This is a genomic window from Photorhabdus kayaii, assembly GCF_025384895.1.
In the GTDB taxonomy this organism is placed as follows: Bacteria; Pseudomonadota; Gammaproteobacteria; order Enterobacterales; family Enterobacteriaceae; genus Photorhabdus; species Photorhabdus kayaii.
In genome coordinates this window covers 1-82,421 of sequence record NZ_JAJAFZ010000016.1, presented here as the reverse complement: position 1 = coordinate 82,421, position 82,421 = coordinate 1, and the positions used below count along the sequence as shown (strand labels likewise).

The following is an 82,421-nucleotide window of genomic DNA, read 5'->3' as shown; positions in this document are numbered from 1 at the left end:
GAGGCAACTTGAAAGATAACGGATATAAAGGATAACGCTATGCTAATCGATCTTATTACATCATGTAGAAAATCAACCGCAATTTATGCTTTTGTTGATATGGGTTTATCTGTTCACTTTAAAGATGGGGCCTGCGTAAATATCAGCGAACTTTCCTGTCAATATGGTCTTGATCATTCTCGCTTTAGCCGGTTATGTGAATATTTAATCAAAATAGGGGTATTGGTTAGCCGCAATGAGGGAGTTGCACTTTCTGAGGAATGCAGTGCACTTGCCGATCCTGAAAGTATGGAATCATTGATGATAAGGTGCGAAGTTAGCCCAGAATACTGGAACGCTTGGTCAATGTATTCAAAATCCTTATATGAGAATAATAACAAAACGGCATTTGAAATAGCGCATGGAAAACCATTCTTTGAATATTTGGATAATCATGAATTGTTCAGATCAAATTTTGATTCTTTTATGTCAAAAAACTCGGACAAAATAATAGAGAAAATACTTGATGTTTATGATTTTAGTCAACATAGCAGAATATTAGATGTTGGAGGAGGAGAAGGAAAGCTTTTAGTAAGAATAAATGAAAAAATAAAAGGAAAACATTACGCTGTATTGGACAGATATAATGAAATTCCTGTTTTAGAAGATATTGAATTTATAAACGGAGATTTTTTTAAATCAGTTCCATCTGGTTATGATTTATATATTTTAAAGAATATTATCCATAATTGGTCTGATAATAACGCAATACTGATTTTAGAGAATTGCCGAAAAGCTGTGGATGATAATGCAACTGTTTTGTTAATAGGTATGGTGAGAAAATTAAAATTAGAAATAATTGACTCTACGGATATATTAATGGATGTACTATTATTAGGAAAAGAGCGTTATTTGAATGAATTAGAGGATTTGGCTCACCAAGCAGGGTTTGTCGTTAAAGATATCAAAGATATAAATGAAAAATATTCAATTATAGAGCTAGGTGTAAAATAAATTACAGATATACCCAATGGATTTCAAGATGTATCGCGACGGCAAGGGAGTGAATCCCCGGGAGCATAGGTAACTATGTGACCGGGGTGAGCGAGTGCAGCCAACAAAGAGGCAACTTGAAAGATGACGGGTATAATTATGGAACTCCACAAGAAATAGTTATATGGATATTGTGTCTCTGAAAGCAGGTATAACAAGTATGGCATCAAAATATCTGATGCCATATTTTTATCTTATCTTATTGAATTAAACTTAGTGCCTATCCCAATAGCCCTATTGGGATAGGCAGTTAATTAACAATGGGTAGGATATGACTACCTTTCATTGATGATCTTTGAAGAGGAACTCATTGACGTTTTTCTCCTGTTGCTGAAATAATACGTTTAAAAAATACCTTATAATTTTTCAGGTTTTATAATTATTTATTTCTTCTATAAATGAATGTAAATAGTAATATATATACTGCGTGATTTTTTTATATTTAATTATCAAGAATTCTGAGAAGAGCTAATTGTGATCTTTGTCATTTCTTTTTATCCAATTTAATATAATCTGGTAGCTTGCTTTTAACAATACGAAAGCAAAGTGAATTGTATCTTTACATGAAAAGGTAACAAAGTTAATAATTACATTTTGTTTTAAATAGGTTGTTGCGATATCCAATTTATCATCATGCTATTTCTTGGATTTTGGATAAAATACTTAATTTTTTCATAATATATACCCTATGGATTTCAAGATGCATCGCGACGGCAAAGGAACGAATCCCCGGGAGCATAGATAACTATGTGACCGGGGTGAGTGAGTGCAGCCAACAAAGAGGCAATTTGAAAGATGACGGGTATACAGATATAAAGGATGGCTTAATGCTAACTGAACTGATTGCATCAAATAGAAGATCAGCTGCAATTCATGCTTTTGTTGATACCGGATTATCTACTCACTTTAAAGATGGAGTTTATGTCGATATAAGCGAGCTTTCCCGTAAATCTGGTGTTAATTATGCTCGGTTTAGTCGATTATGTGATTTCTTAGTTGAAATGGGAGTATTGGTTAGTAACGATAATAAATTCAGGCTTTCTGATGAGTGTCATGTTTTTGCCGATCCTGAAAGTTTTGAGTCATTCATGATAAAGCTTGAAATTTGCTCATATTACAGTAACGCTTGGTTAATGTATGGAAAATCCCTATTTGAAGATGATGGCAAATCGGCATTTGAAATGGCACATGGCAAGCCATTCTTTGAATATCTGGATGGTAACAAATTTCTCAAATCAAATTTTGATGCTTTAATGACAAGAGTCTCAAATTTAATCGTTGGGAAGTTACTTGGTATTTATGATTTTAATCAGCACAATAGAATATTAGATGTTGGAGGGGGAGAAGGGGAACTTTTAGCAAGAATCAGTGAAAAGGTAAAAGGAAAATATTACGCTGTGTTGGATAGATATAATGAACTTCCCGTTTCTGACAATATAGATTTTATCAATGGAGATTTTCTAAAGTCAGTTCCATCGGGTTATGATTTGTATATTTTAAAAAATATTCTCCATAATTGGTCCGATAGTGACTCAATACTCATTTTGGAGAATTTCCGCAAAGCAATGGATAAAAATTCATCTCTGTTATTGATAAATATGGTGAAAGAGCCAGAATTTTCTAGATCTTTCGATATATTAATGGATGTGTTATTTTCAGGGAAAGAACGTAGTTTTACTGAATTCGAATATCTGGCTAACCAAGCTGGATTTGTCGTTCAAGAGACTAAAGTTATAGATCAATCATATTCACCATATTCATTTATCAAACTACGGATAAAATAAATTGTAGGAACTACAGATTATTCCCAAAGATGATTATATGATATTGTGTTTTTGAGTCGTGAATATATAAAATAAAGCATCAAAATTTTTTGATGCTTTTTTATATTAAAGAAATATATAGATTAAAATAGAAAGTGAATTTAATTTAAAGATTTATGATAAAAGAATAAATTAAATAAAAATATTAAACCTATACCCTATGGATTTCAAGATGCATCGCGACGGCAAGGGAGTGAATCCCCAGGAACATAGATAACTATGTTCCTGGGGTGAGCGAGTGCAGCCAACAAAGAGGCAACTTGAAAGATGACGGGTATAATACTTAATCAACAATAAGCAGGATATGATTATCCTGCTTTGATGATTATATTCGAAACGCATTAACGTTTCTCTTCTTGTTGTTCTTGTTTCATTACTTCACGATACCAACGTGGGTGATGTTTCTTCGCCCATCCACGGGTTACCCAACCTTCAACCATTGCTCGAAGAGTTCCTTTCACCCAGAATGCCGCATAAGCGTGAATCATAATCGTCAAGATTAAACCAATAGCTGACATTGAATGAATGAGAAGCGCAATTCGAATTATCGGAATAGAGAAGAGATCAGCAAAATAGGGGCGCCAAATAATAACACCACTGACAGCGAGTAATATCAGGAAAATACTGATAGACCAATAAACCCCTTTTTGACCTAAGTTATATTGACCAATATCACCTGCTTCCTCATTTTTTACAATCTTATGGATGTTTTTTAGCCATATAATGTCATCTTTGTCGATAAAGTTATGTTTAAAATATCTGAAAAACATAAAGATAAATAAAATAAACATCGCTGAACCGACAAATGGATGCAAAATCCGTGACAATTGCGGCGTACCGAAGATATTCATCAGCCAGTTAAAAGAGGGGAAAAAGAATCCTAATCCACTAATGGCGGTAAATAGAAAACAGAGCACCACCGCCCAGTGGTTTACTCGCTCAACCGGTGAGTGACGGATAATAATATCTTTCCTGCCTTTCATCGCGGCTCCTCCCCATTGGCTGACTTCTGTGAAGGCTCGGTATCACGACGCGCATTTTCCTCGTCTTCTTCCGTTACCCGGTTTGGTCCAATTCCCACATAATGGAAGAGGCTGGCAGCGAATGTGGCAGCAAATCCCACCGCGGCCAGCGGTTTCCAGATACCTTTCCAGAAGGTGATGGTCGGGCTGATCGCGGGATTGTCCGGTAGGCCATGATATAGCTGTGGCTTGTTAGCATGGTGAAGTACATACATCACATGGGTACCCCCAACACCATCAGGATCGTACAGACCCGCATTCTCATAACCACGGCCTTTCAACTCACTCACCCGTTCAGCCGCCAAATCCTTCATGGCTTTTTTACTGCCAAAATGGATTGCGCCAGTCGGACAGGTTTTCACACAGGCAGGCTCTTGGCCGACATTCACGCGGTCAACACACAGAGTGCACTTATATACCCGGTTATCTTCTTTGTTGATCCGTGGCACATTGAACGGACAACCCGCGATACAGTAGCCACAGCCGATACAGTGTTCAGACTGGAAATCAACAATCCCATTTGCATACTGGATAATCGCCCCTTCGGCTGGACAAGCTTTCAAGCAACCCGGATCAGCACAGTGCATACAACCATCTTTACGAATCAGCCATTCCAGTTTGCCGTTCTCTTCAACTTCTGAGAAGCGCATCACGGTCCATGATTTAGCGGTTAAATCCGCCGGGTTATCATAAACACCAACGTTATAACCGATCTCGTCACGAATATCGTTCCACTCAGAACAGGCCACCTGACAAGCTTTACAACCGATACATGTTGTTACATCAATCAGTTTTGCAACGCCCTCTTGGTCATCCCGCACCCGTGGTGCAGGAGTAAAAGAATTTGTGGCAGAGCGACGAATGATGTCTTGAGTTTGCAATGACATGATTTCTCCCTTACACCTTTTCTATATTAACCAGGAACGCTTTGAACTCAGGCGTTTGTGTGTTCGCATCACCAACAAATGGTGTCAACGTATTGGCAATAAAGCCTTTCTTCGCAGCCCCTTCAAAGCCCCAATGAATCGGAATACCGATAGTATCTACTTCACGACCGTGTACATTCAGGGTACGAATACGTTTGGTGACAACCGCTTTCGCTTTGATGTAACCACGATTAGAGCTAACTTTGACGGTATCACCGTGTTTGATGCCTTTCTTTTCCGCCAGTTTTTCACCGATTTCCACAAACTGTTCAGGTTGGATAATCGAGTTCAACAATGCATGTTTTGTCCAATAGTGGAAATGCTCCGTCAAGCGGTAAGTCGTTCCTACATAAGGGAATTTATCTGCCTTACCCATTGCTTCAAAGTCGCTTTTGAACACTCGGGCTGCTGGGTTGGATACCACATTCGGATGCAACGGATTGGTCCCCAATGGTGTTTCAAAAGGCTCATAGTGTTCAGGGAATGGCCCTTCAGCCATCTTATCAATAGCAAACAGACGTGCCATACCTTCCGGTTGCATGATAAAGGGACCAACATCCGTTTCCGGCGCAGCCACGCTGTAGTCAGCAGTATCGACACCACCCCACTTAATACCATCCCACGTCAGTAACTGACGTTTTGGGTCCCACGGTTTACCCTGCGGATCAGCAGATGCGCGATTGTACAGAATACGACGGTTTAACGGCCATGCCCATGCCCAACCTAGCGTATTACCCAATCCTGATGGATCAGCGTTATCACGACGGGCCATCTGGTTACCTTCCGGCGTCCAGCTTCCGGCAAAGATCCAACAACCACTGGCGGTAGTGCCATCATCACGTAGCTGCGCAAAAGAGGTTAATTGCTGACCTTGTTTCACGATGACGTTGCCATCAATATCAATCAGATCAACCAGCGCCCGGCCATTACTCTCTTGAGCCACCTCTTCTGATGTGGGGTTGTGCGGGTTGAAATAATCCCAAGTCATGTTCAGTACCGGCTCTGGTGATGAACCACCTTCAGCGCGGTACATATCCCGCATACGTTTGAAGATGCCGGAAAGGATCTCGCCATCACCGATGGCTTCTCCCGGCGCATCGGCCCCTTTCCAGTGCCATTGCAACCAGCGACCAGAGTTAACAATTGAACCGTTTTCCTCTGCAAAACAGCAACACGGTAGGCGGAAAACTTCTGTCTGAATTTTGGATGAATCGACTTCGTTAAATTCACCGTGGTTCTGCCAGAAAGTTGAAGTTTCAGTATTAAGCGGATCGATCGTGATCAGGAATTTCAGTTTCGACAGTGCATCAACGACTTTATTTTTATTCGGGAAAGAAGCTACCGGGTTAAAGCCCTGACAAATATAGCCATTCACTTCACCTTTCGACATCATGTCAAAAAATTGCAGAACATCATAACCTTTGTCCCACTTCGGCAGCCAGTCAAAACCCCAGTCGTTATCTTTACGGGCATTATCTCCGTAGAAACTCTTCATCAGACTGATAAAGAATTTTGGGTAGTTACCCCAATAGTTAACTTGACCCGGCCGCATTGGTTTTGGTGTATTTGCTTGGAGATAAGTTTGCAAATCAGCCTGTTTCTCTGAGGGGAGCGTCAGATATCCCGGCAAGCTTTGCGACAATAACCCCAAATCAGTTAATCCCTGAATATTCGAGTGACCACGCAATGCATTAACCCCGCCACCTGCCATCCCCATATTGCCCAACAGTAGCTGGATTATTGCCATAGTTCGGATGTTTTGTGCACCCACTGAGTGTTGAGTCCAACCCAGTGCGTACAGGAAAGAAGCGGTCTTATCCTTAACACAAGTTTCTGCAATATATTCACAGACTTTCAGGAAATCCTCTTTTGGCGTACCGCAAATATTACTGACGACATCGGGCGTGTAACGACTAACATGCTCTTTTAATAAATTCCATACACAACGTGGATGTTTAAGTGAGACATCACGTTGAGCAAAGCCGTTTTCATCCAGTGCATAGTTCCAACTGGTTTTGTCGTATTGACGTTTTTCTGCATCGTAACCGCTGAACAGGCCATCATCGAACGAGTAATCTTCACGCACGATCAGACTGGCGTTGGTATACGCCTCAACATATTCATGATTAATCTTATCGTTGGTCAATAGGTATAAAATGACACCTGACAAGAAGGCAATATCAGTACCAGAACGGATTGGAGTATAGAAATCCGCCACAGATGCTGTACGGGTAAAACGCGGATCAATCACGATTAACTTAGCGTTATTATGGATTTTCGCTTCCATTGCCCAACGGAATCCCACTGGATGCGCTTCGGCAGCGTTACCACCCATAACGACGATCAGATTCGCGTTCTTGATATCAACCCAATGGTTGGTCATCGCACCGCGACCAAATGTTGGAGCAAGACTTGCTACCGTTGGTCCGTGTCAGACACGTGCTTGGTTGTCTACGGCGAGTATGCCGAGAGCGCGACTAAATTTTTGCGATAGATAACCTGTTTCGTTACTGGCAGCAGATGCACACAGCATACCGGTCGTCAGCCAACGATTGACTGTTACACCCTCTTGATTGGTTTTAATGAAATTAGCATCACGGTCTGCTTTCATTAGTTTGGCAATGCGATCAAATGCCTCATCCCAAGTAATACGTTGCCATTTGTCAGAACCTGCTGCACGGTATTCTGGGTATTTCAGGCGGCTTTCGCTATGAATAAAATCCACCAAGCCAGCCCCTTTAGGACAGAGTGCACCACGGTTTACCGGGTGATCAGGATCACCTTCAATATGGAAAATAGTTGCTTTCGCATTTTTTGCGCCATCGCCAAGGCTGTACATCAACAGCCCACAGCCGACAGAACAGTATGTACAGGTATTTCGGGTTTCACGTGCACGCAACAATTTATAATTACGTGTTTGTGCAAGGGCTGCGGTTGGTGAAAAGCCCAATGCTGCCACCGTCGTACCTGCCATACCGCCAGCGCAGATCTTAAAGAACTGCCTTCTGCTGACTTGCATAGGAATCTCCTCACTCACATTGTTTTAAACAATACCCATTCCATCATGGGAAAAATTTCAAATGTGTTCTTTCTTATTAAAACCACTTTCCGTAGCGGGATCAGATTTATTGCCTGACAAATAGTATAGACTCTTTTTTCCGCACAATTATTGTGCCGTAACACTATTAGGAACTCATCTAATGTATAACGTAAAATCAGGGAAGTTGTTACCATTTGGTGTGATTGAGGGTGCAAAAAGAACGAACGTGCAACAAAAACACTATCCCGACATATTAAAAGCTGATTGGATTGCAGAAGAAGTTCCTGTTGCTTTAGTTTATAACGGTATTTCGCATGTTGTGATGATGGCAAGTCCCAAAGATCTCGAATATTTTGCTATTGGGTTTTCACTTTCCGAAGGCATCATTGAATCTCAACATGAGATTCGTGGTATTGATATTGTCGCTCATTGTAGCGGTGGAATTGAGTTGCAAATAGAACTTTCTAGCCGCCGTTTTGCGGGTTTGAAAGAGCGCAGACGTAATCTGGCGGGACGAACAGGTTGCGGTATCTGTGGAACAGAACAACTTTCTGATATTTTTCGCCCGATCACCCCGTTGCCTTTCACTCAAACCTTTTCATTAAGCCAGCTTGATCATGCTCTCTCCCAACTGACTAGCGTCCAAGATATCGGTGCATTAACAGGTTGCACTCATGCAGCAAGTTGGATTAATCCAGAAGGTAAATTATTGGGCGGATGTGAGGATGTAGGTCGGCATGTTGCACTGGACAAGATGCTAGGCATGAAGGCAAAAATAGGCTGGCAGCAAGGCGCTGTTCTGGTATCCAGCCGCGCCAGTTATGAAATGGTACAAAAATCAGCCACCTGTGGGGTTGAGATTTTATTGGCTGTTTCAGCAGCAACTTCATTGGCGGTAGAAATCGCTGACCGATGTCATTTAACCTTGGTTGGTTTTTGTAAACCCGGAAAAGCGACGATTTATACCCATGCTGAGAGATTAATAAGTTAAGTGAGCCAGAAATATGCAGTATCAAGAGTTCCCATATTCCCCGCTGTGATTAAGATGAAAAGTTTATTTTCATCTTAAATCAACAGCGATTGTCTCAATAATGCTAAATCACGCATGCAAGTTGTGAAACATCCATAAGTTGGGTTCAATGTAATGAGCCATTTGTTGTTGTATATCCACCTCTAGCGGCACTATACCCGTCATCTTTCAAGTTGCCTCTTTGTTGGCTGCACTCACTCACCCCGGTCTCATAGTTACCTATGCTCCCGGGGATTCACTCCCTTGCCGTCGCGATGCATCTTGAAATCCATTGGGTATATTTATGGACATAAATAGATAATATGTTTTAAGTAATTGTTACTAATAACTAAATAAATTTTATATTTTAATTAATTTCTTAACTTAAATTTTTATTTATCTTACACTGATAACATGCCGTTGAAAATACAATAAAATCGACTCACTGTGTATCCCTGTAGGGCTATTTTATTTGCTGTTGTTTATTATAAAAGTATGTTTGGGAAGTAATCGGATAAAAATGTTGGCTTTTTCATTCATTTTGGTTTTCTTCATGAGGCTAATTTCATGAATACATAAATTTTTTCCATGAGTTTTCATATAGCTTGACAACAATGGTTACGTGTCATTGTTTCATACAGAGATTGTCATCGCTCTATGACCGATAAATTGGAGATCAATCACGTTGGTATCACATAATTGATACAGGTTAACTTTTATTGAACCCGATTAATGTTAAAGTATAAGTATTTCTTATGTATGTAAATTCGGCAATAATTGCTGCAAGTTTTCATTCCTAAGCGATTTATCTGTTTCTTTTCCAATTTGATATGACTATGGCTGATATTTAGGCCGGTAAGGGGAGAGCCTGATGGCGGGTTTACTACCGATTACTGTAATTGGTGCGGCGGCGGGAGATATTATTCTTAGTTTGCCGAGGCTTCCCCGGAGTGGAGCAGATCAGGAAGCTAAAGAAATTGATCGGCAGATTGGTGGTTCTGGTTTTAATGTTGCTCGGGCTTTGGTTCGCCTACAAATCCCTGTGATTAATGGTATACCGGTTGGTAATGGATACTGGGGGGAGCAGATCACCAAAGAGATGCAAGACCTTGGGCTTGAGGTCACATTGACCCATTCATCTCTTGATAATGGTTGGTGTTTGGCAATGGTTGAACCGGACGGTGAAAGAAGTTTTGTCTCCGTAAGTGGTTGTGAAGTTGACTGGAGTACGGCAATGCTCTCTTCTATTGTTTTGCCGGAAAGGGGGTATATCTACTCCAGTGGTTATGTTATGGCGAGTAAATCGACGGCGATTTTGTGTAATTGGTTACTGGCGTCACCATACGGGCAAACGTTATTACTGGATTTTGGCCCACGTTTACCAGAAATAGATTCCGCTTTTCTTAATGCATTACCTGCTGACCGGACCATGCTGACATTGAACCGTGATGAAGTTGCTATATTGTGCGGAGAAGGTGATCCTGTCGCCCAAGCTAGCCGTTATTCCAGCGAAAGAAACATCACTATTATCTGCCGGTTAGGTTCACAGGGTACGTGGATATGTCTGCCTTATCGTGAGCCAGAATATGTTGCTGCTTATAAAGTGAAAGTGATGGATACCATCGGCGCTGGTGATGCCCATAGTAGTGGCATGCTTGCGGGATTATCTCAGGGAATGTCGTTGAGAGATGCTGTTGAACTTGGTAATCGTGTTGCTGCTATTGTCGTCAACCGTTCTGGTGCTGCTGGTGCACCAACAATAAAAGAACTAGAGGAGTTTGTGTTTGAATAATTATTTTCAGACTCTGCGCCTCTTAGGTTTTAAGGGGCGTAGTTAAAATGAGTGCATTACTTCCAGGTTGGAAACGCAAAACGGCTTTATTTTTATCAGCTCAAACAATTTCTTTGCTAGGTTCTTCCATTGTCCAGTTCTCTATCGTCTGGTATATCACCCTGAGTACTTCATCGGGAGAAATGCTGGCTATTTCGGTACTCTGCGCATTTCTTCCTCAGGTATTGATCTCTTTATTTGCGGGGGTTTGGGCGGATACTTACAACCGTAAGCTGCTCAGTATTGCCTCTGATGCGTTAATTGCATTAGTCACTCTTGGTTTGGCAATCTCTTTTATGTTCGGATTTAAGAGCATTGAGTTGTTATTTGTCGCACTGATTGTCCGCTCGTTCGGGACGGGCATCCAGATGCCGGCTGTTAATGCTATTATTCCGCAACTCGTGCCGAAAGATAAATTGCTGCGGGTCAATGGTATTAATACTTCTTTGACTTCACTGATGATGTTGGCATCTCCTGCTATCAGTGGCTTTTTATATTCTCAAACTTCAATGGAAAATATTTTTTTAGTAGACGTAACGACTGCTATTATCGGCATCAGCATTGTTGCGTTTATCCCTATTCCTAAAATTGCTTCTGATTCCATGCCGGATAATAAATTTCAGGCAATCTTAGCGGGTTTCCGTTATCTGCAAGAGAATAAATTAATCAGAAATCTTTTGATTTTTCTGATTTGTGTCTGCTTTTTGATTAGTCCGGCTGCATTTTTGACACCTTTATTAGTTAATAGAACATTTGGGGAAGAGCCGTGGCGTTTAGCCATTAATGAAATGACATTTAGTGCTGGCGCGGTTTTAGGTGGATTGCTGATTTCTTTCTGGGGTGAGTATAAAAATAAAATGCGTATAACGGCGATAGCTTGCGCGTTTTTTGGCATATTTATGATCGCTCTTGGTAATGCCTATTGGTTCCCACTTTATTTAGTACTCAATGTCTTTTTAGGTGTGGTAACACCTTGTTTTAACGCACCGATAACAGCGGTTTTTCAGGAAAGAGTCGAACCTGAGATGATGGGCAGGGTATTTAGTTTAGTTCAGATCGCTTTGTCTTGCTCTCTGCCATTAGGAATGGTGCTGTTTGGCCCAATTGCTGACTATATTAGTATTCAATCTCTTTTAATGGTATCTGGTGGATTGATATTACTGACTGGCGCGCTGTTTTTTATGTTTAACGGAGAAGGCAGCCGAGAAAGTAGCAGCGTAGTTTAATCAGGCTTAATGTTGCCTAGTTATGCGATAAGCGCAGCGCCGTGAATGGGTTTCCATATGTCGATTCTATCGACATATGGCTAGTACATGTCGATTCTATCGACATATGGCTAGTACATGTCGATTCTATCGACATATGGCTAGTACATGTCGAAATTTTTCGATTTTATCGACATGAAACCTTTACGTGTCGATAAAAATAGGAAATATAAACATGACACGCAAATGCACCTTTTAATGCTATTACTGGCATACAACGATAAAAGGCTAAACGTAATTTGTAGAAGTAACTTGTTCTTTGTTTTTTATGATGGTGGAACTAGTACTTTCCGGTTGCCATTACTATCAGGCATACTGATGATACCAATGGTTTCCATTTGTTCAATAATACGTGCCGCTCTGTTATAGCCAATCCGGAATTGACGTTGGACTTCAGATATTGATGCTCGTTGCTTTTCTATGACAAAAACGACAGCCTGCTCAAATAGTGAATCAAGCTCTTCATCCTCAAACTCCGGTGCTCCATAATCATTCGCAGAAGTAATCTTAATATATTGAGGTTGGCTATATTTTTGCCACTCTTGTACTATAGAGTGTATTTCCTGTTCATGAACTAAAGCACCGTGTAAACGAAGCGGCTCAATCAAGTGAGGCGCCACGTAAAGCATGTCTCCTACAGGCAGCAATTCAGCGCCATTCTGGCCTGAGATAATATGTGAATCAGTTTTGTCGAATACCGAAAAAGCAATCCGTGTGGGGATGTTACTTTTAATCAGGTTGGTTATGATATCAACTGAGATATATCGGGTAGCAAGCACTAGATGAATACCAGCAATATGAGCTTGTTGAGTGAGGGATACGATCAATGCTTCGGCTTCTTTACCCACTTTAAGCATCAAATCGGAAAATTCATCGATAACAACAATAATATTGGGTTGTTGCATCAACATTGATGATGTCGTATCTGTTCCATCAGAGGGGATCCAGAAAGGATTAGGGATAGGATGTCCCAGATCTATTGCTTGTTGTACACGCTGGTTATACTCAATTAGGCTACGTACGCCAAGTGCTGATATCAGTTTATAACGCCACTTCATCTCATTGAGGCACCAGTGTAACGCGTGAACAGCTTCTTCCGTATTGCTAATGACTCTTGTTAGTGAATGGGGTAGTTTTTCGTAAACCGAAAGTTCCAACATGTTCGTATCAATCATGATAAAGCGAACGTCTATAGGAGTGGCTTTGTACAGTAGGCTAAGAATCATGGCATGAATAAACGTAGACTTCCCCGATCCTGTAGCTCCCCCAATTAATAAGTGTTGCATATCAGTTAGAGTTGTAATGACGGGGTTTCCAGAAATATCTTTGCCCAAAGCTATTGCCAGATGAGAATCGATTTCTTTAAATTGAGCGTAATCTAATACAGTACGTAAGTAGATGGTATCACGACAATTTCTAAGCACATTTAAGCCAATATAGGGTGTCCCTGGTATGATTGGCACAATCTGTATAGTAGATGCAGAGAGTGAGCGTGTTATATCGTGAGATAAATTAATAACCTGGGAAACTTTAACGCCGGGTGCTGGAAGTAAATCAAAATGAATATACGCTGGTCCTGGAGATATATTTTCTACATGAACCATGATGTCATAAGCAGCCAGACATGATTCTATTAATTCAGCCATTTTAGCTAGTTCTAAACTGGCTACCTGAGGCACACTTATAGGCGGAGAGAGTAATAAATCAAATGTTGGAAATTTATTTATCATAGTGTTAGGCATAAATTCCTCTGTTCTGACATCTAGGAGACTTTACTCTAATCTAGAGAGCATTCAAGATATTGTGTTGCTTAAAAGTTTCTTACAATAAGTATAGTCACTTCGTCGGTATAGCATTAAAAATAAGTAGCTACTGCGACAATAGTAAATTTTAACAGCGTAACTAATTGATATTTATTAATTATGTTAATTATTCATTATTTTTGTACTTAGGGAAGTGAGGGGGAGTTTTTTTAGATAAGAGAAACACTATAGATTTTTTAACTGATTGGGGGTAACTTATCAGAATGATTATAATGCGATGGTGATAAAATATGTCTTTGGATGTGGCTTATAGCATTGAATTAAATGAGTATATCGACCCTGATCGAGCTTATGATTTGTATTGGTCTGGATTAATTACTAATAAAAAATTATTTATGTGTCCTGGCGAAGATTGTCTTGCACAGGTTACTTGCGCGAATCTTGATGAAGATATGCAGAACATGCGTGTAGTTCCTCATTATCGCATTTATGGTAAACATCATCCTAATTGTGAAATAGAGAGAAAAGTTCCTCTTAAAATATTAAGTGTCATTGAAAATGCTAAGCAAGGAGAGAAAAAGACACTTGATCAGTCGATAGTTGATTCTTTTATACTTCACCGGCCGGATAGTTATTATGAATCTAAGAAGAAGGATGATACTAAAAGTCATGGGAATAAGCAGAATAAATATCTATCAAAGTCATACGCTCTTAATCTGAAAGAAATCGGTAATATAGGGAAAGTCTATTCAGTTAGAACTATCGTAAGTCGTTATATAAGGTATATTAAGGATGATACGTTAATAAATAGGAAGTTGAATATATCTGGAATGGATATACCATATCCTGGGGTGTTTAAATGTATTTGGGAGCAGAAAATAGATTCGTTGCCAGAGTATGGAATTATATATTATGGTTGGGCTTATATTGATAAGTATGAAGGTAAAGGATATCGTATTAAATTTAAAAAAAAGATAAAAAACTCACATGGTGAATTGCTACAAACAACTTGTTTTATATCCCAAAAGCTAATAGATAAATATCATGTAAAAAAACTTGTCATCAAGAGGTTGTCAAAAATAATACAGACACAAAAATCTACAGCATTTGTCTTTATTTATGGTCGGCCTGAAATAGTTAGATCGAAAATCAATAATAAAGAGTATGTTAATTTCTATGTTGATAACTTAGACTATATTGATATTAATGTGGATAATCCTATTCCTAAAAGAAAAGTTTAAATTTAAGTACGGGAAAAACAGGGTTACTTAGCTGAGTGAACCAGTGTTTTCTACCAACTGCCGTAAATGTTGTGCCAGCTGGCTGATGCTTTTTTCACCAGTAGCGACATCTACAGTTAGATTTTCCAGTGTATTGTCGTTATCGAAGATTTGTATGCCATTACGATGAAGTATACAATTGTGGGATGCGATAATTTCCTGAGCATTCACCCAAATCATCGGTAAGTTAACGCCTCTACAGTATACCTATGGCGCTGCATAATGTGATCAAATTAGGTATCCAGTTTAGCATTTCGATAATTCTCATATTCAACTTTGCTAATTACCACAGCGGCGCTGCCGTTTCTGCGGGTGATTTCAACCGGCTCACCGTTGACAGTTGTGTCCAACACAGTTGAAATATTAGCTCTGGCTTGGGTTGATGTGTATGTGCGCATGTTGCTTATCTTGAGGTGTTTGGTTATCAATGTTCACTCTGGAGTAGTGAGATTCTCACAATACAAATCAATGAGATACTGGATATCTACTCCATGCGTTAATGATACGCTTTTGGCAGCTACATGCGGGTATTTGCGGATACGTGATCGCCATAATAATCGGGTTATTCCCCCATAGATAAACCAGGCTAAGAAATTATAGTTAGCCCTTAATGAAACGATTACATGTGATCACTGTTGTCGTTACATGTGACAGTTACTGAGAAAAGTCCGTCGCTTTATGGAAATTATCAGTCCATTTCCGGGAAAAGACATGGAACAGCTAAAGTGTAGCAATATTCGGATCAGCTATTTAGGATCTCCTTAGCTGTAGATGATAAGAAAATTCTACGTATGCATTCAGGGATTACTGATTACTCAGTTTTACACTATATTATCGATGGTTAGCACACTTTTTCATATCACTAATGGTTACTCAAAACATATCTTGATAGAATCTATTTATATAACCAATTGAAAAATTAAGACAATGAATTTACTTTCCTCGGATGAAAAACTCCTTAAGAGCGTAAAAGCATGTTCGACCGAAGACCATTCATATTGGTCTTTTGTTGGCCGTTCACGTAGGCAGTATTGCCATGCTTTGATACAGTATCCTGCTATGATGGTTCCCGCTATGCAAGGGGAATTAATAGATGCCGTCATGGAAGCTGATTCTCAGATTAAGCGTGTATTAGACCCTTTTGTGGGCTCTGGGACTACGCTTGGTGAGGCTATGTGCCGAGGGCTAGATTTCTCTGGCATTGACATTAATCCATTAGCCATTTTGGCTTGTGAAGTAAAAAGTGGTCCATTATTTGTTAGTAAATTAAAGGAAAAGTCTAAGGTATTAATATCTAGAATTGATGAAGATTTTTGTCAAGATATTGCGGTTTCTTTTGGTGGTATAGATAAGTGGTTCACAAAAAAAATCCAAATAGAACTCAGTGTTATTTATAGAGCGATAAAATCGGAGCCGTCTAAATGGGCAAGAAAAATTTTCTGGTTATCAATGAGTAATACGGTCAGAACTGTATGTAATTCGCGGAGTTCAACTTTTAAGTTACATATAAAAACTGACGAGAAAATCGAATTAATTCCTTCTGCATTAGTTGTCTTTAAAAAAAACCTTATTAAAAATATTGAAAACATAAAAGAACAAAAAGAATTACTAAAATCGTTAGGAATGATAAAAAGATCAAAATCAGAGAGTAAAGTAGAAATTTGGCATGCTGATACATCAAATCTTTCTAAGAAAACTTCTTTATGCGATTTACTTGTTAGTTCTCCTCCTTATGGTGATAATCATACAACCGTTACTTATGGTCAGTATTCATATCTTCCATTAATGTGGATTGATAGATCTGATATAGATCAATTAAAATTTAATAACCTGCTTGAGAATAAGAGTTCTATTGACTCAAAAAGTTTAGGTGGTTCATTAAAAGATGCGAAAGAAAAATACGAATTCATTAAGAATAAGTCATTATCTTTAGTTGAAACCGTAGAGTTAATAAGTTTAGTTAATGAAAAAAACATAAAGAAATTGATTTCATTTATCTATGACTTAGATAAAGCATTGGACAATACATTGTCTAATCTTAGAAGTAATGCATATATGATATGGACTCTGGGAAATCGCAGAATATCCAATATAGAAATACCATTAAATAAGATCATGAGAGAGCTATTGGAGCATAAAGGTTGCAAATATATTTATCAACTTGATAGGGAAATTCATAATAAAAGAATGGCAAAACGTAATCGTGTTGCTGATACGATGGATAAAGAATTAATTTTAATTATGAGAAAATGATTAGCTAAAAGCTAACAGGAGTAATTTTATGACTTCAATTGGTTTAAGGTTTGATGGACGAATAATAGATGAACTATCAATTAAGATTCCTTCTAATATATTTGCTCTCAATGAGCTAACAAAGAATTCTTATGATGCCTTTTCAAGGAAGATAGATATAAAGATTGATACTCAAAAGTGTTTATTAACTATTAGTGATGATGGTTTAGGAATGGATTATGAAGATGTTAAAAAATTGTTGCATATTGCTAATAGCTCTAAAAAATATGGTAATAAGAAAAAATATGATGGACTAGAGAGATATGTACAAGGTTCTAAAGGGTTAGGTTTTTTGTCTGTTTTTAAGTTCGGTGAAATTGTTTCCTGGCAGACGCATAAAAATGGCAAAAGAACTAGTTTTTCCATTAAAAAAGAAGATCTTGTATCTAAAAGTAATGTAAGTAATTATAGAGTTATTCCTACTGTTACTGATTCTTCAGATAAAGGGACTAAGATAGAAATCAATATGGATGAAGAGCAGATTGAAGCTCTTGTCGATTATTTTAAAGATGAGAAAAACTCGAAAAAAACAGTTAATGCATTTTATGATAATACAGTAAAAATAGTTATCGATTGTGTCGATGGGAAGTATGAGTCAAAAGATGCTAATTATTTTCTTGATGAAGAAGAAGATCAACAGTTTTGTTATGTAACATATTCATCAAAAGATTCAAAGATAAATATATATAGATTTGGTAAGTTAGTTGAAACGCATGACTATAATTTATCCAGCAATCAGTATTCTCTTGAACTTGATATAATGGTTTATTACTTTAATTCAGGAGGAAAGAAGAAGATATCAAAATTATTTTATCGAGAGCCTGATGATGCATTATCTCCTTTATTATATATAAATAACAATCTATTTAATAATTATGTTATTTTTGATTCAAATATAAATAGGTCAAAACGTTCAGCAGAATCTATGTCCCAAATGACAGGGTATGTGAGATTATATAGTTCGCATAAAGATATTGAATTTAATTCTGATCGAACTAACTTTGTAGAGAATAATTTAACGAGAGGAATTAAAAAAGATATTCTTGAGCTAAATAAAGAAATACAAAAGATCTCATCTAAAGTTAAGGAAAAAGATAAAGAAAACTTCGGTTATGTTCGTACAGGAAGGACCAAACCAGAAAATAAGGAAATAACTAGAAACAATAGCTCTGAAGAGCTTAAAACCGCAAAAATTAATTTGAAAAACAGTATTTCCAGGAGGTATGAAATACCTTCAAAGCAGTTGAATTTAAATGATTTTATTTCTTCTGTTATCGATAGTTTTGGTAAAGAAGTGGATGTTGGTAATATTAATTTTAAAATTGATAATGTAGATAGTCTGTCAATTATATCAAGTATTAATAACGAATGTGTGAAAGATGTTGAGCTTAGTTATATAGATCCAAAAACTGGTATAGTAATTGAGAAACTAAAATTAGAATTTTATTTACCTAAGGCTATTATATCCGGTTCATCAAAGAAAGATCTTTTTACACTAGCTTCAAATAAAAGATATAACTTGAGAATTCCATATGTCACAAACTTAGTAAATCAATTGTCTGAAATATATAAAAGTAAAAATGATTACTATGAAGTAATTGCATGCTCATTAAGAGCCATCCTGGAACTTTCATGTGATTACCTAGAGCAGGAATTTCCTAATATATTTAGTCATAAATTACCTATTAACAAAGATTATAACGATAAATTACTCAAGAAGGTCGTGCAAGTTATACATTTTTTAAAGAATAATAATAATGTACTAACAGATGTTAGCAAAGCCTTAGGAATGAGTTATCAGTCTTTGAATAACTTCATGGATATTGATTCATACAAAAATGCGATCAAAAAAGCTCATTTAGGAGCACATAAAACAGTTGTATTTCTACCTCCTGATGATGTTAAGGCACTTGCTCATAGAACCGGTCACTTTGCTATGTACTGTGACGCATTGCTTTATAAGGTAGATAAAGATAAAGTGAAAAACGGGGTTATATTATCGTTTCCTAATTAGAGAGACTTTTTTGCCATTGCTTGTTTAAAGAGCGTCAAACATATGTCGTCACTGTGAGTATTCAAATGAAACAGGATGGCATATGAGATATAGAAAATTGATTAATCTGAAAGATGTAGTGGTGATGACCAGTTTCATTCTGAGATCTATAATTTCACGAATGAATGGCGCTTTACAAAGCAGGTTCACCTGAGTAATCGAGCGGTTGTTTGGGTAGAATGGTGATATATCTAAGATGCAGCTGTTTGGTAATCTCTCGTGCTTTAGCCAAAGATATGCTCGGATAGTAGTCAATTAGCATCACTCTAGTTTTTGTAGAGAAACCGTCAAGAATGAAGTACACCCCAAGTATGTGCAGTAATGAAATTATATGAGACCTTGTGGTGTTAAAAAAGTCCGCAATTACGCGGACTTAGTGGCAATGGTGAAATGTTATGAGACTTTATGAATTTGTCTGAAACCTTACTCAATATTCTGAATCTGCTCCCTCATCTGCTCGATTAGCACCTTCAATTCAATAGCGGAGTTAGTGATATCGGCGTTGATAGATTTGGAGGCAAGTGTATTAGATTCGCGGTTGAATTCCTGCATCATAAAATCCAGGCGGCGGCCGACCGCTTCTTTTTTCTTTAGAATATTACGGGTTTCTTTGACGTGGGCATCGAGACGATCTAACTCTTCTGCCACATCAAGACGTTGAGCCAGTAAAACTAACTCTTGCTCAAGACGGTTATTTTCGAGCTGTACTTGTGCTTCTTCTAATTTGGTTTGCAGGCGTTCCCGCTGCCATTGCATGATTTCAGGCATTTGTTGGCGAACTTTCCTGACTTCTTCGATCACCGCGTCCAAACGTTGTTCAATCATAATTTTGAGTGCATTGCCTTCGGCTTCACGGCTTTGAATAAAGGCATCCAGTGTTGTATCCAGTTCTTGCAACAATTGAGTGCTGATAGCATCTAAGTCTTGCTCTTCTGCTGCCATAACGCCAGGCCAACGCAGAATATCAACAGGATCGATTTCACCTTCGTTGCTCTGTTGTTTGACCCAGTTCGCTGCATTGACTAGCTGTTTTGCTAAAGTTTCATTCAGGATAAGTTCGCCTTGAGAGCGTGAGTCCAGTTCAAAACGTAAGTTGCACTCAACTTTTCCGCGAGTCAGACGGGAACGAATTCGTTCACGGATCACCGGTTCCAAGCTTCTGAATTGTTCTGGTAGGCGGATATAAGTTTCTAAATAACGCTGATTAACGGAGCGCAGTTCCCAAGCCGCATTTCCCCATTCACTTTTGATATCTCGCCGTGCAAAAGCAGTCATACTACGGATCATGATTCGTTCCCAATTTAAACAAAAGATTAAGAGATTATAACGCTCGTTGTAGATGCAGGATAGGAATTAGCTCTGTTAGGCCGTATAATGCGCCCCCAATAATGATTTAACAACGGAGATAACACTATGCGCCCAACAGGAAGAGCGGCAGAACAAGTGCGTCCTATCACTATAACCCGTCATTATACTAAGCACGCGGAAGGTTCGGTTCTAGTAGAGTTTGGCGATACTAAAGTGTTATGTAATGCCTCCGTTGAAGAAGGCGTTCCTCGTTTCTTGAAAGGTCAGGGGCAGGGCTGGGTGACGGCTGAATATGGCATGTTACCGCGTTCTACTCATACCCGAAATGCCCGTGAAGCAGCTAAAGGCAAACAGGGCGGCCGTACGATGGAAATCCAGCGTTTAATTGCCCGTTCGCTACGCGCCGCTGTTGATCTGAAAAAACTGGGTGAATACACCATTACACTGGATTGTGATGTTATTCAGGCTGATGGCGGTACCCGTACAGCTTCTATTACGGGTGCTTGTGTCGCGCTAGTTGATGCGTTGAATAAAATGGTTGAAGCAGGCAAGCTGAAAGAGAGTCCTCTGAAATCAATGGTTGCTGCGGTCTCTGTTGGCATTGTGGATGGTGAAGGTCGTTGTGATCTGGAATATGTGGAAGATTCCACCGCTGAAACTGATATGAACGTCGTGATGATGGAAGATGGCAGGATGATTGAAGTGCAAGGCACTGCGGAAGGCGAACCATTTAGTCATGATGAGTTGTTATCCTTATTGGCCCTTGCCAAGGGAGGATTAGAGGATATTTTTGATGCGCAGAGAAATGCGTTAAAACAAAATGCATTAAAATAATAAATTGATCAGGCGACGTGATAGTCGCCTTTTTTATGCCTGTTGTATGACGATAACTATGACTCAAAAAGAGGAGAGACACCAATGAAAGCCTATCAGCGCGAATTTATCGAGCTTGCGCTAAAAAAACAGGTACTGAAATTTGGGGAATTTACCCTGAAATCAGGACGTAAAAGCCCGTATTTTTTTAATGCCGGGCTGTTTAATACTGGGCGTGATTTGGCGTTAATCGGGCATTTTTATGCAGCAGCATTGTTGGATAGCGGTATTCAGTGCGATTTGTTATTCGGACCTGCTTACAAGGGTATTCCAATTGCAACGACAACGGCAGTGGCACTGGCAGAGCATCATGATATTGATATGCCATATTGTTTTAACCGTAAAGAAGCTAAAGATCATGGTGAAGGTGGTACTTTGGTTGGTAGCCCACTTAAAGGTAATGTTGTTCTGGTTGATGATGTTATTACCGCAGGTACAGCTATCCGTGAATCGATGGAGATTATCAAGCAGCATAGTGCGACACTTGCCGGCGTGATGATTTGTCTTGATCGTCAGGAACGTGGGAACGGTGAAATCTCGGCAATTCAGGAAGTTGAAAGGGATTATGGTTGCAAAGTGTCTTCTATTATTACCTTGAATGATTTGATTAATTATTTGAGTGGTCAGCCAGAGATGAAAGCTCATCTGGATGCAGTAAAAGCCTATCGTGTGCAGTACGGTATCTGATAGATAAGCTTCAAAAAAAAGCCCTCGCCCAATAACGGGCGGGGTGAGTAGTAGAATAACTTATTGTAGCTGAGCCAGTAATAATGGCCAGCGTGCTTCAAATTCCTGGGTTGGACGATAGTGGAACTCAGAGCGTACAAAACGTGAAAGCATCCCTTCACAAAATGCGAGTAACTGAGAAGCTAATAACGATTCATCATAACTGAAACCTTGCCCATCACGTAATTTTTTCTCTTTTAAAACTTGACGGATCTGTACTTCAATTCGTTCAAATAATTGATTTATGCGCCCTTGCAGCCGGTTTTGTTCAAACATTAGAGCATGACCGGTCATGATGCGGGTCAGACCTGGGTTTTTTTCTGAAAAACCCAAAATCAGGATCAATATCAGGCGAATACGAGTTATGGTATCTTTTTCATCTTGCAGGATCAGGTTAATCCGTGAAATTAATGAATCTTCAATGAACTCTATCAGGCTGTCAAACATCCGGGTTTTACTAGGAAAATGCCGGTATAGGGCAGCTTCGGAAACGCCTACGTTGGCGGCTAGTTTAGCAGTAGTGATTCGATGGCTACCATCACTGGATTGCAACATATGCGCCAGCGCCTGCAAGATCTCTTCGCGTCTGTTTCTTTTCTTTGTATTTTCGTTTTCTGCCATGTCTGACAAGACCTTTGTTAAGAACAGCAAAACAAACAAATCAGTAATTCTTTGCTCAATGGCATTTTGAGCAAAGAATATGATAATGGGTTATACCCGCCATCTTTCAAGTTGCCTCTTTGTTGGCTGCACTCGCTCACCCTGGTCACATCGTTATCTATGCTCCCGGGGATTCACTCCCTTGCCGCCGCGATGCATCTTGAAATCCATAGGGTATAAACGGTATGGTCTTACAGAGATTTATTGGCGACCGGAATGACCAAAACCACCGCTGCCTCTTTCGCTGGCTTCAAAATCTTCTACCAGATTAAATTGGGCCTGAACGACGGGTACAAAAACCATCTGAGCGATACGTTCGCCTGGTTGGATAGTGAAAGCTTTATCACCACGATTCCAGACGGAAACCATTAGCTGACCTTGGTAATCAGAATCGATCAAACCCACTAGATTACCCAGAACGACACCATGTTTATGTCCAAGGCCTGAACGGGGCAGAATAACGGCTGCCAGTTGTTCATCACCAATATGAATAGCAAGCCCGGTTGGAAGCAGTTCTGTTTGTCCTGGAGCCAGTTCTACCGCATTGTCCAGGCAAGCGCGTAAATCTAAACCTGCGGAACCCGGTGTGGCGTAAGTTGGCAAAGGAAATTCCTTCCCGATACGTGGGTTAAGAATTTTAACGTCGATTTTTTTCATCATAGCGTCTGACTATCTCGTCTAATAAATGGTGGCTGAGTAATAACTTATTACTATGAGGTAAGCGGATTTCTCCCTCATGCCAGAACAAATGTAATGCATTAGTATCGCTGTTAAAGCCGTGGCCAGTTAGGGATACATCGTTTGCACAAATCAGATCCAAATGTTTTTGGTTCAGTTTTTTTCGTGCGTATTCTTCCACATTCTGGGTTTCAGCCGCAAATCCAACCACAAAAGGGCGGTTTTCTTGCATTGCTGCTACATTGGCAACAATATCCGGGTTTTTGATCAGGGTAAAAGTGATCTCATCACCCTGTTTTTTAATTTTTTCTGAGGCAATCTGTTTAGCGCGATAGTCTGCAACCGCAGCACAACCAATGAAGATATTCTGTGAACCCGCTATTGCTTGTACTTGTTCGTTCATTTCTAGGGCGCTGGTGACGTCGATTCGTTTGACTCCCGGGGGTGTCGGTAAATTAACGGGGCCAGTGATCAGGGTGACTTCTGCACCACGTGTTGCCGCAGCTTGGGCGATAGCAAACCCCATTTTGCCGGAGCTGTGATTACTGATAAAGCGGACGGGATCCAGCGCTTCACGGGTTGGTCCGGCGGTAATAGCAAGTTTTAGGTGAGCTAAATCTTGGCTTGCTTGAAAATGTTGTTCAGCGAGTTCGACAATCGCCATGGGATTTAGCATCCTGCCGGGACCAACGTCACCACAAGCTTGGCTGCCGTTGTCCGGTCCCCACAGGAGAACGCCCCGTTCTTCAAGGCGCTTGAGATTATGTTGCGTCGCTTGAGCTAGAAACATTTGTTGATTCATTGCGGGTACGGCGGCAATTGGGGCTGGGGAGGCCAAACAGACAGTTGTTACGAGATCATTTGCCATACCGACTACCAGGCGTGCCAGTAAATCAGCGGTAGCTGGGGCGAGAATAATCATATCAGCCCATTTGCCAAGTTCAATATGCCCCATGGCAGCTTCTGCTGCCGGATCTAACAAGTCATCGGAAACGGGATAACCAGAAACCGCCTGCAACGTCATTGGTGTAATAAACGCTTCTGCTGCTGGTGTCATCACTACACGTACTTGTGCGCCGCGATCACGCAGGCGGCGTACTAGCTCGGGAGTTTTGTAAGCGGCTATTCCTCCGCTGATACCGAGCACAATCTGTTTGCCGGAAAGTCCTGCCATCATGATTGTCCGAATATTAAGTTGCAAGGGGCCAAGATTTTATCACAAGAAATTACAGAGTTGAGCAGAGTCTGAGCTTTGATTGTAAAAAAGGATAAGTTTGCGAGCGGCTACGCAGCTCCTGAATATGATATTCGCCCTGATGTTTAAGGCATGGAATACTGTTTGTATCAGGTGAAATAGGGCAGGGAGATGAATATATGGGAGTTGATGTTGCTGAAAATACAGGAGAAATATATTCAAATTTAGCTCCCAGAGAAAAATTGTTGGCTTATGGTTCGGTTTCTCTGACAGATGCTGAGTTACTGGCTATTTTTTTACGTACCGGGACCAGAGGACTTCCTGTTTTACGAATGGCTGAATTTCTACTGAAAGAATTTGGATCTTTGTACCATTTGCTCTCTGCTGATTATGACACTTTTTGTTCTCATAAAGGGATGGGATTGGCTAAGTATGCACAATTACAGGCTATTGCAGAACTGGCAAAGCGTTTTTTTTCCAGCCAATTCATGCATGAGGATATTATGAGTAGTCCAAGTGTGACTCAAGAGTATTTGCAAAACCTATTATCAGGGCGCGATAGAGAAATATTTGTTGTGTTGTTTCTCAATAATCAAAATAGAGTCATCTGTCATGAGGAGATGTTTAAAGGCACCATTAATAAAGTTGAAGTCCATCCTCGTGAAATTGTCCGATCAGCGATAAAGGTGAATGCTTCATCCGTTATTTTGGCTCATAATCATCCATCAGGTCATGCAGAACCAAGTTTGGCAGATAAGATTGTTACAGATAAAGTAATTGATGCCTGTAATTTGGTTGGTGTAAAAGTGCTGGATCATCTGGTTATTGGCCGGCAATGTTGTGTTTCATTTGCTGAGCGAGGATGGATTTAGCTAACTTTTTCAAGATCCTTATGGATCTTTGGTTGTGCGGGACTTGAGCGTCAGCGATTGAGGGCGTATACTACGCCACCTTTGAGGATCTTTGGTTTGGCGAGAAGAGCCTATCTCAGCACATTTTCTGAGTAAATGTGAGTCTTTTCAGTGGAATTTGCTGAGATAGGCTCCTAAGCCTGACGAGGCGGCCATACCCAATACAAAGCTCGAGCTGATTTGATTTTTGGAGAATAGACATGTCCCGAGTCTGCCAAGTTACTGGCAAACGCCCGATGAGTGGTAACAACCGCTCTCATGCATTGAATGCGACTAAGCGTCGTTTTCTGCCTAACCTGCATTCCCACCGTTTCTGGGTTGAGTCCGAGAAGCGTTTTGTGACTCTGCGTGTATCTGTTAAAGGTATGCGTGTGATTGATAAGAAGGGTATCGATGCAGTTTTGGCTGAGCTTCGTACCCGCGGTGAGAAGTACTAAGGAGCTGAAAAATGGCTAAAGGTATTCGCGATAAAATTAAGCTAGTTTCTTCAGCTGGTACTGGTCACTTCTATACCACTACGAAGAACAAGCGTACTATGCCTGAGAAACTGGAAATGAAAAAATTTGATCCAGTTGTTCGTCAGCATGTTATGTATAAAGAAGCCAAGATTAAATAATTTTGGTTGATTTGATAAAAACCCGGCCTAGGCTGGGTTTTTTGTTGTCTGAAGAGTTTTAACAGATATTCACTGATTCTTCTCTACATTTCATATATATACCCTATGGATTTCAAGATGGAGCGCGACGGCAAGGGAGTGAATCCCCGGGAGCATAGATAACGATGTGACCGGGGTGAGCGAGCGCAGCCAACAAAGAGGCAACTTGAAAGATAACGGGTATATCCTGTTATTCGTAGACGTAAGATACGGTTTCGCTATACTAACGCTTTCCGGTAGGCTAGATATGAAACCGAAATGGCTAAAGAAAAACTAAATATTTTACATACAGAATCATCTTGTGGTTGGGGTGGTCAGGAGATCCGAATCCTGACGGAATCCCAAGGAATGATAAAACGTGGACACAAGGTGGTTATTGTCTGTTGTCCTAGTTCTAATATCTACCGTGAAGCAAAATCTTATGGTGTGCCGGCCGTAGCCCTGCCGATTGAAAAAAAGCGGCGGTCCTGCTTTCTTGCTATGCGTCGTTGGTTGAAAAAAGAAGGCCGTCAATTTGACGTTATTAATACACATAGCTCGACGGATGCATGGTTGGTTGCTGTGGCTTGTGCAACGTTAAGGCATATGCCGCCAATGGTTAGAACCAGGCATGTTTCTACTCATGTTTCTAATTCAATATCAACTCGTTGGTTGTATTTGAAAGCGTGCCAGCATATTGCGACTACAGGCGAAAAACTACGCCAACATCTGCATGCCGATAATCGTTATCCATTACAGCATATGACATCAGTGCCTACCGGCATCGATTTAGATCGTTTCCGACCGGAAGATAAGAAAGTTTGCCGTCAGCGGATTGGGATTCAAGATAAACCGACATTAGGTGTCGTTGCGACCATGAGAACCTGGAAAGGGCATCGCTATCTGTTGGAAAGCTGGAAAGTTCTGCACCAGAAATATCCTGATTGGCAACTTTTGTTTGTTGGTGATGGTCCACAACGTAAGTCATTGGAACCTTTAGTAAAGCGAGAAGGTTTGTCAAACAGTGTCATTTTTTTAGGTAACCGTCAGGATGTTCCTGATTGTTTGAATGCGATGGATTTATTTGCATTACCTTCTTTTGGTAATGAAGGCGTGCCACAAGGCATTATGCAAGCAATGGCGTGTGGGATACCTGTTGTATCAACCTCCGTTGGTGCAATTACCGAAGCGGTAGTTGATGGTGAAACGGGTTATATCGTGGAACCCAGAAATACAGAGTTATTGACGAAAAGTTTAGAGTTATTGATTCATAATAATGAACTGCGTTTGCAATTCAGCCATTCTTCATTAGAGCGTGCAATGGCTTTATTTGGCATGGATAAGATGTTGGATAAAATGGAAAATATCTTTTTTCACAGCATTAAAGGTAAAAAACGTTAACATTATTTAGGATTTATTCTGGTCCTTATTCTTCGGCTTATGGTTTTAGGTAATGTTCAACTTATTGATATTAAATTACTTTAAAGTTAATTATTAGTTAAATCACCTTGTTGTGGTCAATCGTATACAAAATGGTTTTTTGTATATTTTGTTGAATTTTATGGCAGATTAATTAGATAATTGTCTTATGCAGATCAAAAATATTCTGGTCATTGTTATAGCACGTTTCGGTGATACCTTATTGGTAACGCCGGTGATTCGTGCTTTAAAGCAGAAATGGCCTGGTGCGAATATTGATGTTATGGCTCATAAAAGGACTAAACAGATCCTTGAAAATATAAGTGATATCAATAAATTGACTGCTTTTTCGAAAGGTAAGGCAAACTGGTGTGGTTGGTTTACCCGTAAACATTATGATCTGGCTTTAGTATATAGTGACGATAAACCTTTATTGCAGTATGCGAAACGTAAATCACACTTAACGGTTTCATTTTCAGATAAGTCCGCGTTGCAATCTGATTGGCTGACTGTGGAAAAGCCAAAGATGTTGATGCCTGCTCAACAGGAACGGGCCATGCTTGCTAGCGCGGTAGATGTTGAGGTCAATGACTGGCGGTTGAATTATTGTGTGAGTGAACAGGAGTTACACTTTGCTGATGGTTTTATACGGCAGTATCATTTAGAGAACAAGCTCCTGATTGGTTTTCAGTTACAAAGTTTCCCGGCAAAAGCTTATCGTGATTGGCCGGTTGAACATTTTTACCAATTAGCGCAACACATTTGTAGCCGTTATCCCCAGTCACATATTATGTTATTAGGCAGTGTTGACGGTAAAATTGCTGCACAGTCACTGGCAAAAAGGTTAGGGGCTGAAAAGTGTACTTCATTGGCTGGTAGACTGACAATGCGACAGAATGCAGCAATAATGAGTCAACTTGATTTGTACATTGGTGTTGATACAGGGCCGACCCACTTAGCCGGCGCATTAGGTATCCCGATGGTTGCTATGTATCATAGTTTCCACCCAGGCCGCTTTTTGGCACCTCAGCAGCATTCTCATTTGGTGGTTATTGAACATCCGGTTCACTATATGCAAGCCACACGCAAAGACTCGATGTCTGCAATATCTGTTGAACAAGTCTGGCAGGCAACGCAAAAGTTACTAGAAACTAAGTTGTCAGGAAGAAAAGATGAAAATAGGTTTGGTTGATGTCACGGTAACTATGTCTTACGGTGGTATTCAGACGGCAGTCTGGGAACTTGCGAAAGCGTTGACTGATGCCGGTCATGAGATCCATATTTTTGGTGGAAAGGGTAATGTTCAACCAGAACTCAATGGGAGAGCAATTCAGGTTCACACTTTTCCATTTATTCCCAGGGAGAAAGTCATTAACATTGGTCGACGTTTTCAACGTATTATTGAACGTTACTCATTTGCTCGCCATGCTCGCGATACAGTTGTTACTGAGGATTTTGACTGGGTTATTCTGACTAAACCATTTGATTTTTTCTGGCCTCGAATGATGCCAAAAGAGAGCCGCACTAAATTTTGCTATATGAGCGGTGGCACCAGTTTTTTCAAGGGTGACAGAAAGCTGAGTAAGCGAATTTCAGCTTGGGTGGCATGCAGCCATTTTAATGCCTGGCAGATTCAGCACCATTTTAAACAATTCCCGAAGGTGATTTACAATGGTGTTGATATTAATAAATTCAGGCCGATAGACTCTTCTGTCAGAACGCGTCTTGGGATCAGTGATAAAACATTTTTGCTGACCTTTGCCGGCAGGTTGGTTGGCTGGAAAGGCATGCATGTTGCTATTGATGCAATGGCTCAGCTACAGGATAAAGATGTTAAATTGCTGATCATCGGGTCAGGTGAAGATCTGAAACGCTTAGAAAAGCGGGTTGCGCTATTACGGCTGGAAAAACAGATAATTTTCCATCCACCGGTAGGACATGATCAGTTGCCTGAATATTATGCTGCTGGTGATGCCGGGATTTTCCCCAGTATTGGTGATGAAGCGTTTGGTATCACAATTGCGGAAGCGATGGCGTGTGGCAGACCGGTGATTGCTAGTTATATTGGAGGCATACCTGAAGTTGTCGGTAACGAAAATAATTCGGGTATTTTAGTCACGCCAGGCGATGCTTCAGCAATTGTCGATGCGGTTAATTTTTTATTGTCTCAACCAGACAGGGGGCCAAAAATGGGAAAAGCAGCTCGTCAACGGATTGAAACAATGTATACCTGGGAGCATTCGGCAAATCGTTTACTGAAAGCGATAAATAATGAAGATTGCTTATATTGATCCCTATCCGGTTCCTGATTATCGGGTAGCATCATTGCAAATTTTGCAGAATGTTGATGCGTTTGCTCGCCAGGGAGCCTACGTATATTTGGTTACGCCTGAAGGTAAAAATACCGCAGAAGAGATCTTGGGGCGCTCATTATCACCATCAGTTAGACTGATATCTTTACGCAATATCCGGCGTAAATGGTATTTTCCATTCAATACCCAAAAAATGTTCTATTTCCAGGTTTCCCATTGGTTGAAGAGAAATGGGGTAGATGCCGTTTTTACCCGTAATCTGAAAATGGCAAAGTATTTATTGTGTGAACATCCAGAAATTCCGCTATTTTTTGAAAGTCATGAGATTTTTGCCCAATCATTTAAAGAATCGCATGATTTAAGTGAAAATAAAAATCAGCGTAAATATCAGAGGCTAAGAGAAATTGAACACTTTGTTTATCGCCAGTCCAGGATTATTTTCGTTCTGACGTCGTTACTTAGTGATGATATTATTAGTGAATATAATGTCAGCACGCCAATAGTTATTGCGCCAGATGGTGTGGATATGTTGGCAGTTGAGTCGATGTCATTAGATAAACGTGTATCAGACGACGGTGAATTACCAACTCAGATCCTTTATTTGGGCAGCTTGCATCGTTGGAAAGGTGTTCCAACGGCGATCAAAGCGATGGCTTATCTTGAGAATGCAGTATTGAATATTGCTGGTGGTGAACCAGGGCAAATTCAGCAATTGCGGCAGATTGCTCAGCAAATGGGGGTTGGCGATAAAATCAATTTTCTTGGGTTTATTCAACCTAAATTACGTTTTCAGATAATTGCAGATAATGATATTTGTCTGTTGCCATTAACTAAAACCAGCATTGGCAGTCGCTATACTTCGCCACTAAAATTATTTGAATATATGGCGATGGATAAGCCTGTGGTTATCTCTGATTTTCTTTCTATTCGTGATGTGGCTGATGAAAATGCGGTCAGTTTTGCTGACAGTGAGAATGCAGAAAGTTTTGCTCAACAGATTCAGTTACTGAGGGATAATCCAGAAAAAGTTAAGTCACAAGTTAGTTATGCAAAAATGTTGGTGACAGAGCGTTTTAATTGGGAGCAGAGAGCAAAGCTTATTATGCAGACAATATCAAAGGATATTTCTGCATAATAATCGGTTTGATAATATAGTCGAGATATCTGGTTAATTGTTTTTCTGCTGATATAGAGCAATCATCAGGCCGAATAGAATACCTATTTCATTGATATAGGTATTTTCAAAGGCTCCTCGGACAATAAACAATCCGATAAATCCCGTCAGTAGAATAATACTGGCTTGCTTTATTACACCATTGTTACGGCTAATAATATGGCTACCCGTGTACAGCGCTGAGAAGGTCATCAGCAAAGTGGTAATCAAGCCAATGATTCCACCAGCAAACCAGAGTGCCAGAAAGATATTGTGGGGGCCGATGGATGTGCGATATATCCAGTCTGGATAGTCGGCAACTCGTTCATTGTAGACCTGATGATAGACTTTATTGCCATAACCGTAGCCTTTGATTGGGTTCTCTAAAATCAACTCAAAAGCAGCCCCTTGTGTACCATTTTTATAACGATGGCTGCTATCAGTTTGAGTAAGTTTCCAAAATAATAATTTAGTATTTTCATTAGTTATGATCGTAGTGTGAGAAAGTACAACTGAAAAACTAAGGATTAAACTCGCTATTATGGTCAGCTTCCATTCTCGATTAATGATGATGATAAAAGCAGTGATGACGGCAATGGCGACCCAAGCGCCACGAGCTAAGGTACCTAATAACAAAAACAGACTGATAGCGGAAGCAACAGCCAGTATCAGCCAACTCACTAAGGTATGTTTCTTCCACAATGCCCAAGTACAAAGTAAGACCGGAAAATAGAAAATAAAACCGTAAGAAAATTCTCGGTGGTTGAAGTTAGTAAAAGGCATTTCACCTTTATTGTAGTTAATAATGTATTTACCAATATCAGTTAGGCATATTGCCAGCATACCAATGGCAAATGAGTACAGAATCATTTTGGCAATACTTTCTTTATTTTCTTTGTACAGCACCACAGGAAAAGTAAAACTGAACAATAATAGCCCATTTAAGATAGGTTTATTCATCTCTTGAAAACTCAATGCAGGATTGACGGAAATTGCTACTGAATAGAACATTGCTACGATGAATAATAGAATGGATAGAAATAGTGAATTACGCATGGAGCGCATCACTTGACGAAAATCTGTCACTAGATAGGTTAGTGCTGTAATGCTAATAAGCACGATAACCAGATTTTTATATCTCGTTATATCAGGTAGATAAACAAGGGCTATATAAATCCCAATGATGGATAAATTCCATAATGACCTTTTATCACGACTTTTAATATTAAACATATTCATAAATCTGCTTTCATTTCTGTTGAGTTTAGTTGGAAATAATACATGAAAAGATTATCTTAATCTGCTCAGATGCAATAGAGTTTAAGCAATATACATAGTTAGGAGTTATCACCATGCCAGAACTACCAGAAGTAGAAACCAGCCGGAGGGGAATAGAACCACATCTGGTAGGGAATGTGATCCAGTATGCGGTTGTCAGGAATGGTCGGCTACGTTGGCCGGTGGCGGAAGAAATTATGAAGTTGAGTGACCAGCTTGTGCTTAGCATTCAACGCCGGGCCAAATATTTGCTGATTGAACTGGCAAGTGGTTGGATTATTGTCCATTTGGGGATGTCGGGCAGCTTGCGTATCTTGCCAGAGGAACGCCCTGCGGAGAAACACGATCATGTGGATTTAGTGATGGCAGATGGTAAGGTTTTGCGTTATACCGATCCCAGACGATTTGGTGCGTGGTTATGGAGTGATGATCTCGAACGGTGCTCGGTATTGGCTCATTTAGGGCCTGAGCCACTTTCTGATGATTTTAATGGTTCTTATCTCTACACCCGATCAAGTAATAAAAAAACCTTGATTAAACCCTGGCTAATGGATAACAAACTGGTTGTTGGCGTTGGTAATATCTATGCAAATGAAGCGTTGTTTACTGCCCATATTCAGCCGGATCGTCCCGCGCATACTTTAACTGAGCGTGAAGCTAATTTACTGGCGGAAACGATTAAGAAGGTTCTACAACGATCTATTGAGCGGGGTGGTACGACACTCAGAGATTTCCTGCAATCTGATGGTAAACCGGGCTATTTTGCTCAGGAATTGTTTGTTTATGGCAGAGCAGGAGAACCATGTCGAATTTGTGGTGAAAAAATAGAGAGTATTAAGCTTGGGCAGCGCAGTACTTTCTTTTGCCGTCACTGTCAGTATTAGTGATATCGGATAGTTAGGGGAGGCGTTGCATAGGGAATATTCTACTGTGTGCCGCCTCCAGTGAACGGAGTAAATTACTTGCCCAGTTTTTTTAGCATAGCTTGGGCGACAGGTTCTGGCAGGAATGATGAGATATCGCCATCGTGGAGAGCGACATCTTTAATCAAGGATGAAGAGACAAACGAGAGATTTTGTGATGGCAGCAGAAAAACGCTCTCTAATTCCGGCATAAAGTGGCGGTTCATATTGGCAAGCTGCCATTCATACTCAAAATCAGATACTGAACGAAGGCCACGAATAAGAATATTTGCTTGTTGTTTTTTTGCAAAATTAGCCATTAATTCACAGAAACCTACCACCTCCACATTATCCAGATGTGAGATCACCTCTTTTGCCAAGGTAATGCGCTCATCCAGAGTAAACATAGGATTCTTTCTGGCACTGTTGGCGATAGCAAATAGAACATGGTCAAACATATCCGCGGCGCGGGTGACGATATCGATATGACCGTAGGTAACGGGATCAAATGTTCCGGGATAAATGGCTTTGGTTTTCATTAATTTTTACCCTTTTGTTGTCTCTTTTCCCACAATGCGACGTACTTATTAAACGTATATTGAGCATTGACAATAGCCAATACTAACCCTTGTTTACCATCAAGAAAGCCAGCTCGCAACAACCAGGTTTTAAAGAAAGCCCCAAAAGTGTGACTGAAAATTGAGAAATAACTGCACTGTTTACCTTGTTCATAGCGCTGTTCTGCCCAGGCTTTAGCATAATTTAGCTGTTTTCTCTGAAATTCCATCAAATCACGGCAAGTAAGATGAAGTAAATCCCCTTGCAAAATAACGACTGGAGCGCCATGAGTTTCAAGGGATTCATGCACTTGATTATCATTGTATTGATAACGATCACGGGCGTAGAGACGAATGACCCTATCTGGGTACCAGCCGCTGTGTTTCATAAAGCGGCCAAGGAACAAGTTCCGGCGGGCACAACTGTAGACTTTATTGTTATCAATATGGGCCAGAGTCTGTTCTATGGATGCTCTGAGTTCTGATGTTACGCGTTCATCAGTATCGATCATAAAAATATAATCACCAGAAGCGTATTGCTGAGCTAGCTGACGCTGACGACCAAATCCCGGCCAGTGAGTATTGGAGAATACTTTTGCACCCATTGCCTGCGCTATCTGACAGGTATCGTCTGAACTACCAGAATCGAGTACGATGATTTCATCAGCCCAACGGACTGAGGTCAGACAATCTGCTATCAGATCCGCTGAATTCTTAGCGATCATGACAACAGAAAGACGTTTTTTGTCACTCATTCAGTGGCTCCGAGGTGGGAGATAGGGTTCCAGCAGTTTAAGTAGACGTTGAAGAGCCCCCTGATTTTCATGCAGTACTTCTGCTGCGTGGCGACCATAATACAGACGATAATCTTCGTCAGTCAGTAAGCTATTGATCTCGGTGAATAAAGAGTGGCTGTCCGTAACGGTAATCAGACCATTAGCCTGATTCAGCTTGGTGCAGATATCCTTAAAGTTAAAGGTATGAGGACCCATCAGCACCGGAATAGCATGGGCTGCCGCTTCTAGCGGGTTGTGGCCGCCACGTTCAACCAGGCTGCCACCAACAAAAGCCAGATCGGCAATACCATAGAGCAGCATCAGTTCCCCCATAGTATTGCCGATAACTACCTGAATATTGGCGTCAGGGATTTTATCAGAACTGCGAAGAATATAGCTGAGTCCGGCTTTCTTTGTTAATTCTTCAGCTTTAATAAAACGTTCAGGGTGGCGTGGTACCAGGATCAGCAGCAGGCTTGGACATTGTTTCAGTAACTTGCAATGAGCATCTAGAATAATACTCTCTTCTCCATCATGGGTGCTGGTGGCTATCCAGACAGGACGGCGAGCAGCCCATTGGCGCCGTAATGTCACTGCTTTGGCTGCCAATTCAGGTGTTACTGAGATATCGAATTTCAAACTGCCAGTGATAGTCAGTTGAGAGCGTTTTAGACCCAGTTCAACAAAACGTTCACCATCTTCCGGATTCTGAGCGGCAATTAAGGTAATGCTGCGCAAAATTGTTTTTATGAAATTCCCTACTTTTTGATATCCCTCAGCGGAACGTGCAGACAAACGGGCATTAGCAATGACCAGAGGAATGTTACGTTGGTGAAGTTGGAAAATCAGATTAGGCCAAAGTTCTGTTTCCATAATAATGACTAACTTTGGATTAACTTGATTGAGAAAGCGCTCCATAGAACCGGGGAGATCGTATGGCAAATAGACGTGATTAACATCATTTCCCAGAGCAGAAAGCACTCTTTCTGAGCCCGTTGGCGTCATCGTTGTCACGGTAATCGGTAAAAAAGGATAGTGATGGCGCAAGGCTCTGACTAAAGGGATGGCGGCCAACGTTTCACCAACGGAAACGGAATGGAGCAGGATGCCTCCAGCGGCAACTTTACCGGCACAGAAACCGTAGCGTTCACCCCAGCGCTGACGGTAAGCAGGGGCTTGGCGGCTGCGGAGCAATAAACGCAACCAAATCAGAGGTTGGATAAGGTAGAGAAGTACCTGATATAAACGCAGTAACATTCTATCAAATTCACTTATATAAATTAGTGTCAATAGTATCACATTGCTTCAAAGAAAGTATGAAAATGCGTATGGCTTCTAGGATCTGAACAGAATTGGAGAGGTAAATGAGGATTTTTGCGTAAGATCGTGCTTCTATTATATGTGAAGGTAGAGTGGATTTTTTGCAGCTTCTGCACATGGTTGCGGCAGTTTTCTCTTTTATCTGTATCTTTATACTGGGAATGCAATGAGTAAATTATACACTCAATTTGACCGTATTCTAATAATAAAGTTACGACATCATGGTGATGTATTATTAATTACACCGGTTATTAATACCCTTAAGGATAATTATCCAGCGGTGGAAATTGATGTTTTACTCTATAAAGAAACTGAACCAATATTGGCTAATTTTTCTGCTGTGGATAATCTATTTTCTATAGATAGACAATGGAAGAAACAGGGAATTAAAACACATTTGGGGCATGAATGGAGATTGCTTAAACGATTAAGGCATCGTCAATACGACCTGGTTATTAATCTTACTGATCAATGGTATAGTGCATTTGTGACACGATTTACTGGCGCAAAAGTGCGTATTGGGTTTGATTTAGCAAAACGACGCAGCCTATTTTGGAAAAAATGTTTCACAAATCTTGTGCCGACAGAGCATAGTCAGTTTTTGCATATTGTTGAGCAAAATTTGTCAGCTCTTTCACTGTTAAATCTTCCATTAATCAACACGACAGTGACGATGAGTTACCGCCAGCAGGATAAAGAGGCTGTTTTGATGCTTTTTGATAAGCATGGTGTAGATCAAAAATATATTGTTGTGCAACCAACATCCCGCTGGTTTTTTAAATGTTGGGATGAAAAAAAGATGAGCGAAACGATTAATGCATTACAGTCTGATGGTTGGACAATCGTTGTTACCTCCGGGCCAGATCGTAAGGAGGAAGAGATGGTAGAGAAGATTTTATCAAATTGCCCAGAAGAGAGAGTGATTTCTTTTGCAGGCCAATTAACTTTGCCTCAACTTGCAGCGCTGATTGATGGGGCCAATTTATTCATCGGGATGGATTCTGTTGCTATGCATATGGCAGCTGCGCTAAAAACACCGGGTATCGCTTTATTTGGGCCATCAAAGTTAGTATTCTGGCGTCCGTGGGAAGCGAAAGGTGAAGTTATTTGGGCTGGTGATTATGGTGATTTACCTGATCCTGATGATGTTGATACTAAAACGGATATACGTTATCTGAATGTCATTCCCAGTGAGATGGTTATTGCTGCCGCCCGGAGAAATTTATTATGAAATTAGTACGTCTTGCAATTGTTCGGCAGAAATATCGTCCGGATGGTGGTGCAGAACGTTTTGTCTCCCGTGCCTTAGAGGCTTTAGGGAATGAAAATTTGGAGCTTAACGTTATTACGCGTTCCTGGCAGGGAGACGTTAATCCTGATTGGCATGTTCATTTAGCAAATCCTCATAAATGGGGGCGCATCAGCCGTGAGAGAGGATTTGCCAAAGCTGCCAAAACAATATGGGAACAAGAGCAATTTGATCTTGTTCAAAGCCATGAACGCATTGCTGGTTGTGATATTTATCGTGCGGGTGACGGCGTTCATCAGCGCTGGCTACAGCAGCGTGCGCGTGTTTTATCTCCTTGGCGGAGCAAATTACTTTTTACGAGTCGTTACCATCGTTATGTGATGGATGCTGAGCAAAAGATGTATTCGGCACCGGAATTAAAAATGGTTATTTGTAACTCGGAAATGGTAAAAAGGGAGGTCATGACGGATTTTGGGCTTTCTGAGGAAAAAATATCGGTTATTTATAATTCGATAGACAATAAACAATTTTTCCCGGCAACGGAATCTCAGAGAACACAATTAAGGAAAGAGCATAACCTTCCCTTGCAGGCTAAATGTTTAGTTTATGTTGGTTCGGGGTTTGAGCGAAAGGGATTAAAAGCCGCGATTCAGGCAGTGAGTGCAACGGATGCTTATTTAATCGTTGTGGGGCAGGATAAAGAAGAGAAAAAATATAAGCAGTTAGCTAATTCACTGGGATGTAATGAGCGCATCAGGTTTATGGGAGTTCAGAAAAGGACATTGCCTTTTTATCAGCTTGCAGATGGTTTGTTGCTACCGACCTTATATGATCCGTTTCCAAATGTGATACTGGAGGCAATGGCTTGCGGGCTGCCGGTAATAACCAGTACGACATGTGGTGGTGCTGAATTTATTACCTCTGGGAATAACGGGTTTGTATGTGATGCTTTGGCTGTTTCAGATATTACGGAAGCTATTCAGAATACGCCTTCGAATCATTTGAATAATAAAATGTCAGAATTAGCGAGAACAGGAATACTCTGTTATACACCGGAACATTTATCACAACAGCTCATTGAATTATACGAAAAGGTGCTCTCATCATCATGAAAGGACATATATTATTTATCATTGATGGATTACCTGGTGGCGGTGCGGAAAATGTCACTATCCGGCTTTGTGATGGTCTGCAACAGAGAGGATATGATGTTACGCTGCTCTCTTTGGCAGAGAAATGTGAATATTCAGTACCGAGTGGTATTGAACTGATCATTGATGTTGATGGATATAGAGGGCCTTTTAGAAGACAGACTGAGATTTGCCGTAGGGCTAAATCTATGGATAAGGTTTTAGAAAAAGTTTTTCTTCGCAAGGGAATCCCTACGCTGATTGTCTCAAACTTGCATAAAACTGATCGTATTGTCGTGCAATCAAAAGTGTTAGCGGGGTTAAATGTATGGTTTTGTATTCATGGCGTATTTTCAAACTCATATCTTGGTAATAAGACGGGATTATCTCGCTGGATCAAGAAACAAAAAATCAAGTGGACATATAATAACCGGAATTTAATTTGTGTATCTGATGCTGTAGGGAAAGATTTAAAGAATAATTTGTTACTTACGCCTAATGAAATGGTGACGATTTATAACCCTTTCAATATCCCAGAGATTAAAGAAAAATCTCTGCAAAATAACCTATATTCGGATGAAACCTATTTATTACATGTTGGTAGATTTCACCGGGTTAAGCGGCATGATCGTTTATTAGAAGCGTTTGCGAAAGCAGATATTCCATGTAAGTTATTGATTGTTGGTCACGGAGATGAGGCTATTACTCAACAGATAAAGCAGAAGATTATGGATTTAAACTTACAGTCTAAAGTTATTTTAACCGGATTCCTTGAAAATCCATTACCTGTTATCCGTGGAGCTAAAGCGGTTGTTTTGAGTTCTGACAGTGAAGGATTAGGGAATGTGTTAATTGAATCGTTGATTTGTGATACTCCGATTGTTAGCACGATGTGCCCTGGTGGCGTTAATGAAATTATGGTTGGTGAGTTGGAAAAATATAAATCAGAACTGACAGTTGATTCGTTTGCAGAGAAAATGAAGTTTGTCTACTATGAGCCGCCTGTAATTACTGAGGATATGTATAAGAAGTTTGATTTAGATATTATTTTGGCAAAATATCTATCTTTAATTAAGAAGTAAGAGAGGTTAGATGCGCTTTTCAAGTTTGGTTATTAGGATAAGTTAATGGATAAAAAAAGTTCCAAAAATTAAGAGAACTTAATAGAAGAAAAAACAAATTTCCGAAAGATCTAACATTTCATAGCGTTTTTTATTGATAAGATTAGATACGAAATATAGGATTTAATGAGATATAGAACTGCTATATATATGATAAGATAATTGCACTATTTCATAGATCTGCGTACTATAAAACCCTCATTTTATTCTATTGTGGGCATATTCTGATGACTCGACCTGCATTTATTATCACTATTGATACTGAGGGTGATGACCTGTGGCAAAATCACGGTCAGATCTCGACAAAAAATACTCATTATTTACCAAAGTTTCAGCATTTATGTGAACGTTTTGGTTTTAAGCCAGTTTGGTTGACGAACTATGAAATGGCAATGGATGATTTATATATTAAATTTGCTAAAGATGTTATTGCCAGAGGGCAGGGGGAAATTGGTATGCATTTACATGCCTGGAATAATCCACCACTTGTTCCTCTTACCGACGATGACATGCGTTATAAACCTTATCTGATTGAATTTCCAAAAGAACAAGTTAGAGCCAAAATTGATCTGATGACTAAGTTATTGGAAGACAAACTACAGATTAAAATGTTAAGCCATCGGGCAGGTCGTTGGGCATTTAATGAATATTATGCTGAATTGCTGGTGGAATATGGTTATCAAGTCGATTGTTCAGTAACACCACGGGTTAATTGGCGTTTCACCAAAGGCGATCCTAATGGCAACGGTGGAACTGATTATCGTCACTTTCCATCTTATGCCTATTTTGTGGATTTGCAGAATATTGCTAAAGAAGGTGACTCTTCTTTGCTGGAAGTCCCCATGAGTATTCAATATAAACACCCTCCACTGATGAATTTCCTTAAACAGAAATATGACAGCTTACGTGGGAAACAGCGTTCTCCATCTGTTAACTGGTTAAGACCAAAAGGGGGCAATTTGGAACAAATGAAAAAAGTGGTCCAACAGACATTAGCAGAAGGCAGTGATTATATTGAATTTATGTTGCATTCATCTGAATTTATGCCTGGTGGTAGCCCGACATTTAAAAATGAAGAACAGATTGAATTACTTTATCAGGATCTGGAGGCACTCTTTAACGACTTACAGCCAGAGGTTCGAGGAATGACATTGGCTGAATATTATCAATTTAAGAAGTCATCATGATTAATAAAGCAGTCACGTGAAATAGGCGTCTGCCAGAAACGCCTCAGATTTAATAATTAATCAGCCAATATTTTTTTGAAGATGAGCTAACACTTTCGATGGCGTAATACTTTTGATATTCCCATCTTCCGCTTTTAAAGATATTTGTTCTTTGCCATAGCCACCAATGAGCCCTGGATCTGTCGGACCAAACAACGTGATATTAGGGCGATCCAATGCGGCAGTGAGGTGGCTCAGGCCGGTATCAACAGAAACAACGGCTTTTGAGCAGGCCAGCTCTTGGGCAACTTGCGCCAAAGTCAGCTTTGGCAATACTTCCACATGAGAGAAGTTTTCCGCTAGTCTCAGCGCACGTTGGTATTCATGTTCTGCGCCCCAAGGGAGCTTAATTTTCATACCCGTTGGCTGAATTTCAGCAATAAGTTGTCTCCAGTGGCTTTCCGGCCAATGTTTTTCATCGCGAGTGGTGGCATGGAGAAAAACCAGATAATCGCCCTGATTTTCTAATTTCTGCTTTAAAAAGTGACGGGCAATCCCATAATCGCCCTGTGCCGCCGGTTTGGTATAACCCAGGCTGACAGCAAACAGTTCTCGAATGCGCTCTACGGCGTGCTGTTGCTTGCTGACCGCATGACAGCAATCATAAAAAAAACTTGCTAATGGCTCACGGATACTTTTGCGGTTGTAACCATGTTTAGGACCATAAGCGAGTCGGGTTACCAGAAATGCGCTTTTTAATAACCCTTGAGCATCGATGATGGCATCATATTGATGTAATTTTAATTTTTCTTTGAATAAACGGCGTTCTGCACGAATTTCTGGGCTAAACCAGTTTTTACGCCAGCGGCGAATAGCAACAGGAATAATTTGATCAACCGCACTATGCCAGCCGGGGATTTGAGCAAAACCTTCCTCTACTACCCAATCAAAACGGACGTCAGGTAAGTTTCTTTCTGCATCAGTCAGTGCAGGGAGCGAGTGGAGGACATCGCCCATAGAAGAAGTTTTGACCAATAAAACCCGCATTAACTCTGGTTCTCCGCTTGTAATAATTTTTCTAGAGAAGTGATAACTCGCTCTGGCTGAATATCAATCAGACTCTGGTGATAGCCATGTGCACTGTCACCTTTTCTGACTTTATGATAGCCAGTAATAAGACGGATAACTTCCGCTTTATCGGATAATGGTGGAGTAAAATCTGGGCTACTTGGGCCGTAAAGCGCAACCAGAGGGCGATTAAGTGCTGCGGCAACATGCATCAAACCAGAATCGTTGGTCACAATGGCATCACAGGCCGCGATAATATTGACGGCCTGCTCAAGAGAAGTTTGTCCGGCAAGATTGATACAGTGTTCGCAAGCTTCTTCAGTCAGTGAGTTGCGGATATCCTCTCCACTTTCGTGATCTTTGGCAGAGCCAAATAGCAGAATTTGATACCCCTTTTTAGTAATAAGCTGTTGAGCTAACGCGGCATAATGATAATGCGGCCAGCGTTTTGCTGGGCCAAATTCTGCACCGGGGCAGAAGCCGATGATAGGCCGATGATCAGAAATATTGAATGCCGCGGTGGATTCAGCAATATCTTCGTCACTGACATCTAGTTGAGGCCAAAGTAATGGTTGAGGCAGGTCTGCCGCACTACTGGGTTTTGCATCGTAAGCCAATGCGGCATAGCGTTGCACCATTAATGGGAAGGCTTCTTTATTCAATGTACGAATATCATTAAGCAATCCATATCTCATTTCACCGCGCCAGCCAGTGCGCAGAGGAATATTGGCGAAGAAAGGCACTAAGGCAGATTTGAAAGAATTTGGTAGCACATAAGCGCGATGATATTTACGTTCACGTAGGGCGACCCCCAAACGGCGGCGTTCACCCAATGCCAGTGCGCCATGTCCTAATGGCATAGCTAATGCTTGATTGACCTCCGGCATTTTGTCCAGCAGTGGGCGGCACCAGGCTGGAGCCATCACATCAATTTCTGCATTAGGATGCAAAGCCTTTAACGTCCGGTAAAGGCTCTGCGACATCATCATGTCACCCACCCACGAGGGGCCGATTACCAATATTTTCATAGTGAGTAGATTACTTATCCTGATTGAGCCAATGCATATATTCCGTTACCCCTTCGGCAACGGTTTTGAATGGCTTATCATAACCCGCCGCGCGAAGTTTGGTCAGATCTGCTTGCGTGAAGCGCTGATAACGACCTTTCAGATGTTCAGGGAAATCAATATGTTCAACAGTGAGTGATTTATCTTTATGGCATTCAACAACCGCATCTGCAACCGCCTGGAAAGATTCAGCACGACCCGTTCCACAGTTATAAATACCGGAAACGTTGTTTTTCCAGAACCAAAGATTAACCGCAGCGGCATCACCAACATAAATAAAATCACGTTGAAAGCTTTCACTGCCGGCGAATAGTTTTGGGTTTTGTCCCTGATTGATTTGATTATTCAAATGAAAGGCAACGCTAGCCATACTCCCTTTATGCCCTTCACGTGGTCCATACACATTGAAATAACGGAAACCACAAATTTGTGAATCAGCTTGAGGCAGGATCTCCCGGACATATTGGTCGAATAGAAATTTAGAGTAACCATAAATATTGAGCGGTTTCTCATATTGACGCTCTTCGATAAAATTATCAGTACGGCCGCCATAGGTTGCTGCTGAGGAGGCGTACAGGAAAGGAGTGCCGCGTTCAAGGCAATAATGCAGCAATTCTTTGGAATATTGATAGTTATTATCCATCATATATTTGCCATCCCACTCGGTTGTGGATGAGCAAGCGCCTTCATGGAAAATAGCGTCAATATCACCGAAGTCATCACCGGCCAGAATACTGGCAATAAACTCTTCCTTGTCCATGTAATCAGCAATATCCAAGTCAGCCAGATTGATGAACTTAGTACCATCTTTTAGATTGTCTACGACCAGAATATCTTTATATCCTTCGTCATTTAGTGCTTTGACAATATTGCTACCAATAAATCCAGCACCGCCAGTGACAATAATCATCCGACTCACCTCTACAATCGGGTTAATGAAGCAAATTGCTTCTATAATAACATCTAACATCCGTGACGACAGCAGCTTAAGCAGGGGAATATACTGAAATATTATGGTAATTCAGATTGCATGACGTGACGGATACAGCAAAGTTAATATTATCTGCCTGATAGTGTCGTCAGTAGCCTGATCAATGAGTAAAATATCTCACAACCCTTCATTTATAAATCAGGAGAAAAATAAATGTCAGCGTCATTTTATCAGCAAATTAATGAACAATTAGAACAAGCCCATTCTGAAGGATTGTTCAAAAATGAACGTATCATCACCTCTGCACAAAATGCTGACATTGCTGTAGCCGATGGCAGCCACGTTATTAACTTCTGCGCAAATAACTACTTAGGTTTGGCTAATCACCCTGAGCTTATTGCCGCGGCTAAAGCAGGAATGGATAGCCACGGTTTTGGTATGGCATCTGTTCGTTTTATTTGTGGAACTCAGGATACTCATAAAGCGCTGGAGAGAAAACTGGCAGAATTTTTGGGTATGGAAGATGCTATTCTTTATTCTTCTTGTTTTGATGCTAATGGTGGTTTATTTGAAACGCTATTTGGGCCGGAAGATGCCATTATCTCTGATGCGTTGAATCATGCTTCTATTATTGATGGTGTCCGTTTATGCAAAGCGAAGCGTTATCGCTATGCTAATAATGATATGCAGGAACTGAGAGCACAATTAGAGAAAGCGAAAGCAGATAATGCACGCCATATTGTGATTGCAACCGATGGTGTGTTCTCGATGGATGGTGTGATTGCTGATTTAAAATCTATCTGTGATCTGGCTGATGAATTTGATGCAATGGTCATGGTGGATGACTCCCATGCTGTTGGTTTTGTTGGTGCTCATGGCCGTGGTACTCACGAATATTGTGACGTCATGGATCGCATTGACATCATTACCGGCACATTAGGTAAAGCGTTGGGTGGTGCTTCCGGTGGCTATACCGCGGCACGTAAAGAAGTTGTTGAGTGGCTGCGCCAGCGCTCACGCCCATATCTGTTCTCTAACTCACTGGCTCCGGCGATTGTCGCGGCATCCATTAAGGTGTTGGATATGCTGAAAGAGGGAGATGCATTGCGTGATCGTCTGTGGAAGAACGCTAACCTGTTCCGTGAAAAAATGACAGCCGCAGGTTTCACTTTGGCGGGGGCTGACCATGCGATTATTCCGGTTATGTTAGGTGATGCGAAATTGGCACAGGAGTTTGCCGCAGAATTACTGAAAGAAGGCATTTATGTTACTGGTTTCTTCTATCCGGTAGTCCCTAAAAATCAGGCCCGTATCCGCACGCAAATGTCAGCAGCGCATACGGAAGAGCAAATTGAACGTGCAGTTGCAGCGTTCACGCGAATTGGTAAGCAATTAAATGTAATTGCATAAGGCATCTTTATGAAAGCATTGTCAAAGTTAAAGGCAGAAGAAGGCATCTGGATGATCGATGTGCCCGAGCCAGAGCTGGGGCACAATGATGTGATGATCAAAATCCGTAAAACAGCGATTTGTGGTACGGATGTGCACATCTATAACTGGGATGATTGGTCACAAAAAACCATTCCTGTACCGATGGTTGTTGGTCATGAGTATGTCGGCGAAGTTGTTGCTATTGGTCAGGAAGTAAAAGGTTTTAAAATGGGTGACCGGGTGTCTGGCGAAGGGCATATTACTTGTGGTTACTGCCGTAACTGTCGTGGTGGCCGTACTCACTTATGCCGTAATACTATTGGCGTAGGGGTAAACCGCGCTGGTTGTTTTGCTCAATATCTGGTTATTCCTGCATTTAATGCATTCAAAATCCCAGATAACATCTCTGATGAACTGGCTTCTATTTTTGACCCATTTGGCAATGCTGTTCACACCGCGCTCTCGTTTGATCTGGTTGGCGAAGATGTGTTGGTTTCTGGTGCAGGTCCAATTGGTATTATGGCGGCGGCAGTGTGTAAACATGTTGGCGCACGTCATGTTGTTATCACCGACGTTAACGAATATCGCCTTGAGTTGGCACGTAAAATGGGCGTCACCCGTGCGGTGAACGTCAGCCAGGAAAATCTGACTGATGTCATGGCGGAATTGGGCATGACGGAAGGTTTTGATGTTGGTTTGGAAATGTCCGGCGCCCCGGTGGCGTTTCGTACCTTATTAAATACCATGAATCACGGCGGCCGTGTTGCACTGTTGGGCATTCCTCCATCAGATATGGCAATTGATTGGAATCAGGTGATTTTCAAGGGCTTGTTTATTAAAGGTATTTATGGCCGTGAGATGTTTGAAACCTGGTATAAAATGGCTACATTGATTCAGTCTGGTTTGGATCTGACACCCATTATCACTCACCGGTTCTCTATTGATGATTTCCAGAAAGGCTTTGACATCATGCGTTCAGGGCAGTCTGGTAAAGTTATTCTGAACTGGGATTAACTGACCGAGTGAGTTATCACTAAAATTGACAGGCGCTTTTAGCTCTTGAGCGCCTATTTGAGGCATTAGCAATATTGCAAGCTATCATCGAATAAATAGAAATAACAAGGTGATTGGTTATTCCTTAATATGAATTTCTATTCTGTTTTATCCTGAGATTTATCACCGGTCAGTTTCTGGATATATCGGCTTACCGTGTTCACAATAGGATTATCAACCAGAGTATCGCCAATAACGGCCAGATAATCTTGGCTGGTAACTGTAGCGGGTGCCTCTTTTATTTCACACAGCTTGCCCCATTTAGGCTGATTATCACCAACAGGTTTGCCACTTAACAACCTACTTGGGCTAACTAACTCAATATCAGCGGGAAGCGTTGGCAGCATCTGCTGTAATGCACGAATGGTTGTTGAATGAGGATGACCGATAGCAATAGCGGAACCATTCTTACGGGCAATGGAAATCGCACGGTTTAACTGATGGCGAGTTTCCGCTTCTGATTGCACATCATCTAGGAAAACATTACGGCGGATAACGCGAACGGGCGTGTCTTTCGCTGCCTTTGTTACCTGAGTATTGCCAATCGTCACGCTGTCGAGAAAATAGAGGTTATAACCAGACAGTGAACGCATCACTTTCTGCATTCCCGGCAAACTCGAAGTCATAGCGCTGCCCATATGGTTATTGATCCCTACAGCATAAGGAACTTTTTGTATTGCACGCTGGATGATGCGGTCAATATCTTCACTGCTCATGGTTGGCTGGAGAGTATCCGGCTCTAGCAATTGCTTACTTAAAGGTGCCATTGGCAGGTGGATTAAGATCTCCCGCCCTTGTTTATAGGCTTTTTCGGCCATCTCCCTGCCATGCGGTGAATCCGGCAGAATGGCGATAGAGATTGCAACAGGCATCTGCAATATTTTGTTTTCGTTATGAGGACGGTAACCAAAATCATCAATAACAATTGCCAGACGGGCTGCACTGGCTTGTAGGCTCAAGAGTAGCAGGGCGGTAGTACCAATGAGTTTTGCGAGTTTGCGTTGTCTCACCTGATTATCTCCCAAGCCACGGTTGTGGGTTTACCGCTCTTCCCTGACGGCGAATTTCAAAATAGAGAGCGGGTTGCTGCTGACCGCCACTGTTACCGACCAATGCAATAGGTTGTCCGGCCCGAACTTGCTGGCCGACCCTGACTAGGGCACTCTGATTATAGCCATAGAGACTCATATCACCTTTACCATGCTCTATAACGACAACCAGCCCATAGCCTTGTAGCCAGTCAGCCAGTAAAACCCGGCCATCGGATATCGCTCTGACTTCCGTACCTTCTGTGGCTGAAATCACCATGCCTTTCCAGCGTAATTCGCCTTGCAGCGCTTCACCAAACTGATGTATCACCTTACCGTGGACAGGCCAGATTGCCTGACCAGCCGGACGACCAAGGCCACCGGTACGCGCCATCAATGCGCGTTCATCTTCAGTGGGTTTATAGCTGGAACCTTTTTGTTGTGCTTGCTTCTGTTTCGCTGCAATTTGAGCACGAACACGGGCGGCTTCTCTGGCTTCTCGTTCAGCGCGTGCTTTCGCTTCCCGTTCTGCCTTAGCGATTTTATCTCGCAGACGGGTTTCATTTTGTTTTAGTTCAGCGAGATTTTTCTGGTCTTTCTTTAAGGAAGATTCCAGTTCAGTTAGGGTTTTCTGCCGGGCATTGCGGGCCACTTCCATTTGCTGTTTCTGCTGCTGCTGTTCAGTCAGCACTTGTTTCTGCTCTTCCTGTTTCTGCTGCTCAAGTTTTTTTTGTTCAGTTAAATCAAGGGCTGTTTGCTCAAGTTTAACAATGGTGTCCTGGCGGGCTTGATTAAGGTAGCTATAGTAAGCGAGTATGCGCTCACCTCTCTTGCCCTCTTCTCCTCTGAACATGAGTTCAAGCCCTTGATGTTGCCCTTGACGAAATGCTGCATCCAATTGGCGTGCCAGCATATCTCGTTGCGCTTTTTGTTGTTTTTCCAGTTTTTTGATATTGGAGACTAGAGCGGCAATCTCTTTATTCAGCTTACTGAGTTGAGTTTGAGTGTTGTGGAGAGATTGACCAATTTTGGAAATGGTATTTTCCTGATCTTTCAACTGATTTAGCAAAGAACTCCGTTTTTGCTGTTGTTGTTGCACACTTTTCTCTTTCTCCTCGATGTTTTGTTGGAGATCTTTCAGCTGATTTTTATTGGCGATAATTTGATTCGCAAAGGTACTAAAGCTGAAAATAACCAATAGGAAAGCATAGAACAATAAGGCACAGATATCATTCCGCCGTGAGTTCTGATTGCGCCGATAATTACGGCTATGCATTTCCTTGTCGTCAGCCATTTCTGTAAATATACCTTGCTACTGTATGCACTAGATTATTTCATGATGAACAAAGAGTTACCAGATGCTACGCTGATTTTTTACACTTTAGATAATGCTGTCTTAACATCGAAATCGAATATACCCGTTATCTTTCAAGTTGCCTCTTTGTTGGCTGCACTCACTCACCCCGGTCACATAGTTATCTATACCCGTCATCTTTCAAGTTGCTTCTTTGTTGGCTGCACTCACTCACCCCGGTCACATAGTTTTCTATACCCGTCATCTTTCAAGTTGCTTCTTTGTTGGCTGCACTCACTCACCCCGGTCACATAGTTTTCTATGCTCCCGGGGATTCGCTCCCTTGCCGCCGCGATGCATCTTGAAATCCATAGGGTATAAATATAGACATATTAGCCTATTTATCGTTGAAATTCCCGCATACATACATTTAGTGTGACAGAACATATGCTGGTAATGTACTTAAGGTGCTTCATTTTCAGGATATTTTTATTTTTTCTCGAAACTCTCCGCAAAATTTGCATTGAGCTTATGCTATTTGGCTGTAATTGACGCAACACAAAGGTATACTCTGGAACCTTAGATATTTGTTATTAACCAACGGGAGTTGTTGCCCCCATGCTGCAAGAAATCATGCAATTTATTAACCAGCATATGACCTTAAGCCTCATCTGGATTGCGCTGCTGGTTGCTGTTATTGTGACGACAACGAGAGGTTTCTTCTCTAAAACCAAAGAGATAACTCGTGCTCAAGCTATTAATCTGATCAATAAAGAGGAAGCCATCGTCGTGGATTTACGTTCCCGTGAAGATTTCCGCAAAGGGCATATTATTGGCGCAGTAAACCTGACTCCCTCTGAAATTAAAGACAACAATTTTGCTGAGTTGGAAAAACATAAAAAGCAGCCTGTAATTGTTGTTTCTGCGAATGGCGCTGAATCTCGTACTCCGGCAGAGAATCTTCTTCGTGCTGGTTTTGAACGTGTATGTTCCTTGAAAGAAGGTTTGGTTGGTTGGACAGGCGAAAACTTGCCATTGGCACGTGGTAAAAAGTAATCATTTTGGGCGTGAATGGCGACATTCACATGAAAAATTTAATAAGGACATCTAAAGGTAACAATTATTATGTCAGAACAAAGCAATACAGAAATGGCTTTCCAGATCCAACGTATCTACACCAAAGATATCTCTTTTGAAGCACCGAACGCACCGCAAGTGTTTCAGCAGGAATGGCAGCCGGAAGTAAAACTGGATCTGGATACCGCTTCCAGTGAGTTGGCTCAAGGGGTTTATGAAGTTGTTCTGCGTGTGACTGTGACCGCGGCTTTGGGAGAAGAGACGGCATTCCTGTGTGAAGTACAGCAAGGGGGTATTTTCTCTATTGACGGTATTGAAGGAACTCAGTTAGCTCACTGCTTGGGAGCATATTGTCCGAATATCCTGTTCCCATATGCTCGTGAGTGCATCACTAGCTTGGTCAGCCGTGGTACCTTCCCACAGTTGAATCTGGCTCCAGTAAACTTTGACGCCCTATTCATGAACTACTTGCAACAGCAGGCAGAACAGTCTCCGGGTGGTGAACAAACTGAACAGGAAGCTTAATGAATAGTACTGTTTCTATGACAGTGATTGGTGCCGGCTCATACGGCACCTCATTAGCCATTACGCTGGCTCGTAATGGTCATAATGTTGTACTTTGGGGGCATAATCCAGAGCATGTTGGGGCATTGCAACGGGCGCGTTGTAATCAAAAATTTCTGCCGGATGTTTCCTTTCCTGATAGTTTATTGCTTGAAACGGACCTAATAAAAGCACTAACAGCGAGTCGCGATATTCTTGTTGTGGTACCTAGTCATGTGTTTGGTGAAGTGTTAAAGCAGATAAAACCACATCTACGGCCTGATTCACGTATCGTATGGGCAACTAAAGGCTTGGAAGCGGATACCGGTCGGTTATTGCAGGATGTGGCCCGTGAGATATTAGGCAATGAAATACCGCTAGCGGTGCTCTCTGGGCCAACATTTGCTAAAGAGTTAGCGGCTGGTTTGCCTACCGCGATTGCTATTTCCGCGACGGAATCTGCTTTTGGCGATGGACTTCAACAATTATTCCACTGTGGCAAAAGCTTCCGGGTTTATAAAAATCCTGATTTTATTGGTGTTCAACTCGGTGGTGCCGTAAAAAACGTGATCGCCATTGGCGCGGGAATATCTGATGGCATGGGATTTGGTGCTAATGCTCGTACCGCATTGATTACGCGTGGATTGGCGGAAATGAGTCGCCTTGGTGCAGCGCTTGGTGCTGATCCTTCTACCTTTATGGGCATGGCGGGATTGGGCGATTTGGTCTTAACTTGTACTGATAACCAATCACGTAACCGTCGTTTTGGCATGATGTTGGGGCAGGGAATTAGCGTCGAAGAAGCCCAGGATCAGATTGGACAGGTTGTTGAAGGTTATCGCAATACCAAAGAAGTACGTGCATTGGCTAATCGTGCCAATGTAGAAATGCCGATTGCAGAACAAATCTATCAGATACTCTATTGCAATAAAAATGTGCAAGAAGCTGCTCAGGCATTATTAGGAAGAGCCAGAAAGGACGAGAGCGATAATGTACGCTCTTAAATAAAAATCTAATGAGATAGGTTCTAAATGTGAGAGTAAAAAATATGTCGCTAGAAGAATTGGACGAAGTTTGGAAGAACATAAAAACAGAAGCGAGAGCACTGGCTGAATGTGAACCGATGTTGGCCAGTTTTTTTCATGCAACATTGCTCAAGCATGAAAATCTTGGTAGTGCTTTAAGTTATATGTTGGCTAATAAGCTGGCTACGCCGATTATGCCGGCTATTGCTGTTAGAGAGATCGTAGAAGAGGCTTATAACTCAGATCAAAAGATGATTGTCTCTGCTGCCCGCGACATCATAGCGGTACGTTTACGTGATCCCGCTGTAGATAAATACTCAACTCCCTTGCTTTACCTCAAAGGGTTTCATGCCTTACAAGCCTATCGTATTGCCCATTGGATCTGGGGAGAAGGACGTAAAGCATTGGCTATTTATCTACAAAACCAAATCTCGATGTCTTTTGGCGTTGATATTCATCCGGCAGCAAAGATTGGCTGTGGCATTATGCTTGACCATGCTACAGGCATTGTAATTGGTGAAACGGCGGTAGTGGAAAATGACGTTTCTATCCTGCAATCCGTTACCCTTGGTGGTACGGGTAAAACCGGGGGTGATCGTCATCCGAAAGTCAGGGAAGGGGTGATGATTGGCGCAGGTTCGAAAATATTGGGTAATATTGAAATTGGTCGTGGGGCCAAAATTGGCGCAGGTTCAGTTGTCCTTTGCTCTGTTCCACCACATACAACAGCCGCCGGCGTGCCTGCCCGTATTGTTGGTAAACCTGAAAGCGAAAAGCCATCATTGGATATGAACCAACACTTTAATGGTATCAATCATGGCTTTGAGTATGGGGATGGGATTTAATTTATCGAAATCTGGATAATTAGTAATCACTATCATATTTTCACATGCTGAATGTGGAAATATGATCTGGCATGCTTAACTTGTGAAATCTTCTATACCCTATGGATTTCAAGATGCATCGCGGCGGCAAGGGAGCGAATCCCCGGGAGCATAGATAACTATGTGACTGGGGTGAGTGAGTGCAGCCAACAAGGAGGCAACTTGAAAGATGACGGGTATATAAATTATTTTTTTGCCACACCTATTATAATATAGTGCCAATGCTTAGGAATGACTTTATTTAGAACTTTATTATCTAACACCCCTAAAAATTTTCTTTGAAATTCATTCCTACCAAGCGTAGCAAGGAAGCCTAATGTTGTATAATTAACATTTGAAAATACTGACAGATAATCTGTCATTTCATTGACGGTAACATAGCCCCAAGTATTTCCCCAATTAACATAATTTTTCCTGAGAAATTTATGCAATGGTGATGCAACCAGATTTTCTGCAAACCAAAGTTCACCTCCTTCTTTTAATGAATGAAAGATTTGATTAATAGCCTCTTTTTGTGCTGTTTTATTGAAATTATAACCGACAGCACCTAATACTGATTTAAACATAACAATATCAAAATGGTTCTTATATTTAATATCCGATGCACTCAATTTTTCATATTGAATGTTATCTTCTATATTATAACGCTTATGTTTCTCCAGTGTCTTTGGTGTAGGGCCATTTAGATCGGTACATAGGACATTTGCACCATTTAATGCAGCCCACAACGATAGCCCACCATTTTCACTGCCTATTTCTAGAATATTAGCTGATTTTAATTCTAAGCTAGAATTATCTTGCCAATATTTTAATGCATGGCTCCAATTATATATGTCCCATTCTATGACATCTTGGAGAAATTCTTTTGAAATTTTTGCTTTCATAGTGTAACCAATATATATCAATGAAAATGAGTTGATTTAATGCTAACTTTGTTAAATTATTATGATCTAAATAGTTTTATCAAATAGTAGATCATTTGAGGGAATCAACCCTGATTAAGTTATCTGAATCAATTTTCAAAGAGAAAAAATCCCTCAATAGGGTTATTCTATACTAATCATAGCACCTACACCCCGTAATAAACGATGATTTAGCGCAAAAACTTGTTCAGAAAAACCCAGGATAAAAGCTACGTCTAATATCTTCCTATTTTCCTCTACCCATGCTTTTTTATTTTACGTACCACACTTCATCCGAGAACATGACAAAAATGGGTGCTTGGCTCATTGTGAATCTGATGTAGAGTAGAAAACTATTCTTCACCAGACCCACATAAAGAAGAAAAAATTGCCGCGATACGATAAATAAATAACACGTTGGGCTATTGTAAGAAAGTGTAGCGATATTAGTCACGCTTATTAAATGACACACTAATTTTTTATGATAGCGTCCTGATAATCTAATTGTCGCCAGGCTTCGAAAACGACAACAGCGACTGAATTGGAAAGATTCATACTGCGGCTGTTTGCTAGCATTGGGATACGAATTTTTTGTTGTGGCGGCATATTATCCAGTACGTAAGGCGGTAGCCCTCTGGTTTCCGGCCCGAACATTAAATAATCTCCTGCTTGATAACTTACCGCACTATGTGCCGGAGTTCCTTTTGTTGTGAGAGCAAACAAACGGGCAGAAGACTCTCCTGTTAATCCTTCATTCTCTAAAAAAGCCAAATAATCATGATGTTGTTTAACATTGGCAAACTCATGATAATCCAGCCCGGCTCGACGTAGCCTTTTATCATCCCAGGTAAAACCCAAGGGTTGAATCAAATGCAATTGGAAACCGGTATTGGCACAAAGGCGAATAATATTACCGGTATTAGGTGGGATTTCAGGTTCAAATAAGACGATGTTTAGCATATACCCCCCAGAAACAAGGGGCACAGATTAGCAGAAATCGGGAGGGGATGCAGGGGGATCTTCATCGATATTCTTATTTATCTGTTGGAAGATCTTTTCCTGTAGAGGTACTCGATTGTATTGTCAGTAAAATTAAAAGTGAAAAAACATCACTGGATATAATCTAACAGACTAAATTCTTTAGAGATTATCTGGATTATTTTTTTGCCACACCGATGATAATATAGTGCCAATGTTTAGGAACGACTTTATTTAGAACTTTATTATCTAACATCCCTAAAAAATTTCTTTGAGATTCATTCCTGCCAAACGTAGCAAGGAAGCCTAATGTTGTATAATTAACATTTGAAAATGCTGATAGATACTCAGTCATTTCGTTGACAGTAACATAGCCCCAAGCATTCCCCCAATTAACATAATTTCTTCTGAGAAATTTATGCAATGGCGACGCAACCAAATTTTCTGCAAACCAAAATTCACCTCCCTCTTTTAATGAATGGAAAATCTGATTAATCGCCTTTTTTTGTGCTGATTTATTTGAATTATACCCAATACCACCTAATACTGATTTAAACATAACAATATCAAAATGGTTTCTATATTTAATATCTAATGCACTTAATTTACCATATCGGATTCTATTTTCTATATTATAACGCTTATGTTTCTCCTGTGCTTTTGAAGTAGGGCCATTTAAATCCGTACATAAAACATTACCTCCATTTAATGCTGCCCACAGTGATAATCCACCATTTCGGCTTCCTAGTTCTAGAATATTAGCTGACTTTAATTCTAGGTTAGAATGGTCCTGCCAATATTTTAAGGCATGACCCCAATTACATATATCCCATTCTATTACATCATTGAGAAGTTCTGTTGAGTTTTCTGTTTTCATAAAATGACCAATAGGTTAATTATTATGATCTAGTGATAGATTATTTTTTAATGACGGTATTCTAGCAAAAGATTACGGGAGGGTTTGTTTAGCAAGAATTTTAGGTAGATAGGCTGTATTCATCGTTGTTTTCGTGTCGGTTCTGCCTTAAATATTTTGTGTTATTCAGTACATTCATCGCAATATGTTTTATCCGAGATAGCAATTTCCCTGAGTTACCGCACTGAATTGGGAGCGCCTGACGGTTTTTCCATCTGTGGTACCCCCTAAGCTTTTCATCAGTTCACGGAAAATATTTATCCATTCAATGAAACATTTTTGAGACTGTTTGACGCTGATACAGCTAACTACATGGACTATGGAGTTATGAGTTAGAATATCCTGTTCAAATTCACTATATTTCACTATCCTTGATGCTCAACATCAAAATCTTCAATTTTTCCCCAGTCTTTGGCACCAGCAATTACGGCACTGATTGTTAACGGCAGAATATCTGTCAGCTTATAATTGTTTGCTGTTCTGACTAGGATTGTGAGTAACCGAGTGGTTGCTAAGTCAATCGTAAAAAGGCTTTTAGTATTCTTTCTCTGAACGAAAACCATGAGGATTATTTTTCTGCCAATTCCAACTATCACGCATCATAGCGTCAATATTGCGTGTCGCTTGCCAGCCAAGGATATTGAGAGCTTTGGACGGATCAGACCAACACTCAGCAATATCTCCAGGGCGTCTATTTGTGATTTTATGTGGAATCTCTTTACCTGCTGCCTTTTCAAAAGCATGAAGTAAATCAAATACAGAATAACCAGCGCCTGTTCCTAAATTGAAAACTTCATAAGATTGTTGTTTATCCAGATAATCAATGGCGGCAATATGGCCTTCAGCCAAATCCATTACGTGAATATAATCACGAACACCGGTACCGTCTTTGGTTGGATAATCGTTGCCATAAACTGATAAACATTCCAGACGACCAATAGCAACTTGAGTGATATAAGGCAACAGATTATTGGGAATACCGTTAGGGTCTTCACCAATTATACCTGATGGGTGTGCACCAACAGGATTGAAATATCTCAGGCTGGTGATTTTGAAATTTGGCTCGGCTGCGGCAAAATCTTTTAGAATTTGCTCAACCATCAGTTTTGATGTGCCATAAGGGTTAGTGGTGCTGCCTACTTTGGCATTTTCAGTAAGCGGTACAAATTCAGGATCACCATAAACCGTTGCGGATGAACTGAAAATCAATTGATACACATCGTTGGCACGCATAGCCTGCAATAGAACTAGGGTGCCAGTAACATTGTTCTGATAATATTCAAGAGGCTTTCTGGTAGATTCACCAACCGCTTTTAATCCGGCAAAATGAATTACAGTGTCTATTTTGTTTTCTTGGAAAACTGTATTAAGTAAATTTAGATCAAGTACATCGCCTTGATAGAACTTCACTGATTTGCCTGTGAGTTTTTCAACTCGGTGAAGAGATTCTGGTGATGAATTGCAAAGATTATCGATAACAACAACATCAGCTCCTTTTTCTAGAAGCGCTAATACTGTGTGTGAGCCGATGTAGCCGGCTCCGCCGGTGATTAGGATTGGCATTTGAATATCCTTTGTACTTATATTAGTTTATTCGTTTTTTGAATTTATGCTAATTAAGACCAGTCTAATGTTGCTTTTTATCATTCCAGATTGAATCCGGTGTAATTGAAAACCAGCAATATAAAAATAAATTAATAGCACATAATCAGAAACGAGAGTGTAGACTCAGTAAAAATCAAGGGGATTCTAGAAGACTTATTGAGAGATGCTTTTCCTTTCTGGTGCACCACCAAAAAATCCATAGACATTTCCATAAACAAAAGAGTCTACAGATACAGGAGAACCCATTAAACTTATTATGTCATCGTCACTATATCCAGCAAAATCCATTAAGAAGAATGGAATATCATAATGACTATTTTTTCCCCTGTGTAATATTTGTTTAATCATAGGGCTAAAGTCATCTTCTTTGTACTGGCCAAAAATAAATAATGGCACTTCTCCTTCTGTTTTCATCGGATTAGTAGTTGTACAGTGTGTCATTTTTTCATTTAGTTTCTCAAAATCTTGACCATGATCGGATGTATATATGAAGATAGTATCTTTTTTATTTTTGTTTAATGACTCAAAAAACAAATTTGTATTATGGAAAACTAGATTCTTATATGAATTTATTATGTTTTCTTTAGATTCAAATTTAATATTACTGCTATTCATATTTGGTAAAAATATTTTTTTTATTCCATCATTTAGATAAGGAAAATGGGCACCTTTTTTTATAATTAATATGAAATTTTTTTCTTTATTTTTAATGATTTCGTTTGCTAGTTTTGCAATTTCTATATCGTCTTTCTTAAATGATGACTTGATTACATTAACTTTACCATTTTCTAATTCTTTTGAGGTGAAGAAATTATGGCCATTGCCATCTAATTGTGCGTCAATTAATATATTTTTGTATCCTGCTTTATTCATTACATCCCAAATATATACATTTGATTTTATGTCAAAGACTTCATGTTTATATCTTGACATTTTTCTAATTAAAATATTAGTGTATTGGCTACAATTGGCATAGGAAGAAGCTTTACCAAGGTTAAGTAATTTATGGATTTTAAATAAGTATGGAGTGGTTCCTGTATTATTGTTTATATCTATAAAGTCATATCTTATTGATTCATCAATAATTAATATTATGTTTTTAAATTTATCTTTAGGTATGTGTTTTAATAATAAATGCCTATTATATATATTGTGATCTAGATTTTTATCTAAATATAAGTCTATATAATAAGCTGGAATAATTGCAGATGGTGGCATGCCTTCAGCACCTTGCCCTGTTTTTTTATAAAATATAATTCCAGATATCAATAATATTGAAATTAATATTGTTGATATTCCTAAAGCAGCTGCCTTTAGTCCTATTTTTTGGTTTGGAAATATAAATAGGGATATAATTAGGGGGATATGTAATATAAAAGATGAGGTTATCACATCTCTATAGGTAATGAATGCTTCTTTAAGCATAGATATTGAAGATGATAATGAATAAAAATCGAAGTAAGACATCATAGTTCCTGATGCCTTGTAATATGAAGTGTAAGCGATAGATAATATTATAAGGATAACTATAGTTAGTATCTTAAATTTATTTTTATATAAAGATGTTAAATATATCCCTATTATAAAAAATAGATTTATTATAATAATAATTGCCACCGTTAACATTGTTTCTATAATTGGACCGGGCCGGGTAAGAACAAATAAGATCTTCCTAAATAGGTAGGGATTTATAAATAAAAATGATATTGTTATTAAGGTAAATTTAATAAATAATCTCGATTCTCTACTCAATAGTTTCATAATTTAATAAACTTGAATTCTGGATAAGAAATTGACGTGAAGCCTGTTCCAGGAGCAATATTTTTGTGAACGCCGAAAACAGCTCTGGGGAGGAACAGGCTATGAACAACTTAGTTGAAATTTTCTGTGATGTCGACGATTTTTGCCGTTTTTTCATCCCGCAATGGGAGCAGTTTTGCCTCAATAACGGATACCGCCTGCGCCGCCGACAAGGTCACATGTATCCCAGTGAAATCATGACCATTTTGATCTCCTTTCACCTGTCACATTATCGTCATTTTAAAGCCTTCTATTTGGAATGCCTTTGGAAATATCACCACAACGATTTTCCCACCCTACTCAGTTATACCTGTTTTGTCAGTGTCGCACCACTATGCAGTTATCTGACTCAATTAAAAGGGAAACCCACAGGAATTGCTTTTATTGATTCCACTAGTTTGCGTGTTTGTCATAACATCCGTATTCCCCGTCATAAGGGTTTTGAGGGGATAGTAAAACGAGGAAAAACCTCAATGGGGTGGTTTTACGGTTTCAAATTACATTTGGTTGTTAACCATCAGGGCGAAATTCTGGCGCTTAAAGTTACCACCGGTAATGTGGATGATCGGGAACTTGTTCGCGAATTAACAACAGAATTAACGGGGACTCTTTACGCCGACAAGGAGTATCTCAGTCAGGAGCTCGCTGACGATTTAGCCAAAACCAGTGTCACTTTCATCACGAAAAAGCGCCGAAACATGAAAGCGTGTATGCAAGCTGAGTAGGATAAGATAATGTTATTAAAGCATTTTATCATCGAAACAATTAAAAACAATTTCTCAAATAGAACATTCGCGCCACCGAAGTATAAAAGGATTTATGTTGAACGTCTTAGGCGGTTTGATTGCTTACTACCTTAAATGGAAGAAGCCATCACTGAAAGTTTTCTACTCAGAAGAAGATTTCCCAGTGAAGGCTTAAACGGAATTCGAGTTATTTATAGGAATGGGGTTTTGATATGAAAAATGAATGTTAGCGATAAAATTTTCTCTTATACAACACTGCAAGATCGATAGTTAGAGCTAAGACTTGTTTATGCAACCATGAAAGATTGTCACGATTACGGATACCGTCGCTCCATTGGTTAGCCTTTATAAAACTAATCAGATTTTTCCTGTGACTTGGATTCCATAAGGAACTGAATATCTCACGTAGTGATGGTACATGGCTTTTCTTTATATAACCACCAGCGCCAAAAGTTTCATTATGATTCAAGTTATTAAATGCGACTGTAAGTGACTTATTACTGCCGCTAATAAGAATGTCCCAGACCTTCAGCGCGTAGTTACGAAGATTATGGTGAGTAAGACCATAGCTTAATATTGCAGATGAAAATGATTCCATTCCGCACAGAACTCCTTCCTGAAAGGTTTTGGTAAAGTTATGCCATGCGTCATTTTCATCGCTGTTAACATTGCGGATGGCAATCATTTTTCCATCTTGTTCTTCATATCCTGTTACGCTGCCGGAAGGGGAGTTGGTTATCATCTCAATTGGTACTATAGAATCAAGAAAATGAGGATATTCAATTTTCTGATTCAAATCTGGCCCAAATGCTACTTTCGAAGTATTTTGCGGTTGCTCGTTAAGGAATTTCTGTAATCCCAGATAGATACCAGTAAAATGAATATTTGGGAACAACAATGCAATGTTATCGTGAATTGTACCGCGCCAACCAACATCAACTACGCAGACATTTTTTGGGGTATCATCGTTGATACCTTTCGTCTTAAAGTAACGCTTCAAAAGGTCTCGTTGGTAAAGAACATGCTGCCATAGCTCTTCTTTAAATGCAGTGTCATCGAAAAGCTGTTGGATGCGACTATCCTGCCATGGATACTCGATTTGTTCATCATCGGTAATCCCGTATTTTTTAATGAAAGATAGGAACTCATTAATGTCAACATTCAAAGTTTTAAATAATGCGGCAATGGATTGCGTACTATATAAATTCCAGATTCGCATCATTTCTTTAAGGCTTACCTCTTGGAGGGAGGGTGAGAAAGTTGCCAGACGGCTAACTTCTAGAATATCGACTTCAGGTAGTTTGATATCTGGTATATTTAGCTTTAAATGTTCAATGAATATATTAAACGCTTTAATAAAGAACTCGCCTTCTCGAGTGAAGAAAAATATTTTCTCACTCTGTGAATGAATAGCCTGCTCTAAAATTTTAAGGCAAAAGCCAGCAATAAGTGGAGTGTTTTTTATACCCAACAGGAAATCGTTATGAACAATTGACTTTTTTGATGATTTATTTATAGCAATGTCAATAACTGTATCAATTAGTGTATCTGTGTTGTGCCAGAGAGACTCTTTGAACTCTCTCTGTCGATGTTCTTCAGTAGGAAGATAACGAACGGCATTTATACCTTTAGAAGTAGGCATTTTTAGGTCTGACCACTCATTATCGCCAACATGAACCCAGTCAGTAGGAGCGATGTGGTATTTCTGCAGTACGAAATCAAAAAGCTTCCCACTGCGCTTATTAAGTTTAACATCGACTGATGATATTCCATCGGAAATAACGGAAGAGTCAATACCTACGCTGAGAATTAGCTTTTTGAGATCATCCGCTGAGGTATAAAAATCGGAAAAAAATAAAGTCGTCTCAGCAGGGTATCCGTTTAAAAACTCTTTGATTCCAGGGTCAAGATAGATGGATTTTTTCTCTTGCTCAATTTCCCATTCGTATAATTCATGAGAAATTACAATAGTGTTATATAAAGATGGGGAGATAAAACTCTCTACCCACTGAAGCAGAACATCCTGGATGAGATACTCATCATCAAAGCCTAGTTCTTTATTTTTCAAGCCAATGGCATGTTCTGTTTGTATACGCTTATCAAATAAAGACTCAATAGAATCAACTTCGTGGAGTCTATAGTATTTTATATAGAAATAATATGCCGTTGAACGCTTGATAAAATCAGGATGGCATTTGCGGCGTAGGATTGTATCCCATACATCAACGGTTTTGAGTTTAAAATTGTTCATCGTGAATTATTTCTTCAATTTAAAATAAATTGCTTGCAGTAGAGTACGAATAAACAGAGGTAAGCGCAAGGCGATTCTTTTAAGTAGGCTTTGATGTGAAAATGTCAATTTATTTGCTATATCAGATCTTATAATTGGTGCTTCAAACGCTGGGCTAAGGTATGAGCGGGCAATGATTTCCGCAGGAGGTATTTGTTCATTCATTACGGCATTAAATGCTGCATAAAATCCCTCTGTTTCAGCTTCCAGGGAGCGGCCATTCATAAATGCCTGACCCGCCTTACTCATTTTATCTGATAATTCTTGGTCATTTAGAACTTTCATGACCCCTGCGGCAATGCTTTCCGGTGTTTGTTTGCATAAAAGCATTGCGTCTTCACTGAAGTCATAAAGATTGTTTTCGCGCCATACTTCAATTACAGGAAGGCCAGCATTCATCATCTCGAATGGAATGCGAGAAGGATTGGAAGAGCTGATGCAAAGGCCAGCTGAACATTTGTTATACAATTCATTGCATTTATTCAGGTCTAATAGCCCTAGATGTTCATGTTCGAACCATAAGTTATCTTTAATAGATGAACCATATAGATAAATTTTTACATCAGGCATGCAGTGTTTAACTATCCCCAATGCTTCAATACCAATTCGTGAACAACGCCTTGGTTTATCGGGTTGGTAAATAAAGCAAACTGCTTTTTCTTTCTTAATTGTAGGCATATGTTTATAAATGTTAGTATTTGCACCAAATTCAAAGTGATAGCTCTCGACAGAGAAATCATTCTTCAATTTATGACGTAACCATCGGCCAATTGTTATTGGCGTTAATCCATAACAATACGAGTTTTCGGCCATTAAAAAAGCATCTCCGACAGGATTGAAGTATGCTTCAAAATCTTGAACGAAATAAAAACGCTTACAGTCAAAAGGAAGTGCTGCTACAAAGGATGCTGAATACCAGATTGTGGCTACTGCTGCGTCACAAGGTTGAGCATTATTCCAGTCATATATTACATTTGTGAACTGTAAACCGAAAAGTTTATTTATTACTTCACTACCGCTTACCTTCTCACTTTTATCTTCAAGATAAATAGTACAGTTATGCCCCATTTTTTCAAGATGAGCCGCATGCTGTAACATAGTACGGTGACCGCCGGAGCCTTCAATGAGTTGAGGAATAAACCATGCAATATTAGCCATTGTAACCTTTAAGTTTGCTATTTATTTTATGTTTAGTTTGCGTAGAAAAATTCCAATAAGTGGAATATCATTTATTTTACGCAAAACAGATTCTGCTCTTTCGAGCTTTGTTGCGAGTATGCTTAGGTATTGATCATTATTTTTATTAAGATTAGAAAGTTCTTGGATCAGAGCGTCTTTCTCTGCAATGATCTGGTCTTTTTTTACATTAATTTCTAAAAAATCATTAATTCTAGTATCTCGTTCACTAATTAGTTGACTTTGATGGTTAATTTTATTATTGAGTTGGTCAATTAAATCTTTTTGAGCATAAATGACCTCATCTCGTTCGCCGATCATTTTCGACATACTATTAATAGCATTCATTCTCTCATGCAATAAAGATGACCACGTATTATTATTATCATGATTGGCAATGCTGAATTTTTTTGAAGAGAGAGAATTTCTGACGTTGATGAGTTTAATTATCCAGTCAATAATGTCATGGTATATATACATAACAAAATTGAATGGATGCGAAATTTTTCCAATTAACTCATCCGGTCTTTGGTAAAGTAACTCGATTCCTCTTTTTATGCCTTTCACGACAGTCATCTCGGCATAATTAATTTTATTCAAGGAAATAAATATTATGGTTTGAAAATACAGGCTTTGTAATGTTTTTGTTCCGATAGAAGGGCTGAATTCTGTGAAACTGACATTTGAAGCTCTGGAAAAGTGAACTAGTGCTTTTGTTTTTTCATTGTTTTTATTATAAATGAGACCAGCTAATGTTGACAGGGATATATACCATCTATTCTGGTGAGGTGTTCGTTCAGGTAAATTGGCAATGGTTGAGCAAAATAATAATATCTTATTTAGCACATCGTCGTAATCATTACCACTATTGAGAAGTTGGTATCCTAATACAGCCAATGCCGCGGCATAGTCGGGGCTAACTGGATCATAATGGTTGATTATTTGTAAGCTGTAGTTTTTTAGGTGATAAGCAGAGCGATTTCTAAATGGAAATTCGACAAGCCCACGAATCAACCATGGATTATTGTAATCTCTGGCAAATGCCAAAAGATTTTGAGGAGGGGATGCGTAGCCATAGATACTTTCTTCATAGGAAAAAACCGTTTGTTCTAACGGATTTCTCATCAAAACACATAACTCTGGCTCACAAAGAATTTGCTCCCCATGGTACGTATGGCTTCTTAGGTAGTTATGCTCATAGTAGTAGTAAACCTCTAGCTGAAAATTGAGCAAATTTAGCGAATTAAGAACTACCATGTTCGTATTAAAGAATACACATCGCCCGGCAGGTAATAGATAATGAACAAGCAGAGAATTTATATCAGATATATTCTTGTCTTCGTAATCATCAACAACAATAAAATGGTATCCATTTATTGCTCCTGCGGAATGCTTTACATTCATTAACGAAAAAGCATCAACTTTGGATGCTTTTGTCTCTTCTAGTAGAATTTTATCAATTCCATTGTTTGACTCAGAAATAACAAGAATTCGATCCCCTGGGCGCACATACTCAAGGATTTTGGTTATTTTTTTCAGTGTGATAGTACTGATTTGTCCCTCATGATTAACCTGGTTTTTCAGTGAGCCATCATGTTTCTTTAGTAAAATTTGAAGGTGCCAATCGACATTAAATGAATCATCAAAATCATTATTTATGGAATAAAATGCAGTATCTTTTTGGTAATTCAACGAATATGCTAGTTTAATTAATTCAAAATAATGATGACTCTGTTCACTTGTTACCATCGTATCAATGGCTATTTTTTTTATGGATGACTGAGTTACTAAATTTAAAATCTGATGGTATTCATCGAACTTATTTATGTCATCATTAATTAAAAGATAATCAAACTTATTCTCAGACAGAAGCTGATCGAGTATCGAAAAATCATCACAGTGATATACCTTATATCCTTTCTCAGCAATCCGGAATCCTGATTGCTGAGAGTAATTGTACAGAAGATATACACCAGGCCCGAGATAATAAGTTATAGAAATATCTCTCATTAACTCACCATTCTGCTTTCATTTTGAGGTCTAATATTCCGCCAAAAAAGTATTCATCACGTAATACATTTACATGGAAGAAGGCCACTTCATCACGCCAATGTAGGATTCGTTGGGAAAAATAGTTTGGTGTTCCTTCATAGGAAACTGCAGCTTGGATCTCATACAAATTTGTTCCCAAAGAACAGTCAAACTCCATATCAACAAAAAAACGTTCTCCGGCTTTAAATTCACGCTCCCAAAATTGGGGACGGTTTAGCTGATGAAAGCGTATAAACATGTCTTGATTCAATGTACCCCAAGAATAAATTTTCACACCTTCTTTATTACGGATACGGATCCCAACATTGATGTGGTTTATATTTTTGTTTATTTTACAATTCACCCGAATTTTTATTTTGTCGCCGGGATTAAATGCATTACTGCGTTCACCTGAGGCATTGAATAATTCAACACTCTCAACCTCCGCCTCACCTTCACCAAAAGAAAGCTTATCAGTACGAGATTGTGATGGTTCTGCTTCAGTCACTTCTTCGGTTTGGGATGTCGTAGCCGATGATGTCGTACTTTTTGGTTCCAGATTTTCAGCCCTGGTAGCATCAGCGTGTTCAGCAACTTCTTGGGCTAATTTTGAGAAATATTTACTCTCTTCTTGATGCAGTAAACGACGATACTCAAGTAATACTTCGGAAGAAAGCCCTGTGCTTAGCTGTTGTCCACGATCAAGAAGAATAGCCTTATTTGTTAATGTCCTGACAGATTCTTGATCATGAGAGACGAAAAGAAGTGTCACACCATTACTGGTTAATTTTTCAATCTGTTGGAAGCATCGTTTTTGGAAGAGAGCATCACCCACAGCTAGGGCTTCATCAACGATCAGAATGTCCGGTTCGAGTTGTACTTGCACAGCAAAGGCGAGACGAACCATCATACCGCTTGAATAGGTTTTAACTGGTTGGTCAAGATGAACACCTATATCAGCGAAACCGGCAATAGCATCAAATTTATCATCAACTTCTGAGCGAGATAGTCCTAATACTGCGCCATTGAGATAAATGTTTTCTCTTCCTGTGAACTCGGGATTAAAACCCGAACCCAGTTCTAACAATGCGGCAATCCTACCCTGTGTTTGAATCGCCCCCGTTGTTGGAGTAAGAGTTCCAGTGATTAATTGAAGTAGGGTACTTTTTCCTGAGCCATTACGTCCAATGATACCAGCGGATTCGCCTTTATTTATTGTGAAATTAATATCATTAAGCGCCCAAAACTCGTTATAGTAACGATAAACAGGTTTTTCAGATATACGCTGAAACTTAGGCAGAAAGAACTGCTTGAGCCTATCTCTGGGGTTTGAGTAGATATTATAGCATTTACTAATGTTATTTACGCTAATGGCAATATTGTTAGATGACATCTGCAAATCCCTTTTTCGTTTTCTGGAAAAATGCAAATCCAGCGATACATACTACTAAGCCGACAACTATGTTGATTGCAAGCATGGTCCAGTTTGGTTCAGTTCCCCAGTAAACGACTTTCCTGGCTTCTTCAATCATAAATGCTAAAGGGTTCAGCATAACAATCTTTTGGAAGAGAGCAGGCAGCGCTGATATCGGATAAAAAACGGGAGATAAAAACATTAATATTGTCACTAAGATGCTGATTGTCTGAGGTACATCACGAATAAACACACCTAACGAAGCCAGTATCCAACTTAACCCTAATATTGAAAGCATTAAAGGGATTGTTATAATTGGCAATAACAGCACGGTGAAGTGTAGTTGGTGCTTAAATACCAATATGGCAATAAATAAGACTATTAAACTGATGAAAGCGTGAAATAAAGCAGCTAATAGATTCACTACAGGTAAAATTTCAATAGGGAATACAACTTTTTTCACGAAATTTACATTCGATGTGATTAAGCATGGTGCTCTATTTATGCATTCAGAAAAAAGATTAAAAACGATCAAACCTGTAAATAGAACTATCGCAAAATCTGTATGACCTGAGTCAGGACTATTTCCCCAGCGGGATTTAAAAATGATAGAAAATACAAATGTATAAACAGTCAGCATTAAGATTGGGTTAAATAACGACCATGCAAGGCCAAGGAACGAACCCTTGTAACGACCCATAATGTCTCTTTTTGACATTTGCCATATAAGATCATGCTTTTGTACAAGTGTTTTAAAAATGTTTATTAATGTTCCTATCATTATTTTTACCATTTTATTTTTCCAAGCAAACTGTTATAAACTTGCAATGTTTTATCAATGACTATTTCTTTGCTGAATCTTTTCTCTACAATATCTGTAGAACGGAAGCCAAATTCTTTTCTGATGCGACTATTCGTTTGAAGATATTTTATCTTTTCTGCAATTTTAGTAGCACTATGGTCCTGCAGTACGCAGCCATTAAAATTGTCGATTATAATGGCCTTACAGCCTGCGACATTGCCAACAATACAGCTTCGTCCCATAGCACAAGCTTCAATTATTATTCTCGGAACACCTTCGGAATATATTGTAGGTAAAATGACGATATGACAGTTTTTTATTAACTCCTGCACGTCATTTCTTCTTCCTAACCAAACTATTTTACCTTGTTCTTCCCATTCCAAAATTTGTTCGATTTTAATTCTGTCCGGATCTGAATCATCAAGAATACCGGCAACATTCAACGTAATGTTCTTTATGTTTTGTTGTTTTAATTTTTCTATCGCTTCAACAACTAAGCCAAGTCCTTTTGACCACAGTAAACGACTTGCGAATAATATTGAAAAGTTACCGTCATTCGGTTCTGGTTGATAACTGAAGCGCAATCGATCAACACCAGCACCTTCAATAACATGAACATTTTTCTTATTGAATTTAATATATTTGCTGAGCTCGTTATAATCCGCATTATGTTCAAAAATTACGTGGGCTGGACTATTATAGGAGAGCAGAAGACGATAAATAAATAGCACGGATTGATAAATAAAATTACCAATAATTCCTTTCTTGTCACCGAAAAGTCGTCCGAGCCCAACAAAACTGACAACGAAGGGAATACCGGAAAAACGTGTATATAATCCACCAAAAATAATAGGCTTGATAGTAATAAGGTGGATAATATCTGGATGTATTTGCTTACAAATTTTTCTAAATGATTTTAATATTGAAATATTTTTCAAAATATTTTTTGAAAAACGATTTAATTTCACATCCCAACAAATAATACCTTTATCTTCAAGATTTTTTTTTATTTTTTCGTCAGAAAAACAACTAATTAGATGAACTTCATAGCCCTGCTTGATGACTGCTTCTGACCTATCCAGCCAATGCAACTCAAAATACCAGGCTGCATTGACGAAATATACAATCCTCATACTATTCCTCAATAGCCAGTGAGAATTATCATCCACTGGCTTAACACAAGTAGGCACGCTATCACCCTTGGCTCTAGATACCAAAGTGTGAATGTACATATTGTAAGGAGTGCTGGTATTGATAATTGTAACAGCAGTTCCCCCATTGCTCGGCATGGAAATGCCTAACAAGGACCTAACAACCATGAAACAGAACTATCAGCCCATGGAAAGGTACAAAAATCGTACAATTATAAAAATACACATTCATTTCAGTAGGCAAACATATGAATGATATTTAGGTGTTCTTTACATTAATGGTAAATATCATACTGTTGAGAAAAATCTTTTATGCAACTGCTTTAATTTTTTAACTACTGGAAAACATAATTTATCAGCATTGTTGTCTCTTTTATGGGGCCTTGGATTCACTTTTCTACCTTCCGATACCTTTACCTCATGGTAGAGCCTATTCCAATAGGATTTTATTCCAAACAATGATTCCACAGGCAAAATGCAGCATAGCTTCATAATTTTCGATTTTCTTTTCCCAAGGGAGAAGTACTCGTATCCAACGGTGCGCTTTGAAATCCGTGCTCTATTTGCTGGCACTTGACTCTTCCTTACGCGACTGTGTGAAGTTCGTAGCGCTGACTTTGCTGGTAGCTTTTTAACCATTTGGTTTCATTGCCTTTACCTAGGCAGAGTCTGAGTCTTCTGCCTAGTCTACCCGCTTGAAGGGCGTCAAGGGTATCGGCAACCAATTTTATATCATGGGTATTTGCCGCTGTGACAACGAGTGGAAGGGGAAAGCCTCTTTCATCAGTCATTAAGTTGCGTTTTACTCTTTGTCCTCTCTGTCTGTGGGGATACGGCCTGTTTTTTGTCCCTATAACGGGGATTTGATTAGATAGTCATCCATTGATAACCATGAGCAGTCGATACCATCCAGATGCTCGCAAGCAAGCCGTTCTGCCAGAAGTGCTCAAAAACACCAGCATTACGCCACTTCTGAAGACGGCGGTGTGCAGAACTTGACGAACAAAATTGCTGTCGCACTCAGGGCAATTCCACTGGCAACCGTTTCTGATCGCAAAGAAAATGGCATTCATGGCAGCCCGATTATCAACGCGCTTACGGTGCGCATCCAAAGGGTGGTTAGTTTTATATTCGGAGATAAGCGGAACCACCTTTTCCCAGAGTTCATCACTAATTAGCCACTTGCTGTTTGCCATACAACACCGTCAGTTGTACATACTGATAATTCCTTTTGGGATAGGTTCTTAGTTCGTTAGTCAACATATTTGCTGTTTAGTTAAAGAATAACAGTAGAATATGGGATTTCGGGTGACCAGCGGGTCTACTCGCTTGGAATCCCAATTATCATTAAGATACATCTGGTTAATTGATGTTATTTCTAATTCTCCACGATCTGATGGTTTTTACTCTTTTTGCAAAATCAACGACTCGGTTGTCATAGAAATAAAGACCGGTAACAGCATAATCAGATTTGGGTTTTTTAGGTTTTTCTTCAATAGGAATTGCTTTCATTTGGTTATTGAATTCAACGATACCAAAGCGCTCTGGATCTTTTACTTGATAACCGAAGGTGGTAGCTCCAATTTTTTGGGAAGATGCTTTTTGTAGTCTTAGTGAGAAAGCTTGTCCCCAGAAGATATTATCTCCTAAAACTAAACAGATTGAGTTATCACCAATGAAACCTTCACCGATAATGAATGCTTGGGCCAGTCCTTCAGGTTTATCCTGAGTTGCGTAACTAAATCTTTATTCCTAAGCTATTTCCGTCGTTCAAAAGGTCTTTGAAGTTTACTTGATCTTCAAGGAATTGTAATAATAAGAATATCTTTTATCCCTGTTAGCATCAGTACTGGTAATAGATGATTGGTTTGTCCTACTATAGGAAAAAGGTGTTTTAGAAGATATACCCATTGTTATAGGATATAACCTTAGTGCCGGAGTCACTGGCTAAGAGAAGCCTTTCAGATTAATTTGACCAAATAATATATTGCTTTTGAATATGGGTTAATTTTACGAAAATCACTAAGTGAAGTTGTTTAATGATTTTTGCTTAACATATAAAAATTTTTATAATTTGCATATGGCAATGAAAAATCTAAACCAACATGTTAAAAGTCATTAAGCAAAGCTACCGCACTAGGTTTTTGGCTCCCAGAGCGCCTGTAATATTCGGAAATCTTATCTACTGCACTGATTTTCCAATACTTTTGTCTGTCTTAACAAAAAGTAATGGGGGATAAGATTTTGTAACTAGTTGGGGTGAGATTAGACTGTAAACTTATCTGGGTCAAGCTTAACAAACCACTTGTTTAACTAATTGGTAGAATACAGTTAGCTGAAATCTGTATTACTGCTCATGGAATGGCGGTTAGATTTTACCAACAACGTACTATATGCCTTGTTTTTCAACAGGTTTACTGCTATTCCATTCGCTTCGGGATGTGGCAGTATTTCCGTGATATCCGTATCCAATAGTAAAGTTTAATTGTGGCATCATGCTTATTTAGCATGGTGATTAGTGAGGAAGAGTGGTCAGTGTAGGTTCGGGGGTATTTGGCAATATATTATTGATGGTCAGCAGAGTTTTAGTGGTTTTCTTTAGTTATAACATTAAAACGAACCTAAACTTGCTGTGAATAGAATCGCATTCATTTAAGTGTCAGAATCAATTTTTTGATATTAAGTGGATTTACGGCAGTTAGGAATGAACCGGCAGAGACGCCTACGCATAGGAATAATAGTTTTATAGAGATGGGTTCATCTACCAGCAAACAAGCAAAAATTACCGCCCAGATAGCATAGGTGATGTTTAAACTCATCGCACGGATGGGTTGAAGCATGCAGATTGCTTTGTAGTAGAAGAGGTACGATAGTGTGGCGACCAGAGAGGTGAAAAATAATAAGGAGTATAATTCTATATTTGAAAAAATATGTGTAATTCCAGGAAAAGAGTGAATGAATAATATGATCATGATTAAATAGCCCACTGAGGATGATAATTGCCTGATGAAATAAGCAATATCAGCAGGTATATCTTTGTTCATGCCGTAAGAGCTGATAACAACTTCGGAACTCCAGCCTAGTGCGCATATAAAAGCGAAGAGAAAGCCTATCCAGCCAGATATTGTTTGAGTTGATGCCGAATAGCCGAGTATCATGGTACATATAACGGCCAGTATTAGTCCCAATATGCCGATAAGGTGAATGCGATCTTTAAGTAGAAAAAAAGAAATGAGCGCGCCAATAGCCGGGTAGGTTGCTGAAATAGTGGCTGTGTAGCTAATGCCAATGTATTGAATAGCTAAGATATAACAAGACATGCCCATTGGGCCACCAAATATAGCCGCCAGTACAATTATGCCATTTTTCTTGTTTTTGGGGATAAGGCGTATCGCTCGGTATTTTCCTTTAACTATAAGATATATAAACATATATCCGCATGAGATCGTATCATTCAGGAAAGCGAGTATGATGGGAATGAAAAAGTAAGAGGAAAGAGTAGTGTTTTTTAATAATAATGCGAAAAGTACGCCGCTTAGCCCCCAGAAAACACCAGAGGATAATCCATAAGCGTTAGCTGTTACTTTACGGCTTGTGAACATAGCTATTTGGGTACTTTTTCATAAATTTATAGGCTCATATTAAAAGGCTAGCTTCATAATTTCCAGATGTTTAATCATTCTCCTTTGTTGAAGGAAGAAATGAAGGAAGTATAATGTATAGGGTATATCTAATAATGAGGTTTTTGTTGGCTTGTTATTTTAATTTTCGAATTATTTGATTTTTAATTGCTCGAGTGTTAAAAATTTCATAGGATTATTATTTGTCCAGAAGGCTAATGTCGGTAATATGATTTTCAGCCAGCTTCATGACATGAATGTATTTATAGATATTATTTTAAAAGATCGTAAATATAATCCTTAGGATGAAAATCAATAGGCGCATTGATAAGGATCTGCCTAATATGTTCAAAATCGTAATTTTCACAAGATGTTTTTAAGTCATTTAATAATGGGTTTAATTTATCCCAAGTCAGAAAAACTTCATTGGCAGTCATTATTCTTGGGTGATTGGTGCCAGAAACGTTATCACCAATTAGGAGTTCTTCGTAAAGTTTTTCACCAGGTCTTAATCCGGTAATTTTGATTTCGATATCACCATGAGGATTGGTTTCATCTTTCACGGTCAGGCCGGAAAGGTGGATCATTTTTCGGGCGAGATCATAAATTTTTACTGATTCTCCCATATCCAGAACAAAAACATCGCCATTATTGCCCAGTGCTCCTGCCTGGATGACTAATTGGGCGGCTTCTGGAATCGTCATGAAGTAACGGGTAATGTCTTTGTGAGTGAGGGTTATCGGTCCACCACTTTTTATCTGTTTCTCGAACAGGGGGACAACGGAACCGGATGAGCCAAGGACGTTGCCAAAGCGAACCATTGAGAATTTTGTGTAACTGTTCTCTTTAGCGAAAGCTTGTAGTATAAGCTCAGCAAATCTTTTTGTTGCCCCCATGGTATTTGTCGGGCGGACGGCTTTGTCGGTAGAGATTAATACAAATTTTTCAACTTTTTGATTAACTGCTGCTTTAGCGAGTGAGAGGGTACCAAAAATATTGTTATTAATGCCCTCTATGGTATTCATTTCTACCAGTGGAACATGTTTATATGCCGCCGCGTGGTATATGGTATTAATGTTAAATTTATTGATTATTCTGTTTATTTTGTCTGAATCTTTTATGTCACCTAGAATTGCAGTAATCGTTATATTAAAATCTTTATCTGAGTTTATCTTTTGTAACTCTTTTTCTATTGAATAAAGGCAATATTCGGTTAATTCAAATAAGACCAGTTGCGAAGGGGATTGAGTAATGATTTGCCTGCATAATTCTGAGCCAATTGAACCTCCGGCGCCAGTAATAAGCACATTTTTGTTTTTGATGTTTTTACTGAGTAAATTTTGTAATGGGTTAACCTGTTCTCTTCCAAGTAGATCGTTAATGGAAACGCGTTTCAGTGAGTTTATTTGCGCTTTTCCTTCAACCAGATCATTGAAGCTTGGGATGGTGAGGATTTCACAATGCTCTTTTTGTAGTTTCTCAAGTATTTTTTTTCTATCAGATATAGATGCACTGGGTATGGCTAATAATATTTTCTTTATATTATATTTTTCAACTAACAGTGTTATTCTCTCTGGAGAAAAGACATAAACCCCATGAATAGATAAATTGTGTAATTTAATGTTATCATCAACAAAAGCAATAGGGTTGAATTCTCTGTGCTCTCTTAATATGGGTAAGAGTTGCCGGCCAGATTCTCCTGCTCCGTATATGATAACAGGCGTGCCTTTATATTTTAATAAATTACGTAGTGTTCTATAGACAAATCTTGTACCGCAGAGTGAGATAACCAGAAAAGAGAAGTAGATAATTGGTACGGTTCTGGGTAAAAATGCTTGTTGGTATAAGGAAATTGCAGTCAATAGTAGAGTAGATAGAAATGAACCAAAAATGGCCCATTTCAATATACTCATGTTGACATATTTTAATATCGATCTGTAAAAGCCAATTCTTAGGAAAATAAATAGTGTGAAAGGTATGGTGAATATAATCGTTAACCAATGTTGTAAGCTGAAAATTGGCACTTCTCTATCAAGACGTAGCCACATGCTTAGCCAGTATGAAATAATGATAATAAATATATCTACAATCAGAAGAACGATGGTTTTAATTAATCTATCTTGGTTGAAAAATATTCTCTTGTTCATAATGGTTAATTACCTAAAAACTACTTTGTAGATTGTTTTGAAAATAATCTTCAGGTCATAGAAAAATGACTGTTTATCAATATATTCTAAATAGTACTTGGCTTTTATCGGCATAATAATATCGATATAAGCTTGATGAGGATCTTTATATTGGCTTAATATCTGGTTTTCATCGATCATTTCTATAGAAGCCAAATCTGTTATGCCGGGTTTTACCGATAATATTTTGTTTCTGATATCATCTGGATATTTGTCCATAAATTGTGGTACTTCAGGTCTTGGCCCGACTAAGCTCATTTTGCCTCGAACAACATCAATCAGTTGAGCTAATTCATCAATTTTATATTTGCGGATAAATTTTCCAGAGTTGGTAATACGGAGATCATTACCAATAGTGAGTTGTCCTTTTTGCTCTGATCCTGTGGTCATGCTCCTAAATTTGTGAATATAGAAATCGTGATTATATTGGCCTACCCGTTTTTGTCGGAAAAAAATAGGTCCTTTCGAATCCATTTTTATCCAGATAGCAATCGTTATTAAAATAGGGAATAATAGAATGAGCCCAATGAGAGAAGAGGTAAAATCAAAAAGCCTTTTTATAGCTAAATAATATGTCATCATTTATGCCAAGATCTCTTTAATTGTGTTGATAACGTAGATTTGGTCTTCTTTTGTCATTTTTGTATATAAAGGGATAGATACAATTCTTTTAAAATTTTCTTCTGCGACTGGGAAGTTGTTTTCATCAAGAGAGTAGGTGTTTTTCCAGATGGGTTGTTTATGCAGTGGGATAAAGTGGACAGAGCAGCCTATATTTTTTTCTGCCATTTTTATGATAAAGTCATCTCTGGATATTTTGACTTCATCATTTAATCTAATGGTATATAGATGCCAGGCGTGTTGGCTATTAGGCTCTTTAGGTTTAGTCGGTAAGATAATCGGCAGATCTTTTAATTCATTATCATAGAGTTTAGCCATCTCCTCTCTTTTCTTTTGAAAAGCGTCTATTTTCTGTAATTGATGGATACCGATGGATGCACAAATATCTGGCATGTTATATTTATAGCCCGGTTCAATAACTTCATAATACCAGGCGGGTATTTTAGATTGATATCTATCAAAAGCGTCTTTGCTAATGCCGTGGAGACGCATTATTTTTGTTCTTTTTATGATATCTGGATCTCTGGAGACTAACATGCCTCCTTCTGCTGTCGTCATGGTTTTATTCGCGTAGAAGCTGAATACGGTGACATCGGTGTCTAGCGTGCCAATTTTCTTTCCCTTGTATAAAGTCGGAAATGAATGGGCGGCATCTTCAATTATTCGTAGATTAAATTTTTTAGCTATTGCAATGATGGCATCCATATCACAGGATAAACCTGCGAAGTGTACTGGCATAATTGCTTTAGTTTTGGCGGTTATGGCTTTTTCTATTGCTATTGGGTCAATATTCAGGCTGTCAGGTAAAGAATCAACAAAAACAGGGTGAGCTCCTAAATAACGGACAACTTCTGCTGTTGCCGTAAAGGTATAGGTAGGGACAATGACTTCATCTCCCGGCTGGATACCAATGGCTTCCAATGCTAAATGTAATCCCGCCGTTGCTGAATTTACAGAAATTGCTTCAACACCAGAACCTAAATATTGGGCAAAATCTTGTTCAAATCTTTTGGCTTTAGGTCCGGTGGTTATCCAGCCGGTTTTAAGTGAGTCAATGACTTCATCAATTTCGGATTGTCCAATTTCAGGTAATGCAAAAGGAAGGAATTTATTATTCATGATTGATTATGGCCTTTATGAAATTGTCAGCTAATACGGAATAAGCGTGATTTTCTAAAGCGTAAATTTTACCTTTTTGCCCCATTTGGTTTAATTCGTCAGTGGATAATTCACTGAGTTTTAATAAAGCCTGAGCAATCTCTTCTGGCTTATCTGATTTAATTGTAATACCGCAATTCACGTCAGAGACGGGATCATTGCCGGCGTCAATTGCACATAAAATAGGTTTGCCTGCCATCATGTAATCAATAAGTTTATTGGGGCTGATGCCAAATCTGAATAATGATTGCTTTTGTAATCCTATATAGGCAATGTCAATTTTATTGAGTAGTGTTGGGATTTGAGTTTTGGGGATCGGATCAAAGAATATAATGTTATTTATGCCTAGTAATTTAGATTCCTCAATTAAATTATCCTTTTCAAGGCCCGTGCCGACTAATAAGAATGTCATCGGTTGATCATGAAGAAGTGAAGCGGTTTTGAGTAATTTTTCTAGTGCATTTGGGCGGCCGTGGGCGCCGCTATAGCATACAATTTTATGCCCTTTATTTTTTTCAGTTACGATAAGTTTTTCGAGTGAACTGTTTAACGGAGTAGGTTGATTTATCCAATCCTCTACAACCACGCCATTAGGGATAATATGTAATTTATTGAGATCTAATCCATGTGCTTTCGTATGTTCTTGTACATTAGGAAGCATGGAAATAACTATATCCGCATATTTATAAGCCGCGTTTTCAGCAAGTTGGCATAATTGAATAAATGGATGTTTAGGTGACATTCCACCTAGTTCTATGGGTGAGAGAGGCCATAAATCATGGAGTTCAAAAACCAATTTTGCATTGGCTTTTTTGGCAAGCCGTTTTGCCACCCAGATATCCATTGGATATGTACTTGAAGCAATAACAACATCTGGTCGATATTTTTTGACTAAGTTATGGCTATCAAGCCAAATTTGCCGTAAAAAAGAGAAAATATTTTTGACTCTGGATAATCCGTTTCCGTTGTAGTTCGGGGTTGGATACCAGATATATTCTAATCCGTTAATATTTTCGGTGGTTTTTTTATTATCTATTAGTTTGGGTTGTTTGGTCCGTACATGAGAATAAGAGGCTGCGAGTAGGGTAATATTATGTCCCGATTTAACCCATTCTTGTCCTAAATGATATGGGCGAAATTCCATCCCAAGATCCGGTGAGCCGGCATAGTGGTTTATATAGACGATATTCATAGTAATTTTTCTAGTTCGTCAGCAATTCTTGTCGCAGCGATACCACCACCATACATGGATTGAATCGAGTCCATATTAATTCCAATCATGTCATGCACGGCTTGGGTTATTTTTTTATTTTCCGCCTCCGAGAGTTTATTTACGCCCGCTGCAATTAATTCTACCCATTCAGTTTGATCCCTCACGGTCACACAAGGTTTCTTGAAGAAAAAAGCCTCTTTTTGGAGTCCACCGCTATCGGTAATAATCAGGGAGGTGTTTTTAAGTAGCCAGATCATCTCTAAGTATCCGACTGGCTCAATTAAATGAACATCTAAATGTAAGTTGTATTGTGCTAACATTTTTTTAGTTCTTGGGTGAATTGGCATAAAAACAGTAGCAATTCTTTCATGTATGTCATTTAAAGCGTTTACTATTTCAGTTAGACGTGCCTGATTGTCGGTATTTTCAGCACGATGGAGCGTGGTTAATATAAAGTTCTGTATCGCATCCAGCCCATCAGGTTTTTTCGCCATTTGGCTAAAATATAAGGCGGCATCTTCCATCACATCACCGACTTTTTTGATATTAACGGGCTTTGAACCGAAGCCTTCTTTTTGTAGGTTATTGACGGCAGTGTCTGTTGGACAAAAGAGAATTGAACTCACATTATCGGTTAATATTCTATTGATCTCTTCGGGCATCTGCATATTAAAACTACGCAGACCGGCTTCAACATGGATAATGGGAATATGTAATTTAGATGCGGCTAATGCGCCCGCTAAAGTCGAGTTTGTATCACCATATACCATAACGGCATCCGGTTTTTCTATGATAAGTACTTTTTCAATTTCGATGAGCATTCTACCTGTCATTTCACCGTGTGAGCCACCGTGAATATTGAGCGTGTAATCCGGTTTGGGAATGGCTAAGTCATTGAAGAATACATCAGACATATTAGTGTCAAAATGTTGACCTGTATGAATGATAATTTCTTTAAATTTTTTATTATCTTTTAAGGCAAGAGAAACAGAGCTTGCTTTAATGAATTGTGGTCTGGCGCCTAATACGGTGATGATTTTTTTCATATCGATTAACGTCCAATTTGTTGATAAAATTTGGTTAGTTTATTTTGTTCAATATCCCAATTGTATTTTTCATTGACTGCCAAGAGACCATTGTTACCCATTTCTTCTGCTATATCAGGGTTATTTGATAAGTAATCTATCGCATCAGCTATTTGCTTAGGGTTTAATGGATCGACACAAATGCCACAATGGTTTTTTACAACAATATCTTTCCATAATGTGAAATTTGAAGCGATAACAGGGATGCCGGCACTCATATATTCGAATATTTTATTGGGTTGGGCATCAATATGATTGGGGAGTGGGTGATATAGAACGATACCCGCAATAGATTTAGATAAAAGTTCCTTGGTTTCTATGCGATTTAAAAATCCCAGTGCATCTATTTTGTGCCAATTTTTCATGTTTTTTATTTTGTTCTCTAAATCTGTGTCAGAAAAATTGCCCGCTAATTTCATTTTTGTATTCGTCGTGAGGTGAGAGAGGGATTCAACCATCTCGGCTATACCTCTAATGTCGGAAATGCCGCCGACATAGCAGACTTGTTTTTCTTTTTCATGCCAGTTGGCATGCTTATTATGTAACTCACCTAATATGGGATAGTTATTAATGTCTATGGTGTTGTGATTGAGTTTTAAGAATTTGTCTCTTATTGATGGTGTGGCGGTAATAATGCCATCAAATTTAGGTGCAGAATACTTTTCGTAGAGGGTAAATAATTTAGAGATAATCACTCGGGTAAATTTATTTAAATAAGGTTTGCTAAAAATTTGTTTAGGGACATCTTCATGGGCATCAAAAATGACTATTTTACCTTTCTTTTTCAGTTTTAATCCAATAGGGATGAGTTCCGGATCATGAAAATGATATAAGTCAGCGTCTAATTCTAATGCTTTTTTATAAACTTTATCGGTTGTTTTAAAGATTCTATTTAATCGGCCGGGTAATATACCGACATCAATGATAGTAATGTTATTTTTGATTTCATTATCTTTACCATCTGCGACAATAAGCGAGACCTCATGTTCTTTTTGTAAGGCAGAACATTCTTTTAGGAAAATACGGATGTCGAAACGTGAATGTACCGAGGTCATGTGTGTAATTTTCATAAGGATATTTTGTTAGTTTTTGTAGGGAATAAAAATAATAATATGCTTAATGCCAGCAGCCCATAGGTCAGTAGCAGTGCTGTAATTGCTGAGTTTGATATTGTGTATACAAAGGGTAGATAGAGTGTCGTTGAAAATTCAAATGGAACCTTTTTTGAGCTCAGGTTCATGGCAAAGATTAATATATTAAATATAAAAAAGTTTATTATTAAACCCAGTGTACCGTATCTGGCGATACCGTCTCCAATAAAGCCAGTATTCGCTGAACCTGAGGTGCCATAATAGATTTGAGAAACTATTTGAGGCGCTTCTGTCGTAAATTCACTATTGTTGTTGTAAATATAATCATAAAAGTAATAAGTATTTAATGTTGGTGTGAAGAATACTCTGCGTAGCCAATGTATCAGTGGGTCATAAAAATCGAAAATAAAATATAATATCCCGGCGGTCAGGAATAAATAGAGAATGATATTTATCACCGAGTTACTTATCGATCTTGTTCCTTTTATATAGAAGAATAGAATGATAACGGCAAGATTCATGAATGCTATGCTTTTTAATCCTGAGGAGCTGTAGATTAAATAGGAAATCATAATGCTTATTGTAATGAGGACATATTTAATCGGGCCTCTGATATAGAGTGAAGCTAATAATAGTAATGGTGAGATAACATATCCCCCATTGGTGATGATGTACATAGTGAGTAGCGGCGTGTTGTCTTTAAAGTGCTGTCTCACGGAATAAACTTTAAATATATTAGGGGGTATTAAACTTAATCCAGGATTACTCATGACGAATAAGAGTACAATAATACCACATCCTATTATCAGTATTTTATATAAATCCCACGGGATTTTTAGTTTTGGCATGGTTATTCTATCTATTATCCGAAAGAATAATATAGATGAGAAAAATAATATGTTTATTGTGCATACGAAAATGATTGAATAGACAGAAGCTGAATTAATCAGTGGGAATATAATTGATACCGGTATAATGTAAGTGATATAGATTAACCATAAAAAAACCATCACGGGATTTTTTTGGTTGTTGAGTAAAATGAGTGGTAAAAATGATATCCAACAGAAAAAAATACTTAAGTAACCTTGTGGGGTAATATTATAGCCTCTTACCTCATGGAATGTATCTAATATAAGTACTGAATTCAGGTAGATAATAACCTGATAGATAAATATTTTCAGGATTATTTTAATATTATTTTGCATTTTTGCTGATAAAAAAGTAAATGGATGATAATACTAAGATAGACAGGAAATACATAGTGATGAATTGATAGTATGCCCAACTCGTAGGGCCATGTTTTATGTAATAATACCCGCTATTAGCGGCGGAGTTATTCCAGTTGTTATATAAGTCTATTATTTCTTTATTTTTAAAATTTTGATTTCTATCTATCAGATCTTTTAAAAGAAGGGTATGTATTTTATGATATTTAATGTTGCTTGGATTGCCAATTAAATCATAGCTGGACCATTCATTTTTTATGTCGAACTTAAATATATTATGACTGATTGATTGATATAATTTATCGGATATTTTGGTGTTTTCATCTATATTTAGATAATTTTCAAAGGATTCAATACCATAAGTAGAGTAGACCATGCCGTTTAATACAAAAGCTAATTGATCCGAATTGGCTTGAGGATCAACATACTCTTCAATCCAGGGCATATTATCTAATGTTGTTAAACTTCCGCCTTTATGGATAGGCGCGAGTGATGATTGATATAGTAATTTCGACGTCAGCAAATATTTATCATCACTAAAATAGTCATAAGCTCTTAATAAGAGAATAATGGCATAGGCATCGGTTAGCCCAGACCACCAAGGGGCATAGAGTTTATTATTTTTGTAGCCTTTATATGACCAATCAAAATCATATAAGTAATGACTTTCACCATGAAATGATTTTATATTATTAAATAACCAATCGGCTGAAAATTTAAAATTAGTCATTAATTCATTTTGATTGAATTGAGGTGGCGGTACATTCCATCCGGGTAAGGATGAATCGGTTCGCCATAATATATTGGCGTTATCTTGATTTAAGCCTAAAGAAGAGTATATCAGGCCATAGTGAACAACATAAAATGGGGATAAGAATGGCTCTGGAATATGAGGTGAGTGAGATAAAGGAAAGCCATTGCTATTAAATTCGCGTTGCGTGAATTTCCCTTTCATGACTAAGTTTCTCACATTGCCATTGAATTCGTCTAGCTCATAAGCATATTTATTGAATGTATAGCTGACAATCATCACGATAATGATATAGGGAATTATTTTTATTATGATTTTCTTCATGTTAACCTTATTGACGCATGAAAGATAATTTTAAAATATAAGCCGTACTTGTCATATAGAGAACAAAACTTGTGAGTGAAAATAATAATAGGGTAAGGTAAATATCGCCTAATAGATATCCAGTAAGGAGGGCGATTAATCTTAATATAATCGATGTTGTCTGAATAAATAAATTGCTTTTCTGATGTTCATAAATGGATAAATATACCGATAACGATGAGTATATTATTTGCCCGCATAAGTGTGGTATTAAGCATAATAGATATTTACCTGATTCTCGCCACTCTTCACCGAAGATAAAGGTTATGATGGGTATGCCCGTGAAGTATGTCACTATAGCAAATAAAATAGCAATCAGTGTTAGGCAATAAAATGTTTTTTTTATCTTTAAGAAAGGTGTTATAAGCGTGTCTTTTAAATATCCTTGTAATATAGATGAAACGGTTTGGGATAATAGTGTAATTGGGGCTCCTGATATTCTGGATGCAATTAAATAAAATCCTGCCGATTTTAGCCCATAGGTGGACATGATAAATAATTGGGGCAGTTCATTACTCAATGTGTTAATTGAAGCCGCAGGAAAATCATAAACGGGAAATCGATAATATTTCTTAGCCAGTAGTCTTATTTTTCTAATTTCATGTTTGCTGATAATTAAACGATATTTGGATCTTTTACTTAAAAATAGAACACCTAATGATTGGCCTAATATTTGGCCTAAGATGAGACTGCTTGCGCCTAAATGGGCAATGCCGCCAATGATTTGGGTGCTAATCATGGCAACGGTTTGCGTTATTTTAGTGATAGAGAGTGCATGGTATTGTTTTTCTCTTATACTATTGAAACTCACTGCTCGATAAAATCCATAAGTGATAATACCTAGCGGGATATAGTATATATAGTTTCCTATAATTATTTTTTCTGGTGTATTAGATATTGCAAAAACAGTGATAACGATTAGGCTAATGGTTATTGGAATAATGCAAGATAATGTGACTAATGAGTTAATTTCACGACTTTTCCCTGATGAACTTATTGAAAATTCATATCGAAGACAAGCACCTACGGCAAAAACACTTAAAAGCGATGAAAATGAAGCGTAAATACCTAATTCTTCCGGTGAAAATAGTCTTGTTAATACGGGTGTTGATAGTAATAATAATATCTGGCTGAATAATGATGAGAGTAATAAGCCAGATATATTCCTCAATAATTTATGATTCATGGATT

The 82,421-nt window shown here is 39.1% G+C and carries 71 protein-coding genes and 4 pseudogenes; 32 read left to right on the top strand and 43 right to left on the bottom strand.

Annotated elements, in window-relative coordinates:
• Positions 1-39: 39 nt before the first annotated feature.
• On the top strand, positions 40-993 hold the full coding sequence (locus tag LGZ98_RS08630; protein ID WP_113041837.1) for a methyltransferase: 954 nt from the start codon (positions 40-42) through the stop codon (positions 991-993).
• A 788-nt stretch (positions 994-1,781) separates the two neighbouring features.
• Entirely contained in the window at positions 1,782-2,816 is a 1,035-nt protein-coding gene (locus LGZ98_RS08625; RefSeq protein WP_315901991.1) for a methyltransferase, read from the top strand.
• Between the two features lie 380 nt (positions 2,817-3,196).
• Here LGZ98_RS08625 and fdoI read toward each other — a convergent pair whose 3' ends face one another.
• From fdoI to fdnG, 3 genes are read right to left on the bottom strand one after another with little or no spacing between them, the layout of a single operon-like run.
• Entirely contained in the window at positions 3,197-3,838 is a 642-nt protein-coding gene (gene fdoI, locus LGZ98_RS08620; protein ID WP_113041834.1) for a formate dehydrogenase cytochrome b556 subunit, read from the bottom strand.
• The gene (fdxH, locus tag LGZ98_RS08615; RefSeq protein WP_262977977.1) at positions 3,835-4,764 is read right to left on the bottom strand and encodes a formate dehydrogenase subunit beta; all 930 of its coding nucleotides are present in this window, start codon (positions 4,762-4,764) and stop codon (positions 3,835-3,837) included. The genes fdoI and fdxH overlap by 4 nt, the downstream gene beginning before the upstream one ends.
• A gap of 10 nt (positions 4,765-4,774) precedes the next feature.
• Positions 4,775-7,822 carry a formate dehydrogenase-N subunit alpha gene (gene fdnG / locus LGZ98_RS08610; RefSeq protein ID WP_146748074.1) on the bottom strand — a complete coding sequence of 1,016 codons (3,048 nt, stop codon included), beginning with the start codon at positions 7,820-7,822 and terminating at the stop codon, positions 4,775-4,777.
• A gap of 181 nt (positions 7,823-8,003) precedes the next feature.
• Between fdnG and fdhD the strand changes: the two genes are divergently transcribed.
• From fdhD to LGZ98_RS08595, 3 genes are all read left to right on the top strand, one after another.
• Positions 8,004-8,834, top strand: coding sequence for a formate dehydrogenase accessory sulfurtransferase FdhD (gene fdhD / locus LGZ98_RS08605; protein WP_113041830.1), 831 nt, complete (start codon positions 8,004-8,006; stop codon positions 8,832-8,834).
• 889 nt (positions 8,835-9,723) lie between these two features.
• Complete coding sequence (locus tag LGZ98_RS08600; protein ID WP_262977976.1) at positions 9,724-10,644, top strand: carbohydrate kinase family protein; 921 nt, start codon at positions 9,724-9,726, stop codon at positions 10,642-10,644.
• Positions 10,645-10,691: 47 nt separating this feature from the next.
• Positions 10,692-11,909 (top strand): MFS transporter, encoded by a 1,218-nt coding sequence (locus LGZ98_RS08595; protein WP_262977975.1) that lies wholly within the window; start codon positions 10,692-10,694, stop codon positions 11,907-11,909.
• 305 nt (positions 11,910-12,214) lie between these two features.
• Here the strand turns inward: LGZ98_RS08595 and LGZ98_RS08590 are convergent, their stop codons facing one another.
• A complete protein-coding gene (locus LGZ98_RS08590; RefSeq protein ID WP_113041827.1) occupies positions 12,215-13,690 on the bottom strand; it encodes a DNA translocase FtsK in 1,476 nt (491 codons plus the stop codon).
• 311 nt (positions 13,691-14,001) lie between these two features.
• Here LGZ98_RS08590 and LGZ98_RS08585 point away from each other — a divergent pair, with 311 nt between their 5' ends.
• Complete coding sequence (locus tag LGZ98_RS08585; protein ID WP_113041826.1) at positions 14,002-14,952, top strand: hypothetical protein; 951 nt, start codon at positions 14,002-14,004, stop codon at positions 14,950-14,952.
• 27 nt (positions 14,953-14,979) lie between these two features.
• Here the strand turns inward: LGZ98_RS08585 and LGZ98_RS08580 are convergent.
• Together LGZ98_RS08580 and LGZ98_RS08575 are read right to left on the bottom strand one after the other, a co-directional pair.
• Positions 14,980-15,123, bottom strand: a pseudogene (locus tag LGZ98_RS08580) (type II toxin-antitoxin system death-on-curing family toxin); the annotation flags it as partial.
• A gap of 101 nt (positions 15,124-15,224) precedes the next feature.
• Positions 15,225-15,389 carry a type II toxin-antitoxin system Phd/YefM family antitoxin gene (locus LGZ98_RS08575; protein ID WP_113041824.1) on the bottom strand — a complete coding sequence of 55 codons (165 nt, stop codon included), beginning with the start codon at positions 15,387-15,389 and terminating at the stop codon, positions 15,225-15,227.
• Positions 15,390-15,918: 529 nt separating this feature from the next.
• Between LGZ98_RS08575 and LGZ98_RS08570 the strand changes: the two genes are divergently transcribed.
• The 3 genes from LGZ98_RS08570 to LGZ98_RS24225 all read left to right on the top strand — a co-directional run bounded on the left by LGZ98_RS08570 (position 15,919) and on the right by LGZ98_RS24225 (position 19,522).
• Complete coding sequence (locus LGZ98_RS08570) at positions 15,919-17,244, top strand: TRM11 family methyltransferase (RefSeq protein WP_315901990.1); 1,326 nt, start codon at positions 15,919-15,921, stop codon at positions 17,242-17,244.
• 28 nt (positions 17,245-17,272) lie between these two features.
• Positions 17,273-19,297 (top strand): ATP-binding protein, encoded by a 2,025-nt coding sequence (locus LGZ98_RS08565; RefSeq protein WP_262977973.1) that lies wholly within the window; start codon positions 17,273-17,275, stop codon positions 19,295-19,297.
• A 144-nt stretch (positions 19,298-19,441) separates the two neighbouring features.
• On the top strand, positions 19,442-19,522 hold the full coding sequence (locus LGZ98_RS24225) for an AlpA family phage regulatory protein (protein ID WP_390904660.1): 81 nt from the start codon (positions 19,442-19,444) through the stop codon (positions 19,520-19,522).
• A 237-nt stretch (positions 19,523-19,759) separates the two neighbouring features.
• On the opposite strand, the gene LGZ98_RS08560 is transcribed toward LGZ98_RS24225, so the two are convergent.
• Positions 19,760-20,623 (bottom strand): YicC/YloC family endoribonuclease, encoded by an 864-nt coding sequence (locus tag LGZ98_RS08560; protein WP_113041822.1) that lies wholly within the window; start codon positions 20,621-20,623, stop codon positions 19,760-19,762.
• 126 nt (positions 20,624-20,749) lie between these two features.
• Here LGZ98_RS08560 and rph point away from each other — a divergent pair, with 126 nt between their 5' ends.
• Together rph and pyrE are read left to right on the top strand one after the other, a co-directional pair.
• Complete coding sequence (gene rph, locus LGZ98_RS08555) at positions 20,750-21,478, top strand: ribonuclease PH (protein WP_113041821.1); 729 nt, start codon at positions 20,750-20,752, stop codon at positions 21,476-21,478.
• Positions 21,479-21,562: 84 nt separating this feature from the next.
• Entirely contained in the window at positions 21,563-22,204 is a 642-nt protein-coding gene (pyrE, locus tag LGZ98_RS08550) for an orotate phosphoribosyltransferase (protein WP_113041820.1), read from the top strand.
• A gap of 60 nt (positions 22,205-22,264) precedes the next feature.
• On the opposite strand, the gene slmA is transcribed toward pyrE, so the two are convergent.
• The 4 genes from slmA to coaBC all read right to left on the bottom strand — a co-directional run bounded on the left by slmA (position 22,265) and on the right by coaBC (position 24,758).
• Positions 22,265-22,864, bottom strand: a complete 600-nt coding sequence (gene slmA, locus LGZ98_RS08545; protein WP_112877832.1) for a nucleoid occlusion factor SlmA — start codon at positions 22,862-22,864, stop codon at positions 22,265-22,267.
• A gap of 17 nt (positions 22,865-22,881) precedes the next feature.
• Positions 22,882-23,013, bottom strand: a complete 132-nt coding sequence (locus LGZ98_RS08540; RefSeq protein ID WP_262405130.1) for a hypothetical protein — start codon at positions 23,011-23,013, stop codon at positions 22,882-22,884.
• A gap of 91 nt (positions 23,014-23,104) precedes the next feature.
• The gene (dut, locus tag LGZ98_RS08535) at positions 23,105-23,563 is read right to left on the bottom strand and encodes a dUTP diphosphatase (RefSeq protein ID WP_113041819.1); all 459 of its coding nucleotides are present in this window, start codon (positions 23,561-23,563) and stop codon (positions 23,105-23,107) included.
• Positions 23,541-24,758, bottom strand: a complete 1,218-nt coding sequence (coaBC, locus tag LGZ98_RS08530; RefSeq protein WP_113041818.1) for a bifunctional phosphopantothenoylcysteine decarboxylase/phosphopantothenate--cysteine ligase CoaBC — start codon at positions 24,756-24,758, stop codon at positions 23,541-23,543. The genes dut and coaBC overlap by 23 nt, the downstream gene beginning before the upstream one ends.
• 197 nt (positions 24,759-24,955) lie before the next feature.
• On the opposite strand from coaBC, the gene radC reads away from it, so the two are divergent.
• From radC to LGZ98_RS08490, 8 genes are all read left to right on the top strand, one after another.
• Entirely contained in the window at positions 24,956-25,648 is a 693-nt protein-coding gene (gene radC, locus LGZ98_RS08525) for a RadC family protein (protein ID WP_088372679.1), read from the top strand.
• Positions 25,649-25,887: 239 nt separating this feature from the next.
• Positions 25,888-26,124, top strand: coding sequence for a 50S ribosomal protein L28 (gene rpmB, locus LGZ98_RS08520; RefSeq protein WP_011148921.1), 237 nt, complete (start codon positions 25,888-25,890; stop codon positions 26,122-26,124).
• 11 nt (positions 26,125-26,135) lie between these two features.
• Complete coding sequence (rpmG, locus tag LGZ98_RS08515; protein ID WP_010847629.1) at positions 26,136-26,303, top strand: 50S ribosomal protein L33; 168 nt, start codon at positions 26,136-26,138, stop codon at positions 26,301-26,303.
• Between the two features lie 166 nt (positions 26,304-26,469).
• Positions 26,470-26,619, top strand: a complete 150-nt coding sequence (locus tag LGZ98_RS08510) for a hypothetical protein (RefSeq protein ID WP_158536525.1) — start codon at positions 26,470-26,472, stop codon at positions 26,617-26,619.
• On the top strand, positions 26,601-27,722 hold the full coding sequence (locus tag LGZ98_RS08505) for a glycosyltransferase family 4 protein (protein WP_113041817.1): 1,122 nt from the start codon (positions 26,601-26,603) through the stop codon (positions 27,720-27,722). The genes LGZ98_RS08510 and LGZ98_RS08505 overlap by 19 nt, the downstream gene beginning before the upstream one ends.
• A 187-nt stretch (positions 27,723-27,909) precedes the next feature.
• Complete coding sequence (locus LGZ98_RS08500) at positions 27,910-28,932, top strand: glycosyltransferase family 9 protein (RefSeq protein WP_113041816.1); 1,023 nt, start codon at positions 27,910-27,912, stop codon at positions 28,930-28,932.
• Positions 28,913-30,031 (top strand): glycosyltransferase family 4 protein, encoded by a 1,119-nt coding sequence (locus tag LGZ98_RS08495; RefSeq protein ID WP_113041815.1) that lies wholly within the window; start codon positions 28,913-28,915, stop codon positions 30,029-30,031. Before LGZ98_RS08500 ends, LGZ98_RS08495 begins: the two co-directional genes overlap by 20 nt.
• Entirely contained in the window at positions 30,012-31,187 is a 1,176-nt protein-coding gene (locus tag LGZ98_RS08490; protein WP_113041814.1) for a glycosyltransferase family 4 protein, read from the top strand. The genes LGZ98_RS08495 and LGZ98_RS08490 overlap by 20 nt, the downstream gene beginning before the upstream one ends.
• A 33-nt stretch (positions 31,188-31,220) precedes the next feature.
• On the opposite strand, the gene rfaL is transcribed toward LGZ98_RS08490, so the two are convergent.
• Entirely contained in the window at positions 31,221-32,438 is a 1,218-nt protein-coding gene (rfaL, locus tag LGZ98_RS08485; RefSeq protein WP_262977972.1) for an O-antigen ligase RfaL, read from the bottom strand.
• Positions 32,439-32,557: 119 nt separating this feature from the next.
• Between rfaL and mutM the strand changes: the two genes are divergently transcribed.
• Entirely contained in the window at positions 32,558-33,367 is an 810-nt protein-coding gene (gene mutM, locus LGZ98_RS08480; RefSeq protein ID WP_262977971.1) for a bifunctional DNA-formamidopyrimidine glycosylase/DNA-(apurinic or apyrimidinic site) lyase, read from the top strand.
• 74 nt (positions 33,368-33,441) lie between these two features.
• Here the strand turns inward: mutM and coaD are convergent, their stop codons facing one another.
• The 3 genes from coaD to waaA are packed head-to-tail and all read right to left on the bottom strand — an operon-like array spanning position 33,442 to position 35,975.
• On the bottom strand, positions 33,442-33,924 hold the full coding sequence (gene coaD, locus LGZ98_RS08475) for a pantetheine-phosphate adenylyltransferase (RefSeq protein ID WP_113041812.1): 483 nt from the start codon (positions 33,922-33,924) through the stop codon (positions 33,442-33,444).
• Positions 33,924-34,697, bottom strand: coding sequence for a glycosyltransferase family 2 protein (locus tag LGZ98_RS08470; RefSeq protein WP_262977970.1), 774 nt, complete (start codon positions 34,695-34,697; stop codon positions 33,924-33,926). Before LGZ98_RS08470 ends, coaD begins: the two co-directional genes overlap by 1 nt.
• Positions 34,698-35,975 carry a lipid IV(A) 3-deoxy-D-manno-octulosonic acid transferase gene (gene waaA, locus LGZ98_RS08465; RefSeq protein ID WP_112896072.1) on the bottom strand — a complete coding sequence of 426 codons (1,278 nt, stop codon included), beginning with the start codon at positions 35,973-35,975 and terminating at the stop codon, positions 34,698-34,700.
• 229 nt (positions 35,976-36,204) lie between these two features.
• Between waaA and rfaQ the strand changes: the two genes are divergently transcribed.
• From rfaQ to LGZ98_RS08445, 4 genes are all read left to right on the top strand, one after another.
• Positions 36,205-37,269 carry a putative lipopolysaccharide heptosyltransferase III gene (rfaQ, locus tag LGZ98_RS08460; RefSeq protein WP_228900838.1) on the top strand — a complete coding sequence of 355 codons (1,065 nt, stop codon included), beginning with the start codon at positions 36,205-36,207 and terminating at the stop codon, positions 37,267-37,269.
• Positions 37,266-38,399: a glycosyltransferase family 4 protein gene (locus LGZ98_RS08455; protein ID WP_228900836.1), complete on the top strand. Its 1,134-nt coding sequence runs from the start codon at positions 37,266-37,268 to the stop codon at positions 38,397-38,399. Before rfaQ ends, LGZ98_RS08455 begins: the two co-directional genes overlap by 4 nt.
• The gene (locus LGZ98_RS08450; protein ID WP_228900834.1) at positions 38,396-39,499 is read left to right on the top strand and encodes a glycosyltransferase; all 1,104 of its coding nucleotides are present in this window, start codon (positions 38,396-38,398) and stop codon (positions 39,497-39,499) included. Before LGZ98_RS08455 ends, LGZ98_RS08450 begins: the two co-directional genes overlap by 4 nt.
• 266 nt (positions 39,500-39,765) lie before the next feature.
• Entirely contained in the window at positions 39,766-40,725 is a 960-nt protein-coding gene (locus LGZ98_RS08445; RefSeq protein ID WP_262977969.1) for a polysaccharide deacetylase family protein, read from the top strand.
• Between the two features lie 60 nt (positions 40,726-40,785).
• Here the strand turns inward: LGZ98_RS08445 and rfaC are convergent, their stop codons facing one another.
• The 3 genes from rfaC to rfaD are packed head-to-tail and all read right to left on the bottom strand — an operon-like array spanning position 40,786 to position 43,749.
• Positions 40,786-41,751 carry a lipopolysaccharide heptosyltransferase RfaC gene (gene rfaC / locus LGZ98_RS08440; RefSeq protein ID WP_262977968.1) on the bottom strand — a complete coding sequence of 322 codons (966 nt, stop codon included), beginning with the start codon at positions 41,749-41,751 and terminating at the stop codon, positions 40,786-40,788.
• Positions 41,751-42,800, bottom strand: a complete 1,050-nt coding sequence (gene rfaF / locus LGZ98_RS08435; protein ID WP_228900828.1) for an ADP-heptose--LPS heptosyltransferase RfaF — start codon at positions 42,798-42,800, stop codon at positions 41,751-41,753. The genes rfaC and rfaF overlap by 1 nt, the downstream gene beginning before the upstream one ends.
• 10 nt (positions 42,801-42,810) lie before the next feature.
• Positions 42,811-43,749, bottom strand: coding sequence for an ADP-glyceromanno-heptose 6-epimerase (rfaD, locus tag LGZ98_RS08430; RefSeq protein ID WP_262977967.1), 939 nt, complete (start codon positions 43,747-43,749; stop codon positions 42,811-42,813).
• Positions 43,750-43,983: 234 nt separating this feature from the next.
• Between rfaD and kbl the strand changes: the two genes are divergently transcribed.
• On the top strand, positions 43,984-45,180 hold the full coding sequence (gene kbl, locus LGZ98_RS08425) for a glycine C-acetyltransferase (RefSeq protein ID WP_011148904.1): 1,197 nt from the start codon (positions 43,984-43,986) through the stop codon (positions 45,178-45,180).
• Positions 45,181-45,189: 9 nt separating this feature from the next.
• Positions 45,190-46,215, top strand: a complete 1,026-nt coding sequence (gene tdh, locus LGZ98_RS08420) for an L-threonine 3-dehydrogenase (protein ID WP_113041802.1) — start codon at positions 45,190-45,192, stop codon at positions 46,213-46,215.
• A 137-nt stretch (positions 46,216-46,352) separates the two neighbouring features.
• Here tdh and LGZ98_RS08415 read toward each other — a convergent pair whose 3' ends face one another.
• Positions 46,353-47,264, bottom strand: a complete 912-nt coding sequence (locus LGZ98_RS08415; RefSeq protein ID WP_228900821.1) for a divergent polysaccharide deacetylase family protein — start codon at positions 47,262-47,264, stop codon at positions 46,353-46,355.
• A 4-nt stretch (positions 47,265-47,268) separates the two neighbouring features.
• On the bottom strand, positions 47,269-48,576 hold the full coding sequence (gene envC / locus LGZ98_RS08410; RefSeq protein WP_262977966.1) for a murein hydrolase activator EnvC: 1,308 nt from the start codon (positions 48,574-48,576) through the stop codon (positions 47,269-47,271).
• A gap of 618 nt (positions 48,577-49,194) precedes the next feature.
• On the opposite strand from envC, the gene LGZ98_RS08405 reads away from it, so the two are divergent.
• The 5 genes from LGZ98_RS08405 to LGZ98_RS08385 all read left to right on the top strand — a co-directional run bounded on the left by LGZ98_RS08405 (position 49,195) and on the right by LGZ98_RS08385 (position 52,321).
• Entirely contained in the window at positions 49,195-49,632 is a 438-nt protein-coding gene (locus LGZ98_RS08405; RefSeq protein WP_262977965.1) for a rhodanese-like domain-containing protein, read from the top strand.
• Between the two features lie 69 nt (positions 49,633-49,701).
• Positions 49,702-50,178, top strand: coding sequence for a protein-export chaperone SecB (secB, locus tag LGZ98_RS08400; protein ID WP_262977964.1), 477 nt, complete (start codon positions 49,702-49,704; stop codon positions 50,176-50,178).
• On the top strand, positions 50,178-51,200 hold the full coding sequence (gene gpsA / locus LGZ98_RS08395) for an NAD(P)H-dependent glycerol-3-phosphate dehydrogenase (RefSeq protein WP_262977963.1): 1,023 nt from the start codon (positions 50,178-50,180) through the stop codon (positions 51,198-51,200). Before secB ends, gpsA begins: the two co-directional genes overlap by 1 nt.
• Positions 51,201-51,244: 44 nt before the next feature.
• Positions 51,245-52,066, top strand: coding sequence for a serine O-acetyltransferase (cysE, locus tag LGZ98_RS08390; RefSeq protein WP_262977962.1), 822 nt, complete (start codon positions 51,245-51,247; stop codon positions 52,064-52,066).
• 51 nt (positions 52,067-52,117) lie between these two features.
• Entirely contained in the window at positions 52,118-52,321 is a 204-nt protein-coding gene (locus LGZ98_RS08385) for a hypothetical protein (RefSeq protein WP_146748073.1), read from the top strand.
• Here LGZ98_RS08385 and LGZ98_RS08380 read toward each other — a convergent pair.
• The 5 genes from LGZ98_RS08380 to LGZ98_RS08360 form a co-directional block, all read right to left on the bottom strand.
• A complete protein-coding gene (locus LGZ98_RS08380) occupies positions 52,291-52,989 on the bottom strand; it encodes a class I SAM-dependent methyltransferase (protein WP_113041796.1) in 699 nt (232 codons plus the stop codon). The genes LGZ98_RS08385 and LGZ98_RS08380 overlap by 31 nt on opposite strands.
• 489 nt (positions 52,990-53,478) lie before the next feature.
• A complete protein-coding gene (trmL, locus tag LGZ98_RS08375; RefSeq protein WP_262977961.1) occupies positions 53,479-53,967 on the bottom strand; it encodes a tRNA (uridine(34)/cytosine(34)/5-carboxymethylaminomethyluridine(34)-2'-O)-methyltransferase TrmL in 489 nt (162 codons plus the stop codon).
• A gap of 196 nt (positions 53,968-54,163) precedes the next feature.
• Positions 54,164-54,862, bottom strand: coding sequence for a class I SAM-dependent methyltransferase (locus tag LGZ98_RS08370; protein WP_113041794.1), 699 nt, complete (start codon positions 54,860-54,862; stop codon positions 54,164-54,166).
• Between the two features lie 573 nt (positions 54,863-55,435).
• Complete coding sequence (gene galE, locus LGZ98_RS08365) at positions 55,436-56,464, bottom strand: UDP-glucose 4-epimerase GalE (protein WP_262977960.1); 1,029 nt, start codon at positions 56,462-56,464, stop codon at positions 55,436-55,438.
• Positions 56,465-56,659: 195 nt separating this feature from the next.
• A complete protein-coding gene (locus LGZ98_RS08360; protein WP_262977959.1) occupies positions 56,660-57,973 on the bottom strand; it encodes a sulfatase-like hydrolase/transferase in 1,314 nt (437 codons plus the stop codon).
• Between the two features lie 395 nt (positions 57,974-58,368).
• On the opposite strand from LGZ98_RS08360, the pseudogene LGZ98_RS08355 reads away from it, so the two are divergent.
• Positions 58,369-59,227: pseudogene (locus LGZ98_RS08355) on the top strand (IS982 family transposase).
• A gap of 51 nt (positions 59,228-59,278) precedes the next feature.
• Here LGZ98_RS08355 and LGZ98_RS08350 read toward each other — a convergent pair.
• The 18 genes and pseudogenes from LGZ98_RS08350 to LGZ98_RS08265 all read right to left on the bottom strand — a co-directional run.
• Positions 59,279-61,303 carry a hypothetical protein gene (locus tag LGZ98_RS08350; RefSeq protein WP_262977958.1) on the bottom strand — a complete coding sequence of 675 codons (2,025 nt, stop codon included), beginning with the start codon at positions 61,301-61,303 and terminating at the stop codon, positions 59,279-59,281.
• A 6-nt stretch (positions 61,304-61,309) separates the two neighbouring features.
• On the bottom strand, positions 61,310-62,500 hold the full coding sequence (locus LGZ98_RS08345; protein ID WP_262977957.1) for a rhamnosyltransferase WsaF family glycosyltransferase: 1,191 nt from the start codon (positions 62,498-62,500) through the stop codon (positions 61,310-61,312).
• 21 nt (positions 62,501-62,521) lie between these two features.
• Positions 62,522-64,528 (bottom strand): hypothetical protein, encoded by a 2,007-nt coding sequence (locus LGZ98_RS08340; protein WP_262977956.1) that lies wholly within the window; start codon positions 64,526-64,528, stop codon positions 62,522-62,524.
• Between the two features lie 4 nt (positions 64,529-64,532).
• Entirely contained in the window at positions 64,533-65,942 is a 1,410-nt protein-coding gene (locus LGZ98_RS08335; protein ID WP_262977955.1) for an ABC transporter ATP-binding protein, read from the bottom strand.
• Complete coding sequence (locus tag LGZ98_RS08330; RefSeq protein WP_262977954.1) at positions 65,932-66,756, bottom strand: ABC transporter permease; 825 nt, start codon at positions 66,754-66,756, stop codon at positions 65,932-65,934. The genes LGZ98_RS08335 and LGZ98_RS08330 overlap by 11 nt, the downstream gene beginning before the upstream one ends.
• Positions 66,750-68,054 (bottom strand): glycosyltransferase family 4 protein, encoded by a 1,305-nt coding sequence (locus LGZ98_RS08325; RefSeq protein WP_262977953.1) that lies wholly within the window; start codon positions 68,052-68,054, stop codon positions 66,750-66,752. The genes LGZ98_RS08330 and LGZ98_RS08325 overlap by 7 nt, the downstream gene beginning before the upstream one ends.
• Before the next feature lie 292 nt (positions 68,055-68,346).
• A pseudogene (locus LGZ98_RS08320) lies at positions 68,347-69,112 on the bottom strand (IS5 family transposase).
• A 147-nt stretch (positions 69,113-69,259) separates the two neighbouring features.
• A pseudogene (locus tag LGZ98_RS08315) lies at positions 69,260-69,873 on the bottom strand (sugar phosphate nucleotidyltransferase); the annotation flags it as partial.
• Positions 69,874-70,564: 691 nt separating this feature from the next.
• Positions 70,565-71,518 (bottom strand): DMT family transporter, encoded by a 954-nt coding sequence (locus LGZ98_RS08310; RefSeq protein ID WP_262977952.1) that lies wholly within the window; start codon positions 71,516-71,518, stop codon positions 70,565-70,567.
• Positions 71,519-71,808: 290 nt separating this feature from the next.
• Entirely contained in the window at positions 71,809-73,683 is a 1,875-nt protein-coding gene (locus LGZ98_RS08305) for a polysaccharide biosynthesis protein (RefSeq protein WP_228902729.1), read from the bottom strand.
• A 9-nt stretch (positions 73,684-73,692) separates the two neighbouring features.
• On the bottom strand, positions 73,693-74,304 hold the full coding sequence (locus LGZ98_RS08300; protein WP_113043040.1) for a sugar transferase: 612 nt from the start codon (positions 74,302-74,304) through the stop codon (positions 73,693-73,695).
• The gene (locus LGZ98_RS08295) at positions 74,305-75,462 is read right to left on the bottom strand and encodes a DegT/DnrJ/EryC1/StrS family aminotransferase (protein ID WP_113043038.1); all 1,158 of its coding nucleotides are present in this window, start codon (positions 75,460-75,462) and stop codon (positions 74,305-74,307) included.
• Complete coding sequence (locus LGZ98_RS08290) at positions 75,455-76,693, bottom strand: glycosyltransferase family 4 protein (RefSeq protein WP_113043035.1); 1,239 nt, start codon at positions 76,691-76,693, stop codon at positions 75,455-75,457. The genes LGZ98_RS08295 and LGZ98_RS08290 overlap by 8 nt, the downstream gene beginning before the upstream one ends.
• Complete coding sequence (gene wecB / locus LGZ98_RS08285) at positions 76,690-77,760, bottom strand: non-hydrolyzing UDP-N-acetylglucosamine 2-epimerase (protein ID WP_262977951.1); 1,071 nt, start codon at positions 77,758-77,760, stop codon at positions 76,690-76,692. Before wecB ends, LGZ98_RS08290 begins: the two co-directional genes overlap by 4 nt.
• A 5-nt stretch (positions 77,761-77,765) precedes the next feature.
• Positions 77,766-78,854, bottom strand: coding sequence for a glycosyltransferase (locus LGZ98_RS08280; RefSeq protein WP_262977950.1), 1,089 nt, complete (start codon positions 78,852-78,854; stop codon positions 77,766-77,768).
• An 11-nt stretch (positions 78,855-78,865) separates the two neighbouring features.
• Positions 78,866-79,738, bottom strand: coding sequence for a hypothetical protein (locus LGZ98_RS08275; RefSeq protein WP_262977949.1), 873 nt, complete (start codon positions 79,736-79,738; stop codon positions 78,866-78,868).
• Between the two features lie 346 nt (positions 79,739-80,084).
• Positions 80,085-81,191, bottom strand: coding sequence for a D-glucuronyl C5-epimerase family protein (locus tag LGZ98_RS08270; protein ID WP_262977948.1), 1,107 nt, complete (start codon positions 81,189-81,191; stop codon positions 80,085-80,087).
• A 7-nt stretch (positions 81,192-81,198) separates the two neighbouring features.
• Positions 81,199-82,421 (bottom strand): lipopolysaccharide biosynthesis protein (locus LGZ98_RS08265; RefSeq protein ID WP_262977947.1); only part of this gene is annotated, 1,223 nt, incomplete at its 5' end.

Excerpts from the sequence above, each read along its gene's own strand:
- LGZ98_RS08325 (WP_262977953.1), bottom strand. The coding sequence starts at position 68,054 with ATGCCGAGCAATGGGGGAACTGCTGTTACAATTATCAATACCAGCACT.
- rfaD (WP_262977967.1), bottom strand. The coding sequence starts at position 43,749 with ATGATTATTGTCACTGGCGGTGCTGGATTTATTGGTAGCAATATTGTC.
- LGZ98_RS08450 (WP_228900834.1), top strand. The coding sequence starts at position 38,396 with ATGAAAGGACATATATTATTTATCATTGATGGATTACCTGGTGGCGGT.
- LGZ98_RS08310 (WP_262977952.1), bottom strand. The coding sequence starts at position 71,518 with ATGTTCACAAGCCGTAAAGTAACAGCTAACGCTTATGGATTATCCTCT.
- kbl (WP_011148904.1), top strand. The coding sequence starts at position 43,984 with ATGTCAGCGTCATTTTATCAGCAAATTAATGAACAATTAGAACAAGCC.
- waaA (WP_112896072.1), bottom strand. The coding sequence starts at position 35,975 with ATGTTACTGCGTTTATATCAGGTACTTCTCTACCTTATCCAACCTCTG.
- LGZ98_RS08575 (WP_113041824.1), bottom strand. The coding sequence starts at position 15,389 with ATGCGCACATACACATCAACCCAAGCCAGAGCTAATATTTCAACTGTG.
- LGZ98_RS08595 (WP_262977975.1), top strand. The coding sequence starts at position 10,692 with ATGAGTGCATTACTTCCAGGTTGGAAACGCAAAACGGCTTTATTTTTA.
- galE (WP_262977960.1), bottom strand. The coding sequence starts at position 56,464 with ATGCCAATCCTAATCACCGGCGGAGCCGGCTACATCGGCTCACACACA.
- gpsA (WP_262977963.1), top strand. The coding sequence starts at position 50,178 with ATGAATAGTACTGTTTCTATGACAGTGATTGGTGCCGGCTCATACGGC.
- rfaQ (WP_228900838.1), top strand. The coding sequence starts at position 36,205 with ATGAGTAAATTATACACTCAATTTGACCGTATTCTAATAATAAAGTTA.
- LGZ98_RS08495 (WP_113041815.1), top strand. The coding sequence starts at position 28,913 with ATGAAAATAGGTTTGGTTGATGTCACGGTAACTATGTCTTACGGTGGT.
- LGZ98_RS08570 (WP_315901990.1), top strand. The coding sequence starts at position 15,919 with ATGAATTTACTTTCCTCGGATGAAAAACTCCTTAAGAGCGTAAAAGCA.
- radC (WP_088372679.1), top strand. The coding sequence starts at position 24,956 with ATGGGAGTTGATGTTGCTGAAAATACAGGAGAAATATATTCAAATTTA.
- rfaL (WP_262977972.1), bottom strand. The coding sequence starts at position 32,438 with ATGTTTAATATTAAAAGTCGTGATAAAAGGTCATTATGGAATTTATCC.
- LGZ98_RS08470 (WP_262977970.1), bottom strand. The coding sequence starts at position 34,697 with ATGAGTGACAAAAAACGTCTTTCTGTTGTCATGATCGCTAAGAATTCA.
- LGZ98_RS08360 (WP_262977959.1), bottom strand. The coding sequence starts at position 57,973 with ATGTCTTACTTCGATTTTTATTCATTATCATCTTCAATATCTATGCTT.
- secB (WP_262977964.1), top strand. The coding sequence starts at position 49,702 with ATGTCAGAACAAAGCAATACAGAAATGGCTTTCCAGATCCAACGTATC.
- rph (WP_113041821.1), top strand. The coding sequence starts at position 20,750 with ATGCGCCCAACAGGAAGAGCGGCAGAACAAGTGCGTCCTATCACTATA.
- LGZ98_RS08380 (WP_113041796.1), bottom strand. The coding sequence starts at position 52,989 with ATGAAAGCAAAAATTTCAAAAGAATTTCTCCAAGATGTCATAGAATGG.
- rpmG (WP_010847629.1), top strand. The coding sequence starts at position 26,136 with ATGGCTAAAGGTATTCGCGATAAAATTAAGCTAGTTTCTTCAGCTGGT.
- LGZ98_RS08280 (WP_262977950.1), bottom strand. The coding sequence starts at position 78,854 with ATGACCTCGGTACATTCACGTTTCGACATCCGTATTTTCCTAAAAGAA.
- slmA (WP_112877832.1), bottom strand. The coding sequence starts at position 22,864 with ATGGCAGAAAACGAAAATACAAAGAAAAGAAACAGACGCGAAGAGATC.
- rfaF (WP_228900828.1), bottom strand. The coding sequence starts at position 42,800 with ATGAAAATATTGGTAATCGGCCCCTCGTGGGTGGGTGACATGATGATG.
- LGZ98_RS08295 (WP_113043038.1), bottom strand. The coding sequence starts at position 75,462 with ATGAATAATAAATTCCTTCCTTTTGCATTACCTGAAATTGGACAATCC.
- LGZ98_RS08445 (WP_262977969.1), top strand. The coding sequence starts at position 39,766 with ATGACTCGACCTGCATTTATTATCACTATTGATACTGAGGGTGATGAC.
- LGZ98_RS08370 (WP_113041794.1), bottom strand. The coding sequence starts at position 54,862 with ATGAAAACAGAAAACTCAACAGAACTTCTCAATGATGTAATAGAATGG.
- LGZ98_RS08630 (WP_113041837.1), top strand. The coding sequence starts at position 40 with ATGCTAATCGATCTTATTACATCATGTAGAAAATCAACCGCAATTTAT.
- dut (WP_113041819.1), bottom strand. The coding sequence starts at position 23,563 with ATGATGAAAAAAATCGACGTTAAAATTCTTAACCCACGTATCGGGAAG.
- coaD (WP_113041812.1), bottom strand. The coding sequence starts at position 33,924 with ATGAAAACCAAAGCCATTTATCCCGGAACATTTGATCCCGTTACCTAC.
- LGZ98_RS08590 (WP_113041827.1), bottom strand. The coding sequence starts at position 13,690 with ATGCCTAACACTATGATAAATAAATTTCCAACATTTGATTTATTACTC.
- LGZ98_RS08345 (WP_262977957.1), bottom strand. The coding sequence starts at position 62,500 with ATGGCTAATATTGCATGGTTTATTCCTCAACTCATTGAAGGCTCCGGC.
- LGZ98_RS08335 (WP_262977955.1), bottom strand. The coding sequence starts at position 65,942 with ATGTCATCTAACAATATTGCCATTAGCGTAAATAACATTAGTAAATGC.
- envC (WP_262977966.1), bottom strand. The coding sequence starts at position 48,576 with ATGGCTGACGACAAGGAAATGCATAGCCGTAATTATCGGCGCAATCAG.
- LGZ98_RS08455 (WP_228900836.1), top strand. The coding sequence starts at position 37,266 with ATGAAATTAGTACGTCTTGCAATTGTTCGGCAGAAATATCGTCCGGAT.
- LGZ98_RS08305 (WP_228902729.1), bottom strand. The coding sequence starts at position 73,683 with ATGAACAAGAGAATATTTTTCAACCAAGATAGATTAATTAAAACCATC.
- fdoI (WP_113041834.1), bottom strand. The coding sequence starts at position 3,838 with ATGAAAGGCAGGAAAGATATTATTATCCGTCACTCACCGGTTGAGCGA.
- trmL (WP_262977961.1), bottom strand. The coding sequence starts at position 53,967 with ATGCTAAACATCGTCTTATTTGAACCTGAAATCCCACCTAATACCGGT.
- mutM (WP_262977971.1), top strand. The coding sequence starts at position 32,558 with ATGCCAGAACTACCAGAAGTAGAAACCAGCCGGAGGGGAATAGAACCA.
- LGZ98_RS08340 (WP_262977956.1), bottom strand. The coding sequence starts at position 64,528 with ATGAGAGATATTTCTATAACTTATTATCTCGGGCCTGGTGTATATCTT.
- LGZ98_RS08385 (WP_146748073.1), top strand. The coding sequence starts at position 52,118 with ATGTGGAAATATGATCTGGCATGCTTAACTTGTGAAATCTTCTATACC.
- LGZ98_RS08565 (WP_262977973.1), top strand. The coding sequence starts at position 17,273 with ATGACTTCAATTGGTTTAAGGTTTGATGGACGAATAATAGATGAACTA.
- coaBC (WP_113041818.1), bottom strand. The coding sequence starts at position 24,758 with ATGATGGCAGGACTTTCCGGCAAACAGATTGTGCTCGGTATCAGCGGA.
- LGZ98_RS08350 (WP_262977958.1), bottom strand. The coding sequence starts at position 61,303 with ATGAACAATTTTAAACTCAAAACCGTTGATGTATGGGATACAATCCTA.
- LGZ98_RS08505 (WP_113041817.1), top strand. The coding sequence starts at position 26,601 with ATGGCTAAAGAAAAACTAAATATTTTACATACAGAATCATCTTGTGGT.
- rfaC (WP_262977968.1), bottom strand. The coding sequence starts at position 41,751 with ATGCGGGTTTTATTGGTCAAAACTTCTTCTATGGGCGATGTCCTCCAC.
- LGZ98_RS08500 (WP_113041816.1), top strand. The coding sequence starts at position 27,910 with ATGCAGATCAAAAATATTCTGGTCATTGTTATAGCACGTTTCGGTGAT.
- LGZ98_RS08600 (WP_262977976.1), top strand. The coding sequence starts at position 9,724 with ATGGCGGGTTTACTACCGATTACTGTAATTGGTGCGGCGGCGGGAGAT.
- fdhD (WP_113041830.1), top strand. The coding sequence starts at position 8,004 with ATGTATAACGTAAAATCAGGGAAGTTGTTACCATTTGGTGTGATTGAG.
- pyrE (WP_113041820.1), top strand. The coding sequence starts at position 21,563 with ATGAAAGCCTATCAGCGCGAATTTATCGAGCTTGCGCTAAAAAAACAG.
- LGZ98_RS08300 (WP_113043040.1), bottom strand. The coding sequence starts at position 74,304 with ATGATGACATATTATTTAGCTATAAAAAGGCTTTTTGATTTTACCTCT.
- LGZ98_RS08585 (WP_113041826.1), top strand. The coding sequence starts at position 14,002 with ATGTCTTTGGATGTGGCTTATAGCATTGAATTAAATGAGTATATCGAC.
- LGZ98_RS08560 (WP_113041822.1), bottom strand. The coding sequence starts at position 20,623 with ATGATCCGTAGTATGACTGCTTTTGCACGGCGAGATATCAAAAGTGAA.
- LGZ98_RS08330 (WP_262977954.1), bottom strand. The coding sequence starts at position 66,756 with ATGGTAAAAATAATGATAGGAACATTAATAAACATTTTTAAAACACTT.
- tdh (WP_113041802.1), top strand. The coding sequence starts at position 45,190 with ATGAAAGCATTGTCAAAGTTAAAGGCAGAAGAAGGCATCTGGATGATC.
- LGZ98_RS08270 (WP_262977948.1), bottom strand. The coding sequence starts at position 81,191 with ATGAAGAAAATCATAATAAAAATAATTCCCTATATCATTATCGTGATG.
- rpmB (WP_011148921.1), top strand. The coding sequence starts at position 25,888 with ATGTCCCGAGTCTGCCAAGTTACTGGCAAACGCCCGATGAGTGGTAAC.
- cysE (WP_262977962.1), top strand. The coding sequence starts at position 51,245 with ATGTCGCTAGAAGAATTGGACGAAGTTTGGAAGAACATAAAAACAGAA.
- LGZ98_RS08490 (WP_113041814.1), top strand. The coding sequence starts at position 30,012 with ATGAAGATTGCTTATATTGATCCCTATCCGGTTCCTGATTATCGGGTA.
- LGZ98_RS08290 (WP_113043035.1), bottom strand. The coding sequence starts at position 76,693 with ATGAATATCGTCTATATAAACCACTATGCCGGCTCACCGGATCTTGGG.
- fdxH (WP_262977977.1), bottom strand. The coding sequence starts at position 4,764 with ATGTCATTGCAAACTCAAGACATCATTCGTCGCTCTGCCACAAATTCT.
- wecB (WP_262977951.1), bottom strand. The coding sequence starts at position 77,760 with ATGAAAAAAATCATCACCGTATTAGGCGCCAGACCACAATTCATTAAA.
- LGZ98_RS08275 (WP_262977949.1), bottom strand. The coding sequence starts at position 79,738 with ATGCCAAAACTAAAAATCCCGTGGGATTTATATAAAATACTGATAATA.
- LGZ98_RS08405 (WP_262977965.1), top strand. The coding sequence starts at position 49,195 with ATGCTGCAAGAAATCATGCAATTTATTAACCAGCATATGACCTTAAGC.